We start from the raw sequence: 114,014 nt of genomic DNA, 5'->3' as shown, positions 1-114,014 counted from the left end.
CCTCATGAAGTTCTCCCTCATCGTCATCTCCACCGTGCCCGTGCTCCTCGTCTACCCGTTCGTGGCGCGGCACTTCAACAAGGGCGTGATGCTCGGCTCCGTCAAGGGCTGACCGCCGCCGACTCCCGCCGGACCGGCTCGCCGGCGGTCCCCTCCGATCCCACCAACTCCTCAATCGAAAGGCAGTCAACGATGACCAGCAGATTCGTTCGAGCGGCCGCGGCCGGAGCGGCATTGGCCGTAGCGGCCACCGCGTTCGCCGCGTGCTCTTCGGAGCCGGAGACCACTCCGGACGACGTGATCACGATCTTCGCCCCCCAGGACGCCGGCCAGGAGCAGAACCTGGACACGAACGCGTTCACGAAGTTGCTCGAGGAGAAGTTCGACGTCGACCTCCAGTTCGAGACCACCACCTGGGACGGCGCCGCGGCAGGGGAGAAGCGGCAGATCTCCCTCGCCAGCGGCGACTACCCCGACGCGTACATGCTCATCCCGTGGGTCGACCAGTTCTCCAGCGACGAGCTGGTGAAGCTCGGCGGCCAGGGCGTCATCCTGCCGCTCGACGACCTCATCGGCGAGGACACCCCGAACCTGGTCGCCGCGTTCGAGAAGGAGCCCGGTTTCAAGGAGCTGGCGACCTCCCCGGACGGCAAGATCTGGGGCATCCCGGCTTGGAACGACTGCTACCACTGCTCGTACCCGTCGAAGCTGTGGATGAACTCCGCCTGGCTGGACGCCCTCGGCCTGGAGCAGCCCACCACGCCTGAAGAGCTGCGCACGGTCCTCGAAGCATTCAAGACGCAGGACCCCAACGGGAACGGTGCGGCGGACGAGATCCCGCTCTCCGCGGCGGGCGGCAGCTCCCTCCTCTCGTACCTGATGAACCCGTTCGTCTACACCCCGGAGATGTACTCGAACGCGGAGGGCACCACCCCGGCCTCGCTCGGCACCTCCGGTGACCAGGTCGTCCTGCAGCCCACCCGGGACGAATGGCGCGACGGCATCGCCTATGCGGCGTCCCTGTACGCGGACGGCCTGATCGACGAGGCCGCCTTCACCCAGAACGGTGAGGCGATCATCGCGAAGGGCAACAGCGCCGAGGGCGTGATCGTCGGATCGGCCGCCATGATGCACCCGTGGTTCGTCTCCGACGACAACGAGGACGGGCGCTACACGCAGTACAACGCGGTCCCGCCGCTGACCGGTCCGAACGGGAGCGACGCGACCTACACCGGCGGCGGCGCCGGAGCCGCGCCCGGCGCGACCTTCGTCATCACCAACCGCTCCAGCGAGGCGAAGCAGCAGAAGCTCATGCAGATCCTCGACTTCATGGTCTCCTACGAGGGACACCTGCTGGGCGAGTTCGGCGTCGAGGGCGTCAACTGGGTCAGGCCCGAGGCGGGCGACGTGGCCCTGGACGAGACCCTCGAACCGAACTTCAAGGTCCTCGCACTGCCCGAGGGCGAGGGCCTGAACAACTCCTGGGGCCCGATCGCGCAGTTCTTCAGCGACGCGGAGTTCCGCAACGCCCAGGTCACCGCGACCGACGTCGACACGCCTGAAGGCTACGAGCGCCGCCTGTTCGAGGCCACCAAGCTCTACGAGGGCCACGAGTCCGATGAGCTGTTCCCCTACTGGGATGTGGCGGTGACCGGTGAGACCGCGACGGAGCTCGCCACGATCCAGACCAATGTGGAGAACTTCGTCGTCCAGGCGGCCGCGGAGTTCGTGAGCGGCGTCCGCGACATCGAGAGCGACGAGGACTGGGCCGAGTTCCAGCAGCACCTCACCGACCTCGGCGCCGAGCGGTACGTCCAGATCTACCAAGAGGCCTGGGACGCTTCGAAGTAGCCCATCCCTCCCCACCAGGCGGGCCGCCCCAGGGGTCGAGACCGGGGGCGGCCCGCCGCCGCTTCGCATGCGCGTTCGCGCAGCCCATTGACAGGAGAAGAGGAACGCCGTGGCCAAACGGGTGACGATCCACGACGTGGCGGCCGAGGCCGGTGTCTCGCGCCAGACCGTGACGCGGGCGATGAACGACAGGGACGACATCAAGGAGGCGACCCGCCTCCGGGTCCTCGAAGCCGTCGAGCGCCTCGGCTACCGGCCGAGCCGCTTCGCCCGCAACCTGGTCACCCGACGCAAGCAGCACGCGCTCGGCCTGGTGGTGAGCTCCTTCGACAACCCGTACTACACGAGCATCGCCGCCGAGATGCTCACCGCCGCGGCCGAACGCGGCTGGCAGCTGATCATGGCGGCCGAGCAGGACGACACGGCGGCGGTGCTCGGCATGCTCGCCTCCCAGGCGGACGTCGTGGCCCTCCACTTCGGCGGCACCGGGACCGAGCTGGACGAGCTCGCCGGCGGACTGCCCGTGGTGCGCCTGGAGGCCGAGAGCACCCTGCCCGGCGTCCACTCGGTCGCACTCGACATCGAGTCCGGCATCGAGGCGGTCGTCGCCGAGCTCCGCGCCCGCGGCGCCCGGCGGTTCGGCATGGTCGACTCGGCGCACTCGCTCGAGGCCCATGGCGCCCGGGCCGTCCCCGGCGTCTACGGGCCCTCGCCGAAGCGGCGCTGGTACGAGCGCGCCGTGGGCGATCAGCTCGCCGGCGTCACGATCGGGGACGAGAGCATCGTCGACGGGCGCCGGGCCTTCGGCGAGCTGCTGGAGCGGCACCCGGACGTCGACGCCGTGCTCATGTTCAACGACCTGATGGCGCTCGGCGCGGTGCAGTACGCGCAGTCGCACGGCATCAGCGTCCCCGACCGGGTGCGCATCGTCGGCATCGACGGCCTCGCCCTCGGCGAGGCGGTCCACCCGCGGCTGACCTCGATCGCCCTCGACGTGCGCGGCATCGCCTCGCACACCATGGACATCGCCGAGCTCGTCGCGAAGGCCGATTTCGCCCGGCTCGCCCCGATCCACCGCAAGTCCGGTTCCTCGATCCTCTGGCGCGAGTCCGCCTGAGCGCGGACCAGGCCCGACCGGTTGCACGGACCGGGCTTGCGCCGACCTGATATTTACCGGTAAATTGCTCGGGACCCCGCCGCCCCCCGAACCCGCCTACCCAGGAGCCATCGATGAAGACCTTCTCCCTCAGCCAGGTCACCCTGCTGGAGGGCCCGTTCGCGCGCGCCGTGAGCACCGACCTCGGCTACGTGCTCGCCCTGGAACCGGACCGGCTCCTCGCACCGTTCCTGCGCGAAGGGGGCCTCGAGCCCCGCGCGGCCTCCTACGGCAACTGGGAGGACAGCGGACTGGACGGCCACATCGGCGGCCACTACCTCTCGGCGCTGGCCCTGCTCGCCGCCGCCACCGGCGAGGCCGAGCCGCAGCGGCGCCTCGAGTACATGGTCGCGGAGCTGGCGCGGGCCCAGGACGCCCTCGGCACCGGCTACGTGGGCGGCGTCCCGGGCGGCGCGGCGCTGTTCGAGACCCTGCGCGGCGGCGGCACCGCGGCGGCGACCGCGCTCGGCTGGGCGGGCGGGCACTGGGTGCCCTGGTACAACCTCCACAAGACGTTCGCCGGCCTCATCGACGCGCACCGCATCCTCGGCAGCGAGCAGGCGCTCGAGGTGGTCGTGCGGTTGGCGGACTGGTGGCTCGGCGTCGCCGCCACGCTTGACGACGAGGCCTTCGAAGCGATGCTCGACACCGAGTTCGGCGGCATGAACGAGGCCTTCGCCGATCTCGCCGCGATCACCGGCCGCGGCGACTACGCCGACATGGCCCGGCGCTTCTCCCACCGCGCGATCCTCGACCCGCTCCTGGAGCGCCGCGACGGCCTCACCGGCCTGCACGCCAACACCCAGATCCCCAAGGCCGTCGGGTACGCGGCCACGGCCGCCGTCCGCGGCGACGCGGACCTGCTGGAGGCGGCCCGGTACTTCTGGCACGAGGTCGTCGCGCACCGCACGGTGGCCATCGGCGGCAACAGCGTCCGCGAGCACTTCCACGCCCTCGGCGACTTCACGCCGATGATCGAGGACCGCGAAGGCCCCGAGACCTGCAACACCTACAACATGCTGAAGCTGGCGAAGCACCTCGCCGAGACCGCCTTTGAACCGTCCCTCCTGGACTTCACCGAGCGGGTGGTCTACAACCACCAGCTGGCCTCGCAGCACCCCGAGCGCGGCGGGTTCGTCTACTTCACGCCGATGCGCCCGCGCCACTACCGGGTCTACTCCCAGCCCGACCTCGGCATGTGGTGCTGCGTGGGCACCGGCATCGAGGCGCAGGCCAAGTACGGCGAGTTCGTCTTCGGCGAGCACGAGGGCGCCCTCGCGGTCAACCTGTACCTCCCGGCGGAACTGGACGCGCCGGAGTTCGGCGGCCGGTTCCGCCTGGAGACGGCGTTCCCGGCCGACGAGCACATCGGACTCACGTTCGATGTCGAAGCGCCGCAGGCGTTCCCGCTTCGGTTGCGCGTGCCCGACTGGAGTGACGGGCTTGAAGGCCTGGCGGTCAACGGCGACCTGGTCGAAGCCGTCTCAGTGCCGGGTGCCGTTGTGCTGGAACGCGAATGGCAGCCCGGTGACACGGTCGCCTTCCGCCTGCCGCTGCGTCTGCGCGCCGAGCGGCTGCCCGACGGCTCCCCGTGGCAGGCGTACTTCGCCGGCCCGGTCCTGCTGGCCTCCCGCGACGGCGCGCACCACCTGGACGGCCTCGAAGCCGACGACAGCCGCATGGGGCACGTCGCCCGCGGACCGCTGCTCGGCTTCGCCGACCTCCCGATCATCGCGGACGCGCCCGCCGCGGACGTGCTCACTGCCGAAGCGCCCCTGCGCTACCGGCTCCGCGTCGCCGACCCGGAGGGAGCGGTCGAGCTCGTGCCGTTCCACGAGGTCCACGACACCCGCTACACCGTCTACTGGCCCGTGGCCGCCGCCGACCGGGTGGCCGAGCGCCGGGGCGAACTGCTCGCGGCCGACAGCGACTCGCTCACGCTCGATGCCATGACCGTGGACAAGGTCGCGTTCGGTGAGCAGCAGCCTGAGAGCGACCACGGCTTCCGCGGCGAAGCCACCGAGGTGTCCGTGGACGCGCAGGGACGGCGCGCCCGCGCCACCGCCGCCCGGATGTCCGTGGGCCTCAACGACCCCGATCGCGCCGGCCGCGTCCTCCGCGTGGGCTACCGCCACGCCGGCGGCGCCACCGGCATCACGGTGACACTGGACGGCGAGCTCGTAGCGTCCGAGACCTGGGAGGGCGAGCACGGCGCCTTCGAGGTCGACTACGAGTTGCCGGCGGCGTCCGGGACCGGCGCAAGCGTTCGCGAACTCGAGTTCACCGCCCCGGACGGCGGTTCGACCCCGGGCGTGACCATGGTGCGGCTGCTGCGCTGACCGTCTACTGAGGAGGCAGGCCCGTCCGCTCGGACGGGCCTGCCGAAGTCTTCCTAGCGCAGTGCGGCTTCGTCCCGGCGCGACCAGTAGCCGCCGTCCGGGTAGCCGAACTCCTCGATCGAGGCGGTGCGCATCTCGGCCGAGTAGCCGGGACGGGACGGCAGCAGGTAGTTGCCGTTCTCGACCAGGCACGGGTCGGTGAAGTGCTCGTGGAGGTGGTCGACGTACTCGGTCACCCTGTCCTCCAAGGTGCCCGAGACGGCCACGTAGTCGAAGATGGAGAGGTGCTGCACCAGCTCGCACAGGCCGACGCCGCCCGCGTGCGGGCACACGGGCACGCCGAACTTGGCGGCCATCAGGTACACCGAGATGATCTCGTTGACGCTCGCCAGCCGCGCCGAGTCGAGCTGCAGGTAGTCCAGCGCCTCGGCCTGCAGCATCTGCTTGAACAGGACCCGGTTCATGCCGTGCTCGCCCGTGGCGACGCCGATCGGTGCGACCGCGCGGCGCACTGCCGCGTGCCCGAGCACGTCGTCGGGGCTCGTCGGCTCCTCGATCCAGTGCGGCTCGAACTCGGCCAGTGCCTTGACCCAGTCGATGGCCTCCGGCACGTCCCACACCTGGTTGGCGTCGATCATGAGCTTGGCGTCCCAGCCGATGACCTCGCGGGCGATCCGCAGGCGGCGGCGGTCCTCCTCGAGATCGGCCCCGACCTTGAGCTTGACGTGGCGGTAGCCCTGGTCGACGGCCTCCTGGAGGAGCCGGCGCAGCTTGTCGTCGCTGTAGCCGAGCCAGCCGGCGCTGGTGGTGTAGCACGGGTAGCCGCCGCGGGCCTCGAGTTCGGCGATGCGCTCGGCGCGCGTGTCGTACCGGTCGCGCAGGATCTGGAGGGCCTCTTCGCGGGTGAGGGCGTCCGAGAGGTAGCGCAGGTCGGCGGCGTTCACCAGCTGCTCGGGGGTCATGTCGGCGAGCAGGCGCCACAGCGGCTTGCCCGCGGCGCGCGCGGTGAGGTCCCAGACGGCGTTCATGACCGCGGCGAGTGCGATGTGGACGACGCCCTTCTCCGGGCCGAGCCAGCGGTACTGCGAGTCGGACTGGAGCTCGCGGTAGAGGCCGCCCGGGTCGTCGGCCACTGTGGACAGGTCGCGGCCGATGAGCCTGACGGCCCAGTGGAGGGCGGCGGCGGTGACGATGTCGTTGCCGCGTCCGATGGTGAAGGTGAAGCCGTACCCGGTGAGCTCGGGGTCGTCGGTCCGGATGATGACGTAGGCGGCGGAGTAGTCGCCGTCCTTGTTCATCGCGTCCGAGCCGTCGAGGGTCTGCGAGGTGGGGAAGCGGACATCGTGAGCCTCGACGGCCTCGATGGTGGTCATGCGGTGGTCCTCAGGTACTGGTCGGGTGGTCTGCGGCGGGGTTGAAGGGGCGGCTCCCGCCATTTGCGCAAACGATTGATCAGGCGTTGACCTTAGCCGGGGTCGCCGCCCGGCGCAAGGGGGAGGAGCGTCGGGCGCGCGGCCGCCGCCCGGTCTCCGCGGGTCAGCCGCGCGGCGCGCCGGTCGATTCGCGGGTGATGAGCACCGGCTCCGGGTCCTCCACGGACAGGTGCTCGACGGGGCCGCCGTCGACGACCCGCGCGAGCGCGGCGGCCGCGGTGCGCCCGAGTTCGTAGAGCGGCAGCTTCACGCAGGTGAGCGGCGGCCATGTGTGCGCGGCCGTCCACGCGTCGTGGACCGCGACCACCGAGAGGTCCCCCGGTACGCCCAGGCCCTGCGCGCGCGCCTGGGCGAGCACCCCGACCGCGGCGTTGACGTTCGCGGCCACGATCGCCGTGGGCCGCTGGGGCAGTGCGAGCAGTTCCGCAGTGGACGCCCGCCCGTCGGGTTCCCGGTACCCGCGCCAGGTGACCAGGCCCGCGTCCCGCGCGATCCCGGCCGCCGCCAGCGCCTCGGCGTACCCCGCCGCGCGGCGCTGCGCGGTCGGGGAACCGGCGAGCCCTCCGGCGAAGCCGATCCTGCGGTGCCCCAAGGCGATCAGGTGCTCGGTGGCCCGCCGCGCCGCGAGCGCGTCCGGCACCACCACGGAGCTCGCGCCGGGGAGGCGCTGGTGGATCGTGACGAGCGGCGCGCGTTCGCCCACGGACTGCGCGAGCTCCCCGGGGTCGGTGCCGTCGCGCGGCTGGAGCACGATGCCGTCCACCCGGCCCTCGCCCACGAGCCGGTCGAACATGGCGCCGCCGGGGTGCATGTCCTCGCTGCGGGCCAGCAGCATGACGCAGCCGCGCGCCACCGCCTCGTCCTCCACGCCGCGGGTCAGGTCGGCGAACAGGGAGTTCGTGACGTCGGGGACGATGAGCGCGATGACATCGGTGCGGGCGAGCTTCAGGGCCCGGCCCGCGAAGTTCGGGTGGTACCCGACCTCCTCGGCGGCCTTGCGCACCCGCTGCCGGGTCGCCTCGCTGAGCCGGGCCGAGGGGTCGCCGGAGAGGACCCTGGAGACCGCGGAGACCGAGACGCCCGCTCGGGCCGCCACATCGCTGAGTTTCGCCACTGGTCCAGTATCGCCCATCCCCGCCGCGGCTGAGCAAACGATTGCGCATTCGCAAGATGTGTGCGATCCTCATCGGCGACCGACCCGCACCCCGTCCCCGAGGAGGCAGCCGTGCTCGCCGCACACTACGCAGGAAACCGGACCATGACCGTGGTCGAGGCCGAGCCGTCGCCGCCGGGGCCCGGCCAGGTCCAGATCAACGTGGCCTACAACGGGATCTGCGGCACCGACCTGCACATCCTCAGCGGCCACATGGACGCCCGCGTCGACGTCCCGGCCGTCATCGGCCACGAGATGAGCGGCACCCTCGCCGCCCTCGGCGACGGCGTCGAGGGCTGGGCCGTCGGCGACCCCGTCACCGTCATGCCCCTCGCCTGGGACGGCACCTGCCCCGCCTGCCTCGCCGGGAACTCGCACATCTGCCAGAACCTCGACTTCGTCGGCATCGACTCGCCCGGCGCCCTCCAGACCCGCTGGAACGTCGACGCCGGCCTGCTCGTGCGGCTCCCCGCGACCCTCTCGCTCCAGCACGCGGCCCTCGTCGAGCCCACCGCCGTCGCCGTCCACGACGTGCGCCGCTCCGAACTCGAGCCCGGCCAGAAGGCCGTCGTCATCGGCGGCGGCCCCATCGGCGTGCTCATCGCCGCCGTCGCCCGCTCCTTCGGCGGCGACGTCGTCGTGATCGAACTCGACCCCAAGCGCCGCAAGGCCATCGCCGACCTCGGCTTCACCGTGCTCGACCCCCGCGAGGACACCGCGGCCTGGGTCGAGGAGTGGACCGGCGGCGCGGGTGCCGACGTGGTCTTCGAGGTCTCCGGCGCCGCCGCGGCCGTCCTGGGCGCGGTCGACTACGCCAAAGTGCGCGGCACCCTCGTCGTCGTCGCGATCCACCCCGAACCCCGCCCCGTCAACCTCCAGCGCGTCTTCTGGCGCGAACTGCGACTCCTCGGCGCCCGCGTCTACCAGCGCGACGACTTCGACACCGCCGTCGCCCTCCTCGCCACCGGCGCGATCCCGGCCGATGCGCTCATCACCAAGACCGTTCCGCTGCACGACATCCAGGCCGCCTTCGACGACCTCACCGGCGGCCAGGCCATGAAGATCCTCATCGACGTCCAAGCCGACGGCACCCCCAAGGACGGCGAGTGACCATGACCCTCTTCGACCTCACCGGCCGCCTCGCCGCCGTCACCGGCGCCAAGCGCGGGATCGGCTTCGCCATGGCAGAGGCCCTTGCCGCCGCCGGAGCCGACGTCATCGGCGTCAGCGCCACGATCGAGCCCGAAGGTTCCGCGATCGAGGAGCGGGTGACCGGGCTCGGCCGCTCCTTCCGCGCGATCCGCGCCGACTTCAACGACCCCGAGCAGGTCGCCGCCCTCGCGGAGTCCCTTGCCGCCGAACCGGTCGACATCCTCGTCAACAACGCCGGCACGATCCGCCGCGCGCCCGCCGCCGAGCACCCCGACGGGTACTGGGACGAAGTGCTCCAGGTGAACCTCACCAGCCAGTTCGCGCTCACCCGGAGCGTCGGCCGCACCATGCTCGAACGCGGCGGCGGCAAGGTCATCTTCACCGCCTCGCTCCTGAGCTTCCAGGGCGGCATCAACGTGCCCGGCTACGCGGCCGCCAAATCAGGCATCGCCGGCCTTACCCGCGCGCTGGCCAACGAGTGGTCCGCCCGCGGCGTCACCGTGAACGCGATCGCCCCCGGCTACATCGCCACCGACAACACCCAAGCGCTGCAAGACGATCCGGACCGATCGAAGGCGATCCTCGAACGCATCCCCGCCGGCCGCTGGGGCAGGCCCGGCGACCTCGCGGGCGCAACAGTGTTCCTCGCCAGCGCGGCCGCCGACTACGTCTCGGGCGCGGTCATCCCGGTGGACGGCGGCTGGCTCGGCCGCTGAGCCGCACCTCGAGCACCGGTCGCCGCCTCGCGACGACCGGTGCTCGATATCAGCTGAGGCGTCCCCACAGGACGACCCGAACCCCTGCGCCGTGCCGCCGCACGCGTCCGGGAGAACGGCGCTACACGAGGGCGATGCGGAGGATCCGGTCGTCGTCGGGGCCGGGGTCGCCGCGGCCGTCCGTGTTGTTGGTGAGGACCCACAGCGACCCGTCGGGGGCGGTCACGACGTCGCGCAGGCGGCCGTACTCCTCGACGTAGTGCTCGGCCGAAGTGCCGGGGTCGCCGAGGGGGACTGCGCGGAGCCGCCGGCCGCGCAGGTTCGCGATGTAGGCGGTGCCGCCCGCGATCGCCATGCCGGAGGGGCTGGCGACGTCGGGGCCCCACTGCTGCACGGGGTCGATGTACTCGCCGTCCCCGGCGATGCCTTCGACCTCGGGCCAGCCGTAGTTCGCGCCGGCCTCGACGACATTGAGCTCGTCCCACGTGTTCTGCCCGAACTCGGTGGCCCACATGGCCCCCGATTCGTCCCACGCGATGCCCTGCGGGTTGCGGTGGCCCCAGGAATAGACGAGCGAGCCGGGGAAGGGGTTGTCGTCCGGCACGGCCCCATCGGGGGCCATGCGCAGGATCTTGCCCGCCAGTGCATCGCGGTCCTGCGCGTCGGAGGGGTTCCCGGCGTCCCCGGCGGTGGCGTAGAGCATCCCGTCGGGGCCGAACGCGATGCGCCCGCCGTTGTGGTGGCCCGCTGCGGGGATGCCCGACAGGATCGCTTGCGCCGCACCGAGGGTCAGTGCTCCTGCGGTGCCTTCGAGCGGGTACCGCTCGATCCGGTTGTCGTCCGAGGCGGTGAAGTACGCGTAGAGGAACCCGTCGAAGACCGCGATGCCGAGGAGTCCGCCTTCGCCGCCGGGGGACGCGCCGTCGATGACGCCGACTTCGCGGGGCTCACCCTGCGCGTCCAGTTCCAGGACGCGGGCGCTGTCGCGCTCGCTGACCAGCGGCGTGCCCTCGTGGAACGCGATCGACCAGGGCGCTTCGAGCCCGGTCGCGATGACCTCGGGTTCGCCGAGTGCGGTCGCGGCGGTGGTCGGCGCCGGCTCGCCTGCCGGTGCCGAGCCCGTGTCCGGATCGGGTTGCCCGTTCGGGTCCGCAGTGCAGGAGGCCAGCGGTATCCCGGCGAGCGCGATGCCCGCGTAGCGCAGCGTCTGACGTCTGGAGGCCATGGCCGGTCCTTTGCTCTCGTCGCCCGTGCCGGGCGGCGTGTACGAGATCTCCACTGTAGGTGCGCCCGAACGGATCTGACAGGCCCTGGGGGAGCTCCCCAGGGCCCTCGCGGGCCCGCAGGGCGGCCTGCTCGGGTGGCGCGCGCCGTGTTGTGCGCCGCCGAAAATCGTCGGACCTTTGAAAGTTCCGGGCCTGGCGCGGCTCCGTCGACGCTCGTTCGACGATGGAGAAGGCTTGCCGAACGCGGGCGCAAACTGCCCCCAATCGGCGAACGGCCGCGGAATGCGGCCTTTCCGGAAAAGCGCGGGAGGATCGCCGCTTCGCCCATTCCTGCCAGGGAAAAGTCCCACCGATCGCTCGGTTTGTGGCCGTTCCTCCGCATTACTCGAGCCTCCCTGATCGTCACACACCGTGTTGCATGGGTCACGAAAAGAGATTCATTGACATCACTGCTTGTTCTCACTAAGCTCTGGAAGTTATCGGAAATAGCCCCGAAAGTTTCGATCGTTACGGCAGTGAAATCTTGCCCGCCGGAGTGGACGGAGGGGCGGACTGTTCAGTCCATCTCAAGGAGGAGAGTCATGTCAGGTGTGTTCGGGCGATCGCCCATCGGAGCCACCCGCCGCGGGGTCATCGGATTCTCGCTGGCCGCGTCGAGCATGGCCGCGCTCGCGGCCTGCAGCGACGACGGCGGCAGCGACGAGGTCGACGTCGAGGCGCAGTCCAAGGGCGCGATGGAGAACTTCGCCGCTGACACCCAGTTCACGGCTACGGAGCCCTTCACCCTCTCGGTCCTGTGGACGGATTGGCCCGACCTTCCGATCACCGACAAGTGGGAGTTCTTCAAGGAGATCGAGAAGCGCACCAATGTCAAGCTCGAGGTCACGAACATCCCGTTCAGCGACGCGACGGAGAAGCGCAGTCTCCTGATCAGCGCCGGTGACGCCCCCACGGTGATCCCGCTGGTCTACACCGGCGAGGAGAACTCGTTCGTCTCCTCCGGCGCGATCCTGCCGATGAGCGAGTACGTCGAGCACATGCCCAACTTCCAGAAGTACGTGGAGGAGTGGGACCTCGGGGAGATGATCGACAACCTCAAGCAGGCCGACGGCAAGTACTACATGCTGCCGGGCCTCCAGGAGGTCTCGGTGCCCGTGTTCACCCTGGTGATCCGCAAGGACGTCTTCGAGTCCGTCGCCGGCGGCATTCCCCAGACCTGGGACGAGATGCGCGAGGCGCTGGTCAAGATCAAGGCCGAGTACCCCGACTCCAAGCCCCTCGCCGACGGGTTCGAGGGCCAGTCGATGCTCAACTACGCCGCCCACGCGTTCGGCGCGCAGGCAGGCTGGGGCTTCGGCACCGGCATGATCGACGACGGCTCCGGCAACCTCCAGTACACCGCCGTCACCGACGGCTACAAGCAGATGGTCGAGTACTTCCGCGGCCTCGTGGAGGACGGACTCCTCGACACCGACTCGATGACGGCGGCGAACGACGGCAGCGGCGGCGGCAGCGTCACCGAGAAGGTCGCCGCCAACCTCGTGTTCGCGGCGTCTGGCTCGGCCGGCACCGCCATCGACTTCGCGACGGCCCTCAACGAGACCGTGGGCGAGGGCAACTACGAGATCCTGCAGATCGCCCCGCCCGGCGGCCCGGCCGGCATGGTGTGCGAACCGCGCAACTTCTGGAACGGGTTCATGCTCAACTCGGAGATCCAGGACTCCGAGAACTTCATCGCGATCCTGCAGTTCCTCGACTGGCTGTACTACAACCAGGAGGCCCGCGAGCTGCTCCGCTGGGGCGTGCTCGACCAGACCTACACCAAGGACGCCTCCGGCAAGATCACCCTCAAGCCGGAGTACCGCCTCGACGCCTACGGCCTCAACCCCGGCGCGCCGACCGACATCCAGAAGGACCTCGGCTGGTCGAACGCGGTGTTCGCCGACTCGACCGAGTCCCGGGCGCTCAAGGAGTCCTACAACTCGCCGACCTTCGTCGAGTACATCGACTCCGTCCTCTCCACCCGCACGCCGCGCGACCCGAACCCGCCGGCCCCGCTCGAGGAGCTGGAACTGGAGCAGGCCTCGCTCATGGCCACGCCGCTGAAGGACACCGTGGACACCGCGACCCTGCAGTTCATCATGGGCGACCGCGACATCGCCGAATGGGACGCGTACGTCGGCGAGCTGGAGGCCCAGGGCCTGCCCGCGTACGTCGACCTCATCAACACCGCCGGCGACCGCTTCGAGGAGGAGAACTCCTGATCCGCCGCCGGGGTGGCTGGTGAGCACGGCTTCGCCGCGCTCACAAATCAGCCGCCGGAGTGCTGGTGAGCACGGCTTCGCCGCCGCTCACAAATCAGCCGCTCTGCCCCGGTACGGACAGGAGGGAGCACTTATGCCCCTCACACAAGACGAGCAGTCCCCGCGGGCCTCGGCCCGCGGGGCCACCGCGGCAGCCGTGCTGGGCGGCCCGCCGCGCCCGCCCGCGGCGAAGCCGAAGGCGCGGCCCCGCAAGCGCAGGCAGAGCTGGAAGACCGCGTTCAGACGCGACTGGCAGCTCTACACCCTGGCTATCGTGCCGCTGATCTTCTTCCTGATCTTCAAGTACGGCCCGATGCTCGGGAACGTCATCGCGTTCCGGAGGTTCCGCCCCGGCGGCAGCATCTTCGGCGACGAGTGGGTCGGCCTGCGCTATATCCAGATGTTCATCAACGACCCGTCGTTCTGGCACGTCTTCTCGAACACGGTGATCCTGGGCGGCCTCACGATGGTCGTGTGCTTCCCACTGCCGATCGTGCTGGCGCTCATGCTGAACGAGGTGCGGCAGCGGTACTTCAAGAAGATCGTGCAGTCGATCTCGTACCTGCCGCACTTCCTGTCGATCGTCATCATCGTCGGCATGGTCATGCAGCTGCTCTCCTTGGAGGGCACGGTGAACCAGATCGTCACCGCCTTCGGCGGCGAGGCGATCCCGTTCCTGCAGCGCGCCGAGTGGTTCCGCTTCATCTACGTGGGATCCGAAGTGTGGCAGACGATCGGCTGGGGCACCATCCTCTACCTGGCGTCGCTCACCTCGATCGACGACGCCCTGTACGAGGCGGCGAAGATCGACGGCGCGGGCCGGTGGCGGCAGACCTGGCACGTCACGCTGCCGGGCATCCGCCCGACCATGGTGACGCTGCTGATCCTCAACATCGGCTCGTTCCTGAACGTGGGCTTCGAGAAGGTGTTCCTGCTGTACAACCCCCTGACGTACGAGACGGCCGACGTCATCTCGACCTACCTCTACCGGGTCGGCCTCGTGTCGAACAATCTCAGTTATGCGACGGCGATCGGCCTGTTCCAGGCCCTGATCGGCCTTGTGATGGTGCTTTCCGCGAACCTGATCTCGCGGCGGACGACGGGGACGAGCCTGTGGTGACCGATACGCGCATGTTGGCCAGGACGCCCTCCAAGGGCCTGCGGGCGACGCAGCTGACGCGGGGCGAACGCGTCTTCGGCGTCTTCAACGGCACCCTCCTGGTGCTGCTGTGCCTGGGGATGCTGTACCCGTTCATCACGGTGCTCGCCCAGTCCTTCAGCTCCTCCGGGGCGATCAAGGCCGGCCAGGTCAACTTCCTGCCGGTCGACTTCAATGTGGACACCTATGCGATCGTGATGTCGGACGACATCTTCTGGCGCAACTACGGCAACTCGGTGCTCTACACGGTGGTCGGCACCGTGATCGCCATGGTCCTCACCACGACCTACGCGTTCGTGCTGTCGAAGCGGCACCTCAAGGGCCGCAAGGTGCTCATCGGCATCGCGGTGTTCACGATGTTCTTCAACGGCGGCCTCGTGCCGAACTACGTGCTCATCTCGGCACTGGAAATGAAGAACACCATGTGGGCGCTCGTGCTCCCGGGCGCGATCTCGGTGTTCAACCTGCTGGTGATGAAGGCGTTCTTCGAGAACCTGCCCAAGGAGCTCGAAGAGGCCGCGCAGATCGACGGGCTCGGCTGGTACGGCATCTTCGGGCGGATCGTCCTGCCGCTCTCGAAGGCCGTCATCGCCACGATGGTGCTGTTCTACTCGGTCGCGTTCTGGAACGACTGGTTCGCCGCGTTCCTGTACCTCGACAAGAGCGAGCTGTTCCCGATCACGCTCTACCTGCGCAACCTCATCGCGGGCGCGTCGACGACGGCGTCCGAAGGGGCGGCGGCCGCGGGCAGCACGACCGCGCAGGTCTCCGCGAACATCCAAGCGGTGACGATGATCCTCACCGTCATCCCGATCCTGTGCGTGTACCCCTTCGTGCAGCGGTACTTCGTGTCGGGTGTCATGCTCGGATCGGTCAAGGGATAGTGCGAGCCAGGGAAGGGGCGGCGGCATGAGCACGCAGCAGCAGGCGGACGAGATCGGACCGGGGGTCCTCTCCCGGTTCACCGCCGCGGTCTACCGGTTCCTCGTCCTCGGGGTGTTCCTCGCGGTCGCGGGGGCGCCGACGCTGCTGCTGTGGACGCTGCTCGCCCCTGCCCCCGGCAACGTCGTCTGGTTCGTCGCCGCGCTCCTGCCGGCGGCGCCCGCACTCTCGGCGGCGCTCTACGCGCAGCGGGCGTGGGCGAACGAGCCCGACCTCAGCCCCGCCCGGCCGCTCTTCCGCGGCCTCAAGCTGAACCTGCGGGACACGCTGGCGTGGTGGGCGCCGGTGCTGGCGGTCGCCACGGTGCTCTCGGTGAACGTGCTGTTCGCCGGGCAGGTCGCCGGCGGCGGGATGCTGCGGCCGGTGTGCATCGTGCTCCTGGTGATGCTCGCCGTGTGGTCGGGGCACCTGCTCGTGGTGTCCTCGTTCTTCTCGTTCCGCTTCCGCGATGTGCTGCGGGTGGCGGCGGCCGAGTTCTTCCTCTCCTGGAAGTCCTCGATCGGGCTCCTCTCGCTGCTCGTCGTGGCCGTCGCCGCGGTGATCGTGAGCTCCGAGGGCCTGCTGCTCGTGCTCGCCTGGGCGTTCGCCGCGATGCTGTGGCTCGTGGTGCGCCCGGTCGTCGCCGACATCACCAAGCGCTTCACCGCGGACGACTGACGCTCAGCCGCGCGGCTCCCTGACCAGTTCGAGGAGGTGCGCGGCGGGGGAGTCCGCGCGGTCCCGGCCCGACGACACCGCCGACACCGTCCACTCAGGAGCGCCCTCGGCCGCCATCGGCAGGGCCCGCAACCCGCTCGCCTGCGGCTTCGCGGCCACATGCCGCGGCACCACCGCGATGCCGAGCCCCCGGCACACCAGGTCCAGCAGCGTGTGGACGTCGTTGACCGAGCAGCGGACGCGCCGGTGCACGCCGCGCGCGGCGAACGCCTCGTCGTTCAACGTCCGCACCCCCCACGCCGGGCCGAAGTCGATGAACGCCTCGTCCGCCAGCGCCTCCCAGCGCACGGAGGCGCGGGTCGCGAGCGGATGGTCCGGCGGCAGCAGCGCCAGCAGCGGCTCCCGCCCGATCTCCAGGCGCGGCAGGCCGCTCAGGTGCCGCTCCGTCGCCACGAACGCGACGTCGAGCTCCCCGGCGCGCAGCAGCCCCAGCAGGTCGTGCGAACCGGACTGCACGAAGTGCGTCTCCACGCGCGGGTGGCGCCGGTGGAAGCGGTCGAGCAGGGCCGCGATGTCGACCAGGCCGAGGCACTGCTCGGCGCCGATCCGCAGCGACCCGGCGAGGTCGCGGCTGGCCTTGACCACCGCGTCGCGCGCGCCCGCCGCCTGCTCCAGCATCGCCCTCGCGTACGGCAGCAGCGCGAACCCGGCCTCGGTCGGCTCGACCCGCCGGGTGGTCCTGATGAACAGGCTCGTGCCCAGCTCCTCCTCGAGCCCCCGGATCGCGGCCGACAGGCCCGACTGCGAGATCCCCGTGAGTTCGGCAGCCCGAGTGAAGTGCCTCTCATCCGCCAGCGCGACCAGGTACTCCATCTGCCGCAGTTCCATGAACGATGCCCCGCGCTTCTCAATCCCATGATCGCCAGTTGTTGGACTTCTAGATTACCGGTACCTAGCATGAGCGGGGCGGGCCCGCCTCGGGCGCCGCGTTCCAGCTCCGGCGAGGAGAGACCGATGAAGACCTTCACCATGCCAGGCACCGACATCACCGCACCGAACGTGGTGCTCGGCCTGATGCGCATCCAGGACAAGACCGACGAGGAGGTGCGCACGCTCCTGAGCACCGCGATCGACGCGGGGGTCACCTTCCTGGACCACGCCGACCTGTACGGCAGCGGACGCCACGGCTGCGAGCGCCGCTTCGCCGAGGCCATGAAGCTGACGCCTGCCGAGCGCGAGCGCCTGGTCATCCAGACCAAGACCGGCATCATGCACCCCGGCCCGTACTTCGACTTCTCGTACGAGCACATCGTCGAGTCCGTCGACGAGTCGCTGGCCGCGCTGGACACCGACTACCTCGACATCCTGCTGCTGCACCGCCCGGACGCCCTGGTCGAGCCCGAAGAGGTCGCCCGCGCGTTCGACGACCTCGCCGCCGCCGGGAAGGTCCGCGCGTTCGGCGTCTCGAACCACACGGCCCGCCAGATGGACCTGCTGCGCAAGTACGTGGACCAGCCGCTCGTGGCGAACCAGGTGCAGCTCTCGATCACCCACGCGCCCTTGATCAGTCAGGGCATCGCCGCGAACATGCAGGGCCTGGACCAGTCGGTGGCGCGCGACGACGGCATCGTCGACTACTGCCGCCTGCACGGCATCACCCTCCAGGCGTGGTCGCCGTTCCAGGCGGGCTTCTTCGACGGCCCGTTCCTCGGCTCGGAGCGCTACCCGGAGCTGAATGCCGTGATCGACCGGCTCGCCGCGAAGTACGACGTGCCGCCGATCGCGATCGCCGTCGCCTGGATCACCCGCCACCCGGCGCAGATGCAGGTCGTCATCGGGACCACCAACCCCGAGCGCGTCGCCGCCTCGGCCCTGGGCTCGGACGTCCCGCTGACCCGCCCCGAATGGTACGAACTGGTGCGCGCGGCGGGATACACCGTCCCGTAACGTCCATTGAGGAATGGCGGTCGGTTTGTAGACTGGGCGGGTTGCTGTGACCCGCCCAGGACGAGGACGTCAATGACCCCACCAGTGCCCGGCCCGAGGGCGCTCGTCGCGTACCTCCGCACCGGCAGCCGCGAGGCCCGCATCGCCTACCGCGACTTGCCGGAGCGGGAGCGGACCGCCTACCGTGCCCTGGTGCGACGCGTGTTCGCGACCGCGCTCGCACACCACTTCGGCAGGCATCCGTCCCGGGAGCAGGTGCGCGAACTGGTCGAGCGCGTGGGGGAGCGCCACCCGCAGTACGCGGGCGGCGTCAGGCGCGTCATCCGCTCCACTGTAGAAGGAACCTCCAGTGGGGGCATGAGCGTGCGCCAGGTGCTCACCGCGCAGCACCTCGTCATCCGCGAGATCGCCGCACTCGACCCGGCCTTCCTGGACCGGGTCGACGAGATCGTGGAGCCGACCGCGGCGTTCACCGGCATCGACCCGCATGCGGCCGTGAAGGTGACGATCAACCTCGACGGCACGCTGCGCGAACTCGAACTCCTCCGCGGGGTCGAGCGCATCGGCGGCCGCACGCTGGGCATGTGCCTCGTGCGCGCCTGGGTGGCGGCCGAGAAGCAGCGCTGGCGCCGCGCGAAGGAGCTCGGCCAGTACGACGACTTCCCCGAGATCGGTTCGGGCAAAGGGCGCGGCGACGCCGCTCGGCGCGAGGCGTACTCCACCGGCCGGCTCTGCCGCGCCACCGTGGACCGGTACGGGCGCCTGCGCGCCTTCACCTTCATGCGCACCGCCCTCTTCGACGACGGCCGCATGGCCCTCGCCGCCCAGATCCGCGAGGCGATCACCCTGGCCCAGGCCCCGTTGCGGGTCTCACTCGGACTCCTCGGCGGCTACGGCATCGGCCACCTCGTCGAGGCGGGCCTCACGGGAGGCCTTGACCAGGACGACGTCGCCTGGGGCGAGGAGTCCGCGGAGTCGGGCGATGGCTGACGCGTTGTCGCGCAAGGCGACCGCATCGCCGCCCGCGCCCTCGGCGATCGGTCGCGAGGCCTCGCCGACCGCGATCACCATGTCCGCCCGCTCGGCGGCGTAGCGGCCGACCGCGCGGTGCTCGGCCGCACTCGCGTCGCCGAGCTCGGCCATGTCGCCGAGGACGGCGATGCGGCGTCCGCCCTCGATCGCCGCGAGGGCGTCCAGGGCGGCGCGCGCCGAGTCCGGGTTGGCGTTGTACGAGTCGTTGAGCAGGGTGATCCCGCTCGGGAGGTCGTGCAGTTCCATGCGCCACTTCGAGAGTGCGGCCCCGGCCAGCGCCTTCGCGGACGCGTCGAGGGGGATGCCGGCGGCGAGCCCCGCGGCCGCGGCGGCCGCCGCGTTGCACGCCTGGTGCGCGCCGATGAGCGGCAGCGTCAGCCGAGTCGCGGCGTCGGCGGTCCGCAGGGAGAAGGTCGGCCGGCTGCGGCGATCCACAGTGAGGTCGACGACCCGCACGTCGGCGTGCTCGGCGCGGCCGAAGGTGAGGACCGGGCCGTCGGTGAGCGCCCGCATCGCGGCCACGGCCGGGTCGTCGGCGTTGAGGACGGCGGTCCCGCCCGGTGCGAGGCCCCGCACGAGTTCGCCCTTGGCCTCGGCGATCGCTCCGCGCGTCCCGAAGTGGCTCAGGTGGGCCTGGCCGACGTTGAGGACCACGGCGATGTCGGGCGGGACCAGCGCGGCGAGCGCGGCGATGTCGCCGACGCGGCGCGCGCCCATCTCCAGAGCGAGGCAGCGGGTCTCGGCGTCCGCGCGGAGCATGGTGATCGGCACGCCGAGCTCGTTGTTCATCGAGCCGGCCGTGGTGACCGTGGGCGCGGCGCTGGAGAGCACGGCCCCCACCAGGTCCTTGGTGCTGGTCTTGCCCTGCGAGCCGGTGACGCCGACGACGATGAGCCTGCTGCGCAGCCGCGCCACGACGTTCGCGGCCAGCGCCTGCAGTGCGGCCTGCGCATCCGCGACGACGACCGTGGGCAGTGCCGTGGGCCGCGAGCCCAGCACGGCGACCGCCCCGGCGTCGCCTGCTTGGGCGGCGAAGTCGTGGCCGTCCACGTGCTCGCCGCCGAACGCGACGAAGAGCCCGCCGGGCTCGGCGAGACGGCCGTCGAGCACGGCCGGGGCGGTCACCGTCACGTCCTCGCCAGCTACTGTGCCGCCGGTGATCGCGGCGATCTCGCCGAGGCGCAGCGCGATCATGCCCGCGCCCCGCGGCGGTCGGCGGGGACTGGTCCGGTTCGGTTCTTGCGCACAGGTGTCATGCGTCGAGTCAATGCCGCCCGCTGTTGCCCGGGCGTATGCGCTTTTCGATACGCGCGCGATACGCCCGACCTATCGTCGGCATATCGAAAACGCCATACGCTCTGACAACGCTTCGCCCCGTTGACTGTGCGCATGCTCAAGAACGAACCGGTCGGCATCACGATCTACGGCGCCGGCGAGGACGAGGCCGCGCTGTTCCGCGAGCTCGCACCGCGCTTCGGCGTCGCGCCGACGATCACCGCGGAACCGGTCTCCGAGGCGAACGCGGACCTCGTGGCCGGCGACCGGTGCATCAGCATCGGCCACAAGACCCGCGTCACCAGCGCCGCGCTGCGCGCACTCAGCCGCGCCGGCGTCGCCTACATCTCCACCCGCAGCATCGGCTTCAACCACATCAGCGTGCAGTACGCGCAGAGCCTCGGCATCGAGGTCGGGAACGTCGCGTACTCCAGCGACAGCGTCGCCGACTACACGCTCATGCTCATGCTGATGGCGGTCCGGAACGCGAAGTCCACGGTCCTGCGCGCCGAGGTCCACGACTACCGGCTCCACGAGGCGCGCGGGCGCGACCTGCGGGATCTCACGGTGGGCGTGGTCGGCACGGGCCGCATCGGCGCGGCGGTCGTCGACCGGCTGCGCGGCTTCGGCTGCCGCATCCTGGCCCACGACAACACCCCCAAGGCCGCCGCCGAGTACGTGCCCCTCGACGAGCTGCTGCGCCGCAGCGACATCGTCACCCTCCACACGCCGCTCAACCCGGGCACGCACCACCTCCTCGACCGCCAGCGCATCGCGCGGATGCGCCGCGGCGCCTACGTCGTCAACACCGGGCGCGGGGCGCTCATCGACACCGAGGCCCTGGTCTCGGCGCTGGAGAGCGGCAGGCTCGGCGGCGCGGCCCTGGACGTGCTCGAAGGCGAAGAGGGCGTGTTCTACACCGCGCATCGGGAGACGCCCGTGGAGAGCAAGCCCCTGCTGCGCCTGCAGCAGATGCCGAACGTGCTCATCAGCCCGCACACCGCCTACTACACCGACCGCGCGCTCAGCGACACCGTCGAACACTCCATTGTGAACTGCCTGCATTTCGAGGAAAGGAACCAGCATGGCTAAACTGCAGATCGGCATCGTCTTCGGAGGCTGCTCCGAGGAGCACCCCGTGTCCGTCAAATCCGCGCGCGAGGTCGCGGCGAGCCTCGACCTCGACAAGTACGAGCCGCACTACCTCGGCATCACCGAGACCGGCGCCTGGCGGCTCTGCGACGGGCCCGGACCGGGCTGGGAGGACGGCCGCCCGGCCGTGCTCTCGCCCGACCGCGCCGCGCCCGGCCTGCTCGTCCTCGAAGGGGACCGGTGCGAGACGATCGGCCTCGACGCCGTGCTGCCGGTGCTCCACGGCAGACTCGGCGAGGACGGCGCGATCCAGGGCCTGCTCGAGCTCTCCGGCATCCCTTACGCGGGCTGCGACGTCCAGAGCTCCGCGCTGTGCATGGACAAGACCCTCACCTACCTCGTCGTCCGCGAGGCCGGGATCGCCGTGCCCGCCTTCTGGACCGTCGACACCGACGACAAGAGCGACGTCGAGAAGATCGACGCCGAGACGCTCCCGTACCCCGTGTTCGTCAAGCCCGCACGCTCCGGCTCCTCCTTCGGCGTCACCAAGGCGACCGATGTGGCCGGCCTGCAGGACGCGATGGACACCGCCAGGAGGTACGACGCGAAGGTCCTCATCGAGGAGGCCGTCGACGCCGCCGAGATCGGCTGCGCCGTCCTCGGCAACGGCGCCGAGCTGTTCGCCGGCGAGGTCGACCGCGTCGCACTCTCCCACGGCTTCTTCAGGATCCACCAGGAGGAGACCCCTGAGACCGGATCGGAGAACGCCCGGTTCATCGTCCCCGCCGACATCCCCGCCGAATCGCGCGCGCTCGTCCAGGAGACCGCCAAGGCCATCTACCGCGCCCTGGGCTGCCGGGGGCTCGCACGGGTGGACCTGTTTCTGAAAGCGGACGGCACGGTCGTCCTCAACGAGGTGAACACCATGCCCGGCTTGACCTCCTACAGCCGCTATCCGAGAATGATGGCGGCCTCGGGGCTGCCGCTCGCCGAGGTGATCGACCGGATGGTCGCACTGGCGCTGGAGGGAACGGCCGTTGCGCGATGACTTCGCCTACGTGGACGACACGGTGCCGGGCATCCGCTGGAACGCGACCTACGCGACCGCCGACAACTTCATCGGCGCACCGGTCGACGGGTACCTCGCGAACCGCATCGTCGGCACGCGGGCGCTGTGCGCGGCCCTCGCCCAGGCGCAGGGCAAAGCGGCGTCGATCGGCCTCGGACTGCTCGTCTGGGACGCCTACCGGCCCCAGCGCGCCGTCGACCACTTCCTGCGCTGGGCGGCGCTGCCCGAGGACGGCCGCACCAAAGCGAGCCACTACCCGAACATCGACCGGACCGAGATGGTCGCGAAGCGGTACGTCGCACCGAAGTCGGGCCACAGCCGCGGCAGCACCGTCGACCTCACGCTCTGCCGCCCCGACACCGGCGCGCCGCTCCCCATGGGCGGCCACCACGACCTGATGGACCCGGTCTCGCACCACGGCGCGCCCGGCCTCACCCCCGCCGAGGCCGCGAACCGCGCGCTCCTTCGCTCCATCATGGAGGACTGCGGTTTCGTTCCGTACCAATGGGAGTGGTGGCACTACACACTGGAGAACGAGCCCTACCCGGACACGTACTTCGACTTCCCCGTCGCCTAGGAGGCCGCCATGCGGATACGACCGCTGCACAGCGACGACGCCGCAGCCGCGGCCGAGCTCCTGCGCCAGCTCGGCTACCCGCAGGACGGCTCCGCGGCCACGGCCGCCCGCATCCAGGCCTGGAACGCGGACCCGTCGAGCGCGGCCCTCACTGCCGACCTCGACGGAGAACTGCTGGGGCTCATCGCCGTCCACGTCTGCCCGTCCTTCGAACGCGACGGCTCCTGGGCCCGGATCGCGGCCCTGGTCGTCGCCGACACCGCCCGCGGCAGAGGCGTCGGCGGCCGACTCGTGGACGCCGCCGAATCGTTCGCGGCCGAGCGCGGATGCAGGGCCATGGAGGTCACCAGCAGCGACCACCGCGAAGCGGCACACGCCTTCTATCAGCACCGCGGCTACACCATCCAAACAGGACGGTCGTCGCGATTCCTACGGAGCCTCGGCGACGGGTAGCCGGACCTCCACCCGGAGCCCGCCCTCGGGGCGGGCGGTCAGCGTGAGCCGGCCTTCGTGGGCCTTGACGATGTTCTCGACGATCGCCAGGCCGAGGCCGACCCCCGCATGATCGGCGTGGACGCGGCGCGTGCCGCGCTGGAACGGCTCGGAGAGCGTCGCCACCAGGTGTGGCCTGAGCACTACACCGGTGTTCTCCACCGTGAGCACCGCGGCCTCGGCATCCGCAGTGGTCTCGACCCGCACTGTGCCGCCCTCGGCTCGGTTGTGCACGATCGCGTTGTGCAGCAGGTTCACGGCCATTTGGAGCAGTAGGGCGGGCGAGCCCGCGGCCGACGCGAGCTCACCGGAGACCTGGACGTCCACGCCGCGCCGCTCCGCGAGCGGGAGCAGCGTCTCGGCGGCCTCCTCCGCTGTGAGCGACAGGTCGACGGGTTCGCGGGTGAAGGAGCGCTGACCGGTGCGGCTCAGCATGAGCAGCGCCTCGGTGAGGTCGATGGCCCTGGCGTTCACGAAGTGCAGGCGGTCGACGAGTTCCGGCGTGCATCCGGCCGGGTCGCGCTGTGCCACATCGAGAAGCGTCTGCATGGTGGCCAGGGGAGTACGCAGTTCATGAGAGGCGTTGGCGGCGAACCGCTGGTGCTCGCCCACGTTCGCCTCGATCTGCTCGAGCATCGAGTCGAAGGCGTCCGCGAGCTCGCGGAACTCGTCGCTGCGGCCGGGCATGCGGATGCGGTGCCCGAGCGAACCTTTCGCGGCGATCCGGGTGGCGCCCGCGATCTGGTTGAGCGGGGCGAGCATCCGGCCGGCGAGGAACCAGCCGCCGACGAGGCCGAGCACGAGCAGGAGGCCCATCATCAGCGCCGCCTTCGGGGCGAACGCGCGCCAGAGGTCGAGTTGGCCGGGGATGAAGAAGGTCGGAGGGCACCGGCCCGCGGTGCCGGGTTCGCAGGGGTCGCCGAGGGTGGTCGCCTCGCGAGGCACGTAGCGCAAGAGGAACAGCCAGACGACCGCGAGCAGGACCGCCCCGGCGAGCAGCAGGAGCGCGGCGTAGCTGATCGCCAGTTTGAGCCGGACGCTCAGGCCCGGACGCCTATCCACGGTCCGCGCCCGTCTCGATGCGGTAGCCGACGCCGGGCACCGTGGCGATGACCCACGGCTCGCCGAGCCGCTTGCGCAGGGCCGAGACCGTGATGCGCACGGCGTTCGTGAACGGGTCGGCGTTCTCGTCCCACGCCCGCTCCAGCAGGTCCTCGGCGCTCACCACCCCGCCCTCGGCCGCGACGAGGACTTCGAGCACCGCGAACTGCTTGCGGGTGAGCGCGACGTACTTGCCGTCGCGGAAGACCTCGCGGCGGAACGGGTCCAGGCGCAGGCCCGCGAGCTCGCGCACGGGCGGGCGGTGGTGGGCCCGCCTGCGGTCGAGCGCCCGCAGGCGCAGCACGAGCTCCTTGAGCGCGAACGGCTTCGTGAGGTAGTCGTCCGCCCCGAGCTCGAACCCGGAGGCCTTGTCGTCGAGCCGGTCCGCGGCGGTGAGCATGAGGATCGGCATGCCGGAGCCCGAGTCGACGATGCTCGCGGCGACCTCGTCGCCGGAGGGCCCGGGGATGTCGCGGTCGAGGACCGCGATGTCGTAGGCGTTGACGCTCAGCAGCTCCAGGGCGGTGTCGCCGTCGCCGGCGATGTCCGCGGCGATGGCCTCCAGCCGCAGCCCGTCGCGGATGGCCTCTGCCAGATAGGGTTCGTCCTCGACGATCAGCACGCGCATAGTTCCACGATGCTACGGACCCGCACCTATCGTCGGCATATCGAAAACCGCTAACGCGCCGACAACACCGCCCCGCCTGTACTGAAGGGCATGTCCTACAGCCTTTCCGCACGGACCATGACCCGCCGGCTCCGCCGGGGCCTCGCCGCCCGCGCCGTCGCCCTCCTCGCGGCGATCGCCAAGGCGCTCGGCTACCGGCTCCTCGACATCCGCGACCGCGGCGCGCTCGGCGTCGCCGACGGCGCCGTCCCGTACCGGACCACGGTCTTCGACGACGCGGTCGCCGGCGTGGCCAACCTCGACCCGGCGCTCCTCGCGGCCCTGCGCCGGGCCGCGGCGGACGCCGCGCGCGACGGCCTCGTCTGCTACGTCAACAGCGGCTGGCGCTCACCGGAGTACCAGCGGCACCTGCGCCGCGAAGCGGTCGCCCGGTACGGCTCCGAGGAGGCGGCCTCCCGCTGGGTGTCCACCCCGGAGACCTCGGCCCACGTCGCCGGGCACGCGGTCGACATCGGCCCGCGCGCCGCCGCTGCGTGGCTGGCGCGGCACGGGACCGCCTACGGCCTGTGCCAGATCTACCGGAACGAGCCCTGGCACTTCGAACTGCGCCCCGAAGCGGTCGTGGACGGCCCGCCGCCCATGTACGACAACCCCGCTCAAGACCCGCGCCACCGGCGCGGCTGACCGCTGCGCGCCCGCCGAAAAACGCGCTCGAACGAAAGCCGGTGCGCCCGTACGATGTCGAGCAGGCCCGCGCACGGCATTGCGGGCACCGCGCTCACTGCGCGGGCCGAGCAGGGGAGAGGGGCCAGACCGATGGAGGTTCCGAGCGCCGCGCGGGCGGTGGCCGCGGCGAAAGCGATCGCCGCATCCCTCGGGCTGCGGGCCGACGACGCGATCGTCCTGAACGACTCGAACATTCTCACGCTGCGGCTCCTGCCCTGCGACGTGCTCGCCCGGGTCGTCCCCGCGGCGCATCGGAGCGCGCAGTTCGAGATCGACGTCGCCCGGCGGCTCGCCGAGTCCGGTGGCCCCGTGGCCGCGCTCGATCCGCGCGTGGAACCGCGCGTCCACCGGCGCGACGGCTTCGACATCACACTGTGGACCTACTACGCCCCCGTGTCGGCCGACGAGATTCCGCCGGCCGACTACGCCGACGCCCTCGCGCGGCTGCACGCCGGCATGCGATCGCTCGACATCCCGACACCGCACTTCACCGACCGGGTCGAAGAGGCGCAGCAGATCCTGGCCGACCGGGACCGCAGTCCCGAACTCGCCGAACCGGAGCGGAAGCTCCTCGCCGACACGCTGCGCGACCTGCGGGGCGAGATCGCCGGGCACGGCCAGGACCAGCTCCTGCACGGCGAGCCGCACCCCGGCAACCTGCTCGCCACCGCGCAGGGGCCCCTGTTCATCGACTTCGAGACCTGCTGCCGCGGGCCCGTCGAATTCGACCTCGCGCACGCGCCCGACGAGCTGGAGGAGCACTACCCGGGCGTCGACCGGGAACTGCTGCGCCAGTGCCGCATCCTGATGCTCGCGATGGTCACCACCTGGCGCTGGGACCGCGACGACCGGCTCCCGGACGGCCGCCGCCTGGGTGAGGAATGGCTGGGCCGCATGCGTTCGGCGCTCGGTCACTGAGGATCTCGCCGCACCGCCCGCACGCCTGAGATTCGCACCCGAACCCTAGTATCGACGACCATGGATCAGCAGACCTGGGATCGGCAGTTCGACCCCGACGGGCGCATCCGGCACATCGCGGCATTCCTGCCCGTCGCCTGGGCGGGCGTGGCCTCGATGCTCACCCGGTCCGAGTGCAAGGTCGAGTCGTTCGGCGTGGAGGGTGACGGCGACGTCGTCCACGCCACCACGATCGTCGACTACGAGGGGTGCCGCTGGCGGTTCCGCCGCCAGGTCTGGCCCTCGTCGCACCCGGCGAAACTCACCGCGCAGCTGTACACGACCTCGCTGGAGGAGCGCCTGAACACCCGCCCCGGGGTGCGACCGGCCGAAGGGGAGATCGGCGACATGCGTTAGCGCCGCCGGTGCGGCCCGACCGAACCCCCGCTCCGGCCTTGAGCACCGCCGGTGCGGCCCGAAGCGCATTCGGGCCGCACCGGCGCGACGGAGCCGAGGGCTCGAACGGCTCGCGTTCCGGCGCTACTTCCGGACCATCTCGAGCCCGGCCGGGACCGCGTCGGTGCCTTCGCCGTCGAGCGCGCGGAGTGATTCGGCCACGAATCGCGCCACCGCGGTGGCGCCGGCGGTCGTGTAGTGCGTGTTGTCCTTCTTGAGGTCGGCGCTCACCTCCAGGCCGTGCTCGGCGGCCGCGCCGTGCACGAAGAGCGCGGCCGAGGCCTCCTCGCCGAGCCAGGTGTAGAGCCAGCGGGTGAAGGTGTTGAGGTCGATGACCGGCACGTCGAGCTCGTGCCCGAGGCGGCGGACCTCGGCCGGGTACGGCCCGTGCGAGTACCGCAGGGCCCCATCGGAAGTGAACATCCGCCGCTCGACACTGGTGGTGAGCACCGGCTTCGCGTCGGCGCGGCGGACCTCCTCGATGAACGCGGTGAGGCGCTCGCGGTAGCCGCCCTCCGCGGCGAGGGTCTCGGGCTCCTTCTGGTCGTTGTGGCCGAAGCCGAAGACCACGGTGTCGCCCGGTCGCAGCTCGTCCGTGATGAGCTTCCAGTTGCCCCGCTCCCGGAAGGTCGCGGTGGTGGCGCCGCCGAAGGCGCGGTTGCTCACCGGTTCGGAGAGGAACGCGGCGAGCTCGTCCCCCCAGCCCAGGAGCGGCAGTTCGGCGTGCCCGGAGGAGGCGCCGTTGTCGGTCGGAGCGACGGTGGAGTCGCCGGCGAGGTGGATCATGATCTGCCTTTCACGATGCGGTGACGCGTCCGCCGAATACTGCTGGAAAGCGGTTGCGCCGGGCCATCGGCATCGTATCGACGGCGGTCGCCGCCGACGCCGGGCCCCCGCGAGCGATCCCAGGGGTGGACGCCGAGCCGCAGATCTTAAGAAAATCAATCTGCGACTCTTGAAAATTAAGATCCCAGCGAGTACTAATTGATTTATGGAAGATGAAGCATTGGATTGGCAGGAGCTCACGAACCTGACGCGCGGGCAGCCGTTCACCGTCGAGCGGGTGCGCCTCGACAGCGGCGTCGCGATCGAGGGCGCGTTCGAGCTCCCGCAGCTCGCGCAGCTCAGCGCCGAGGACCAGGTCTTCGTCACCGCGTTCGTGCGGTGCCACGGCTCCATCAAGGAGATGGAGCGGATCTTCGGCGTCAGCTACCCCACGATCAAGTCCCGGCTCAACCGGATCACCCAGGCCCTCGACTTCGTCGAGACCGACCCGGCGCCCTCGCGCGCCGACGTCATCGAACGGCTGCGCCGCGGCGAGATCACCGCCGAGCAGGCACTGTCCGAACTGGAGGGGTCGCCGTGATGCCGCAGCTCGTGACCATCCGCTTCACTCGCCCGGGACACCGCCCCGTCCGACTCTGGGTTCCCGTCCTACTCCTGGTGATCGTGCTCTCGCCGATCCTCCTGCCGGCACTCCTCGGCGGGGTCATCGCCTGTCAGATCTACGACATGAGCGTGCGGCGGACCATCGCCGGCGTCTGGCGGGTCATCGCCGCGCTCCCCGGCTCCCGATTCGACTTCGAGCACGGCCGCCACGCCTTCCTCGTGATCATCCGTTAAGAGAGGTACCGCAATGAACGAACAGCGCAAAGCCATCCTGGACATGCTGGCCGAAGGCACCGTCACCGTCGACGAGGCCGAACGCCTGCTCGCCGCCATCGAACTCGGCGAGCCCGCGCCCAGCGCCCCCGGCCGGCCCAAAGGCAAGGCGAAGTACCTGCGCCTGCTCGTGGAGTACGTGGACAACGGCGAGCCCGGACGCGTCAACATCCGTGTGCCGCTGGCGCTCCTGCGCGCCGGGGTGCGGCTGACGGCCCTCGTTCCGCCGCAGGCGCTCGTGAAGGCCAACGCCGAGATGGCCAAATCCGGCGTCCCGTTCGACCTGACCCAGCTCAAGCCCGACGAGCTCGAGGAGCTCGTGAACCACCTCGACGAGGTGACCGTGGACATCGACAGCGCCGATGCCCAGGTCCGGATCTACAGCGAGTAGTCCGATGTGGCGGTTCCGCGTGGCGGCCAAGGTGACGCAGGCGCGACTGCAGGCCGCGGCCCGGCGGCGGCGGCTCCGCCGGACCCGGTGGGCCTGACCGCACCGACCAGGTAGGACACTGGCCGCTCCTCCTCTGCCCCATATGGTTTCGCTCGCACCGGCGCGACTTGCGCGAACCGCCGTGCACCTGGTCTTGTAGGGTGACCAGAGCTCACCTCCTCAGTCCGAGGCCGGTCAGAAGGCGGGAACGACATGCAGTCCATCGACATCGACCCCGAATCGCTGCGGAAGGGCGCCGACCAGCTGGACCAGGCCAAGGCCTCCGTCCAGGCGCGGTACGAGCAGTTCCGGACCGAGGCCGAATCCCTCTTCGACGCGTTCGGCGGCGACGACATCGGCTCGATCCTCGGCGAAGCGCACACCGCCTGCCTCGAAGCGGCGAGGGAGTGCTTCGAGACCAACATCGAGGGCCTCGCTGACTACGCGGAGAACCTCCGCGGCTTCGCGGACGACTACCAGGCCGCCGACGACGACGCCGCCGCGGAGCTCGACGCGCTCTTCGCCGGGCTCGTGCCGCAGCAGCCGGCCCAGTAAGGAGACGCGCCCGTGGGAATGCAACTGCCGGGGGAACTCGTATCGATCCTGGGGGCGCTCGGCTACAGCTGGCCGGAGTCCGACGAGGAGAAGCTGTTCGAGCTGGCCGGCACCTGGACCGGCATGGCCGGGACCATCTCCGGCTCGGTCGATGAACTCAACGCGGCGGCCCGGACGGTTCTCGACGACAACTACGGCAAGGACATCGACGCCTTCGGCGCGGAGTGGGACGACGAGGAGTCCTCGAACCACAACATCGGCGACACCGCGGACCCGTTGAACGTCATCGGCATCGGGCTCACGGCCGCTGCCGGCCTGACCCTTGCGCTGAAGATCCAGGTGATCGTGCAGCTGGTGATCCTCATGGTCCAGATCGCGTACGCGATCGCCACCGCCGCGATCACCTTCGGCGCGTCGCTGCTGCAGGTGCCGGTCTTCAAGAAGATCACCGGGACGATCATCGACATGCTCGTGGGGATGGCCACCGAGGCGGTGCTCAGTGGGAACCGGTAAGCCCCGCAACGCGGCCGCGCGCAAGACCACCTCCACGCGCGGCAAGCTCCTCTCCGGCGTGCTCAACAACCCCAGCACCTTCAAGACCGCCAAGGGCCCCTCGGCGCCCGCGCCTCCCAAGAAGCGCAAGCGCCCGCCGCGCCAGAGCGTCGCCAACGACCCCTACCAGCGGCCGAAGTTCAACAAGTCCACCAAGGACAAGATCTGGGAGAACGCCGAGAAGGACAGCAAGGACGGCAAGGTGCGCGACCCGCTCACCGGCCAGGTCATGGACAAGAAGGACCGCTGGGACGGCGGCCACGCCCCCGACTGGGAGTTCCGCAAGCACAAGGCCGCGGCCGAGCGGTACGGGACGAACATCTACCCCCGCGACCAGTTCGTCAAGGACTACAACACCCCCGACCACGTCATCCCCGAACTGCCCTCGTCGAACCAGAGCCACAAGGGCGAGGGCAAGGGCGACGAGTGGGCGAAACTCCTGAAGAACCGGTACGGCACTCCGCCGCCCTAGCGGCGGCGAAGCCAGGGTACGGTTCGACCGGTCCCCGAGTGAGCCTGCCTCCCAGTAAGGCTTGGTTCCCAGTAAGGATGTGACATGCCGATTTCCGAAGCCGACAAGCGCGTCGGACTGAAGGTCGCCGACGCCTTCGACGGCGAGTTCGACCGGGTCGCCCGGTTCTGGACCGACGACGAGTCGGCGTTCGTCGACGTCGCCAAGTACGACGGCTCGCCGGGCCCCGGCATCGCGTCGTACTCGACGCTCGGCCTCTCGGCCGCTCCGCTCATGGACGGCGGCACCGAGATGCCGTTCCGCGTCGAGATCTGCGGCGCGGCCGACGACGGCTACGAACTGTTCGCGAACATGCTCGCTTCCGCCGCGTTCGAGGTGCTCGACGGCGGATTCGTCTACCCCGACCGCATCCTCGGCGGCGTCGTGGAGGGGTACTACCCCGACCTCGAGATGAAGCACCTGCTGCTCATGACCCCGTTCCTGTGGGGCGAGGGGCTCCGGTCGTTCGACGCGGGCGGCCGCCAGGTCGCGTTCCTGCAGGCCGTGCCGATCTCGAGCGCGGAACTGGACCTCGCCCTGCGCACCAGCGTCGACGAGATGACCGACCTGCTCATGGCTCGCGGGGCCGAGCCGACCGACCTGGGGCGCGCCTCGGTCGTCTGACCGCTGCGGGCCTCGGTCAGCCGACGAGCGGCCGGGTCTCGGGATAGCGGAAGAGGCGCTTGCGTTTGCGGGTGCTCATCGCCAGCGAGGTCGCGAACAGGACGGGGCCGATGCGGCCGCCGTACATGACCACGATGATCAGCCATTTCGACGGGTCGCCGAGGTCGTACGTGATGCCGGTGGACTGGCCCACGGTGGCGGCCGCCGAGACCACCTCGAACATGATGGGCGCCAGCATGATGTCGGGCTCGAACCGCTGCATGAGCAGCACGGCGGCGACGATGAGGGCGAGGTAGACCAGGGCCACCGTGAGCGCTTCGCGGACCACGGGCGTCGGCAGGCGCCTGCGGAAGGCCGAGGCGTCCCGCTCGCCGCGGATCTCGGCCCAGATCACCATCATCAGCAGGAAGAACGTGGTGACCTTGATGCCGCCCGCGGTCGAGGCCGAGCCGCCGCCGATGAACATGAGCGCCATCGACACCAGCAGCGAGTCGTCGTTCAGCTGCCCCACGTCGATCGAGTTGAAGCCGCTCGTGCGCAGCACCGCCGACTGGAAGAACGCCGGCAGGAACCGGTCCTGCCAGGGGTACTGCCCGAACGTGCCCGGGTTCCCCCACTCCAGGACCAGCAGGACCAGCCAGCCGCCGAAGAGGAGCACGGCCGTGCCGGCCAGGGTCATCTTGGTGTGCAGCGACCACGCGCGCGGGCCTTTGCGCAGGCTGCGGCGCGAGAGCTCGTAGACCACGGGGATGCCCAGACCGCCGAGGACGCCGCCGAGCGCCAGCGGCAGGCTGATCCACGGGTCGGTCGCGAAGCCGATGGCCGAATCGGAGTACAGGGCGAAGCCGGCGTTGTTGAACGCGGCGACGCTGTGGAAGGCCCCGTGCCAGGTGGCCGCGCCCGGACCGAATCCGTACGCGACGTGCAGCCGCAGGGCCAGGACCGCGGCGGTCGCGACCTCGACGATGAGCGTGAACAGCACGGCGAAGCGCAGCACGCTCTTGACGTCGCCGAGGCTGATCGACGGGTGCAGTTCGGCCTGCGTCATGAGCTTCGAGCGCAGGCGGAGCCTGCGGCTGACCAGCAGGCCCAGGAACGCCGCGGTGGTCATGATGCCCAGACCGCCGAGCTGCATGCAGCCGAGGATGACCGCTTCGCCGAAGCCCGTCCAGTGCGTCGGCGTGTCCACAGTGATCAGACCGGTGACGCTGATCGCCGAGGCGGCGGTGAACAGGGTGTCGACGAAGCGCGTCCCGCCCGGCTCGGTCTGTGCGATCGGCAGCGCCAGCAGCCCGGCCGCGATCAGGATCGCGACGGCGAACCCGATCGGGACGATGCGGAGCGGGCTGCGGATGAAGCCGTCGAGTACGGCGCGCAGGACGGATTGCAGGGCACGGCCCTCAGGTAGGTCGGCGATCGCGGCACGGGACCGCGCCGCCGGATGCAGGATATCGTCGCCGCCCGTCTCGCGAACGCGACACGACGTCGCCTACCTGCGGAAATCCTCCCCGGCCGGGGTGCCCGCCGCGAGTTTTGACATTTTATTGACGCCGGACGCGCCCGACGGCCGCGGTTCCGGAGCTCAGCCCAGTTCCTTGCGCCAGGGCGGGTTCGCACCGGCCCGGGAGCAGGTCACGGCGGCGACCTTCGCAGCGAAGGCGACCGCCTCGCGCGCTTCGGATGCCGTCAGACGTGCGAGGCCGTCAGGGCGCAGGCGACCGTTCCGGTCCAGCCAGTCCAGCAGCGCTCCGCTGAACGAGTCGCCCGCGCCGACCGTGTCAACCATGTCGACGGGCGCGGCGGGCACCGCGAACGCCTCGCCGCCGGCCCACACGAGCGAGCCCTCGCCGCCGCGCGTGACGACGACCAGCTTGCGGCCCGCTGCGATCCAGGCCTCGGCGAGTTCGGCAGGGTCGGTCCCGGGCCAGATCCACGCCAGGTCCTCGTCCGAGACCTTCACGATCGCGGCGAAGCCGAGCCAGCGCTCCAGGCGCGCCCGGTAGTCCTCGCGGTCGCCCAGGAGCGCCGGGCGCACATTCGGGTCCAGGCTGATCGTGGTGCGGGCGCTGAGCGCCGCGAGCCACTGCTCGATGACCGGCCCGCCGGGGTCGACGGCGAGTGCGATCGATCCGGCGTGCACCGCGTCCAGGCCCGGGTGCTGCGGCAGTTCGTCTGCGGCCCATTGCCAGTCGGCGGTCCCGTCGACATGGAACGCGTACCTCGCGGACCCGCCCGTGTCGATCGAGACGATCGCCAGGCTCGTCGGCTCGGCCGCGTCCACGATCCACTGCAGGCGCACCTCGGACTCGGCCAGGTGGGTGCGCAGCAGCTTCCCGAACGCGTCCCCGGAGAGCCGCCCGAAGAAGGCGGCCTCGGCGCCCAGGCGGCCCAGCGTCACGGCCACGTTCATCGGGCTGCCGCCCGGGTGCGCGACCGGATGGCGGGCGTCCTCCTGGTCCACTTTCAAGTCGATCAGGGCCTCGCCGATCACACCGATCACCTGCGCACCAGCCTTTCGCCGTCCTCGACATCGCGGGGCCGATGATACTCCGGGCGGCACACGCGGCGGCCGACCGCGAACCGCCGCCGGCGACCGTGGACCGCCGCACTGGGCAGAGCCGCCCCATGGACCTGAGCCTCGCGCCGGAACCCGTCGAACGTGTTAGGAATGGTCATGGTTCTTCACCGGTCCTATGACGCCGTGATCGTCGGCGGCGGCCACAACGGGCTCGTCTCGGCGGCGTACCTGGCCCGCGCTGGACTCCGCGTCCTCGTCCTGGAACGCCTGGGCCGCACCGGAGGCGCGGCGATCTCAGCGCCGGCGTTCCCCGGCGTCGACGCCCGGCTCTCGCGGTACTCGTACCTGGTGAGCCTCCTGCCGCGCCGGATCGTCGACGACCTCGGGCTGCGGTTCACCGTGCGCAAGCGCAGCGTCTCGTCCTACACGCCGACCGAGCGCGGCGGCCGCCCCACCGGGCTGCTCGTCACACGGGACGCGGCCCGGACCAGGGAGTCGTTCGCGGGGCTCACCGGCTCGGACCGCGAGTTCGAGGCGTGGCAGGACTTCTACGGCAAGGCCGCGCACGTGGCGCAGCGGGTGTTCCCCACCCTCACCGAGCCACTGCCCACAGAGGACGAACTGCGCCAGCGCGTGGGCGACGACGGCATCTGGGGCATGTTCTTCCAGCAGCCCCTCGGCGAGACGATCGAGCAGACCTTCGCGGACGACCTCGTGCGCGGCGTCGTGCTCACCGACGGCCTCATCGGGACCTTCTCATCGGCGTGGGCCGATGACCTGCGGCAGAACCGCTGCTTCCTGTACCACGTGATCGGCGGCGGCACCGGCGACTGGGACGTGCCCGTGGGCGGCATGGGCGCCTTCACCGACGAACTCGCCCGCGTCGCACGCGCGGCCGGCGTGGAGATCCTCACCGACCATGAGGTCACGGCGATCGCCACGGACGGCGAGCGGGCCGAGGTGACCTACGAGCACGAGCAGGGGAGTGCCACGGTCGAGGCCGGGCACGTGCTGGTGAACGCCTCGCCCGAGGCGCTGGCGGATCTGCTCGGCCGGGAGCGGCCGGAGCCCGCCGAAGGGGCGCAGCTCAAAGTCAACATGCTCCTCAAACGGCTGCCGCGGCTGCGGGACACCGGCGTCGACCCGCGCGAGGCCTTCGCGGGCACGTTCCACGTGGCCGAATCCTTCGCGGAGCTCGAAGCCGCCTACACCGAGGCGGCCTCCGGGCGGCTGCCGTCGCAGCCGCCTGCTGAAATCTACTGCCACTCGCTCTCCGATCCGTCGATCCTGGGGGAGCAGCTGGCGCGCGAGGGCTACCACACGCTGACGCTGTTCGGGCTCCACACGCCCGCAAGGCTTTTCGACGGCTCCGGGGACGAGCGGCAGCGGCTGCTCGCGGCCACCGTCGCGCAGCTCGACCGGTACCTCGACGAGCCGCTGGCCGACTGCCTGGCGGCAGACGGCGACGGCGCGCCGTGCATCGAGGCGAAGACCCCGGTCGACCTCGAACGCGACCTCAGGCTCCCCGGCGGCAACATCTTCCACCGCGACCTGTCCTGGCCCTTCCGCACCGATGCGGCGACCGGCCGGTGGGGCGTGGAGACCGAGCACCCGAACGTGCTCCTCTGCGGAGCCGGGGCCGTGCGCGGCGGCGGGGTGAGCGGGATTCCCGGGCGCAACGCGGCCATGGCGGTGCTCGAAGCCCGGTCGGGTGTCGGGTCCCGGACGTAGACTGCCCGGCAGAGGCGAAGGAGGCAGTGATGACCCAGGTCGATGCGGTCATGGCCGAGCTGGCCGCGCTCGAGGACCCGAAGATGCGCGAGGTGAACGAGCGGCACGGTGACGACCACGGCGTGAACCTCACGAAGCTGCGCGCTGTGGCGAAGCGGCTGAAGACGCAGCAGGACCTGGCGCGGGAGCTCTGGGCCACCGAGGACACCGCCGCGAGGCTGCTCGCGCTGCTGATCTGCCGCCCGAAGGCCTTCGAGCGGGACGAGCTCGACGCGATGCTGCGCGGCGCGCGGACCCCGAAGGTCCACGACTGGCTCGTGAACTACGTGGTCAAGAAGCATCCTGAGGCCGAATCGCTGCGCCTGGCGTGGATCGACGACCCGGACCCGGTGACCGCCTCGGCCGGTTGGGCGCTGACGAGCGAGCGCGTCCAGAAGCGGCCCGAGGGCCTCGACCTCCCGGGCCTGCTCGACGTGATCGAAGCCGAGATGAAGGACGCCCCCGACCGTCTGCAATGGGCGATGAACCAGTGCCTGGCCCAGATCGGCATCTTCCACGCCGACCTCCGCGAGCGCGCCATCGCCATCGGCGAGCGGCTCGAAGTGCTCAAGGACTACCCGACGCCCCCGAACTGCACCTCGCCGTTCGCGCCGATCTGGATCGACGAGATCGTGCGGCGGCAGCACGCGGGCAAGGCCTGACGGACCGCGGCGGGTTTCGCGCCGGCCCGTCCGCGGTGCCTCAGGATTCGAGCGGTGGCTCGTCCTCTTCGGCGCTGGGGAGGAACGGCAGGGAGTCTTCGACCCCCAAGAGGTGGTTGGCCATGCGGATGCGGGCGCCCTCGGCGTCGTGGTACTTCAGAGCCCGCCAGATCGCGTGGTGCTCGCCGTGGGTGCGCCGGTCGATGCCCTCTTCGCGCAGGCTCCGCCACAGGCGCTCCCTGACGGTGCGGCTCGCGAAGGTCTCGATCATGCCGGTGAGCACCGGGTTGCCGGTGTGCGCGGCGATGATGCGGTGGAAGGCGATGTCGATCTCGATGATCCGCTCGTGCGCTTCGGGGGTCTCGTCGAGGATGCGGCCGGCCTCGTCCAGCAGGGCTTCGGCCTCCTTGAGGGCGTCGTCGGTGATCCTGGTGGCGGCGAGGCGGGCCGCCTCGCATTCGAGCAGGCGGCGGATGGCGTGGAGGTGCAGGGTCTGCCCCTCGCCCTGGAGGTCGACGACGAAGCCCATCGGCGCGAGCAGTTGCGAGACGTCGAGGTCGGTCACGTAGGTGCCGTCGCCCTGCCGCGAGTTGAGGATGCCGAGGATCGAGAGGGCCCGGACGCCTTCGCGGAGCGAGCCGCGGGAGACGCCGAGGGTCTCGGCGAGCTCCTTCTCCACGGGCAGGCGCTCGCCCGGCTGGAGATCGCCGTTGAGGATCATGTGTTTGATGCCGTTGACGACATCGTCCGTGCGGGACATGGATGCAAGTATCGCCGAGCGCTGTGCGAACCGCAAGAATGGTCGGATCTTTCACGCCGCGGTCCCGGCCGGTACGGCAAGAGGGCCTTCCGAGTCCGGGCGCAGTGTGCAGTCTGCGTCGCCCGGTTCGGAAGGCCCTCGGCCGCGGGCGGTTCGACAGCGAATCGACCCCCCGACCCTCACATCGTGCCCGCGGCCGTCCCGGGGAGCGAGCCCCCGGGACGTCTCTACCCCTTGATGGCCCCCGTGATGACGGCCTTGGTGAAGTGCTTCTGGATGAAGGGGTACATGATCACGATCGGGATCACGGTGCAGACCACGACCGCCATCTTGAGGGCCGCGGTGGGCGCGGCCTCGCCCTGGGACTGGTACTGCGCGGACGCGGAGGCGCCTTCGGGCAGGCCCTGTGTGGACATGAGCATCCGCTGCAGGACCACCTGGATCGGCTGGGTCTCCAGGCCGGGCGTGTAGAGCACGGCCGAGAAGTAGATGTTCCAGTAGCCGACCGCGTAGAACAGGGCGACGACCGCGAGGATCGCCTTGGACATCGGCAGCACGATCGTCAGGAGGATCCGGAACTCGCCGGCGCCGTCGATGCGGGCCGCGTCCAGCAGCTCGCCGGGGATCGTGTTCATGAAGAACGCCCTGAGGACGATGAGGTTGAAGGCGCTCAGGGCGACCGGCAGGATCAGCGACAGGTAGTCGTTGAACAGGCCGAGCTTCTGCACCACCAGGAAGCTGGGGTACATGCCGGGGCCGAACAGGAACGTGAACAGCACGAGCATGAGGATCGGCCGGTGCAGCAGCGAGCCGGTGCGCGACAGCGCGTACGCCCCGCAGATCGTGAGCACCATGCTGAAGGCGGTGCCTCCCGCGGTGAGGATGATCGTGAGGAGCAGCGAGTCGGTGAGCGCGCCGCCGGAGAAGATCTCGCTGTACGCGGCGAGGCTCAGATCGGTCGGGAGGAGCAGGAGGTTCCCGCCGGCCCGGTTGAGCGCGTCCTCGCTCGCGAAACTGGTGGCCACGATCGCCCAGAGCGGCACCACGACCGCCGCCGCATAGGCGATGAGGAAGAGCGCCTTGAGGCTCTTGCCGACGAAGGAGGGCTCCTCGTCCCAGACGGGACGGTCGCTCTGGCGGCGGGGCTTGGGCTTGATGTCGACGGCGGTCATGACTTCTGGTAGATCCCTTGCTCTCCGAGGCGGTGCGCGACGTTGTTGGCGGCGAGGATCAGGATGAGCCCGATCGCGCCCTTGAACAGGCCGGCCGCGGTGCCGAAGGAGGCCCCTTCGGTGCCGATGACGCTGCGGTAGTACACGTAGGTGTCGAGCACTTCGGTGGCCTGGTAGCCGATGGCGTTGCGCTGCAGCTGGTACTGCTCGAAGCCGACGGAGAGGATGCCGCCGATCTGCAGGATGAGGAGGAGGATGATCACGGGCCGGATGCCGGGCAGGGTGATGTGCCACATGCGGCGCCAGCGGTTCGCGCCGTCGACCGCGGCGGCCTCGTAGAGGCTCGGGTTGATCGAGGCGAGGGCGGCGAGGAAGATGATCATGCCCCAGCCGGCGTCCTTCCACGCCCACTGCATCCATGCGAGCAGCAGGAACGTGTCCGGGTCGGAGGTGAAGGTCATCCGGTCGCCCCCCAGGCTCGTGAGCCAGTTCGAGACGAGGCCGTCGGCGCCGAGGACCTGGACGAACACGGTGACGACCAGGACCCAGGAGAAGAAGTACGGCAGGTACACGATGGACTGGAACGTGCTGCGGACCTTGGTGGAGACCACTGAGTGCATGACCAGCGCGAGGATGATCGACAGCGGGAACAGCAGGACCAGCTGCGCGGCGGCGAACTTCAGCGTGTTCAGCAGTGCCGGAACGAAGTAAGGGTCCGCGAACAGCCGCTGGAACCAGGCGAAGCCGACGATCGGGTTCTCCCAGAACGGCCGGTGCGGGCTGTAGTCCATGAACGCGATGACGTTCCAGGCCGAGGGCCAGTAGAAGAACACCGCGAGCTGGGCGATCACCGGAAGCGCCAGTACCAGGAGGGGCCAGTCGTGCCGGAGGCGCTGCGCGAAGGTCCGCTTGCGTTTGACGGTGCGCGCGTCCGGGGTGCGGCCGGTGGTCGGTGGAGCCGCGCTTTGCATGGTTGCCATGGGTGTTCCCGTCTCAAGTCCGAGTTCGGTGGGCGTGAGCTGCCGGGCCGCCCGCACCGCGGGCGGCCTGGCGTCCGTCACTCCTCGTTGAGGCTCTTGTAGACGTCGGTGAAGAACCCGCGGGCCTCCTCGCCGCCGTTCTCCATGAAGGTGGCGACGATGTCCGGGATGGTGGAGAGCTCGGCCCGCCCGAAGGCGATGTCGTTCTGCTGGTCGTTGAAGACCTGGTTCGCGGACTTGAACACGGCCGGGGCCTCGATGCGGACACCCGAGAAGATGCCCGGGACGATGTACTCCTGGCACGAGGCGTTGAACTCGAAGTGGGCCTGGACGACCTCGGGGAGGCCGGTGAGGAACCGCTGGACCTTGCCGGAGTACTGCTTGAGGTTGACCGGGGCCTGGACGATCTTCTGGCCGTGCTCGGTGTGGACCGGGTTCCCGGTGGCGTCGTACTCGAAGTGGTCGCCTTCGACGCCGTACTCGAGGAGCTCGTACTCCTTGGTACCGAACGGCGCGGAGCACCAGTTGGCGACGTCGAGAAGCTCCTCGACCTGCTCCTTGGAGAGGTCCTTGTTCAGGAACGTCCAGCCGTCGACGGAGGTGTTGGCCTTGAGGGCCGGCTTGCGGCCCTTGGCGGCGATCGGCGGGACCGGAACGATCGCGCCGGTGGCGGAACCGTCCTTGACCTTGCTCGTGTACTCGTACCAGCGGACCGGGTTCTCCTGGGAGAACAGGGTCGTCCCGGCGATCTGCAGCGCCCCGTTGTCGAGGGTGCCGGTGGGAGCGTCCGGGTGGATGAGCTTCTCGTCCCACAGGGTGCGGCGGAACTCGAGCATCTCGGTGAACTCGGGCTTCTCGCAGTCGTGGATGAGCTTGCCCTGCGCCTCGTCCCAGTTCCAGCCCTCGTCGCCGACCAGGCCGAACAGCTGCGGGAGGATCCAGTCGACGCTGCCGAAGGCCCACTTGCCGTTCGCGTCGTCCGACCAGGTGCGGCAGGCCTCCAGGAGCTCTTCCACGGTGGTGGGCATCGCGATGCTCGCGGCCTCCATGAGGTCGACGCGGGTGAACAGGGCGTTGCCCGGCCCGCCGCTGAAGGTGGAGGGGATGCCGTAGAGGCGCGCGGTCTCGGGGTCGGTCGGGTCCGTGGACCAGACCGACTGCGCCCAGGACTGGGTCGGGAGGCCGGCCAGGAGCGGCCAGCGCTCGGAGATGTCGCCCTTGAGGATGTCGGTCAGGTCGTAGAAGGAGTTGACCACGGTCTCGGGGAAGTTCGTGTGGGAGCCCAGCATCCAGCTGAAGAGCAGGATGCCGTCGCCGTACTCGTTGGCGTTGAGCCACTGGACCGAGGTGTCGGCATAGGTGTTGCCGTCCGCCTGGCGGAGGTTCACGGTGGTTCCGCCCCAGGCGTCGCGCAGTGCCGTGAAGTAGGGGTCGTCGTTCGAGGGGGCCTCGCCCCAGAACGGCACGGTGATCTCGTAGGTGCCCGAGTTCGAGGGCACCTCGGTGACGGCCTCGATCGGCTCGGGGTACGAGGTGAACGCGGACGGGTGGTTCGGCGGCTCGCCGACCAGGTCGGGCTCGGCCGGGAGGGGCCATTCCTTGTGCTCGGGCAGGAAGTCGAAGCCCTCGGTCTGCTGAGCCGAGCCTTCGTTGCTGTCGATGTCGGAGCAGGCGGCGGCGAAGGGCAGCCCTGCGGCGCCGACGGCGCCGAGACCGGCGACCTTGAAGAGCGAGCGGCGCCGCATCGGTGCGGGGGAGGAGTCGGGCATCGTTGGCCTTTCAGTCGTGCTGCTGCGAGGGGGCAGGCAGCAGGGGGATCGCTAAATTTGGATATGCCTTCAAACAAAAGTAGGGGAGGCAGGGTTTTCGAGGCAAGACCCCGGGCCCGTAAAGATCAGATGATTCCGTAGTCATACGGGATCGATGCGAAGCCGTTATGTGGTAAACGCTGGCCTTTCGCCCTCATGTGTTAAAGCCAGGCCATGGATCATCCGATCATTCTCGCCGGGCGCGGGGACCCGCCCGGCACCGCTGGCCGCGGCGGCTCCCGCTTGACCGGGTATCGACAACTGTCTATGGTGAATGGAGCGAAACGATCGTCCTCAGTGTCGAAAGTTTCGATCCGCGGTGTGCGCCGATCCCGGCACCATCCACCCGTGCGCCGCTCGCGGCCGCGGCGCCTCCCGGCCCCGGCCGCCCCCCATCGACGAAAAACTCGAACCTGGAGCTCGCATGAGACTGAGAGCGCTCACATCCCGAGGTCGCGGCACCGCCGCGCTCCTCATCGCATTCCTGATGGTCCTGTCCGCCCAACTCCTCGCCCCCCAAGCGGCGCAGGCGCAGACCGGACTCACCGTCAACCTCGCCTCCGACGCCGGCCCCTCGGAGGGCGTGGGGCTCGGCTTCCTCTACGGCGTCAACGCGGACGGCTCGCAGCCGCCCGCCTCGCTCCTCGAGCCCCTGCGCATGAACGCCTTCCGCGGCGGCGGCCACGTCTCCCGCGGCTGGATCGAGGACGGCTACCGCAACGGCCAGGCCACCCAGGCCGTGCTCAGCTCGATCACCTCCCAGGCGCGGCGCTTCACCGCCGCCCCCTACAACGCCCAGTACCAGGCCATCCTCAGCGACATGTACGGCGCGTTCGGCGGCCAGGGCGCGAACACCATGTACCCCTGCGACAACGGCAACTGCTCCAACTGGGTGACCTTCCTCGAGACCGTCGTCGGCCAGCTGCGCGACACCGGCCTGCCGATCACCTACGACATCTGGAACGAGCCGGACATCGACATCTTCTGGACGCGCGGGGTCAACAGCCCCCAGTACTTCCAGATGTGGGACACCGCCGTCCGCACCATCCAGCGCGTCGACCCCGACGCCGAGATCGTCGGCCCCTCCTTCGCCTATACGCCCGACCGCCGCCCCGAGCAGTGGCAGACCTTCCTCTCGCACGTGAAGGCCGCCGGGACCCTGCCGGACATGATCGCCAACCACACCCTCGGCAACGTCGACGACCCGGTGCGGGTGGGCGACTCCACGCTCGCAGCGCTGGCTGCCAACGGCATCCCGGCGCTTCCGTTGTCCGCCAACGAGTACCAGCCGCAGAACATGCAGACCGCCAACGTCACCGCCTGGTACCTGGCCCGGTTCGCGCAGTCCGACTACGACAACGCGATCCGCGGCAACTGGTTCTGCTGCCTCACCCCGAACCTGACCGGTCTGCTGACCCAGACCGGCGGCAGCTGGAGCCCCACGGGCAACTGGTGGGTGATGAAGTCCTATGCGGACATGACCGGCACGCTCCTGCAGACCTCGGGCCAGGTGAACGGCACCGCGATCTCCGCGTCGAAGGACGAGGCCGCCCGCCGGGCGGTCGCGGTCCTGGGCAACATCAACGGCGCCACCGGATCCACTTCGGTCACCTTCAACGGGCTGGCGTCGGTGCCGTGGCTGACCGAGGGCGGGAACGTCCACGTCACCGTCAACCGCATCCCCGAGGCGGCCCCGCTGAGCGCCCCGCAGGTCGTCTACAGCCAGGACGTGAGCACTGCGAGCGGTTCGATCACCGTGCCGTTCACCATCCAGAACGCCCGCGACGCGTACTCGGTCTACCTCACCCCGGCCACCGGGGGCGGCGGCGACACCGGCCAGCTCCGCTCGGCCGCGTCCGGGCGCTGCATGGACGTGCCGAACTCGTCGACCACCGCCGGCACCCGCGTCCAGATCTGGGACTGCCACACCGGCGCCAACCAGCAGTGGACGCTCAGTGACAGCGGTGAACTGTCCGTCTACAGCGGAGGATCACGGCGCTGCCTCGACGCGTACGAGAACCAGACGACCGCGGGCACACCGGTGATCATCTGGTCCTGCCACGGCGGCGCGAACCAGCGTTGGACGCTGCAATCGGACGGCACCGTGAGGAACTCGCTCTCCGGCCTGTGCCTCGACGTCAACGGCGCGGCGACGGCGAACGGCACCCAAGCGGTGCTGTGGACCTGCCACGGCCAGTCCAACCAGCGGTGGACACTCGGCTGAGCCGGCGATCCGCCCGTCCGCGGTTCAGCGGGCGGGCGGAGCGGTGCTCGAGCGCAGGATGAGTTCCGTGGCGATCTCGACGCGCCGTTTCGGCGGGGTGCGCCCCGCCGCGAGGTCGAGCAGCATCGTCGCCGCCGCGGCGGCCATGTCGTGCAGCGGCTGGCGCACCGAGGTGAGCGGCGGGATCATCCACTTGGCCTTCGGCAGGTCGTCGAAGCCGACCACGCTGAGGTCGTCGGGCACGCGCAGGCCCAGTTCGGCGGCGGCGTGGTAGACGCCCAGCGCCGATCCGTCGTTGCAGGCGAAGATCGCCGTGGGCGGGTCCGGGAGGCGCAGGAGGGTCCTGGCGTGGTCGCGGCCGTCCTCGATCTGGAAGTCGCCCACGCACACCAGTTCCGGGTCCACGGGCACGCCGGCGAGGTCCATCGCGGCGCGGAAGCCGTCCAGCCGGGCGCGGCCAGCGAGTACCCGCTCAGGGCCGGTGATGACGGCGATGCGGCGGTGCCCGAGTTCGAGCAGGTGCCGCGTGGCCTCCAGGCCGCCGTTCCAGTTGCTCGTGCCCACGGACGGGTCGTCATGGCCGGGCTCGCCCGTGGGATCGACCGCGACGATGGCGATGTCCCTGGTGCGCAAGCGCTCCCGCTGCTCCGGGGTGACGCCGCAGAAGACGGGGACGACCCCCACGGGGCGGCGAGCCAGGACGTCCTCGACCCAGCCGCGGCCGGGGACGTGGCTGCCGCCGAGCTCGGAGACGACGACGCCCAGGCCGTTCGCGCGCGCGACGGTGCTGACGCCGTTGATGACCTCGACCGGGTACAGCCCGCGCACTTCGTGGAAGAGGAGTTCGATGAGCGGCGCGGGACGGGACGGGCGCTTCTGGCGGCGGTAGCCGTGCCGGCTGATGAGCGTCTCGACCAGCTCCCGGGTCTCGGGCGCGACGTCGAGGCGCCCGTTCACGACTTTGGAGACGGTGGCGACGGAGACGCCGGCGCGTTCGGCGAGCTGCGCGATGGTGAACGGCTCGCCTTCCGGCGCAGCGGGGGAGTCGGGGGAGGAGGTCATTCGTGGATTCTAGCTGCGGTCGCGTCGATCATTCCGGGTCGAGGACGGCCCCGCTCTTGACACGCATCGACGGTTATCGATAACTTAGAACCGGAAGTTTCGATGAGACAATCGAAAATTTCGAGCGATCGAGCCCGGCACTCGAGCGCCGCCGCTGCGCGGCGGCGTTCGACACTCGAACAGGAACAGCGATGCCCCACGTCAGCCCACCGACCCCAGCGCCCCGGAGCACCGCCTCCTGACCCGCACCGGCGTCGGCGCCGACCCCTCCGAACCCCCACGCCCGCGCAACGCTCCGCCCCGGCCACCGAATCCATTAGGGAGTCATTGATGCAAGCGGCACCCGACCTCGCGGTCCTCCACCGGTGGGCCCGCGTCCTCACCGCCCTGGCGGTCGCGGCCGTGCTCGCCACGGCCGGCCTGCTCGGCCTCGGCGCGCAGCGCGCCGACGCCCAGCCGACCGCCAGCGACTGGTACACCGTCCAGTCGCGCCACTCCGGCCTCGTCCTCGACATCCAGGGCGCCTCGACCGCCACGGGCGCCGCCCTCACCCAGTACACCGGTTGGGAAGGGGCGAACCAGCAGTTCCGGTTCATCGACATCGGCAACGGCTACCACAAGATCCAGGCCCGCCACTCCGGGCTCGTGCTCGACCTCTGGAACTTCAGCACCGCCAACGGCGCCACCATCGCCCAGTACACCGACGTCGGCGGCGTCAACCAGCAGTGGAAGGTCACCGAGAACGCCGAAGGCTACTACTCGATCGTCAACCGCCACTCCGGCAAGGCCCTCGACGTCCACAACTGGTCGACCACCCCCGGCTCGCCGATCGTGCAGTACACCGTCACCGGCGCCACGAACCAGCAGTGGCAGCTCAACCCCGTCGGCTCCACGTGCGGCGCCGACACCGTCCTCGCCGACATCCGCGAGGACACCCAGGCCTGATCCCCCGTGGGGCGGCCGGTGCCAACGAGCGTTACCGACCGGCCGCCCCTCCCTCCCGCCCCGGCCACCGCCCGGGAAGCCGACTTCGACCGAGGAGCACTGCCATGAACCGGATCGACCACGCCCTCGACCTCACCACCAGCCGCCGCGGCCTGTTCATCGCCGGCGCGGGTCTGGCCGCCGGAGCCGCGGCGGCCGTCTACGGCCCCTATGCGCTCGGCCAGGCCGAGGCCCAGCAGTCCAGCTACACCAACCCCGTCGTGTGGCAGGACTTCGCCGACGTCGAGGTCATCCGCGTCGGCGACGTCTTCTACATGACCGCGTCCACCATGCACTACTCGCCCGGCGCGCCCGTCCTGCGCTCCTGGGACCTCGTCAACTGGGAGTTCATCGGCCACTCCGTGCCGAGGCTCGACTTCGGCGCCAAGTACGACATGAGCGGCGGCCGCGGCTACGTGCGCGGCATCTGGGCCTCCACCCTCGCCCACCGCGCGAGCGAAGGCCGCTTCTACTGGCTCGGCCAGATCGACTTCGCCCGCTCCTACATGTACACCGCGACCAGCGCCGCCGGGCCCTGGACCCGCCACGCCGAGCTGCCCCGCGCCTACTACGACGCCGGGATGCTCATCGACACCGACAACACCATGTACGTCGCCTACGGCAACACCCAGATCTCCGTCGCCCAGCTCTCCGCCGACGGCCGGACCGAGGTCCGCAACCAGCAGGTCTTCTCCACACCCTCGAACATCGGCACCCTCGAGGGCGCCCGCTTCTACAAGATCAACGGCAGCTACTACATCTTCCTCACCCGCCCCGCCAACGGCCAGTACATCCTCAAAGCCGCATCCCCTTGGGGCCCTTACACACTCCGGCAGGTCCTGCTCGACATGCCGGGCCCGATCCCCGGCGGCGGCGTCCCGCACCAGGGCGGCCTCATCTCGACCCCCGGCGGCGCCTGGTACTACATGGGATTCGTCGACGCCTACCCCGGCGGACGGATGCCGGCGATGGCGCCGATCAGCTGGACCTCGGACGGCTGGCCGCAGGTGCAGACGGTGAACGGCGCCTGGGGGCAGACCTACCCGTTCCCGAACCTCACCCCGCGCCCGGTGCCGCCGATGACCGGCGCGGACACGTTCACGACCACCGCGCTCGGGGCCAAATGGGAGTGGAACCACAACCCCGACAACACGAAGTGGACCTCGGGGAACGGCCTCCGGCTCCAGACCGCGACCGTGACGAACGACCTCTACTCGGCCCGCAACACCCTCACCCACCGCATCCAGGGCCCGAGCTCCACGGCCACGGTCGAACTCGACCTCTCCGCCATGAGGGACGGCGACCGCACCGGCCTGGCGATGCTCCGCGACGCCTCGGCCTGGATCGGCGTGCGGCGCGACAACGGCGTCCTGCGGGCCGTCATGTGGGACGGCCTCACCATGGACTCGAGCTGGAACACCACCGGCACCGGCACGCAGCGCGCCGCCGCGGACCTGTGCGACACCCGGATCTGGCTGCGCGCCACCGCGGACATCCGCCCCGGCGCGGGCCGCCAGGCCCTGTTCTCCTACAGCACCGACGGATCGAACTTCGTCCGCCTCGGCCCCGGGTTCACGCTCAACAGCAACTGGACGTTCTTCATGGGCTACCGCTTCGGCGTCTTCAACCACGCCACGCAGGCGCTCGGCGGCGCGGTCACGGTCAAGAGGTTCGACGTCACGACCCCCTGAGCCGCAAGCGAAGACCGCGCGCTGTATTCAAACGTGTCGATCTTTGCTAGCGTGGGTTCTCGGTAACATTTTCCTTTCCGGAGGTACCCCTCATGTCGACGTCCCCACTCAGCCGCCGCAGACTCATCCAGGCCGCCGGCGTCGCGGCCGTGGCCACCGCCGCCCCCGGCATCGGCGGCGGCCACGCCCAAGCCGCGCTCGCCACCGCCCGGCCCGATATCGGCGCCGCCGCCCACGAGTTCGCCCTGGGCCAGGTCACGCTCAACGCGGGCCGCTGGCTCGACAACCAGAACCGCACCCTCGCGTACCTGCGGTTCGTCGACGTCGACCGGCTGCTCTACAACTTCCGCGCCAACCACCGGCTCTCCACCGGCGGCGCCGCCTCCAACGGCGGCTGGGACGCCCCGAACTTCCCCTTCCGCACCCACATGCAGGGCCACTTCCTCACCGCCTGGGCCCAGGCGTGGGCCGTGCTCGGCGACACGACCTGCCGCGACAAGGCCGCCACGATGGTCGCCGAACTCGCCAAGTGCCAGGCCAACAACGCCGCCGCCGGCTTCAGTGCCGGGTACCTCTGCGGCTTCCCCGAATCCGACTTCACCGCCCTCGAGAACGGCACGCTCACCAACGGCAACGTCCCGTACTACGTCATCCACAAGACCCTCGCGGGCCTGCTCGACGTATGGCGGCTCATCGGCTCCACCCAGGCCCGCGACGTGCTCCTCGCGCTCGCCGGCTGGGTCGACACCCGCACCGCCCGCCTCTCCGCCTCCCAGATGCAGACCGTCCTGGCCCGCGAGTTCGGCGGCATGAACGCCGTCCTCGCCGACCTCTACCAGCACACCGGCACCGAGCGCTGGCTCACGGCCGCCAAGCGGTTCGACCACGCCGCGGTCTTCGACCCGCTCGCGAACGGCCAGGACCGGTTGAACGGCCTGCACGCGAACACCCAGGTGCCCAAGGCGATCGGGGCCGCCCGCGAGTACAAGGCCACCGGCACCGCCCGCTACCGCTCCATCGCGTCGAACTTCTGGAACTTCGTGGTCGACGCCCACACCTACGCGATCGGCGGCAACTCCGAGGCCGAGCACTTCCGCCCGCCGAACGCCATCGCCGCCTACCTCGACACCGACACGTGCGAAGGCTGCAACACCTACAACATGCTGCGCCTCACCCGCGAGCTGTGGCTGCTCGAACCGGACAACGCCGCGTACTTCGACTTCTACGAACGGGCCCTCCTCAACCACCTCATCGGCTGGCAGAACCCGGCCGACCGGCACGGGCACATCACCTACTTCACGCCCCTGAACCCCGGGGGCCGCCGCGGCGTCGGCCCGGCCTGGGGCGGCGGCACCTGGAGCACCGACTACAACTCCTTCTGGTGCTGCCAAGGCACCGGCATCGAGACGTTCACGAAGCTCATGGACTCCGTGTACTTCCGGGCCGACACGACGCTGTACGTCAACCTGTACACGCCCTCGCGCCTGAACTGGACCGAGCGCGGCATCACCGTCGTGCAGTCCACGTCGTACCCGGTGAGCGACACGACCACCCTCACCGTCGCCGGCAGCGCCGCCGGTTCCTGGACGATGCGCCTGCGCATCCCCGCCTGGACCGAAGGCGCGGTCGTCAGCGTCAACGGCCAGGCCCAGTCGATCCCCGCCGCACCGGGCACCTATGCGGCGCTGACCCGCTCGTGGACCTCAGGCGACACGGTCACCGTGAAACTCCCGATGCGCGTGGCACTGGAGGCCGCCAACGACGATGAGAACGTCTCGGCGGTGGTCTTCGGCCCCACGGTGCTCTCCGGCGACTACGGGGGCACCGCGCTCGGCACCCTGCCCTTCCTCGACCCCGACTCGATCCAGCGGACCAGCGCCTCCTCGCTCGCCTTCACCGCCACCGCCGACGGCGCCACTGTGAATCTCGGTCCGTTCTTCGACGCCCACGGCCACAACTACACCGTCTACTGGAACGCCTCCGGTGAAGGCGGTTCGACCGGGGCTCCCGCGTTCAAGCTCTACAATGCGCACTCGAACCTCGTGCTCGGCGTGCAGGACATGTCAACGGCCGCCGGCGGTCCCGCCCTCCAATGGAACGACACCGGCACCGCCGACCACAGATGGGATCTCGTGGCCTCCGGCGCGAACGTGAAGCTCCGCAACCGCAACTCCGGCCTCGTGCTCGGCGTGCAGGACATGTCGACCGCCGACAACGCCCGCGTCGTCCAGTGGAACGACACCGGCACCGCCGACCACCTCTGGTCCGTCGTCGACAACGGCGACGGCCGCCACAAGATCCGCAACGCCCACACCGGGAAGCTCCTGGCGATCCTCAACGCCTCCACCGCCGCCGGAGGCCAGGCCGTGCAGGACTCCGACAACGGGACCGCCGACAACTTCTGGCGCTTCGTCCCCGACGGGGCCCGCCGCATCCAGAACGTCAACAGCGGCATGGTGATCGGCATCCAGAACATGTCCACCGCCAACGGCGGCCTCGCCGTCCAGTGGGGGAGCACCGGCACGGCCGACCACTTCTGGACGGCGGTCCTGGACACCGGCGGCTACTTCAAACTCCGCAACGGCAACAGCGGCAAGGTCCTCGGCGTCGAGAACGCCTCCACCGCCGCGGGCGCCCGCGTGCTGCAGTGGGACGACAACGGCACGAACGACCACCGGTGGCGCCTGCGCTACCGCTCCAACGGCGCCTTCCGCATCCAATGCGCCAACGGCGGCAAGGTCCTCGGCGTCCAGAACGCCGCGAAGACCCAAGGAGCCCAGGTCGTCACCTGGGACGACACCGGTGCCGCCGACCACCTCTGGCGGTTCGTCTGACCCCCGCGCGGGCCCGGCCCGCCGAGGCCGGGCCCACCTTCCGGGAGACCCGCCAACCGCTCCGTCGAAACCCTTTCGCGATGTTAGGTTGCGTGGCATGGAACCCCTAGACGTCCAGCACGAAGGCCGCACCCTGCGCGGCACCCTGCACCTCCCGCAGACGGCCCCCGCCCCCGCGGTCGTCATGTGCCACGGCTTCTCCGGCACCCGCACCGAGTTCGGGCACACGTTCGTGCGACTCGGAAAGCGCCTGGCCGAACGCGGCATCGCCGCCTACCGCTTCGACTTCGCCGGCGGCGGCGAATCCGACGGCGCCTACGGCGACATCACCGTCTCCGACCAGGTCTCGCAGGTCCTCGCCGTGCTCGAAGCGGTCCGCGGCCACAGCGGCGTCGACGCCGAGCGGCTCTCCCTGCTCGGCATGAGCATGGGCGGCCTGACCGCCTCGCTCGCCGCCGCCAAGCGCCAGGTCCGCTCCCTCGCCCTGTGGGCCCCGGCAGCCATCGCAGTGGACGCGGAGGTCACCCGGGAACGGCAGGCCATCATCGCCGAGCACGGCTACCACGACTTCGGCGGCACCCCGATCTTCAAGCGCTACGCGGACGACGCCGAGACCATCGACGCGTTCGCCGACGCCCGCGGCCACGCCGGCCCCGTGCTCCTCGCCGCCGGCTCAGAGGACCACGTCTTCGCCCCCGGCATCCTCGACGGCTACCAGGGCCTCTACGGTTCGCAGCTCGAATACCACCAGCTCGACGGCGTCGGCCACGGCTTCGAGACCGTCCCCGCCCGCGAGCACCTGCTCGAGCTCACCGAAGCGTTCCTCCTGCGCCACGCGTGATTCCGCTCCTCGTGCCGGAGACCCGGCACGAGGAGCGGCGCGCGCTACGCGACGGCAGTGCCCTCCAGCTCGACCATCTGGCCGGGGACCGCCAACCGCGCCACCCCGAGCATCGTGGTCGCCGGCGCCACCCGCGCGGCACCGAGCCGCGCGGCCAGCACCCCGTAATGCGGGAACAGCAGGTCGACGTCCGTCGTGTAGACGTTGAGCCGCACCAGGTTCGACAGCGACATCCCCGCCGCGCCGAGCACGGCCTCCAGGTTGTCCAGGCTCAGCGCGAGCTGCGCCGCCATGTCGCCCTCATGCTGCGGCCTGCCCTCGCCGTCCATCGCGGTCTGTCCCGAGCAGTACAGCGTCCGGGTCTGCCCCGACACCAGCTCACCCTGGTCGAACCCCAGTTCGAGCGACCAGTCCACCGGGTTGACCGCAGTTCGTTCCATCGCCACGTCGGCTCCATTCCATGCACAGCGGCGGCACGCTGCCGCCGCAGAGCAGAGCCTCGCACCGAATCACGACATCTGCTGTCACGTATTCCGGTACCATTTTCCGCATGCGCGCCGACCGACTGGTCTCCCTGGTCCTCCTCCTGCGCCAGCGCGGCCGGATGACCGCCGAAAGCCTCGCGGGCGAACTCGAGGTCTCCACCCGCACCGTGCTGCGCGACATCGAAGCGCTCTCCGCCGCAGGCGTGCCGGTCTACGCCGAACGCGGCCGCCACGGCGGCTTCGCGCTCCTGCCCGGCTTCCGGACCGAACTCACCGGCCTCAACCACGAGGAGGCACTGGCCCTCCTCACCGCCGGATCGGGGCGCGGCGAGCGGGCCTTCGGCCTCGGCTCGGCGCTGGCCTCGGCCATGCGCAAGGTGGTCGACGCCCTGCCGGAGAGCCAGCAGGCCACAGTGGACGACGCGGTGGGCCGGTTCCTCGTCGAACCCGAGACGGACCTGCTCTCGCGGCGGCGCACCGCCGAAGCGGTCCCCGAGATCGTCATGCACGAGGTCCGGCGCGCCGTGCTCACCGGACGCCGGGTGCGCCTGCACTACGCGGCCGCCGGTGAGACGCCGGAGTGGCGCACGGTGGACCCCCTCGGCCTGGTCACGGTGCGCGACCGCACCTACCTGCTGGCCACGCGCTCCGGCGCGGACCGCACCTACCGGCTCTCGCGTTGTCTTGCCGCCGAAGCACTCCCGGAACCGGCCGAGCGTCCCGACCGGGTCGACCTCGACCGGATCTGGCAGGAGCGGTGCGCGCGGTTCCTGTCCGAAGGCCATCTCACCGTGCAGGTCACGGTCGTCCCGGAGCGCCGGGACGACCTCCTGCAGTCAGCGGTGGCCGTGCGCGCGGAGGCCCCTGAGCCGGACGGCCGCGTGCGGCTGGAGGTCGCCTACCAGGACGCCGAGCATGCCGAATGGGCGCTGTGGCAGCTCGGCGCGGACGCCGAAGCCCTTGCGCCGCAGTCATTGCGCACCGCACTGCACGCCCGCGCGGCGGCACTGGCGGCCCGCTATGCATGATCAGGCCGCAGGCGGAACCGGCGGTTCGCCCAGCGGGACGGGCAGGTCGAGCTTCCCGTTGCCGACGAGCCAGCGCAGCGATTCGAGGACGGCCTGCTCGGGCTGGTACGCCGGGGCGTATCCCAAGCGGGCCTTGGCCTTCTCGATGCTGAAGCACTGGCTGCGGTCGAGGTGGCCCCAGGAGGCGTCCGCGTGCTCGGGCGCGGTGGAGGCGCGGAACTCGTCCCAGCTCACCGGCTCGAGGGTCGCGGTCCGGCCGAACCAGGCGGCGGCGATGTCGGCGTAGCCGCGCACGCTGAGCGCGCTCGGGGCGACGATGTTGAAGTCCTCGCCTGCGGCGGCGTCGCGGTGCTCGGCGGCCAGTTGGAAGGCCTGGGCGAGGTCGTCGGCGTGGACGTGGTGCATCGTCTCGGCGCCGCTGCCGGGGACCTGGAGCGGCTGCCCGTTCGCGATGGCGGACCAGACGGCCGGGTCGAGGTTGCCGAGCGGGCCGATCGGGTGCCAGCCGGGGCCGACGATGTGCCCGGGGTGGATCGAGGTGGTGACGAGGCCGCCGGATGCGGTCTCCTGCTTGAGCATCCGCGCGATGCGGTCCTTCTGGATCCCGTACTCGTCGAGGGGCGCTTCGGCGCCGTCGCCGCTCTCGTCGATGGGGAGCTTGCGGCTCTTGCCGTACCGCCAGATGGAGCCGCAGTGGATCAGGTGCGCGGTGCCGCCGCGCAGGGCCTCGACGAGCGCGGTGGCGGAGGCGAGGGTGAAGCAGACGAGGTCGACGACCACGTCCGGTGCGAGGTCGCGGACCGTCGCGCCGAAGACCCCTTCGGCGTCCTGCCGTTCGCGGTCGGCCACGACCTGGCGCACCTGCGCCCATTCGGGCGCGTCGGCATAGGCGGTGCTGGTGCCGCGGCTGATGTTGACCACTTCGTGTCCGGCGCGCACGAGGCGCGGGACGAGGAAGGTGCCGATGTGGCCGGAGCCGCCGATGACGACGATGCGCATGCTGTGGTTCTCCTATCGGTTCGCGACGCGGCGAAGTGTACCGGCGGCGCGGAGACCCTGCCAGGGGTCCACCCGCGGCCCCCCGTGCTCAGCGTTCGCCCGTCTCAGCGCGGTGAGGGGCCGGTTCCGCTTCGATCCTCGCGCTCGCCTTCATCGACGCCGCGAACGCCAGCGCCGCGAACGCCAATCCCGCACCTGTGAGCGCGGTCGCCCGCGGTCCCGCCTGGGTGAGGGTGAGGCCGCCGAGCGACGAGCCGAGCGCGATGCCGATGTTGAACGCGATCGAGCTCCCGGCCGAGGCGGTGTCGGTGCTGCGGGGCGCGAACTCCATGACCCGGTTCTGCAGGGCCGGGATGAGCGCGCCCATCGCCAGGCCGGTGAGGACGATGGTCGCCGCGGTGGCCCAGGGGTTCGTGCCGAACGCGAACATGGCGAGCATCGTCGCGGCGAGCAGGCCGACGGGCAGGATCACGGCCAGCCGCTGGTTCCGGTCGGAGAGGGCGCCGCCCGCGGTGATCCCGCCGAAGTCGGCCAGGCCGCGCGCCAGGAGCAGCGGGCCCATGAGCGCCGCGGACATGCCGGCGACCACGGTGACGAACGTCGAGGTGTAGGTGAAGGCGGCGAAGAACCCGGCGACCGCGAGTGTGGTGGTGACGAGCACCAGCGTGAACTGGCGGGTGTCCGGGGTGGTGCCGTGGCCGGCGTGCTCGTTCCGGGTCGGCTTGGCGGGGAGGGCGACGACGAGGGTGAGCAGGGCGAGCATGCCCAGTCCGGAGAAGGCGAGGAAGGCGGTCTGCCAGTTCGCGGTCTGGCCCAGCCAGGTTCCGGCGGGCACGCCGAGCATCGGCCCGATGGACCCGCCGGTGAAGACCACGGCCATGACCCGCCCGCGGACGTGGGCGGGGAACATGCCGGCGGCGACCGGTGCGACGATGCCCCAGAACACGGCCTGGCTGAGTGCGGTCGCCACGCGGGCGGCGAACAGCAGCTCGTAGGTGGGGGCCGCGGCCGAGAGCGCCGTCGCGGCGACGAGGACGGCCATGAGCGCGAGGAGCAGCGGGCGGCGCGGCACCTTGGCGACGAGCTTCACCAGCGGCAGGGTGAGCACGGCGACGGTGACGCTGTATCCGGTGACCAGCAGGCCCACCCGGGAGGGCGACACGTCGAGGTCGGCGGCGATCTCGGCGAGCAGCCCCACGGGAACGGTCTCGACTGTCACGTAGCAGAACGCGGCCAAGGCGAGCGCGAGCAGCGCCGCCACCGATCGTCTGTCGAAATCGGACAGTACCGTCATCTGGGTCCGCCTCGGTCGCTTCGAGTGCCGTTCGGGAGGAACGATCGCCTGGCGCGCCGAACAGGACCGCTCGAGTGGCTGCGGTGAAGGGAGTCGCGCATTCGGGGCCGCTTCAGTCTAGGTATCGGATGCCTTCCCGCGCAAGCGGAGCGAGCGGCCGCCACCGGCGGGGCCGCCTCAGGTGCTCGCGGCGTCGCGGTCGCGCAGGCCGGAGGACTCGAGGAAGTTCCGCAGCACCATCGCCGCGCCGCCGATGGCCGGGGCCTGGGAGACGTCGACGGCGAGCTCGACCTGGACATTGTGGACCTGGCGCATGAACACGGCGCGGTCGAGCACTTCCTGGATCGCGTCCCGGTAGCGCGGGCCGAGGTCGGCGAAGGCCCGCCCGGCGAGCACGACGCGGCCGACGTCGAACATGTTCACGAGCGAGACGGTGGCGACGGCGAGCATCTGCGCGGAGGCGTCGATGAGCGCGGCGGCGTCGGGGTCGCCGGCGAGGGCGGCGCGGCCGATCCGCATGAACGCGTCGAGCTGGTCGCCTTCGAGGTCGAGGCGTTCGCGCAGGCCCGGGTGGGCTTTGGCGTTGCGCACCACGGCGTTCGGGCCGCCGATGATCTCGAGGCAGCCGCGGTTGCCGCACCCGCAGACCTCGCCGAGGGCGTCGACGGAGATGTGTCCGAGTTCGACGCCGTTCGAGGTCACGCCGCGGTAGGGGAAGCCGTCGAGGATGACGCCGGAGCCGATGCCGCCGGACATGAACACGACGGCGAAGCTCGAGGACGCGCTGCCCTGCGCCTGGACGCCGAGCCCTGCGGCGGTGGCGTCGTTCTCGATCCGCACCGGCAGTCCGGTGGCCGCCGAGAGCTCCGCCGCGAGCGGGTAGTCGCGCCAGGCGGGTGCGGGGAAGTCGGTGAGGAGCACGCCCGCGTCGCGGTCCTGCGGGCCGTGCGTCGCGAGGCCGATCCCGAGCACGCCGTCGCGCGGCACCCTTGAGTCCTTCAGCAGCGCTTCGATGCTCGCGGCGTAGTCGCTGAGCACCGCGCCCGGGTCGCGGTCCCCGGATCCGGGCATCGCCGTCTGCGCCACCACCCGCCCGGCGAGGTCGACGACGACGCCGAGGGCCGTGTACCGGTCGAACTGGACGCCGACCATGTGCCGCGCGTCGGGCTGGAGTTCGAGGAGCCGCCGCGGCGTGCCGCGCGCCGAGCGGGCGGTGCCCACCTCGTGCACCATGCCGAGCGCGATCAGCCGCCGCACCGCGTGCGTCATGGTCGCCTGCGTCAGGCCGGTGGCCTCCGCGAGCTCCACGCGGCTGACGGTGGTGCGCTCCCGGATGAGGTCGAGCACCACGGCCAGCGTGGACATCCGCGTGTCCGAGCCGAACGACCTCAATGCGACCTCCTGAGCCTGCCGGGGCCGCCCGATTCGGGCGACCGATCCGCACCACCATACTTGCCCCGCGTGCCCGCTTCGAGGGGATTGCCTCGGGGTTCCGGCGCGCGCGACCGGCCGCCGCGCACGGTGGCCGCCGCATCGGCGGCGCAGTGCGTGCGCCCGTCCCTCGCGCAGCGGCAGGCGCCGGTCGCGGTCATGCGCTCTCCTCGCGAACCCGTTCGTTCATTCAGTGGAAACTTGTTCTTGACACCTTTAATTTAACGCGTCAATAATAAACTCGGCGCCCGGCGCGGACGCCACCCCTCCGTCCCGTGGGAACTCCCTCCTCACGGTCCTGAAAGGACAATGATGTCTCTCCAACTCAGAAGGCGAAGTGCCGCTGCACTGCTCGCGGGAGCGGCCGCGCTCGGCCTGCTCGCGACCGGCTGCTCCTCAGGCGGCTCCGGCGGCAGCGGCGACCCCTCGACGCTCATCGCCTACACCGGCCAGGCCGGCGACTACCAGATCAACTTCAACCCGTTCTCGCCCACGCGGATCGGCGCCCTCGGCACGATCTACGAATCCCTGTTCTTCTACAACAAGGCGCAGGTCGCCGAGCCGGTCCCGCTCCTGGGGACCGAGCAGGCCTGGAACGAGGACGGCACCGAGCTCTCGGTGACCCTGCGCGAGGGCGTCGAGTGGAGCGACGGCGAGGCGTTCACCGCCGCCGACGTCGCCTTCACGTTCCAGATGATCAAGGACAACCCCGCCATCAACAACGGGGGCTTCGACGGCGAGGTCGTCGCGGTCGACGACACGCACGTCACCTTCACGTTCGCCGCGCCCGCGTTCGTCAAGGGCCCGGACTTCATGAGCACCCCGATCGTGCCCGAGCACCTGTGGCAGGACGTCAACCCCGCGGAGGACGTTAACGAGGAGCCCGTCGGCACCGGCGCGTACCTGCTCGACGACTTCAAGCCGCAGGCGTTCACCTACAAGGCCAACCCCGACTACTGGGGCGGCGAGCCCGAGGTGAAGCAGATCCGCTTCCTCGCGCTCTCGGGCAACCAGGCCGGGGCCGACGCGATCGCCGCGGGCACCATCGACTGGCAGACGGGCCCGATCCCGGACATCCAGAACACGAACGAGAACTTCCCGAACTACGACGCGTACACGCAGTGGCAGAACCAGATGGTCCTCTCCACGTGCTCGAACGCGGACCTGGGCTGCGAAGGGCCGCAGACCGATCCGGCCGTGCGCCGCGCGCTCTACTACGCGATGGACCGCACGCAGCTCAACAGCCTCGCGTTCATGGACACCGCCAGCGACATGTCCCCGACGTTCGCGCTCACGCCGAGCCAGGACGAGTACGTCGGCGCCTCGGTCGAGGAGCCCAAGGTGCCGATGGAGCCGGACGCCGCCGAGGCCGCCTCGATCCTCGAAGGCGCGGGCTGGGCCAAGGGCGACGACGGCATCTACGCCAAGGACGGCGAGCGCCTCTCGCTCACTGTCGAGGTCGTGACCGGCTGGACCGACTACATCACCGCCGTCGACACCATCGCCTCCCAGGCGAAGGCCGCCGGCATCGAGGTCAAGGCCGCGCAGTCCTCCTGGAACGAGTGGACCGAGAAGAAGGGCTCGGGCACCTTCCAGCTCGCCATCGACTCGCTGTGGCAGGGCCCCGCGCCCGACCCGTACTACGTCTACAACTACTTCTTCACCTCCGGCGTGCCGGTGGGGGAGACCGCGGGCAACAACTACTCGCGGTACGCCAACCCCGTGGTGGACGAGGCCATCGCGCAGCTCGCGCTGCTGTCCCCTGAGGACCCGGCGCGCCAGGCCCAGTTCGACGCGATCCACACGGAGATCGTGCGCGACATGCCGTTCATCCCGATCCTCACCGGCGGCACCACGAGCGTGTGGAACACCGCGAAGTTCACCGGCTGGCCCTCCGACGACGACCTGTACGCCTTCCCGGCGGTCTGGTCGGCGTGGGACGCCGCCGAGATCTTCAAGCGCCTCGAGCCCGCCGCTTAGCCCTCGTCGCCCCCGAAGGAGGACTCCGTGAACTACTTCCTGCGCAAAATCGGCTTCTACGCCATCGCCCTGTGGGCGGCGCTGACGCTGAACTTCGCGATTCCGCGGATGCTGCCGGGCAACCCGGTCGACATCCTGCTCGCCAAGCTCCAGCAGCGCGGCGGCGCGGTCAGCCCTGAGACCAGGAAGGCGTACGCGCTCCTCCTCGGGGGCGACGACTCGAGGCCACTGTGGACGCAGTACTGGGACTACCTCGGCAACATGTTCCGAGGGGACCTGGGCGTCTCGGTGAGCTACTACCCGGCCCCCGTCTCGGAGGTCATCAGCCAGTCGATCCCGTGGACGGTGGTGCTCGTCGGCCTCTCGACGATCATCGCCGCCGTCCTCGGGGTCGCGCTGGGCGCGTTCGTCGGCTGGAAGCCGGGCACCTGGCTCGACTCGCTCATCCCCGCCACGACCCTGCTCGCGGCAGTGCCGTACTTCTGGCTCGCGCTGCTGCTCACGTACCTGCTCGCCCGCGTGCTCGGCTGGTTCCCGATGCAGGGCGGCTACGACGTGGTGCTCACGCCGGGCTGGAACGGGCCGTTCATCGCCTCGGCGATCCAGTACGCGTTCCTGCCCGCGCTCACGATCGTGCTCGCCTCGATCGGCGGCTGGCTCCTGGGCATGCGCAACATGATGGTCTCCACCCTGTCCGAGGACTACATCCTCACCGCCGAGGCCAAGGGCCTCTCGCCGCGGAAGATCCTGCGCTCCTACGCCTCCCGCAACGCCGTCCTCCCCTCCGTCGCCGGGTTCGCGATCTCGCTCGGCTTCGTCGTCTCCGGCTCGGTCATCACCGAGCAGGTGTTCTCCTACCCCGGCATCGGCAACCGCCTCCTCGGGGCGGTCCAGAACAACGACTACGCGCTCATGCAGGGCGTGTTCCTCTTCATCACCCTCGCCGTCCTCGGCGCCAACCTCGTGGTCGACCTCCTCTACGGCGTCATCGACCCGCGCACCCGCGCCCGGAACTGACGGGAGAACCGCCATGACCAACACGCACGACGCTCCCGCGGCGACGGACGCCGCCGAGCAGCTGGCCGAAGCGGCCGCCGAGACCGGCAGGCCCGCCCGCTCGGGCTGGCGGATGCTCCTGCCCACCATGACGCCCTGGCTCGCCCTCGGCCTCATCCTCGTCGGCGGCATCAGCCTCTTCGGGCTCATCGGCCCCTACTTCGTGGGCGACCCCACGGTCATCCGCGACCAGGGGCTCACCGGCCCCACCGGCGAGTTCTGGCTCGGCACCACCCAGACCGGCCAGGACGTCCTCGCCCAACTCGCCCACGCCACCAGGGGATCGCTGCAGATCGGACTCATCGTCGGCCTGCTCGCCACGATCCTCTCCGCGTTCTTCGGCATCTACGGCGCCTACAAAGGACGCGCCGTCGACGAGGCGTTCTCCCTGTTCACCAACGTGTTCCTGGTGATCCCCGGCCTGCCGCTGGTCATCGTCATCTCCGGCTTCGTGCCCCGCGAAAGCCGCGGACTCTGGACGATCGCCGTCGTCCTCGCCGTCACCAGCTGGGCCGCCTCCGCGCGAGTGCTGCGCGCCCAGACCCTCTCAGTGCGCAACCGCGACTACGTGGCCGCCTCCCAGGTCTCCGGCGAACGCCCCTGGCGCGTCATCGTGGTCGAGATCCTCCCGAACCTGCTGCCCGTGATCGCCTCCCAGTTCGTGTTCGCCGTCATCAGCGCCATCCTCGGCGAAGCGGGCCTGTCCTTCATCGGCCTCGGGGCTTCCAACTCCTCCACCCTCGGCACCATGCTCTTCTACGCGCAGAACGGCTTCGCGCTCCCGCTCGGCGCCTGGTGGTGGTTCGTCCCGCCCGGGCTCGTCATCGCCCTCTACGGCATGGGGCTCGCCCTCATCAACTTCTCGATCGACGAGATCATCAACCCCAAGCTCAAGAACCTCCGCCTGCACCGCAAACGGGCCCGCCGCGCGCTCCGCCTCGAACGCGAGCTCGCCCGCGCTGGACGCAAGGTGCCCCGCCAGGCCGCTCCCACCGACGAGGAGACCGTCCGATGAAGACCGCCGAACCCGTGCTCACCGTCGAGGACCTCACCGTCGTCTACGAGACCGAGGAGCCGATCACCGCCGTCAAGCACGCCGACCTCACCCTCCACCGCGGCGAGATCCTCGGCCTCGCCGGCGAATCGGGCTGCGGCAAGACCACCCTCGCCTACGCCGTCAACCGCCTCCACCGCCCGCCGGCCCGCATCGCCACCGGCCGCATCACCTTCCACGGCGACCAGGGCGACATCGACATCCTCGCCCTCGAGGACGCCGAGCTCCGCGCCTTCCGCTGGGAGCGCCTCTCCATGGTCTTCCAAGGCGCCATGAACGCGCTCAACCCGGTCACCACCGTCCGCGCGCAGCTCAAGGACACCCTCCTCGCCCACCGGCCCCGCATGTCCCGCAAGGAGATCCGCGAACGCTCCGAAGACGTCCTCAACCGCGTCGGCGTCGACCCCCGCCGCCTCGGCTCCTACCCGCACGAACTCTCCGGCGGCATGCGCCAGCGCGTCATGATCGCCATGGCCATGCTCCTGGAACCGCAGATCATGATCATGGACGAGCCGACCACCGCGCTCGACGTGGTCGTCCAGCGCGACATCCTCCGCGAGATCGTGCGACTGCGGGACGAACTCGACTTCGCCGTCATCTTCATCACCCACGACCTCCCGCTGCTGCTGGAGATCAGCGACCGCATCGCCGTGATGCTCGAAGGCGAGATCGTCGAACTCGAGGCCGCCGACCGCCTCTACCGCGACGCCCGACACCCCTACACGCAGAAACTCCTCGGCTCCTTCCCGAGCCTCTCGGGGGAGCGGGGCGCGTTCATCCGCACCGGCATCGACGAAACCAGCGCAGACGAGACCAGCGAAACCGCGGAGGAACGAGCATGACCGGCGTCAAGATCACCGACCTCGTCAAGGACTACACGCTCCGGTCAGGACTCAAGCGCACCCGCCTGCGGGCCGTCGACCACGTGAGCCTCGACCTCACCCCCGGCCGCACCGTCGCCCTCGTCGGCGAGTCCGGCTCGGGCAAGTCCACGATCGCGAAGATCCTCACCCGCATGGAGCGCCCCACCTCGGGCACCGTGGAGGTCCGGCTCGACGACGGCACGCCCGTCGCGAACGGCCACTACCGCCGCGAAGTGCAGATGGTCTTCCAGGACCCCTTCGCCTCCCTCAACCCGTTCCACTCGATCGAGCACCACATCGCCCGGCCCCTGAAGATCCACGGCCGCACCAAGACCCAGGAGGAGACCCATCGACGCGTCCTCGAGATGCTCGAACGCGTCAACCTCACCCCGGCCGAAACGATCGCGCCCCGCCGCCCGCACGAGCTCTCCGGCGGCCAGCGCCAGCGCGTCGCCATCGCCCGGGCCCTCGCCCCCGGCGCGCAGGTCCTCATCGCCGACGAGCCGGTGTCCATGCTGGACGTCTCGATCCGCCTCGGCGTGCTCAACCTCCTCGGCCGCCTGCAGCGCGAGGACCAGCTGGCGGTCCTCTACATCACCCACGACCTCGCCACCGCGCGCCACTTCTCCGACGAGATCGTCGTCCTCTACCGCGGCCGGGTCGTCGAACGCGGCCCCTCCGACGCCGTGATCCTCGACCCGCACCACGACTACACGAAGCTCCTCGCGCTGGCCGCCCCCGACCCGGAGCGGCCGGGGCGCGTGACCTCGGAGGCGGCCGTGGACCGCGAGGCGATCGACAACAGCACCTGCTACGACCACTTCGCCGGCGAATGGCGCGAGGCCGCCGCGCGCAACGCCGTGCCCGCCTGAACCGCCCCTCGTACCGATCCGCCCCTCACCAAGTCCGCCCTTCGACCAATGAGGAGTCACCGTGACCCACCCGCCGTATTTCCGCGCGCTCCACGAGGGGTGGACGCTGACCGCCGCCGACCTCGCCGCCGATGCACCCGAGGCGGTGGCCGCGCCGCTCGCCGAGGGCGTGCCTGCCGTCGTCCCCGGTGAGGCCCACCTGGACCTGCTGCGAGCCGGATTGATCAATGATCCGTTCGACGGGGACAACGAGTCCGCGCAGCAGTGGATCGGCGACACGTCCTGGCGGTTCACCACGGTGTTCGACTGGTCAGACGACGGCTCGGCCCGCCACGACCTGGTCGCGCACGGCCTGGACACGGTGGCCACCTTGGTGCTCAACGGGATCGAGTTCGGCCGCACTGAGAACCAGCACCGCGGCTACCGCTGGGACGTGCGGAAGGCGCTGCGCGAAGGGGCGAACACCCTCACCGTGGAATTCGCCGCCCCGGTTCCGGAGGCGGCGGCCCGGGCCGAGCGCGACGGCGCGCTGCCGCGCACCAACCACCACGAGTACAACCAGTTGCGGAAGATGGCCTGCTCGTTCGGGTGGGACTGGGGCATCGACGTCGCGGGCGCGGGGATCTGGAAGGCGATCGGGCTCGAATCCTGGTCGTGGGCGCGGGTCGCGTCCGTCCGGCCCCTCGTCGACGTGGTCGCGAACGCCGAGGGCGGCCACGACGGCGTCCTCACCCTCCATCTCGAGATCGAACGCGCGGCGGGCGACGAAGATGTGGAAGCCCTCATCGTCGTCACGGGCCCGGACGGCCGCCCGCTGGAGACCGCCGCCACCGTCCCCGCCGGCACTGACTCCATTGTGGTCGTCTCCGACGTGCCGGACGTGGCCCGGTGGTGGCCGGTCGGCTACGGCGACCAGCCGCTGTACAGCGTGGACGTTGAAGTGGGCTTCGGGACCTGGCACGGTCGGGTCGGGTTCCGCACGGTGGAGCTCGACACCGCGCCCGACGAGCACGGTGCGCCGTTCCACCTGAAGGTCAACGGCGAGCGCATCCTCGTGCGCGGCGCGAACTGGATCCCCGACCACGCGTTCCTCACCGAGATCGACCGCGACCGGTACGCGCTGCGCGTCGCGGACGCGCTCGAAGCGAACATCAACCTGCTGCGCGTGTGGGGCGGCGGGATCTACGAGTCCGACGACCTCTACGACCTCGCCGACGAGCACGGCCTGCTCATGTGGCAGGACTTCCTGTTCGCCTGCGCCGCATACAGCGAGGACGACCCGCTGCGCGCCGAGATCGAGGCCGAGGTCCGCGAGAACGTCACCAGGCTCAGCCCGCACCCCTCGCTCGTGCTCTGGAACGGCAACAACGAGAACACCTGGGGCTCGGTCGACTGGAACTGGGCCCACCGCCTCGGCGGCCGCGGCTGGGGCGACGCCTACTACAGCGAGCTGCTGCCGGACCTCTGCGCCGAACTCGACCCGACCCGCCCGTACACGCCCGCGAGCCCGTACTCCTTCGGCGACTACCGCCACCCGAACGACGAGCGGTACGGGACGATGCACGTCTGGGACGTCTGGAACCGCGTCGACTACAAGGTGTACGCCGACTACCGGCCCCGCTTCGTCGCCGAGTTCGGCTTCCAGGGCCCGCCCGCCTGGTCGACCCTCACCTCGGTGGTGCACGACGAGCCGCTCGACCCGTTCGGCCCGCAGATGCTGGTGCACCAGAAGGCCAACCGCGGCAACGAGAAGCTGCAGCGCGGCTGGCAGGGCCACCTGCCCGACCCACAGTCCATCCAGGACTGGCACTGGACGACCCAGCTCAACCAGGCCCAAGCCGTCCGGTTCGGGATCGAGCACTACCGGTCGCTCACCCCGCACAACTCGGGCACGATCATGTGGCAGCTCAACGACAACTGGCCCGTCGTCTCCTGGGCCGCCGTCGACTTCAACGGGCACCGCAAGCCGCTCTGGCACGCCCTGCGCGACGCCTACGCGCCCCGGCTGGCGACGCTCCAGCCGCGCCCGTCGGCGGCGAGCTACGCGAACGCCTGGGAAGGCCTCGTGCCCGAGTTCGACCAGCTCGCGCTGGTCCTCGTGAACGACACGGGCGAGGCCTACGCCGGTTCGTTCACCCTGACCCGCGAGGCCTTCGACGGCACCGTGCTCGCCAAGGCCGTGGTCGACGCCCGGGTCGAACCCCGCGACAGCGCGACGGTCGTCGTCCCGGCCGAGGTCGCGGCGTACACCGATCCGGGCGCGGAGTTCATCCGCGCCGAAGGCGACGGCTTCGCACCCGCGTTCCACTACGCCGCCGAAGTGCTCGACCAGGACCTGGACCCGCGCCCGTTCACCGTGGACGCCGAGCCCGCCGCAGGCGGCTGCGTGCTGCACGTGACCGCGACATCCCTGGTGCGGGACCTGTTCTGCCACGCGGACAAGGTCGATCCGGCCGCCCGCGCCGAGCAGGGGATGCTGACGCTCCGAACAGGGGAGTCGGCCCAGATCAGGATCCACTCGCCCGCAGGCCACCCGGCCGCGTTCGCCGCGACCCTGCGCTGCGCGAACGACGTGCGCTGAAGCGGCCGGGAGGCGAAGTGCCGCTTCGCCCCCCGGCCGCCCGTTCACTCCTGCGGCTGCCAGGCGCGCATCGTGGCCGGATCGATCGGGACCGAGACGTGCTCATGCGTGATCAGCCATTCGCCCTCGATGCGGCGCAGGCAGACCGTGGAGCGCACGAGCACCGAACGCACGGTGCCGTCCTTCAGGGTCCCGGTGTCGCGGTGCACCATGTGCGCGTAGGCGGTGTCCTCGCCGGCCTCGACGGTGAGGTCGTGCGTCTCGAGGTCGATCGGGCCCTCGTACTCGCCGAACCACCGCTCGAAGTTGGCGCGCACGGTGTCCCGACCGGTGATCCGCAGCGGCGGGACGACGTCGACGTACACGATGCCGGGGGAGAAGAGCGACATGAGCCGCTCCACGTCCTTGTCGCGGCTGCACTCGACGCGGGCCTCCAAGAGCGCCCTCACTTCGGTTTCGCTGGTGTGCATTCCGGCTCCATTCCTGTGGCGGTTTCACTGGCACCGGTCTGACCGTGCGACCCTCGCGAATGTGAGGCGCCGCGGCGGACCTCACATCCGCGCGGGCTGTCCTGTCGAACCGTGGACAGCGAAAGGGGACACCATGACCGAACGGCACGACCCCGGACTGGCGGCGATCATGGGGGAGCGGCAGCGGCTCCTCGGCCTGGCGTACCGGCTCCTCGGCTCGCTCTCCGAGGCCGAGGACGCCGTGCAGGAGACCTACGTCCGCTGGTACTCGATGCCGCCCGAAGGGCAGGCGGCGGTCGAGAACACGGCCGCCTGGCTGACCACCGTGGCCGGCCGCATCTGCCTCAACCAGTTGGGCTCCGCGCGCGCCAGACGCGAACGCTATGTGGGCGAATGGATTCCCGAGCCGCTGCCGGGCGGCGAATGGCTCGGCGGACGCTCCGGCGCGGCCCCGGCCGACCCCGCCGACCGCGTCACGCTCGACGAATCGGTGAACATGGCGTTCCTCGTCGTCCTCGAGGCGATGACCCCGGCCGAGCGGGTCGCGTTCGTCCTCCACGACGTCTTCCGCTACCCCTTCAACGAGGTCGCGGCCATCGTCGGCCGATCCCCGGCCGCGTGCCGCCAGCTCGCCTCCTCGGCCCGCCGTCGCATCGGCGACGCCAGGCCCCCGGTCGGACCGGACGCCCGGCAGGCCGATACCGTGCGGCACTTCAAGCGCGCGTGGGAGTCCCGGGACATGACCGCACTCGTGGACCTGCTCGACCCGAACGCCCTCGCCACCGGGGACGGCGGCGGGCTCGTGACCGCGACGCTGCACCCGATCGAAGGCGGCGCACGCATCGCCGACTACCTGATGGCGCTGGCGGACAAGGTCCACGGCCAAGAACTCATCGAGACCACGGTCAACGGCCGGCCCGGCCTCGTGGCGCGGCAGGACGGCGCGGTCGCGGCCGTCTACGCGTTCGCGACCGCGAACGGCAGGATCACGCGGCTGTGGGCCGTGCGGAATCCCGAGAAGCTGCGGTCGTGGACAGCGGCGGCGTGAGCGCCTGGTCCAGGTCGGCGATGAGGTCTTCCGGCGCTTCAAGGCCGATCGAGAGCCTGACCAGGCTCGCCGTCGGCTTCGCGTGGTCGGCGACGGGCCGGTGCGTGAGCGCGGCCGGATGCTGGATCAGCGAGTCCACGCCGCCCAGGGACACCGCGTGCGTGAACAGCCGCACCGCCGACGTGACGTGCGCGGCCTGCTCGAAACCGCCGCGCAGGTCGACCGCGATCATCGCTCCGGTGCCGCGCATCTGCCTCCCCAGCAGGCCCTTCGGGTCGCCGTCGCTCCCGGGGTAGTGGACCCGGGCGACTCCCGGGTGGCGCTCGAGCCAGGCGGCGACGCGCTGCGCGCCCGCCTGCTGGGCCCGCACCCTGACCGGCAGCGTCGTCAGTCCCCTATGGAGCAGGTAGGCCCCGAGCGGATGGAGCAGCCCGCCCGTCACCGCCCGCACCCGCCGCAGCGCCGCCGCGGTCCCCTCACCGCACGCGATCACCCCGGCGACCACGTCCCCGTGCCCGCCGAGGTACTTGGTGGCGCTGTGCAGGACCATCGCGGCCCCGAAATCGACCGGGTTCTGCAGCACCGGCGTCGCGAACGTGTTGTCCACCAGCACCGGGACGCCCTGGGCCGCTTCGACCACCGCGCGGATGTCCACCAGCTCCAGCGTCGGGTTCGCCGGCGTCTCGAGCACGACCATCACCGTATCGGGCCGGATCGCGCCCGCCACCTCCGCTGCATCGCAGAACGTGGTCGCCGTCCCGAGCAGGCCCGAGGACAGGAGGTGGTCGGTCCCGCCGTACAGGGGGCGGACCGCCACGATGTGCCGCCCGGTCCCGCCCGCGAGGATCGCGGCGGTCATCGCGGCCATTCCCGAGGAGAACGCCACCGCGGCCTCCGCGTGCTCCAACCGGGCCAGCGCCGTCTCGAACCGCGCCACGGTCGGATTCCACAGTCGCGCGTACACCGAGCCGCCCTCAGCGGTCGGCGTCCCGCCGTTCGCCATGGCCTCGTAGGAGAGGCCGCCCGCCTCGATGCCGGGCAGAGGGTTCGTGGAGGAGAGGTCGATCGGGAGCGCGTGCACGCCGAGCTCCGCCAAGTCCTCGCGGCCCGCGTGGACCGCGACGGTGTCGAATTGCAGGGCGGATTGCAGCCGAGGCGAGTTCATGCCCAGAATGTAAGCCGAACCACAACAACCTGCAATACTTGCTGCAGAAACCCGCGCCGAACGCGGGAATCCATGAAGAAACAGCGATCGAGGCGGGCATGGCGGACGAGCGGCCGAAGAAAACACAACCCCCGGCAGGGGCCCTGGACGGCACCGACCTGGCGATCCTCGCCGCGCTCGTCGAGGACGGCCGCATGACGAACGCCGCGCTCGCGGCCCGCGCGGGCGTCGCCGAGTCGACCTGCGCGTACCGCCTGCGCGCGCTGCGCGAATCCGGCGTCCTCACCGGCATCGCCGCGCACCTCGACCCCGAGGCATTCGGCCGACCGCTGCACGCGATCATCAAGGTGCGCTTGGGAAGCCACAGCCGCGAACACGTCCACAACCTCTACGACCGCCTGGTCGAACTGCCCGGGGTGATGACGGTCTTCCATGTCGGCGGCGACGACGACTTCCTCCTCCATGTGGCCGTCGCCGGTCCCGAGGCGCTGCGCGACCTCATCCTCGAGCACGTCACCGCCCACGCCGTGGTGCGCCAGACCGAGACCCAGCTCGTCTTCGAGGTCCGGGAAGGCCGCGGCGTGCTGCCCCGCTGACAATGCGATCCTGAAGCCCCAGCCATCAACGAGGAGGCGCACATGGGCAAGGTGATCTGCGGGATCTCGATCTCGGCCGACGGCTACGCGGCCGGGCTCAACCAGACCGAGGAGCGCCCGTTCGGCGACGACGGCAGCGAGGGCACCGGCGAGCGGCTGCACGCCTGGATGTTCGAGACCCCCGAGGAGAACCCCGAAGAGATCGCCCAGATGACCGCCGCGAAGGCGTTCATCATGGGCCGCAACATGTTCGGTCCCGTCCGCGGCGATTGGGACCGCGAGTGGAACGGCTGGTGGGGACCCAACCCGCCCTACCACGCCCCGGTCTTCGTGCTCACCCACCACGCGCGCGAACCCCAGCCGATGGAGGGCGGCACCACCTACACCTTCGTCACCGACGGCATCGAATCCGCACTGGCGCAGGCCCGCGAGGCGGCCGGCGACGGCGAGATCGCCGTCATGGGCGGCGCGACCACCGTCAACCAGTACCTTGCGGCAGGACTGATCGACGAGCTGCGGCTCCACATAGTCCCGATCACGATCGGCGCGGGCACGCGACTCTTCGACGGCGTTCCGCCGCTGCGCATGGAGCAGCTGAGCGTCCGCGCCGCGACCGCGGTGACCCACGTGACCTACCGCGTCCTCAACTGAGGCCCGACCTTCCGCACGCGCGTCGTCTCGGCCGAGACCGGCTCCCCGTCCCGGCCGAGCGCCCGCGGCCCGGCGAGTCAGAGGGCCGGAATCACCCGGGTGGTGACCAGGCCGAGGTCGCGCATGTACCGCTCCAAGGCGATCGCGGCGATGCCGTCCATCCCGCACCTGGTGGGGAACTCGAAAGCGAGGTCGGCCGCCGCGTCGCCGGGGCTGTCGGCGAGAACGCGGCGCCGGATGATCGGCATCATGCGCTCGTGGAACACCGGCGCTGAGGCCCAGCCCGTCACGGCGATGACCTCGGGGTTGAGGACGGCGACGAGATCGGCGAGCGCGGCGCCGAGGAATTCGGCGGTGCGTTCGACCGTCGCGATCGCGGCCGCATCGCCGGCTTCGGCCGCGTCGACAAGGGCCTCAAGGAACCCGAACGTGTCCGGCCCTTCGGTGAGCGGGTGGCCGGGATCCGTCTCGGCCAGGGTCTGCCGGACGCCCCGGACCCCGAGGTACGCCTCCACGCACCCCCGGCGGCCGCACTGGCACCGGCGCCCCTCGAACGCGAGGAGGCTGTGCCCCCATTCGCCCGCCGAGTTCGTGGCGCCGCGCACGACCGCACCGTCCTGGACGATGCCCGCCCCGACGCCGAACCCGAGGCTGACGGCGACGACGTTCGCGAAGCGCCGCCCGGCACCGAGCCACAGCTCCGCGGTCGCGATGGCTTTGAGCGGGTTGTCGATCACCACCGGCAGGTCCAGGCGGTCGCGCAGGCGGTCGAGGTGGAGCCAGATCGCGCTCGCCACCGGCTCGGCCTTCACCGGGCGCTGCATGCCGCCGGGCAGCAGGATTCCGACGCCGAGGACGTCGTCGCGTTTCGCCTGCGCCCGTTCGAGAGCGGCGTCGAGACCGCGAACGATCCAGTCGATGACGTCGTCAGCCTCCTGCACGGGCTCGTCGGAGACCGCCTCGATCGTCGCGAGCTCGCCCAGCGCCGCGTCGAACACGGTCGCCTCCAGGTAGCGGTCCTCCACGTAGACGCCGACGACGCGGCCGCGATCGGCGTTGACGCGGAGACCGGTCGACGGCCGCCCGACCGTCCCGGCCAGCAGGCCCGTCTCGGCGACGATCCCGTACTTGAGCAGGTCCTGCACGATCGTCGAGACCGTCGCGAGGCTCAGCCCCGTGGCGTCCGCGAGCTCGTTCCGGGTCGAGTCGCCCGCCGCGAGCAGGGCGCGCATGACCACGAGCCGCGACTCGCTGCGGATGTCGCGTGAAGTGAGCCGGGCGACGGCCATGAGCACTCCCAGATCCCGCCGAAGGTCCGGCCTAGAAGACTGACAAGGGAATCCACCCCGATTCGGGCCCCGCGAAGACCCGAAGTTCCGCGTGAAGCCTCGTCGAACCTATAGCAGCCGCCTGCGACCATCGCCGGGCCCTCGATGTCGCTGGGGCGCAGTACAGTGCGAAGGGAGTGCCGACACCCCTACCGAAAGGCCCTCGCATGGCGACTGACTCCTCCGGCGAGACGGACGCGCTCCTCGCCCTCTACACCACCGACCGCGAGAAGCTCTCCACGCTCGCGGGCGAGCGCCTCGCGCTCGTGGCCGTCCAGGTCACGTACCTCGGCCTCGCCATCATCGCCCTCGGCGGCCAGCGGCCCATCGGCGGCGAATGGGTCGCCGCCTTCAGCGCGGCGCCGCTGTGGTTCATGCACGCCCAGCACCAGATCCTCGTCGCGGCGGCCCTCAGCCGGTCCCGCTCGGTGCTGCTCCTGGAGAAGCACGTGGTCGCCCGCGCCGGTCTGCCGCCGAGCCAGCACCAGGACATCGGCCACCGTGCGGCCGTCACGATCCGCGAACTCACGGGCCGGTACCGCATCTTCAAACTGCAGATCTTCATCGCCTTCGGCGGCATCGCCGCGGCCCTGATCGCGTTCACCTGCTACGCGCTGGTGGTGGCCGCCGCGAACTCGTCCTGGACGTCGCTGCCGGTGCTGCTCGCGATCCTGTTCTACTGCGCGTTCGCCACCGTGGCGACGATCAGCTGGACCCGCACCGTCCAGCTGCAGCTCGACAACGGGCGGCTGGACGAGCACTCGGACGAAAGTCCCGGTCTACGCCAGTCCCGCGACCAGGTCGCCCGGGTCGGTGTTCGCGCCGCAGAGCACGACCGCGACCTTGTCGCCGGGGCCGATCCCTGACAGTCCACTGAGCACGCCCGCAAGCGCGGTCGCCGCGCCGTGCTCGACGACCACCCTCCGGCGGTCCCATAGGGCGCGGCGGGCGGCGATGATCGCGTCGTCGCTCACCAGCACCGAATCCACCGTCGCGGTCTGCGCGGCGGCGAAGGCGATCGCGCCGATCCGTTTGGCCCCCAAGGAGTCGGCGGCGACACCAGAGACGTCCACATCGATCGGTCTCCCGGCTTTGAGTGCCGCATGGAGGGTCGGTGCCCGCTCGGGTTCGACGGCGACGACGTGGACGCCGTGCGCGGCGGCGACGGCGGCGATGCCGGCGAACAGGCCGCCGCCGCCCACGGCCACGGCGATGTGGGTGACCTCCGGCAGGTCGCGCAGGATCTCGAGCGCGATGGTGCCTGCCCCGGCCGCGACGGCCGGCTGGTCGTAGGCGTGGACCAACGCGGCCCCGGTCGCCGCCACATGCCGCCCGGCCGCTTCGTAAGCCTCCGCGTACTGCTCGCCGACCTGGTGCACTCGCGCGCCGAGCGTGCGGAGTCTCGCCACCTTCATCGGCGGGGCGGTGGCCGGGACGAAGACCTGGGCCGGGACGCCGAGCGCCGCCGCGGCGTACGAGGCGGCCAGGCCGGCATTGCCGCCGCTGGCGCAGACCACGCCCACCCGAGCGTCGAGTTCGCCAGCCTCCCTGGCGGTGAGGAGCCGGTTGAACGAGCCCCGCGGTTTGAAGCTCCCGGTGTGCTGCAGGAACTCGGCCTTGAAATGCAGTTCGCAGCCGCCTTCGCCGGGGTCGGCCGCGAAGAGCGGCGTGTCCCGCACGAAGGGGGCGATCCGGTCGGCGGCCTCCAGCACGTCCTTGCGGGTGATCATCGTCAGATCGGTCCTTCCCTCATGCCGGTCCCGACCGTAACCCGCGCCGCGGCGGTTCGGGCGCGGAAGGGGCCGGGAGGGTCGCCCCTCCCGGCCCCGCCGCGGATTTGGAATTACTCCCAGTCCTCCAGGACGTCGTCGATCGCGCCGTTGAAGTCGGCGACCTCGGCGTAGACGCCGGGGTTGCCCGGCTGCGCGCAGCCGTAGCCCCAGCTGACGATGCCGACCAGGATCAGGCCTTCATCGGTGGGGGCCATGATCGGCCCGCCGGAGTCGCCACCGCAGGAGTCGACCCCGCCGTTGGCGAGGTCGCCCGCGCAGAGCATCGTCTGCGGGTCGACCTCGCCGGGGTAGGCCGCTTCGCAGTCGTCGTCGCTGACGAACGGCACCTCGACCCAGCGTGCGACCGTGGGGAACCCGGTGCCGGTCTCGCCCCAGCCGGCGACCTCGAGGACGTCGAACTCCTCGGGGTCGGTGCCCATCTCGACCGGTTCGACGTCGAGCGCGTCGTCGAGGCGCAGCAGCGCCCAGTCATTGGCCAGTTCGACCGGCTCGTTGTAGTCGTGCGCGATGTGGAGGTCCGTCACGGCGGTCTCCACGATGTCGTCCGATTCGAGGTCGACCGAACCGGAGAACACCACGAGGTCGTCGGGGTCCTCGACCTCCTCGACGCAGTGCGCGGCCGTGAGGACGACGTCTTCGGCGATCACCGAGCCGCCGCAGAACCGCCGCTCGTACGGGTCGCCGGAGCCGGCGTCGCCGACGGCGACGAGCCAGGGGTACTGCCCTTCGGCGGCAGGCTGGCCGCCGATGATCTTGGTCTCGAAGTCGCCCTTGGGTTCGGGTTCCTCCGCGTTCGCGGCGACGCCGGTGAGGGCGATCGCCACGGCACCGAGGCCTGCGGCGACGCCCGCGCCGAGGCGGATCAGGTGCTTCCTGTTCCTGTCCACTGTGCATCCTTTCGGGGGGTAGGTGAGAGTTGGCCTGATCGGCCCACCTGTGCCCGAAAATATCCGCTCCGTCCGGGACCCCTCCCGAAGCGGTTGTGCCGCAGCGAAGACCAGCCGGGATCAGTCGAGATGCCGCGTGTCGGCGAGCCGCACCACCAGGCGTCCGCGGTACAGGTCGTCCTCGTGGAGCGTGGTGATGCTGCCCGAGCGGGCTTTGAAGAGCGCGTGGCCGAGCGCCTCGATCGGCATGCGGATCCAGGCGGCGACCGCGAACGTGAACGCGTAGCCGTGGGTCACGATGATCTGGTGCTCGCACGGGCTCATGACGATCTCGTCCATGGCCGCGTAGATGCGCTGCGCCACTTCGCCTCTCGATTCAGATCCCGGAAGGTACCGGTGCCCCATCCGGTCGCCTTCGACCGGCGGCGGGGTGAACAGTTCGTCCCAGCGCGCCTGCGGGTGCCCCTCGGCTTCGCCGAAGGACGCCTCCCGCAGCCGCGCGTCGAAGACCGGCTCGAGTCCGAACCGCTTTCCGATGGCGTCGGCGGTCTGCTTGGTGCGCTGGAGGTCCGACGAGTAGAGCTCCACTGTGTCCGCATCGGGGATTGTGGCGCGCAGGGCCTCGGCGATACGGCCGGCCGCCTCGACTCCGGCGGGTGTGAGGTCCGAGTCGTACCAGCCGCCCACGCGGCCGTCGACGTGGTGGGTCGCCTGCTGGTGGGTGACGACGTAGAGCGTGCGCACGGGGTACCGGCCTCTCGGGGTGGGGGACCGCCCGACTCTAGACCGGCGCTCGGCGCGGGGTTCGCATAGGATTGGCGCCGACGCAGAGGAGGGCGGGCATGTCGACATCGCGTGGCGCGCGCCAGCCGACGATCAAAGAGGTCGCCACGCTCGCGGGGGTCAGCCCGATGACCGTGTCCCGCACGCTCGCGGGTGGCGTCAACGTGCGGCCCGACCTCCAGGAGCGGGTGATGGCGGCCGTGCGCGAGCTCGGCTACTACCGCAACGAGAACGCGCGGAGCCTGCGTCCCGGCCAGCCCAGCGGCCTCATCGGCGTCGCGATCACCAACCTGGCCAACCCCTATTACGGGAACTTCGCGCTCGGCGTCGAGGAGGTCGCCGCCGCGCACGGGCGGCGCATCATCCTCGGCAACACCGGCGAGGACGCCGGGCGCGAGCGCCAGCTCGTGAGCGACTTCATCGGCCGCCAGGTCGACGGCCTCATCCTGGTGCCGACCAGCGGCGACGCCGCGCATCTGCAACCGGAGCGCCTCGGCCACGTGCCGCTGGTGCTCGCCTCGCGCCGCGTCCCCGGCCTCGACGTCGACACGGTGCTGCTCGACGACGTGGGCGGCGCCTACCGCGGCACGGTCTCGCTGCTCGACGCCGGGCACACCCGCATCGGCTTCCTCGGCAACCGCAGCTCCGTGTTCACCGGCGAGCGCCGGTACCGCGGCTACGAGCAGGCGATGACCGAGCGCGGCGTGCCGGTCGACCGGTCGATCATCGCCCGGGACCAGCAGGACGTGGACGCGGCGAGCCGGGCCGCGCGAGCGATGCTCGACCACCCCGAGCCGCCGACGGCGATCTTCAGTGCCAACAACCGCAACACGATCGGCGCGCTGCGCGAGATCGGGCGGCGCATCCGCGACGGCCTCCCCGGGCCCCGCCCGGCCCTCGTCAGCTTCGACGACTTCGAGCTCTCCGAGCTGATGCCCGTGCCGGTGACGGTGATCGACCACGACGCGCGCCTCCTCGGCCGGGAGGCCGCGACCCTCCTGTTCGCCAGGCTCGAGGGCACCGCCGAGAGCCGCCCGAACACGATCGAACTGCCCGTCACGATCGAGCATCCCTGAGGGGCGAACCCGTCTTGAACTGCATGTTTGCCAAACTCGCCCCTCGTTGGTAACGTTACCAACCGTTAGGCAATGCGGCAGGGAAGGAGACGGGCGATGGAGCTCTGCATCGACTTCGGCGGTTCCGAGATCAAGCTCGGCATCCTCGACCGGGGCGAGCCCATGCGCACCGCGACCGTGCCCACCGGCGTAGGCGACCTCGAACGGACCCGCGACACCGCCGCCTCGCTGCTCGCCGAGACCACCCCGATGCAGGCCCCGGCCACCGTCGGCATCGCCGTCCCCGGCGTCGTCGACCGCGCCGCCGGCCGCCTCGTCAAGGCCCACGACAAGCACCCCCGGCTCGACGGCCTCGACCTGATCGCCTGGGCCCGCGAGTCCTTCGGACTGCGCGCCGTGATCGAGAACGACGCCCGCGCCGCGCTCATCGGCGAGACCGCCACCGGCTCCGCGGCCGGAGCGCGCGATGCCGTCCTCATGAGCCTCGGCACCGGCATCGGCACCGCCGCGCTCATCGACGGCACCCTCCTCAGAGGAGCGCACGACCACGCGGGCATCCTCGGCGGCCACCTCACCGTCGACCTCGCAGGCGCCCAGTGCAACTGCGGCAACGTCGGCTGCGCGGAGTCCATCGCCGGCGCCTGGGCCCTGCGCCGCGACCTCAAAGTACGCGGCGACGCCGTCACCGATGTCAAGGCGCTCTTCGAGACCGACGACGACGCGGCACTCGCCCTGCGCGAGAGGGCCGTCCGCGCCTGGGGCGCCACCGCCGTGTCCCTCTGCCACGCCTACGACCCCGAGGTCGTGATCCTCACCGGCGGCATCCTGCGCGCCGGGTCCGCCGTCGCCGCACCGATCGAGGCGTACGTCCGCGAGCACCTCTGGACCAGCTCGCACCGGCCCGCATTCGTCGTCCCCGACCGCCCCGACCTCTCGGTCCTGCGCGGCCTCGCCGCCCTCGCCGCCGATCCCCGAAACTGAAGGAGCGCCAGTGTCCACCGTCCCTCCCGGACAGTACGAGAAGCAGCCGACCGTCCCGCTGCCGGCCGGCGCCCGCGTCCTCACCGGCGCGAGCGCCTGGACCGCCGCCGCCGACACGGCCGCCGCGAAAGCGGGCGAGCGCGCGCCGCTCCTCGTCGTCGACGCCTACCCCGGAGCGGACCTGCCCCTGCTCGCCAAGGCGATCGCGGGTGCGCTGCCGGACTGGCGGATCATCGACGTCGAGGACGCCGCCGCGCTCCCCATCGCGCACATCAACGCCCGCTTCGCGGACAACCTCACCGACGACCGCGTCTTCGGCGTCCTCTCACACGCCACAGTGGACGCCTTCTACGACGCCGAGCGCCTCGACAAGCTCGCCGTCGAGGTCGACGGCGCCACCGAACCCTCCGTGCTCCTCGGGTGGGGCGCCGACCTCGTCGCCCAGCGCCTCGCACACCCGTACGCGCTGGTGCTCGCCGACATGGCCCGCTGGGAACTCCAGCTGCGCCAGCGCTCCGGGGCCGCCAACTGGCGCGCCGAGAACCCGGACGAGGACCAGCTGCGCAAGTACAAGCGCGGGTTCTTCGTCGAATGGCGCGTGGCCGACCGGCACAAGACCACCCTGTTCGACCGGCTCGACTTCGTCTTGGACGCCAACGCGATCGGCGCCGCCGAAGCCGGTGACCGCCCCGCCGGGATGATCACCGGCGAGGCCTTCCGCGCCGGCCTCCGCGACGCCGCGCACGCGCCCCTGCGGGTCGTCCCGTTCTTCGACCCCGGCGTGTGGGGCGGCCAGTGGATGAAGCGCAAGCTCGACCTCGACCCCGGCAAGCCGAACTACGCGTGGTGCTTCGACTGCGTGCCCGAGGAGAACTCCCTGCTCTTCGAGGACGCCGAGGGGGCGATCGTCGAGATCCCGTCCCTCGACCTCGTGCTCGCGGAACCCGAAGCGCTGCTGGGGGAGCGGACCTACGCGCGGTTCGGCGCCGAGTTCCCGATCCGCTTCGACTTCCTCGACACGATGGAGGGCGGCAACCTCTCCCTCCAGGTGCACCCGCTCACCGACTACATCCAGCGCACCTTCGGGATGCACTACACGCAGGACGAGTCCTATTACATGCTCGACGCCGGGGACGACGCCGTCGTGTACCTCGGCACCAAGGACGGCGTCGACCGGGACGCGATGCTCGCCGACCTCCGCGCCGCCGAGCGCGGCGAGCGGCCCTTCCCCGCCGAGCAGTACGTGAACGCGTTCCCCGCCAAGAAGCACGACCACTTCCTCATCCCCGCCGGCACCATCCACAGCTCGGGCGCGAACTCGATGGTCCTGGAGATCTCGGCCACCCCGTTCATCTTCACCTTCAAACTCTGGGACTGGGGCCGCCTCGGACTCGACGGCGTCCCGCGCCCGGTCCACATCGACCACGGCGAGCGCAACCTCGTCTGGAAGCGCGACACGGCCTGGACCGAGGCGAACCTCGTCAACCGGGTCGAAGAGGTCGGGCGCGACGGCGATGTCGTGGAGGAGCGCACCGGCCTCCACGAGCTCGAGTTCATCGAGGTGCGCCGCCACTGGTTCTCGGAAGCGGCCGCCCACGACACGGAGGGCACCGTCAACGTGCTCAACCTCGTCGAGGGCGACGAAGTCGAGATCATCAGCCCCGCAGGCGCTTTCGCGACCTACACCGTCCACTACGCCGAGACGTTCATCGTCCCGGCCGCCGTCGGCCCCTACGTCGTCCGCCGCACGGCCCGCTCCCGCAGCGACCGCTTCGGGACCGTCAAAGCCTCGGTCCGCGGCACCCGGACCGGCGAAGCCTGAACCGCGACCCCACCCCCTTACCGAACAAAGGAGTTCGCAATGCGATCACGAAAGATCCCCCTCGCCGTCGCGACCGCCGCGGCCGCCTCCATGCTGCTCGCTTCGTGCGGCGGCGGCGGGACCGACGACGGCGCCACCAGCGGCACGCTCGACTTCTACACGAACAAGGCCGCCTGGGAGCCCGACTTCGACGAGCTGAACGCCCAGAGCGAAACCGATGTCGACATCAGCCTCGACACCACCGGCTACTCCGACGCCGCCCAGTACGACGCGTTCATCAAGCAGTCCTTCCGCACCGACAAGAGCCCCGGCCTGTTCACCTGGCAGACCGGCCCCTCCCTCGCCGAACTCGTCGACCAGGGCCTGGTCGCCGAGACCACCGACATCTGGGCCAAGGCCGTGGACGAGGGCTGGATCGGCGAGGACCTCAAGGCCGCCTACACCTTCGACGGCAAGCAGTACTGCGTGCCGATGAACGTCGCCTACTGGGTCATGTACTACAACAAGCCGCTCTTCGAGGAGCACGGCATCGCCGAGCCCACCACCTGGGCCGAGCTCGACGCCGCCGCCGCGAAGCTCAGCGGCGCCGGCATCACCCCGTACTACCAGACCAGCACGCTGTTCACCTTCCCCTGGTTCCAGCAGCTCGTCGCCGGCACCGACCCCGAGCTCTACAACGGACTCGCCACGGGCGAGGTCGAGTACACCGACCCGCGCATCGTCGACATCATGGAGACCTGGCGTGACCAGCAGGAGGCCGGCTGGTTCAGCGACGCGGGCAGCACGGTCGATCCCGCCGTCGGCCTCAAACAGGGCGACTTCGCCATGATCAACTTCGGGTCGTTCTTCAACGGCTCCCTCGACGGCGCCGGCATGGTCTCAGGGACCGACTACGACATGTTCGTCATCCCGGCCGTGAACCCCGACCTCGAGAAGACCCCCGTCGCGGTCGAATCCGGGCCGCTCTGCGTCGCCGAGAACTCCTCCCAGAAGACCCTCGGCCTCGAGTACGCCGAATGGTGGATGTCGCCCGACGCGCAGACCGCCTGGAGCGCCGCCCGCGGCGACGTCGCCTTCAACCCGCAGGCCACCGTGGCCGACCCGATGCTCGAAGAGCTCGGCACCACCGTCGCCGGCGACGAGTACGAACGCTACGACCGCTACTACGAGGCCACGCCCACGCCGATCCTCACCGTCGCCCTCGAGCAGTTCGGCGCGTTCATCGCCAACCCCGGCGACCCGCTCCCGTTCCTGGAGACCATCCAGGCCGAAGCCGACGCCTACTGGGCAGACCAGGGGTAAGCACCGCATGACGTCCGACCAGACCACCCTCCAGCGCCCCGAGGACCCGGTGCGCCGGTCCTCGGGGCCCGACCGGGCCGACCGGAAGCGCCCCAAGGACCCGTTCGACCGGTCCGCCGCGGGCTTCATCGCGCCCGGCGTGATCGCCGTGGCCGTGCTGCTCTACCTGCCGCTGCTGTGGACCACTGCCATCAGCCTCACCGAGTACAACGGCCTCGGCGACCCCGAGTGGGTCGGCTTCGCGAACTACCTGGAGATGCTCGACGACCCCGGGTTCATCGGCTCCGTGCTCAACACGCTGCTGTGGGTCCTCGGCACCCTTCTCGTCCCGGTCGGGATCGGCCTCGGCGTCGCCCTGCTCACCTGGAACCTCAAGGGCGGCACCTGGCTGCGGCTGCCGTTCCTCATCCCGTACGCCCTCTCCGGCATCGGGGTCGGCGTGATCTGGTCGTTCATCCTCTCCGGCGACGGCGCGCTCGACCAGGCGCTCGCCGCCTTCGGCATCGCGGACACGCCGCGCTGGCTCGTCGACGCCCCGCTCAACACGGTCGTGATGATCCTCGCGACCGCGTGGCAGGGCGTCGGCGTGAACGCCCTGCTCTTCACGATCGGCCTCCAGTCGATCCCGAAGGAACCCCTGGAGGCGGCGCGGGTCGACGGCGCCAACGGGATGCGCCTGTTCACGAGCATCCTGTGGCCCATGCTGCGCCCGCTCACCGCGGTCGTCGTCGGCCTCTCGATCGTCGCGAGCCTCAAGACCTTCGACATCGTGCAGGGCATGACGAAGGGCGGGCCCGGCCGGGCCTCCGAGACGCTCGCCCTCACGATGTACAAGGAGACCTTCGTGAACAGCGAATACGGCCTCGGCTCCGCGATCGCCGTGTTCCTCACCGTCGTCACGCTCGCGGCCTCGATCCTCTACCTGCGCCAGCAGCTCTCCAGCAAGCACGGGGTCTGACATGCCGTTCAAAAGCACCGCACGCATCATCCGCACCGCCGTCCTGGCCGTCCTCGGCGCGCTCTGGCTCCTGCCGGTGTACCTGCTCCTGGTCAACGCCGCGAAGTCGCCGGAGTCGTTCACCACCAAGGAGTCCTGGATTCCCACCGACTTCTCGCTGTTCGCGAACATCGCCGAGGCGGTGCGCCTCTCCGGGCTCGCCGAGAGCGCGGCGAGCACCCTGCTCTACGCGGTCGTCTCGCCCGCGATCGCCGTCGTGGTCGGGGCCGCCGCCGGGTTCGCGATCGTCGCGCTCCGGCTGCGGCACGGCTTCGCCTGGTTCGTCGTCATCTTCGGCGGCACCGTGTTCCCGATCCAGATGATCCTGCTGCCGCTGTTCGACGCCTACTCGCGGGTGGGCCTGTTCGACTCCCGGCTCGGCATGATCATCGTCTACACGGCCATCTCGATCCCGTTCTCGGCGTTCGTGATGCGCAACTTCTTCACCGGCATCGCGCACAGCGTCTTCGAGGCGGCCGTGCTCGACGGGGCGACGACCTGGCGCATCTTCGCCCGCGTCTACCTCCCGATGGCCTCGAGCGCGCTCGTGGCGGTCTTCATCCTCCAGGCGACGTTCATCTGGAACGACTTCCTGCTCGGCCTGGTCCTCAGCCAGTCCGACACCGTGCGGCCCATCGTGACCAGCCTCGCCGGCATGCAGAGCACCTACGGCGGCGCGCAGATGTCCACGGTGCTCGCAGGCGGCCTGCTCGCCTCACTGCCCACAGTGGTTCTCTTCCTCTTCACGCAGAAGTTCTTCGCCCGCGGCCTCGCCCTCGGGCAGTACTAGGAGTCCCCATGCGCCTCATTCCCAGCGTCGACGACCTCGCGGCCGACCCGGTCACGCACCACTACGACGACATGATCGCGCCGAGCGGCCTCACCAACTTCCTCGGCACCGCCAGGGTCGACCACGACCTCACCGCCATCAGCGCCGTCACCTTCCCGCCGGTCTCGCAGGGCCTCACCCGCACCGCCGCGTGCTTCGTCGACGGGCGCCTGGTCGAGTCCTACGGGGCCGCCATCACCCACGAGTGGCGCCCCGACCGCGTCCGCCGCAGCGCCACCCTGCCCGGCCTCGAACTCACCACACTGACCGTGTGTGCCCCAGGCGAAACCGCCGTCGCGATTGACATCAGCGTCACCAACACCGGCGACCGGGCCCGGACCGTGCCGGTCACGCTCACCCTCGCCGCCGGCGTCGCCCAGTCCGAAACCGCCTGGCTCGACGCGGTCACCCCGGAGGAGCGCAACCGCGCCGCCCCCGGCGCATCCCGCCTGGCCTTCGCCAACCGGGACGGCACCGCCTGGAGCGTCCAAGGCGTCGACACCGCAGCCGAAGTCCGCCTCTCCGGCATCGCCCCGATGGCCGGCGAGCACGAGGTCGGCATCGGCGGCATCGAACGCGGCGGCGAGGTCACCGTGCACCTCGACCTCGCCCCCGGCGCGACCGCCCGCTTCGGCTACGTCCACGCCATCGGCACCACTGAGGACGCCGCCCACGCGGCCTTCGCACGAGTCGCCGCCGACGTCCCCGGCCGGATCCAGGACGCCGAGTCCTTCTGGAACCGGCAACTCGAGGCCGCGTTCACCCCCGGCAACACGGAGTTCTCCGGCCATCTGCCCACATTGGAGACCAGCTCCGACGCGCTGCGCCGCCTCTACTGGTGGGGCGCGCTCGGCACCATTTGGTTCCGGCGGGACTTCGCGGGCAACATGCTCGGCCGCAGCTACGACACCCTCATGCCCAACTACTGGGCCACCACCACCTTCATCTGGGACTACAGCCTCAGCTCCATCACGCACGCCCTCCTCGACCCCGAGCCGATGAAGGCCCAGCTGCGGCACTGGATCGCGTCTGACATCCACACCCACTTCGGCACCTCCTCGCTCACCGGCGGGCCCGTCGGCCGCTGGTACTCGGTCAACGACTACGCCATGACCCGGCTCGTGCACGACTACCTGCGGTTCACCCGCGACACCGGCCTCCTCGACGAGACCCACGGCGACCGCCCCGTCCGCGAGCACCTGCGCGACTGGGCGCTGGCCTGGCAGTCGCTGCGCGGCACGGGCCCGCTCGCCGACTACGGCGAGATCGACAACCTCCTCGAATGCGTGAGCTCCTACACGCACGAGGTCGCCGGCCTCAATGCGGCGAACGTGTGGAACCTGCGCACGGTCGCGGACATCCTTGCCGCCGAGGGCGACACGGACGGCGCCGCCGCCCTGGCCGCGGAGGCGGACGCGCTCGTCAAAGCCGTCGCCGACCTCTACCTGCCGGGCACGGGCCACTTCGCGGCCCGCCAGCCGGACGGCACCCGCGTGCCGGTGCGCCACGTGTACGACTTCAGCGTCGTCGGCACCACGATCGCCGCCGACATCGACGAGTCGACGCGCCGCGAGATGGTCGCGTTCTACCAGCGCGAACTCCAGACAGAGGCCTGGCTCCGCTCACTGTCCCCATGGGACCCCGATGCGAGCTTCAGCCCCCGCCCCGACCACCAGTGGAACGGCGCGTACCCGGCCTGGCCGGCCGACGCGGCGCGCTCCCTCGTCGCGCTCGGCGCGCCCGAGGTCGCCATCGACTGGCTGCCGGGCCTGGCGCGCTCGGCGAACCAGGGCCCGCCCGGCCAGGCGCACTTCACCGAGGAGGCCGTGCCGCCCGTGAACGGCGGCGCGCGCAAGGCCCCGCCGCAGCTGCCGTACATCATCGACTGGGCGTGCTCCTCGGCCGGAGCGTATGTGGCCCTGGTGATCGAGTCGTTCTTCGGCGTCGACCCGCGGCTCGGGTCCGCCGGTCTCGACACGTCGCACGGCTGCATCGCCGACCTCGATCCGGACGCGGTCCTGCGCGGCCTCCGCCTCGGGGACCGGCTGGTGGACATTTTTGCAGACGGCACTGTCGCCGACGGCACCGTCACCGATGCCGTATGACGTTGCAGCCCTTCGACATCCACCCCTCGATGGTCCGCGGCGCGGTCGACGTCGAGGCCACTGAGCGCGGCCTGGTCCCGCACCGCCTGCCGCAGTGGGCGCGGCGGCAGATCCCGGACCGCTTCATGGTGCAGACGAGCGCCGAGAGCGCCGGGGTGCGGCTCGCGATCCGCACGGCCGCAGACGTGATCGAGCTCGACGTCCAGGCCCGGCGGATCGCCGCCGACGCCGAATCGACCATGCCGCCGAGCGTCTACGAGCTGACCGAGCGCGGCGCGGTCGTCGCGACCGCCGAGGCGCCGGTCGGCTCCCGCTTCGTGTTCACGTTCGAGCGGCCGGACGGCGCGATCATCCCGGGTCCTGACGCGACCGTGCACTTCGGCGGACTGAGCACCGGCGCCGAGCGCGACCTGGAACTGTGGCTCCCGTACTACGACCACGTCGAGCTGCTCGCGCTGCGCGCCGACGCCCCGGTCACCGCCGCACCCGACGACGGCGCGCTCCGCTGGGTGCACCACGGCAGCTCGATCAGCCACGGCTACCGGGCCGCGACCACCACGGGCACCTGGCCGGCGGTCGCCGCGCTCAAAGCCGGTGCGGCCCTGACGAACCTCGCGTTCAGCGGCAACGCGATGCTCGACCCGTTCACCGCCAGGACGATGCGCGACACGGCCGCCGACCTCATCAGCCTGAAGATCGGCATCAACCTCGTCTGCGGCGACGTCATGCGGGTGCGCGGGTTCCGCCCCGCGGTCGACGGCTTCCTCGACACGATCCGCGACGGCCACCCGGACACGCCGATCGTGCTCGTCTCGCCGATCTGGTGCGAGCCGGTCGAGACCGCGGCCGGACCGACCATCCAGGATCCGGACCGGAGCGAGGAGTGGTCGATCGCGGCCGGCAGCGAGGCCGACACCGCGGCCGGCAAGCTCTCGCTGCGCGTCGTCCGCGCCGAACTCGCCGCCGTCGTGGAGCGCCGCCGCGCCGACGGCGACCGGCGGCTCCACTACCTCGACGGCCTCGCGCTCTACGGCGAGGCCGACGCCGCCGCGATGCCGCTGCCGGACAACCTGCACCCCGGCCCGGACGTGCAGCGCCTCATCGGCGAGCGCTTCGCCGACCGCGTCCTCGCCGAGCACGCCTTAGCGATCCCCCTCCACGTCGATGAACCTGCAAAGGAGCAGACCATGACCCGCAGACCACTCACCCTCGCGGTGGCCGCCGGACTGGCGACCGCCGTCATACCCCTCACCGCCGCAACCGCAGCACCGATCGCCTGCCCCGCGAGCATCTCCACCGAGATCAACACCGAACTCACCGAGCGCTTCGGCACCTACGCCGACACCGCCGGGCGCTGGACCGGCGCCGACTCCGCGTACAGCGTCGACCTGCCGGACGGCTCGACCGCGTGGATCTACTCCGACACGTTCATGGGCGAGGTCGACGAGAACGGCGGCCGGCCCGCCGACTCGCCGTTCCTCCACAACTCGATCATCGTGGACGACGACGGCGAGCTCACCACCTACACGGGCGGCACGGAGGCCGCCCCCGAATCCCTCGTCAAGGTCGCGGGCGCGGACGAGACGCAGCGCTGGTACTGGTTCGGGGACGCCACGGTCGAGAACGGCATGCTCCGCGTCATGCTGCTCGAGTTCATCAAGACCGGCACCGGCGTCTTCGACTTCAAGTTCACCGGCAACGCCGTCGCCACCCTCGACCCCGCCGACATGAGCCTGGTCTCGGTCACCGACCTGCCCGACTCCACGATCAACTGGGGTTCGGCGATCTACGAGGACCCCGCGGCCGGCTACACCTACGTCTTCGGCGTCGAGGACAACCAGGCCCAGAAGTACGCCCACCTCGCCCGCGTCCCCTCCGGTTCGCTGACCACCGCGGACTGGGAGTACTTCAACGCGGGGGAGTGGGGCGGCGACCCGGCCGCGTCCAGCCGCATCCTCGAAGGCGTCTCCAACGAGTTCAGCGTCTTCCGCTACCAGGGCAGGTTCACGCTCGTCACCGGTGACGCGACCGAACCGCTCAGCGCCAAGATCGTGATGTACCGCAGCGCGTCGATCACCGGCCCCTACACCGGCAAGACCGAGCTGTACACGACCCCGGAGACCGGCGGGAACGTCTTCACCTACAACGCGAAGGCCCACCCGAACCTCGGCGACCGCGACACCCTCGTCATCACCTACAACGTGAACAGCTTCCAGGGCTCCGACCACTACACGGACGCCCGCCTGTACCGCCCCCGCTACGTCAACGTGCACGCGCAGCTCCCGCGCGGCCATTAACCCGACACCGCAACACCCCCGGGCCGGAGACCACGAGTCTCCGGCCCGGCTCGCGATCTCGGGCTCGCGTGTCGTTCCGATGCCGCCCTCGCGATGAGTTTCGGCCCGTAGCGTCGTCGGTATACCTGAGGACCACCGAGCAGAGGAGCAGCAGATGGGCAAGCTCATCGTCACCGAGTTCATGTCGATCGACGGCGTGGCCCAGGCCCCCGGCGGGCCGGAGGAGGACCCCGAAGGCGGTTTCGCGTACGGCGGCTGGCAGGCGCCGCTCATCGACCGCGATGAGGAGCACTTCATCTTCGAGCAGGCCAAGGGCATGGACGCGCTCCTGCTCGGGCGCCGCACCTACGACATCTTCGCGGCCTACTGGCCCACGGCCCCCGCGGAGTTCGACTTCACCGCGCTCATCAACCGCGTCCCGAAGTTCGTCGCCTCCCGCACGCTCGAGCCGCCGCTGGGCTGGGACACCGCGAGCCTCCTGGAAGGCGACCTGGCCGAGGCCGTCACGGACCTCAAGGCCCGCTTCGGCCACGTCCACGTCATCGGCAGCCTCGACCTGGTCCAGTCGCTGCTGCGGCTCGGCCTCGTCGACCACCTCAACCTGTGGGTCTACCCGCTCGTCCTCGCGCAGGGCAAGCGCGTGTTCGCCGACGGCGCGGTGCCGACCGCACTGCGCCTGACCGAGTCGCGCGTCTTCGCGAACGGCACGGTCAAACTCGAGTACGAGACCGCGGGCGAGCCCGCGGTGGGCGACATCGACGCCGACGTCGACCGCCTCACCTAGGGCCCGTGCTTCGGGCGCAACGACCCCGCTTCGATGCGGGCCGCGATGACGCCGTCGCCTGCGTCGGGGCGACGCGTTCATCCGGACCAGCAGCGGCGAGCCGTGCCGCGCTCGCTCACCGGTCGAGCCCGAGGTTTTCGCAGGCAGGCGTTCTCGCCGTCCTGTTGTAATGTGAGTCACGTGTCGGAGCCATTGGGAGCGCGCGGTCGCGGCTCACCCGCAAGCGCAGACGGTGCCGAGCCGCGGTTCGGTCCGCTCCTGAAGGCGCATCGTGAACGCCGCGGCCTGACCCAGCGGGACCTGGCCGGGAGTTCCAGCGTCAGCCTGGCCGCCATCCGCGACCTCGAGCAGGGACGCAGCCGCCATCCGCGGCGGGATTCGGTGCACCGCCTCGCCGACGCCCTGGAGCTGTCGAGTCAGGACCGGGCTCGATTCATCGCGGCCGCTCTCGGCGGCGACGTGTACGCCCCGCCGACCCCGATCGCATCCGCGGACGCCGATCGCATCGAGACCGAAGCGGGCGCGACGCTCAGCGTCCTGGGCCCGATCGCCTTGTGGCACAACGGGATACCGGTGCCGCTGACCTCGCCCAAGCAGCAGTGCCTCCTGCTGCGGCTCGCGCTGAGCGCCGGTGACGTGGTGGGACGCGAAGCGCTGATGGACCTGCTCTGGGGTGAGCGGCGCCCGGCCTCGGCCGCGAACCTCCTGCACGCCCACATCGGCAGGCTCCGGCGTCTGCTCCGGCCGGATTCGGGACTGGTGCTCCAGACCGCCGCGGGCGGTTACCGCCTCGAGGCGGGCCCGGGTCGGCTGGACCTGGCGCGGTTCCGGGAACTGGCCTCCCTGGGCGCAGCGGAGCACGACCCGGAACGGGCGCTGGACCACCTCGCCGAGGCGGTTCGGCTGTGGCGCGGCGAGACCGATGTGGACGCGCTTAGGCACGGCCCTCTCATGGCGGCCGTGACCGAGGAGTACATCACGGTGCTTTGCGCCTATGCCTCGGCGGCAAGGAGTCTGGGTGAATCCGACCAGGTGCTCCCGCGCCTGCGCGAGCTGGCCGACCGGTTCGAACTGCACGAACCGCTGCACACGGAACTCGTCATGAGCCTGTCGGCGAGCGGCCGTCAGGCCGAGGCGCTCGCCGCCTTCGACCGCGTGCGCACCGCGCTCGCGGACCAGCTCGGCGTCGACCCGGGGGAGCGGCTCCGCGACGCCCACCAGGGGGCGCTCCGGCAGCGCTGGAGCGCGGCGGCGAACGGGCCGCGGCGGCGGGCCGTGATCCGGCAGGTACCGGCCCCGCCCCCCGACTTCGTAGGGCGCACTGCGGCATTGGACCGGATCGTCGCGACGCTCGGCGGCCACCGGCCGGGAGTCGGCGCGCCGATCCTCGCCGTGAACGGCCCCGCGGGGATCGGCAAGACCGCGTTGGCGCTGGAGGCATCTGTGCGCCTGCGGGAGGCCTTTCCGGACGGACAGCTGTACGCCGACCTCCGCGGCGCCTCCGGTGCCCCGCTGTCCCCTCTGGAGGTCCTGGGCAGATTCCTGCGGGCGCTGGGCGTCTCGGGCGAACGGATCGGCGCCGACGAGGCCGAAGCGGCCGCGTTGCTGCGCAGCGAACTCGCCGAACGCCGGATGCTGCTGGTGCTGGACAACGCGAAGGACGGACGGCAGGTGTCGCCGCTGCTGCCCGGCACCGGCGCGTGCGGCGTGCTGGTGACCAGCCGCAGACGACTCACTGATCTGGTGGGCGCGACGGTCGTCGATCTGCCGACCCTGCCTGTGGCGGACGCCCTCGCCCTGCTCGCCGCCACCGCCGGGGAGCAGCGGATCGCCGCCGATCCGCAGGCGGCCCGGCAGCTGAGCGCCGCCTGCGGGCAACTGCCGCTGGCCCTGCGCATCGCGGGAGCGCGCTTGGCGGGCCGCTCCGCCTGGTCCGCCGCCGACCTGGCGAAGCGCCTCCACGATGAGAGCCGGCGCCTGGCCGAGTTGAGCACCGGCGAGCTCAGCGTGCTGGTCAGCTTCCAGCTCAGCTACGAGGATCTCAGCGAGGGCGCGCGGCGCGCGTTCCGGCTGTGCGCGCTGCACCCCGGCGACGACTTCCCGCTGGACGCCACCGCGGTACTGCTCGATGTCGATGCGCCCGAAGCGGATCGGATGCTCGGCGAACTGCTGGACGCCAACATGCTCCTCCAGTACTCCCCGGACCGGTTCCGCTGCCACGACCTGCTCGGCCTGTACGCGGCCAGGCTGCTCGCCGAGCACGACACCGAGGAGTACGCCGCGGACCGCGACCGCTACTACGCCTGGTACCTGAGCGTCGCGACGGCGGCGATGGAATGGGTGTACCCGCAGCTCGTCAGATGGTCCACATGCGACGACCGGGAGGCCGTGTTCGCGACGCACGAAGCCGCGTCGGCATGGCTCGACACGGAGGCACCGGCGCTGGTCGCGCTCATCGAGCGCGTGGCGGACTCCGAGGAGCACCGCCACCTCGCCTGGCAGATCGCCGACCAGCTCCGCGGCTACTTCCTCATCAACCGGCATGCCGACCGATGGCTGCGGTCCGCCGAAGCGGGCCTGTGCGCCGCGGACGATGATCCCTGCGCCCAAGCGGCGATGCACATGACCCGCGGCCAGGCGATGTGGGCGCTCGGGCGCCACGAAGCGGCGATCGCCGTCTACACGGAGGGCGCGCGAGCGGCGGACACCGGCGGGTGGCGACAGGCGGCCGCCTACCTGCGGCACAACATCGGCTGGGTGCTGGCCGAGCAGGGCCGGCTGGCCGAGGCGGAGCGGTCCTTCCACCTCGCGGTCGAACTCAGCGACGACGACCTGGGGCATGTGCACGCGGTGACGCTTAACGGCCTCGGCTATGTCTGCTTCGATCAGGGCCGGCTCGCGGAGGCGGCGGAGTACTTCGGCGCCGCCCTCCGCATCAACCAGAAGACGGGGCGCGAGAAATCCCTCCTGGCCAACCGCTCGAACCTCGGCATGGTGCTCCGCCAACTCGGGCAGGAGTCCGCGGCCGAGGAGCACCTGCGCGCCGCGTTGGACGGGCACCGTCGCACCGCCAATCTGAACGGTGAGCTGGCCGCGCTGGAGGAACTGAGCCTGCTGCACACGCAACGCGGCCAAAGCGACGCAGCCGTGAGCTTGGCCCAGCAGGGGTACGACCTCGCGGTGATCGCCCGGGACCGGCGCGCGCAGGCGGCGCTGCTGACCGCATTGGGCGAAGCCCACCTGGGCGCCGATGACCTCGCGGCAGCCTATGGCTCGTTCGGGAGGACGCTCGAGATCGCGGACGAGTTCCCGTTCCTCGCCACGCGAGCGACCATTGGCACCGCCAACGTGCTGCTGGCCCGGGGTGACGTCGCCGCCGCGCGCAGGCATGCGGAGCGCGCCCTCGAGGCCGCGCGCGGGCGCGGATACGGCGTCCTGGAGGCCGACGCGCTGGCGGCGCAGGCCCGGTGCCTCGCAAGCGAAGACCGCGCGGCGGCCGCGCGGCTCGCCGCCGCGGCCGCCGCGTTGTACCGGGCTGCGGGAGCGGCACCCATGGCCGCCAGGGTCGAGGCGGAGCGTGCGCGCCTAGGCGATGTCTGAGCGATGAGGATTCCGCCGCACCCGCGGCGCGTGACCGGCGGCGGAGCCGGAGCCCCGCCGCCGGTGACCGGTCAGTTGTCGCGGATGTTCCGGTACCGCCGCGGGATGTAGTTCTGGTCCCGCAGGTCGTCGGTGAACACCTTGATATGCCGCATGTCGCTAGAGGGCGAGGCCAGATCGTAGATCCAGATCCACCCGGGGGACTCCCACATGTGGTACAGCATGCAGTGGTTGTCGTAGGAGTTGAGGACGTCGCCGGGCTTGAGCTGGTCCCACTGGATCCGATCCGCGATCTCGGGGATGTGCCTGGTGCTGTGGCCCGGAGTGGAGGTGTGCCAGGCCATCGAGACGAAGCCCGAGCAGTCCGTCCGGTACCTGTGGGTGCCCTCGATGTCGGGGTACGTGCTGCCCTGGTCGTACTGGACGCCCTCAGTGAACCAGTTGCGGGCCCGTGTCATCACTTCGTCGCGGGTGATGGTGCCGCGGTACGCCGCGTTCGCCGGGCTGGCGACGGCGAGCGTGGGGATCGCCACCGCGGGGACGATGGCAGCCGCCTGCAGCAGGCGGCGGCGGGAGAGGTTCGGTGTTTCGGATCGAGAGGCCATGGGGTTCTCCACTTCTAGGTCTGGTTCGGGAGGTGCGGCCGGGTGCCCCAGGTGAGGTGTTCCGACCTGCAGATGACACTAGAAGCAGCCGGTTGCACGAGACTTGCACCGAAACCCGTACCCGGCCCGTACCCCGGACCCATGGGTTTCGGACCGAGCCACTTGCGTCGCCTCGCGGCCTGACCTAAGCTCGTCACGTCCCATTCATCGATATGAATTCCCAATGAATGGGACTGTCCTGCACCGGAAAGCGAGCCGACATGTCCAGTGAATCCACCTTCATCGAGCAGACCAGCGCCACCGAGACCAGCGCCGTCAACGAACGCCACTTCAACGCCCTCCAGCGCGGCGAAGCGAGCCTCGACCGCATCGCCTCCGTGCGGATCTCGCACGCGATCCTCCCGCTCACGACCGCCATCAGCGACGCGAAGGTCCTGACCGGCCGCCAGAAGCCGATGACCGAGATCGCGTTCCTGTTCGCGGAGATCCGCACCGAGTCCGGACTCGAAGGCGTCGGCTACGGCTACTCCAAGCGCGCCGGCGGCAAGGGCCAGTACGCGCACGCCCGCGAGATCGCCCCCGCGCTCCTCGGCGAGGACCCCAACGACATCCAGCGCATCTGGACCAAGCTCGTGTGGGCCGGCGCCTCCGTCGGCCGCAGTGGCCTGTCCACTCAGGCCATCGCCGCGTTCGACATCGCCCTGTGGGACCTCAAGGCCAAGCGCGCCGGCCTGCCCCTGGCGAAGCTCCTCGGCGCCCACCGCGACTCCGTGGCCTGCTACAACACCTCCGGCGGCTTCCTCTCCTCCTCCATCGAGGAGATCATCGAGAACACCGACGCGGCCATCGCGAACGGCATCGGCGGCATCAAGATCAAAGTCGGCCAGCCCGACACCCGCATCGACCTGCGCCGCGTCGCCGCCGTCCGCGAGCACCTCGGCGCGGACTTCCCGCTCATGGTCGACGCCAACCAGCAGTGGAGCCGCAGCACCGCGATCCGCATGGGCCGCAAGCTGGAAGAGTTCGAGCTCACCTGGATCGAAGAGCCCCTGGACGCCTACGACGCCGAAGGCCACGCCGACCTCGCCCGCGAACTCGCCACTCCCATCGCCACCGGCGAGATGCTCACCAGCGCCGCCGAGCACGCCGAGCTCATCCGGCACCGCAGCGTCGACTTCATCCAGCCCGACGCGCCCCGCGTCGGCGGCATCACCCCGTTCCTGAAGATCATGGCCCTCGGCGAGCACGCCCGGGTCCGCATGGCCCCCCACTTCGCCATGGAGATCCACCTCCACCTCGCCGCGGCCTACGAGCACGACCCGTGGGTCGAGCACTTCGAATGGCTCGAGCCGCTGTTCAACGAGCGCCTCGCCACGGTGGACGGCCGCATGATCGTGCCCGCCCGCCCCGGTCTCGGCTTCAGCCTCAGCGAGCAGGCCCGCGCCTGGACCGAGGCCACCGAACGGTTCGGCTCTGCGCAGTTCGAGGGCGCCGCGTGACGCCCCGCGCCGAGGGGCCGAAGGGCGCACTCGACCGAGCCCTGGAGATCCTCGAAGTGCTCACCATGCGCGGCAAGGCGACCACCACCGAACTCGTCGAAGCCGTCGGCGTGAGCCGCAGCGCCGTCTACCGCCTCGTCGAACGCCTCGAAGCCGCCGAGTACCTGACCCTCGCCGACGGCCAGTGGCGCCTCGGCCCGGCCGCCGCCCGGATGGCGATGGCCGCCGTGCACAACATGGACGTCCTCACCGTCGCCCCGCCGATCCTGCGCGACCTCGCGCACCGCACCGGCGAGACCGTCAGCCTCGGCGTGCACAGCGGCGACGAGATCGTGTTCGTCTTCCGCGAGATCGGCCACCAGGCCGTGCACGTCCGCTCCGAACTCGGCGCGCGCCGGCCCCTGCACGCCACCTCCGTCGGCAAGGCCTACCTCGCGGGCCTCGCACCCGAGCACTGCGAGCAGACCATCGCACGACTCCCGATGCAGGCCTTCACCAAAGCCACCGTCCAAGACCGCGACCGCCTCCGCGAAGCCGTCGCCGAGGCGCGCACGCGCGGCTGGGCCGAGGAGCACGGCGAGTTCGACGCCGGCAGCACCTGCTTCGGCGCACCCGTGTTCGACCAGAGCGGCACGGTCTCCGCCGCCATCAGCATCGCCGGGCCGACCGAGCGCATGGACGCCGCCCGCGACCCCTTCGGCCCCCTCGTCGCCGAGACCGCCGCCGCCATCTCCCACCGCCTCGGCTACAGCGTCCGGACGCAACCGCAAGCGGCCCAACAGGAACAGCTAGGAGCCTGACATGACCGACCACATCACCAGCACCGACCCGCGCACCGGCGCCCACGTCACTGAAGCCGCACCCACACCCCTCGGCGAGGTCCGCCGCATCACCGCCGCCGCAGCGGCCGCCGCCCCGGAACTCGAACACCGCGGCCGCGCCTTCCGCGCCCACCTCCTCCGGGCCGTCGCCGCCCGCCTCGAGGAGCGCCGCGACGCCATCGTCGACCTCGGCCGGCGCGAGACCGGACTCCCCGAAGCCCGCCTCAACGGCGAACTCACCCGCACCGCCTACCAGGCCGAGTTCTTCGCGGGCGTCATCGAAGACGGCGGCTACCTCGAAGCCACCATCGACCACGCCGCCGACACCCCCATGGGCCCCGGCCCCGACCTGCGGCGACTCCTCGTGCCGATCGGCCCCGTCGCCGTCTTCGGCGCCTCGAACTTCCCGCTCGCCTTCTCCGTGCCCGGCGGCGACACCGTCTCGGCGCTGGCCGCCGGGAACCCGGTCATCGTGAAGGCGCACGACTCGCACCTGGGTCTCTCGCAGTTGTCCTTCGCAGCCTTGGCGCAGGCCTGCGCGGACGTGGACGCGCCGGAGGGCACCGTCGGCATCGTCTTCGGCACGAAGGCCGGCGCGGCCCTGGTGGCCGACCCCGCGGTGAAGGCGGTCGGCTTCACCGGTTCGCTCACCGGCGGCAAGGCCCTGCTGGAGATCATCAACGGCCGCACCGAGCCGATCCCGTTCTACGGCGAACTCGCGAGCGTCAACCCGCTCGTCGTCTCCGCCGCCGCGGCGGCCGAACGGCCCGAGGCCATCGCGAACGGGCTCGTCGCCTCGATCACCGGTTCGGGCGGGCAGCTCTGCACCAAGCCCGGCATCGTGTTCGTGCCCAAGGGGACTGACGGCGACCGGCTCCTCGCTGCGGCCGCGGCGCTCATCGCCGAAACCGCGGCGCACCCGCTGCTGAACGCGCGCATCGCCGATTCCTACCGCGCGATCGCCGCCTCCTACACGGCCGCTCCGGGCGTGAAGGAACTCGCGGTAGGCCCTGCCGCGCCGCAGGAGGGCTCCTTCGGCAGCCCGCGACTGCTCGAAGTGGACGCCGCCGATTTCACGCCCGCCGTCGCCGAGGAGTGCTTCGGCCCCAGTGCGATCGCGGTCCGCTACGGCGACGCCGCGGAGCTCGGCCGCGCGTTCGCCGCCCTGCCGGCCTCGCTCACCGCGACCCTGCACACTGCCGAAGGGGACCCGGACCTGGGACCGCTCGTCGCGCTCGTCCGGCCGCTGGCCGGGCGGCTCGTCTTCGACCAGTTCCCCACTGGCGTCCTCGTCTCCTGGGCGCAGCACCACGGCGGCCCGTGGCCTTCGACGAACACGTTGCACACCTCGGTGGGCGCCACCGCGATCCGCCGCTTCCTGCGCCCGATGACGTGGCAGAACGCGCCTGAGGCGGTGCTGCCGCCCGAGCTGCGCGACGACGCCGCCGTCCCGCAGCGGGTGGACGGCCGGCTCCGGCTGTGACCGCACTCCCGGACGGCGCCGCCGCGTGGGCCATGCTGGCCCTCGCGGCGGTGCTCGTGGGCATCGCCAAGACCGGCTTCAGCGGCATGGGGTCGCTGCCGATCCTGTTGTTCGCCACGGTGCTGCCCGCGAAGGAGTCCACGGGGGCGCTGCTGCCGGTACTGATCCTCGCCGACCTCTTCGCGATCCGCTTCTACTCGCGGCACGTGGAGTGGCGCGTGCTCGCCCGCCTGGCCCCGTGGGTCGTGGTCGGCACCGTGGCCGGCGCCGTCGTGCTCTGGTTCGTGGACGACACGCTCATGCGGCTGCTCATCGGCGCGATCCTGCTGGTGATGCTCGCGATCCAGGTGTGGAACCGGCTGCGTCCCAGAGCGGTGGAGCCGCAGCCGCCCAGCGGCCTCGCCCGCCGCAGCGCCGCCGCGGGCGCGGGGATCGCGGCGGGCGCGACCACGATGATGGCGAACGCGGCGGGTCCGGTCATGGTCCTCTACCTGATGCTCTCGGGCTTCCCGAAGCTGCGGTTCCTCGGCACGATGGCGTGGTTCTTCTTCGCGGTCAACCTGTTCAAGGTCCCGTTCAGCGTGGGTCTCGGCCTCATCTCCTGGCACACGCTCCTCATGGCCGCGCTGCTCATCCCGGCCGTCGCGGTCGGCGCGCTCGTCGGCCGCGCGGTGGTGCACCGCGTGAACCAGCGGCAGTTCGAGATCGCGACGCTCGTGCTCTCGGGCGTGGGCGCAGGCCTACTAGTCCTCTCGGCCCTGTAGCGGGAGTGCGGGCCGGGTCGCCCTCAACCCGTTCCGGCGTCCGCCGCTGTAAGGTCCCTCGCAGCGAATCGACACCGATCACGAAGGCGGCGTTTACATATGGGAGTTCCGGGAATGCAGAGAGCAATCGTGGAGGTCCGACATGGCTGACGAAGTACTGGGTGTCGTAGGGGCGGGGATCGTCGGCCTGGCGGTCGCCCGCGAGCTGGCGCAGCGCCGACCCGGGTCCCGGGTCGTGGTCTTCGAGAAGGAGGACCGCGTCGCGGCCCACCAGACGAGCCACAACTCCGGCGTCGTGCACGCCGGGATCTACTACGCCCCAGGCAGTCTCAAGGCGCGGCTGTGCACCCGCGGCGTCGCCCTCCTCAAGGAGTACTGCGCCGAGCACGCGCTGCCCTATGTGGAGTGCGGCAAGCTCATCGTCGCCGTCCGCGAGGAGGAGGTGCCGCGCATGGACGCCCTGTACGGGCGCGCCGTCGCGAACGGCGTCCCGGGCCTGCGCCGGGTAGGCCCCGAAGAGCTCCGCGAGATCGAACCGCACGCGACCGGGCTCGGCGCGATCCATTCGCCGGGGAGCGCCATCACCGACTACGCCGCCGTCGCGCGCGCCTTCGCCGCCGAGGTGACCGCCGCCGGAGGCGAAGTGCGCCTTGGCTTCCCGGTCGACCGCATCGAACCGGTCGGCTCCCGCGTGCGCGTCGCCTCCGGCGAGGAGACGGTCACCGTGGACCACCTCGTCCTGTGCGCCGGACTCCAGGCCGACCGCGTCGCGGCACTCGCCGGCGACGAGCCCGGCCCCCGCATCGTGCCCTTCCGCGGCGAGTACCTGCGCGTCGTGAACGCGAAAGCCGAACTTCTGCAAGGCCTCGTCTACCCCGTCCCGGTGCCCGGCTACCCGTTCCTCGGCGTCCACTTCACCCGCCGCGTCGACAACGGCACCGCTGGCGGCGGGACCGTCGAGATCGGACCGAACGCCGTCCTCGCCCTCGCCGCCGAGGGCTACCGGTGGCGCGACCTCAGCCCGGCCCACCTCGCCCGGCTCGCCGCCTGGCCCGGGGCTTGGCGGATGGCCGCCAGGCACTGGCGCATGGGCGCCCTCGAGGTCTACGGCTCGGTCTCCAAGCGGGCCTACATGGAGAACGCGCAGCGGTACTTCCCCGCGATCGGCCTCGAAGACGTCGAACGCGACGGCGCCGGGGTCCGCGCCCAGGCCCTCGACCGGGACGGCGGCCTGGTCGACGACTTCCGCATCCACCGCCTCGGCCCCATCACCGCCGTCCGCAACGCGCCCTCGCCCGCGGCGACCTCGTCCATGGCGATCGCCGAGCACGTGGTCGAGCAGCTCCTCGAACCCCTCGGGCGGTGAGCCCCCGGCTTGCCGCGGGCGTGCCGCCCCGCGAAGTCCGTCTGCGCATCCCGCAAGGCGTGTCGGCCAGGTTCGCTATGGTGCAGGTTCCGGCTGGTCGCATCGACGTTAGGTGGAGCCCATGTCCGTACCGGACTCGTTCGAACCACATCTGCGCGGGAAGACGCTCGCGCCGCCCGGCGCCGACCTCGTGCTCGCCGAGTGGGAGGCCGAGGGCTCCCCGGACGGCTCGCGCGTGTACCAGGCGCCGCTGCACCGCCACGGCGACGACGAGGCGTGGTACGTGCTCGAAGGGACGCTCGCCGTGCGGATCGGCGAGGAGGAGGTCGAGGTCCCCGCGGGCGGTGCCGCGATCGTCCCGGGCGGCCTCGCGCACACGTTCTGGAATCCCCGCCCGGAACCGGCACGGTATCTCCTGGTCATGGGCGCCAAGACGAATGCGCTGATCAACGCCATCCACGCGGCGGCCGACCGCAGTCCCGAGGCGATGCGCCGGCTCTTCGAGCAGCACGACGCAGAGCTGCTCGAGTAGGCGTCAGCCCGCAGGAGCTCGTCCACGGGCGGACGACCCGGGGCCGGACTTCGCAGCCCCGGCGGCCCGGGTCGTACCCCGCTCAACTTGTGAGCGCTCACGGAATTACCATCAATTTCGATTGAGATATTGACGTACATCAACCGTGAGCGCTAACATTTGCTCGCATCCGGACCCCTACGTGACGAGCGAGGTGCCATGCCCAACCCTCCCGACACCGAACCCCCGCCCCGCAGGCAGGGCAGGCGGTCGCGCGCGGCCTTCGAGGCCTACGCGATGCTCGCGCCGAGCATCCTCGGCTTCGCGGTGTTCCTGATCGCGCCGATCGTGATCGTCGTCGTCCTGAGCTTCTACGACTGGAACCTCCTGTCCGACCCCGAGTTCATCGGCCTCGAGAACTACCGCGAGCTGGCGGGGGACGAGCGGGCCCTCAAGTCGATCGGCAACACCTTCTACTACGTGCTGCTCAACATCCCCGCCCAGACCGTGCTGGCCCTGCTCCTGGCGCTGGCGCTCAATTCGAAGATCAAGGCCCGCAACACGTTCCGCGTGCTGTACGTGCTGCCGTGGATGGCGATGCCGGTCGCGCTCGGCGTGATCTGGCGGTGGGTGTTCGACCCGCAGTACGGGGCCCTGAACCGCTTCCTCGACCTGTTCGGGGTCGACGGCGCGGCCTGGCTCACCGACTCCAGCTGGGCCATGCCGGTGATCGCCTCGGTGAACGTCTGGCAGTACACCGGGTACACGATGCTGTTCTTCCTCGCCGGGCTGCAGGCGATCCCGGCCCAGCTCTACGAAGCGGCCGATGTGGACGGCGCCTCGCCGCTGTACCGGTTCTTCGCGATCACGCTGCCGCTGCTGCGCCCGGCGATGCTGTTCGTGCTCATCACCAGCGTGATCGGCTCGTTCCAGGTCTTCGACACCATCCACGTGATGACCGCCGGCGGCCCGGCCGGGTCGACCGCGACGCTGAACTACCAGATCTACCTGGAGTCGTTCACGCAGCGCAACGCCGGCTACGCGTCCATGCTCGCGGTGGTCCTGTTCGCGATCATCGCGCTCATCACCCTGGCGCAGGCCGCGCTCTTCCGCAAGCGCACCACCTACGACTTCAGTTAGGGGCCGACCATGAAGAAGATCCCGCTCTACCTGGTGCTCATCATGGGCGCGCTGGTCTCGGTGGGCCCGTACCTGCTGACGCTGAACGCCGCGTTCAAGTCCAAACAGGAGATCCTGACCTCCGAGCCGTGGGCGCTCCCGGCGAACCCGATCTTCTCGAACTTCGGGGAGGTCTGGAGCCGGTACGACTTCGCGACCTTCGTCGTGAACTCGGTGATCGTGGCCGTGGCGGTCACCATCGGCCAGCTCGTGTTCTCCACGCTCGCCGCGTACGCCTTCGCGCGCCTCGACTTCCCGGGCCGCGACCAGCTGTTCTGGGCCTACATCGCGACCCTCATGGTGCCGCAGATCGTGACCCTCGTGCCCACCTTCATCATCGTGCGCGAGCTCGGCCTGGTCGACACGCACGTGGGCCTGATCATGCCGTTCGTGTTCGGGTTCCTCATGCCCTACGGGGTGTTCCTGGTGCGCCAGTACTTCAAGACCATCCCGTCCTCCATCGAGGACGCGGCCCGCATCGACGGGGCCGGGACGTTCACCATCCTGTGGCGCGTCATGATCCCGATGGCGAAACCGATCCTCGGCACGCTCGCGATCATCAGCTTCGTCAACACCTGGAACAACCTGCTGTGGCCGCTCATCATCACGCACTCGGAGTCCACCCGGGTGATCACGCGCGGCATCGCGCAGATGCAGTCCCAGTTCAACCAGGAGTACCACCTCATCCTGGCCGCCTCCACCATGGCACTCCTCCCGCTGGTCGCCGTCTTCCTGGTGTTCCAGCGCCACATCGTCCGCTCCATCGCCCTCTCCGGCATGAAGTGACGCCCCGACCTTCCAACGACGAAAGGAAACGGCATGTACAAGACGCGCACCGCGGCCCTCGCCGCCCTCGCGCTCGCCCTCCCCGCCGCACTCGCCGCCTGCAGCGGCGACGACGGGGGACCGGTGACGCTGCGCTACGCCTTCTGGGACGACAACCAGCGGCCCGCGCTCGAAGCGATGATCGAGGCCTTCAACGAGGAGCACCCCGACATCGAGGTCGAGCTCGAGCAGAACCCCTGGGAGGACTACTGGGCCGGGCTCGACAGCCGCTTCGCGGCCGAAGAGGCCCCGGACGTGTTCTGGAACCACGTCTCGCGCTTCCCGACCTACGCCGCCAACGGCGTCCTCCTGCCGATCACCGACGACATCGAGGACGACGGCGTCGACCCCGCGATCTACCCCGAGAACCTCTACGAATCCTGGCAGTACGAAGGCGAGCAGTACGGCCTCCCGAAGGACTGGGACTCCATCGCCCTCGTCTACCGCCTCGACGCCCTCGAAGCCGCCGGGATCGACCCGGCCACGGTGAACGACCTCGAATGGAACCCCGTCGACGGCGGCACCTACGTCGAGTTCCTGCAGAAGCTCACCGTCGACGCGAACGGCAACAACGCGCTGAGCCCGGACTTCGACCCCGAGAACGTGGTCCAGTACGGCACCGCGATGTCCTCGAACACCGGCCAGACCGACTGGTGGAACTACGCGGTCCAGAACGGCTGCTCCCTTCAGACCGAACCCTGGGGCGACTACGCCATCGACGCCCCCGAGTGCGTCGAGGCCATCCAGTTCACTGCGGACCTCTACAACAAGTGGCACGTCGCCGTGCCCGCCGAGTCCACCAACCAGCCGAACGGCGGCGTCCCCGGCGACTACGTGGTCCCCGGCCAGGCGGCCACCACCCTCGACGGCTCGTGGATGCTCAGCTTCTACCGCGACGGCCTCGAGCCCGGCTCATGGGCGGTCGCCGACAACCCGTCCGGTCCGGTCGGCTCCGGCACCGTCATCAACGGCCTCTCCAACGCGATCTACGCCGGCACCGATCACCCCGACGAGGCCTGGGAACTCGTCAAGTTCCTCGGTTCCGAAGAGGCCCAGTCCATCAGCACGGGCATGGGCTCGGTGTGGCCCGGGATCAGCTCCCTCAACCAGGGCTTCGCCGACTACTGGGCCGGGGAGGGCATCGACGTCACGGGCTTCCAGACCGCCGCCGAAGGCACCACCACCGGCTACCCGCTCTCGATGAACGACGCCGCCTTCGGCACGGCCGCAATGGACGAGTTCAATCAGGTCTGGCTGGGGCAGAAGGACGCCCAGGAGGCGGCCGAGGCGGTCGTCGCGATCGCCAACGCCGAATAGCCGCACCCGAACCGAAAGGCAACCGACAGCATGAGCGCCGCCGGACCCCGACCCGTGAGCATCTTCGACGTCGCGAAGCGGGCGGGGGTGTCGCACCAGACCGTCTCGCGCGTCATCAACGACGCCCCGATGGTCGCCGACGCCACCAGGGCCAGGGTCAAGGCCGCGATCGCCGAGCTGGGCTACCGGCCCAACCGGTCGGCCCGCACCCTCGCCGGCGGCGCCGTGCGGTCGGTCACCGTCTTCACCTTCGACACCTCCCTGTACGGCACGGCGGAGACCCTCCGCGGCATCGAGGACGCCGCCAGCGCGGCCGGGTTCACCGTGCTCATCTCCGTGCTCGATCCCGAGCAGGCGTACACCGAGGGCGACATCCTCGGCCGCCTCTCGCACGACGGCGCCCCCGCGATCGTCATAGCCCACGACGAGACCACCACGCAGACCCGGCGCATCCTCAGGAAGGCCCAGCCGGGCGCGGTGGTCGCCACCGGCGACGACCAGCTCGCCGGCGAACCCGGTGCCGCCGACTGGCTCGTCCCGCTCGACGACCGCGTCGTCGCCAAGCGGGCGACGAAGTACCTCTTGTCCATGGGCCACAGGACAGTGCACTACCTCGCGATGCCGGGCAAGGCGCGCCGCCAGGACGGCTGGGCCGAGGCGCTGGCCGAGGCGGGGATCGAACCGCCCGAAGTGGTCCAGTCGGGCTGGACGATCGGGTCGGCGGCGGAGGCCGCGTCCGGACTCGTCGCCGACACCGGGGTCACCGCGATCATGTGCGGCAACGACGACCTCGCGTTCGGCGTCCTCCACGCCGCCCACCGCGCCGGGCGCAGCATCCCCGGCGATCTCAGCGTCATCGGCTGCGACGACAGCCCGATGGCCGCCTACCATGTCCCCGGTCTGACCACTGTGGACCTCGATTTCCGCGGCGTCGGCCGCAGCGCCTTCGAACTGCTGCGACACAAGCTCGAAGGCGGGCCCGAGCCCCGCCCGTCCTGGCGGTCACCCGAACTCATCGTCCGGGAGACCTCCGGGCCTCCGCACCACTGACGACAACCGAAAGGGCTGCAATGCACGACTCCCGTCTCTGGGCCATCGACACGCCGAACACCAGCTATGTCGTGGCCGTGGACGAACACGACCGGCTCCGCGGCCTCCACTGGGGGCCAAAGCTGAGTCCGGAGCAGGCGCTGGCCCTCCTCGACCTGCCGGCGTCCCCGTTCCGGCCGGTCGTCGGCCGCGAGCCCCGCTTCGACCTCGGTGCGGGATCGGCGTTCCAGTACGGCCACAACGGCCTCCAGGTGCGCTTCAGCGACGGCACGCGGGACCTCGAACTCGTCTTCGCCGAGGCGATCGAAGGGGACGGCGACCTCACCTTCGTCTTCACCGACCGGCACTACCCGCTCGAAGTGCGCACGCGCTACCGCAGCCACCCCGGCTCCGACGTCATCGAGCGCACCCTCGCGTTGCGCAACACCGGCATCGAGCCGATCGAGGTCGTCCGCGCCGACTCGGCGACCTGGGTCGTGCCCGGCCTCGACACCCCGCGCCTGAGCCAGCTCCACGGCGAGTGGGGCGCCGAAACGCAGCTCACCCGCACCACGATCCCGTACGGCGAGACCGTGATCGGCTCCCGGCGCGGGATCACGAGCCACCAGGCGAACCCGTGGGTCGCCATCGACGACGGCGAGGCCACCGAGACCTCGGGCCCGGTCTGGTCGACCGCGCTCGCGTGGAGCGGGACCTGGCGCATCACCGTCGAGAAGGGACCGACGGGCAGCGTCGTCGTCTCCGCCGGCTTCGGCCACGACCCGATCGCGATCCGCCTGGGCGGCGGCGAGACGCTCGAGACCCCGATCGCGGCCGGACTCCACACCACGGGAGGCTTCGCGTCGGCTGCGAGCGCTTGGCACGACTACGCGCTCGCACACGTCCTCCCGCACCCCGACGAGGTCCGGCCGGTCCTCTACAACTCCTGGGAGGCCACGGAGTTCGACTTCACCGCCGAGGACCAGATGCGGCTGGCCGACCGGGCCGCGGCCATGGGCTGCGAGCTGTTCGTCATGGACGACGGCTGGTTCGGCGCGCGCGTCAACGACCGGGCCGGGCTCGGCGACTGGACCCCGAACCCCGAGCGCTTCCCGGACGGCCTGGGGCCCTTGATCAAGCACGTCCACGGGTGCGGCATGCGGTTCGGCATCTGGGTCGAACCGGAGATGGTCAATCCCGACTCCGACCTGTACCGGGCCCACCCCGACTGGGTCTACCACCAGCCGCACCGGCGCCGCACCGAGGCGCGCCAGCAGCTGGTGCTCAACCTGGCCCGCCCCGACGTCGCCGACTACCTTCACGCCCGCCTCGACGAGCTGCTGAGCGAGAACGCGATCGACTTCGTCAAGTGGGACATGAACCGGCCCTTCACCGAGGCCGGCTGGCCGGACTCGGACGACCCCGACCGGCTCTGGTTCGACCACACCCGCAACCTCTACGCGATCCTCGACCGGCTCCGCGCCGACCACCCGAACCTGCGCATCGAGTCGTGCTCCTCCGGCGGCGGCCGGGTCGACTTCGGCATCCTGCGCCGCACCGACCAGGTGTGGACCTCGGACAACACCGACGCGGTGGACCGGATCGCGATCCAGGACGGCTTCGCGCAGGTCTACCCCGCAAGGGTCATGGGCGCGTGGGTCACCGACTCGCCGAACCCGTTGACGCGCAGGGAGGTGCCGCTCGACTTCCGCTTCCACGTCGCGATGGCCGGGGTGCTCGCCGTCGGCGGGGACCTGCGGATCTGGAGCGACGAGGACCAGGCCCGCGGCGCCGAGCTGGTGGCCGACTACAAGCGGATCCGCGAGGCCGTGCAGCTGGGCCGCCGGCACCCGCTGCGGGCCGGAGCGGTCACCGGCGTCCAGTACGACCGCGGCGACCGGACCGTGGTCCTGGTGTGGCGCAGGGCCCGGTCGTTCGGCTACCCGGACCCGCTGCTCAAGCTCCACGGGCTCGACCCCGACGCCCGCTACCGCGACGAGCGCACCGGCCGCGTCCACCACGGCGCGATCCTCGCCGCGCACGGCCTCGACGCGGGCCTCGATCCGGCCGACTACGCGTCGGCGATGATCGAGCTGACGAGGCTCCCGTAACCGGCGGGAGCTGACGAAACGCCAAGGCGGCGGGCCGAAGGGCCCGCCGCCTTCGTCGTCGGGCGATGCGCGGGTCGACATATGCGCATCTGCTTGGTATTCAAGGTCACCGGAACCAGGGATCTCTGTGGACTTCATATTGGTAATGATTTCCGTTACCATGATCAAGCCTCCCTCGATCCCTCCCCCGACCCTGAAGGACCCCGATGACCCTGACCTCAGCGCTGCCGCGGGCCGGAGCCCTCGCCGCCGCGCTCCTCCTCACCGCGCTGGCGGCACCACCGGCATCGGCTCAGCCCGACGACCGCACCGTCCTCTCGGTCGGCCACACCGACGCCATGCAGGCGTACATGGACGGCGGTGAACTCAAGCTGCGGGTCAAGGACGACACCGGTGAGCAGGTCGCCTACCGCCACCCGGACGACGTCCTCTTCCAGGTGCTGCCGCACGCCGAGATGCCCATTCCCGCGGGCTTCGACTTCCTCGGCGAGGCCGGCGACCCGATGTGGCTGCTGCCGATCCACCAGGACCACGGCCTGCTGTGGCCGGGTTGGAGCACTGAGCCGCTGAAGGCCGGCGAGCTGCGCGACGACAGGATCCAGCTGACCCTGGCGGGCGTCGAAGGCCCCGGCGAACTCGTCATGTGGAGCCCGGGAACCCTCGGCGGCTCCACCGTCCACTTCAACTCCCGCGACGGCCTGCCGGACTCGATCAACGTGAACATCAACTCCCACGTCCACGCGGCGTGGGGATTCACCGCCGAGGGGGAGTACACGCTCACGTGGAACGTGAGCGGGACCCTCCCGGACGGCACCCCGATCGCCTCGCAGAAGTACGACTACCAGTGGGTCGTCGGCGAGCTCCCGGGCGGCGACCCCGATCCCGACCCGGACCCCGACCCCGACCCGGGCACGCCCGGCCTCGACGACCGGCTGGTCCTGGACCGCGGCCACGTCGACGTCTTCGGGGTGACCATGGAGAGCGGCGTCCTCAACCTCGATGTCAAGGACGGCACCGCCCTCCACGACGAGGAGGAGACCCGCCGGGACCCCGACGACGTGGCCTTCCACGTCGTCCCCGAGACGGAGCTGGAGCTGACGCAGGAGCAGATCGACCTCTGGGGCCTGGGGGACCGGTACACCGCCGGGGACACGGTCTGGTGGCTGCCCGAATTCGACACGCCGGGAGTGCTGTTCGCCGGGTGGGACACCGATGTCGCCAGCAGTGAGTTGCTGAACGACGAGATCGCCCTCGAGTTCACCGATTTCAGCGGCCCGGGCGACCTCCTGATGTTCCTGCCGGCCGAGGGGCCGTGGGCCGAGAACCTGATCTTCGCCGACACGGCCGACGGCTTGCCCGACACCATCGCCACCACCGCCGACACGCACGCCCACGCGAACTGGTTCTTCAGCGAACCGGGTGTCTACACGCTCACCTGGCAGGCGCGGACGACGCTCGCCGACGGCACCGCCATCGCCTCCGACGCCGAGGAGTTCGTCTTCGTGGTCGGCGAATGGCCGGACGGCGACCCCGATCCCGACCCGGACCCCGACCCGGATCCCGACCCGGATCCCGAGCTCGAGAACACGCAGACCATCACCGCGACTGTGGACACCGATGCGGGCGGCCTGGTCATCAGCGTCGACCCGAACGACCGCGACGTGGTCCTCCCCGCCATGACGCTCAACAGCACCGCCACCCGCTGGACCACCGAAGGCGAGCTCCGCCCGGTCACCGTCACCGACACCCGCTCGGCCGACCCCGGCTGGAACGCCGCCGCGCAGGTCTCGCAGTTCTCCAGCGACGCAGGCGGATTCAGCAGCTCGCACCTCGGCTGGCTCCCCGGCGTCGTCTCCACCGGCGACAACCAGCAGGTCACGCCCGGGTCCGCCGTGCAAGGCGAACTCGACGGCGGCCCCGGCCTCGCCACCTCGCAGGCACTCGCCGCCGCCGCGGCCGGAGCCGGCAAGGGCACCTGCGTGCTCGGCGCCGACCTCCAGCTGGACCTGCCCACCGACATCGAGTCCGGGACCTACACCGCACTCGTCACGTTCACTGCAATTTAGACAACCCGAAAGGAACCCCGCTTTGCGCACCATTGCGAAGTACTCCGCCGTCGCGGCAGCCGCCGTCGCCGTCCTCGCCGCCACCGCCGCCCCGGCGGCCGCCGAGACCACCGGGACCTACGCGCTCCTCGACCAGGGCCACGTCGACGTGTTCGGCCTGGCCTACGAGGACGGGGCCCTCGACCTCCACGTCCACGACGAGGAGAGCGCCACCGAGTACGCCCCGAACGAAGTGCTCCTCAAGGCCGACAACGAGGCCAAGACCAAGCTCGCGGCCGGATACGAGTTCCTCGGTGCGGCCGGTTCGACGGCTTGGATCCTTCCCGACACCGAGGTCGACGGCCTGCTCTTCGCCGGTTACGGCGCCGAGGAGATCGCCGCGGGCGACCTCGTCGGCGACACCGTCGAGTTCACCGTCCTCGACGTGGAGGGCCGCGGCGGCGTCGCCTTGTACCAGGTGGACGACTTCGGCACCCCCAACGTCCTGTTCGACTCCGACGAAGGCGCCGGGAGCTGGGATGTGGCCGCGGGCGACCACGGCCACCTGAACTGGGGCTTTACGAAGTCCGGTCTCTACAAGTTCACCGTCGAAGCCGAAGGCGTCGACGCCGCCACCGGCCAGACGGTCTCGACCGGTGCAGTCGACTACTGGTTCTGGGTCGAGGCCTAGACCGTCTCCCCCACGTGAGGGGAGGGGCGGCCCGACGCACTCCCCGGACCGCCCCGCCCCCTCCGCAACCGCTCTCGCTCTGAAAGGAACCCCCTTGCGAACCCTCGCGAAGTCCTCCCTCGCCGCAGCCGCCATCGGCGCCGCGACCGCCCTGCTGTTCTCCGGCACCGCCCAGGCCGCCACCACCGTCAGCTCCGGACACGTCGACGTCCTCGCGCTCTCGTACGACGAGAGCACCGACAAGCTCGACATCGACGTGGAACTGTCGAACGGCTCGCTCGTCGAACCCGCCGACGTCATCTTCGACGTGCACAGCGGCCACGAGGTCACGACCACCAGCGCCACGGCCTGCCGCTGGGACGCCGGCACCAACTGGGTCCTGCCCCGGCTCTCGACCACCGGAAAGATCTGGGCCGGCTGGAACATCGACGGTCTCAACGCGGCCGACTTCGGCGGCGCCGTGACCGCCGACCTCATCTCCTACACCGCCCCGACCGGCGGGCACCTGTCCGTCTACGACGCCCAGACCGGCGTGACCCGCCTCCACACCGACCCGGCCTGCGACGACGGCACCATCGCCGTCTCCGAGACCCACCACCACCCGACCTGGGTCTTCACCCAGCCGGGCACCTACACGCTCACCTTCCAGCTCACCGACACCCACGTCACCGACGGCGCGGTGACCTCCGACCCGGTCACCTACACCTTCGACGTCGGCTAGCGACCTCGATCCCTCCCACAGGAGCGGGGCGGCCTCAGCGCTCGGCGACGCTCGCGATCCGATCGACGCCGCGGCCGAGGCCGCCCCGCACCATGACCCGAAAGAGCCCCGTGAAACCCGTCCCCGCCTTGAGCCTCAAAGTCCTGAGCGCCGCCGCGCTGGCCGTCTCGTTGACCGCCGCCGCCCTGCTGGCGATGAACGCCGCCTCCGCACAGGAGACGGAGGAGGAGCCCGCCGCCGTCACCTGGGGCGTCAATCCCTCCAGTCAGGACGGACCGGACGGCCGGGCCGCCTTCGACTACGAGCTCGACCCCGGCGACACCCTCATCGACTTCGTCGGCGTCTCGAACTTCGGCACCGAGCCGATCACCGTGGACCTGTACGCCTCGGACGCCTACACGACCGAGACCGGCACGTTCGACCTGCTGCCCTCCGACCAGGACCCGGTCGACGTCGGCTCCTGGGTCGGCTTCAACGAACCGCAGCTCGTCATCGCGCCGCAGACCCGCCTCGACGTGCCGTTCGCGCTCACCGTGCCCGCCGACGCCACCCCCGGCGACCACGTGGGCGGGATCGTCGCCGCCGTCACGGAGTCCACCACGGACGCGAGCGGCAACGAGATCCTGGTGGAGCGGCGCGTCGGCGCCCGCGTCCACCTGCGCGTCCAAGGCGATCTCGAACCGGGCCTCGTGCCCGAATCCGATGACGAGGCCTTCCACTACACGTGGAACCCGATCGAACCGGGCGACCTGAGCTTCGAGTACGCCGTGGAGAACACCGGCAACGTCCGTCTGCAAGGGACGCTCGTGGCCCGCGTCTCCGGCCCGTGGGGCCTGCTGCAGGAGGAGTTCATCGTCGCCGAACTCCCGCAGATCCTCCCCGGCGACCGCTACGAGGGCACCGCCCGCCTCGAAGGCGTCTGGCCGCTCCTCTACGAGCACCTCGAACTCACCGTCCGGCCCGAAGCGGTCAACGAGGTCGACGCCGAGGTGCCGCTGCCCTCGCGCGCCGACGAGACCGGCCTCTGGGCCCCGCCGTGGACGCAGCTCGCCGTCGTCGCGCTCATCGTCCTTGCGCTCCGGATCTGGATCAAAGCCCGCAGACGCAAGCGCGGCAAGGCGGTCCAGGCCGGTCCCGAATCTGACCCGAAGCCCGGGCCGGACCCGAAGCGGACCGACCCCGATGCGGCCGACGACCCCGCGCCCGCACCGAAATCCGACACCGCCGAAGCACCCGCCGGCGCATCTGAGAAGGAGCCCGCCGAAGCATGAAGCGCACCCCCACCATCCTGACCGGCGCGGCCTGCGCCGCCGCGCTGGCGCTCACCGGATGCTCCGGCGCGGGCGGGAGCAGCGACGGCGTCGACGTCGTCGTCACCACCGAGCTCATCAAGAACTGGACCGAAGCGGTCGGCGGCGACCGCGTCAACGTCGAGACGATCGTCCCGCCCGGCGGCGACCCGCACTCCTACGAGCCCAGTCCGAACGACGCCGCGAAAGTCGCCCGCGCCGAGCTCGCCTTCACCAACCACCTGCTCCTCGAGGACCACCCGCTCATCAAGCTCTTCGACGCGAACGTTCCCGAGGACGTCCCCAACCTCTCCCTCGCCGAGAACGCCGAGCCCTACGGCGCCAAGCTGATGCCGCTGGTCGAGAACATCAAGCTCGACACCGTCTGGCTCGGCTTCGGCGTGCGCGGCGCGACCGACACCCGGTCGGCCGAGATCGGCATCCGCCTCACCGAGTTCACCGGGCCGGGCCAGGCCACCATGTTCCTCACCGACGCCTTCGGCCAGCCCGAGATCTACTGGAACACCGCCGACGGCCTCGCCGCCGACGACGTGATCACCTTGCCGCCCAACGCGCACACGCACGTCAACTGGACCTTCACCGAACCCGGCGTCTACACGCTGACCACCGCCGCGACCCTCACCGACGGCGGGGCCGCCACTGACGCGGGCACGGCGACCTTCACTTACGCGGTCGGCGTCAACCCCCGCGAAGTCCAGCCCGGGGCCACGGTCCTCGACAGCGGCCACGTCGACCTCACCGTCGACCTCGACGCCGGGGGCTTCATCGCCCGCGACGACGACCGCGGCGAACTCGCCCCCGACTCGGTCGTCATCGACGTGCCGACCAAGGCCATCGAGGTGATCCCCGCCGAGGAGCAGTTCGCGTTCCTGGGTGCGGCGGGGGAGGAGATCTACCAGCTCCCGCAGGCCGTCCTGGGCAAGCACGTGCACGGCGAGATCGACCCGCACCTGTGGCAGGACGTCGCCAACGCCAAGGCCTACGTCCAGGTCATCGCCGACGCGCTCATCGAGCGCGACCCTGACGGGCGCGACACGTACGAGGCCAACCGCGACGCCTACCTGGCCGAACTCGACGACCTCGACGCCGAGGTCGCCGCCGCGATCGACACCATCCCCGAGGCGAACCGCCAGCTCATCACCACGCACGACGCGTTCGGCTACCTCGCCGACGCCTACGGCATGCAGATCGCCGGGTTCGTCGTCCCCAACCCGGCCGCCGAACCCAGCGCCAAGCAGGTCGAAGCCCTCACCGAGACCATCGCGGACCTCCAGGTGCAGGCCGTCTTCGTCGAACCCAACCTGCACGCCCGCGCTTCCGTGCTGCGCCAAGTGGCCGAAGACCAGGGCGTCCAGGTCTGCACCCTGCACGGCGACGCGCTGCCCCAAGACGCCCCGACCTATATCGACATGATGCGGCAGAACGCCTCTGAGCTCAGCCGCTGCCTGGGAGGACAACAATGAGACACCGCCGGACAACCGCCTTCGCGGGGGCCGCCGTACTCGCGGCGGGCCTGTACGCCGCGCCCGCGAACGCCCAAGCGGCCGAAGGACTCGCCGAGTTCGCGACCTCCGGCTCGCGCCTGTCGATCGACGCCCCCGCCGAACTGGCCACGGTGCCGTCGATCGTGCCCGAGCGCGAGGACTTCGCGTTCCTCGGTGACGCCGGTGACCTCGTGTGGGTCGCCGGAACCGTTGACGGCCAGACCTTCCCGATGCTCGACGCCCGCGAGGCCGACGCCGATGTGGCGGTGTCCCTGGTGAAGGCCGAAGGCCCGGGGGAGGCGTGGCTCTACACCTTCGAGGGCGCGGGTTTCGCCGCGCCACTCGCGTCCACTGCGGACAGTGTGACGTTCACGCTGACCGCCGGCACTTCGACGCCCGTGGTCCTGGCCGTGGACGAGCCCGGCCAGTACACCCTCGAACTCGTGGCCCAGCAGGACGGCGAACGCCAGAACTCGGCCGCCCCCACGGGGCACGGCCAGGCCGCCACCGCGGCCAGGACCACCTACAGCGTCACCGCCGAGGAAGCCACGGTTGCAGAGGCCCGGTCGATCGCGAACGACGGCGACGCCAACACCGGTGGCGCGCAGGCCGACGCGGCCTGCACCGTGATCGGCGACGGCCACATCGACATCGGCCCCCGCTTCGTGGACGGCACCTGGACCGCCCAACTGCGCGACGACACCGGCTCCGAATCGGTCTGGCGCGAGCTCGAAGACGTCGTGCTCCAGGTCCCCGACGCCGCACTGTTCCCGATCCCCGAGGGCGACTTCGGATTCCTCGGCGAACCCGGCCAGGACATCTACATGCTCCCGCAGGTGCAGGCCTCCGGCATCGTCTGGCCCGGCTGGAACACGCAGGACCGCAGCGTCATCGACGGCGTCCCGGGTGCGGTCGACTGGAACCTGACCGAAGTGGACGGGCCCGGCGATTTCACGATCTTCCTCACCGGCACGTTCGGCGGCGCTGACATCCTCTTCAACTCCGCCGAGGCCCTGCCGCAGACCGTCTCGATCCCGCGCAACACCCACGCGCACGGGAACTGGACGTTCTCCGAGCCCGGCGTCTACCGCCTCACGGTCGAGTTCACCGCCACCACCGGCGAGGGCGAGACGGTGACCGGCACCAAGGACCTCCAACTGGCGGTCGGCGACGCCGCCGACACGAACGCGGCCTGCTCCGGCGACGGCGGATCCGGTGACGGCTCCGGCAGCGGCTCGGGCGACAAGGACGACGACGGCGGCTTCCTGCCCACCACCGGCACCGGCTGGCTCCTCTGGGGCCTCGGCGCGGCGGCGATCGCGGTCGTGATCGGCATCGTCATCATGGTCGCGACCCGCAAGCGCCGCAACACCTCGGGCACTGCACCCGCTGGAGCGACCGATGCGAGCTGACCGCGACGACTCGGCTCTCGCAGACGCGGCCCCCGATGAAGCGGCCCCCGAGCGCTCCGCAGCGCAGTGCCGCCTGGAGGTCGCCGGAGTCGCGGTCACCCTCGGCGGCAACCAGGTCCTGCACGACGTGGACCTGGCCGTCGCCCCCGGTGAGACCGTGGGCCTCATCGGTCCGAACGGCGCCGGCAAGACCACCCTGCTCCGCGCCGTCCTCGGCCTGCTCGCCCCTGACACCGGCACCGTCCGCATCGCCGGGAACCCGCCACGCGGGGCCCGCAAGCACCTCGGATACGTCCCCCAGAAGCACGAGTTCGCCTGGGACTTCCCGATTACCGTCGCGGCGGCGATCCTCAACGCCCGCATCGCTACCCGCTGGGGCGGCACTGCGCGCAGAGCCGACCGCGAAGCCGTCGCGCGCGCTGTCGAACGGGTCGGTCTCACCGACCTCGCCGGCCGCCCGATCGGGGCGCTCTCGGGCGGCCAGCGCCAGCGCGTGCTCGTCGCCCGGGCGCTGGCCCGCGAACCCGGGCTGCTGCTGCTCGACGAACCGTTCACCGGAGTCGACGTGCCCACCCAGGAACTCCTGGTCGGGCTCCTCGGCCAGCTCGCCGAGGAGGGCACCGCGATCCTGATGACCACGCACGACCTGACGCAGGCGCGGGCGGTCTGCACCCGGCTGTGCCTGCTCAATCGCACCGTGGTCGCCGACGGTCCGCCGTCCGAACTGGACGACCCGGCACTGTGGCTGCGGGCGTTCGGGGTCGCCGAGTCCGAGCTGCTGCTCACCGGCACCGCGCGGGAGGCGACATGATCGAGTGGCTGGTCGAGCCGTGGCAGCTGCCGTTCATGCAGCGCGCGTTCGTCGTCGCGCTCGTCTCGGCCGTGGTGTGCGTCGTGGTCGGCGCGTTCGTCGTGCTGCGCGGCATGGCCTTCATCGGCGACGCCGTGGCGCACGCGGTGTTCCCGGGGGTCGCGATCGGGTTCGTGCTCCACGCGAACCTGGCGCTCACGGGCGCGGCGGCCGGGATCGTGACCGCTGTGGCGATCGCGCTGATCAGCCAGACGCGGAGGCTCAACGAGGACACGGTGATCGGCGTGTTCTGGGCCGGGTCCTTCGGTCTGGGGATCGTGATCGTCTCGACCCAGGACGCCTATACGGGCGATCTCACGTCGTTCCTGTTCGGACAGATCCTGGCGCTCGGCGACGGCGATGTGATCGCGGTGGCGGTCGTGGGCGCGGTCCTGGTCGGGCTCACGTTCCTGCTGCGCCGCCAGCTGATCGCGGTGAGCCTGGACCGCGAGACCGCGAAGGCGTCCGGTCTGCCGGTGCTGCTGCTCGACATGGTCCTGTACGCGATGGTCACGGCCGCGATCGTCGTCGCGCTCCAGGCGGTCGGGAACGTGCTCGTCCTGGCGCTGCTGGTGACCCCGGCGGCGACGGCCCGGATGGCCACCGAGCGGCTGGGGACGATGACCATTGCCGCCTGCGTCCTGGCGGCGTCCGGATCGGTTGCGGGCCTTTACGTCTCCTACCACTACAACCTGGCGGCCGGCGGCATGATCGTGCTGGTCCTGACCGGCATGTTCCTGCTCGCCTGGTTGGCCGCGCCGAAGCACGGGCTCCTCTGGAAGCGGCGCGCGACGAGCTCGCCGTAACGCGCACGACGAAGCGGGCCCGGCCACCGGCCGGGCCCGCTTCACCGTGCACGGGCTCAGGATTCGACGGGGCTGGGCGTGCCGGTCACGTCGGCGGCGTGGGAGAGGACCTGTTCGAGGAGCGGCCGCAGATGGTGGCCGGCCGCCGAGTAGTAGACGAAGGTGCCTTCGCGGCGGGTGTGGACGAGCCCGGCGAGGCGGAGTTTGGCCAGGTGCTGGCTGACGGCGGTGGGGCGGGCGCCGGTGAGGTCGGCGAGGCAGGCGACGTTCTCCTCGCCCTGCAGGAGCGCCCACATGAGTTTGAGGCGGGTCGGGTCGGCGAGCATCCGCAGCGCGTCGGCGGCGGCGCGCGCCTGCTCGTCGCCCGGCATCGTGAAGTCCTCGATCCCCTCGTGCATGCGCTCAGCTTACCCCGTCTCGTTATCTGCGTATCTGCGAATATAAGATGATGCGCATGTTCCAGAGTATGTTCCGGCTGGCCGACGTCCGCTGGGCCGCCGCGGCCCTCGCCTTCTTCGCGGCGGGCGGCATCGCCCAGCTCGCCGGCGCCCCCGTCTGGGTCTGGCTGCCCGCCTACCTCGCCTGCTACGCGGCCGGCGGCTGGGGCCCGGCATGGGAGGGCCTGGCCGCGCTGCGCAAGCCGCGCTTCGAAGTCGACCTCTTGATGGTCATCGCGGCCGTCGCCGCCGCCGCGATCGGCCAGTGGTTCGACGGAGCCCTGCTCATCGTCATCTTCGCGACCTCCGGCGCGCTCGAAGCGGTCCTCACCGAGCGCACCGCCGACTCGGTGCGCAGCCTCCTCGAGCACGCCCCCGACCGGGCCGTGCGGATCACCGGCGGCCGGGAGGACACTGTGGACGCCGCCGCGCTGGTCCCCGGCGACCTGGTGCTCGTGCGGCCCGGCGACCGCGTCCCCGCCGACGGCACCGTCACCTCGGGCGAATCCGAGGTGGACGAGTCGACGCTCACCGGCGAGGCCCTGCCCGGCCGCAAAGCCGTCGGCTCGCAGGTCCTGGCCGGCACGGTGAACGGCACCGGTGCACTCGAAGTGCGAGTGGACCGCGCCAGCGCCGACACCGTGCTCGCCCGCATCGCCCGCCAGGTCGAAGAGGCCTCGGAGGCGAAGTCCAAGACCCAATTGACCATCGAACGGGTCGAACAGCCCTACTCGCTCGCCGTCGTCGCCGCGACCCTCGCACTCATCGGCATCCCGCTCCTGGCGGGCGCGGCGTTCGAGCCGACCCTGCTGCGCGCCATGACGTTCATGATCGTCGCCAGCCCCTGCGCGATCGTCCTCGCGACCATGCCACCGCTCCTCGCCGCCGTGGCGCTCGCCGGACGCCAAGGCGTGCTCGTCAAGAGCGCCTTGATGATGGAGCGCCTGGCGGAAGTCGACCGGGCCGCGTTCGACAAGACCGGGACGCTCACGACCGGGCGGCCCGAAGTCGAACGAATCCGGGCCTTCGATGGCGACGAAGTGCGCCTCCGCCGTCTCGCGGCGGCGGCCGAAGCCCGCTCCGAGCACCCGATCGGCCGCGTCCTCACCGCGCTCGACGAGCCCGCCGAGGCGACCGAGTTCCAGGCGATGCCCGGCCGAGGCGTCCGGGCCGTGGTCGACGGCGTCGAGCTCCTGGTCGGCCACCCCGTACTCCTCGAGCAGGCCGAAGACGACGCCGAAGCCCGCGCGACCGTGGCCGAGTTCGAAGCCGCGGGCCTCACCGTGGCCGTCGTCATCGCAGACAAGCGCCCCCTCGGCGTGTTCGGCCTGACCGACTCGGTGAGACCCGATGCGGCCCAAGCGATCGACAGCATCAAGGAGCGGCTCGGCACCGAACCGCGACTGCTCACCGGCGACCATCCCGCCGCCGCGCAGCGCGTCGCCGCCGCCGTGGGCATCCGCGACGCCGAGGCGACCCTGCTGCCTGGCGACAAGGCCGACCGCCTCGCCGGGACCCGGACCCTCTACATCGGCGACGGCATCAACGACGCGCCCGCGCTCGCCGCGTCCC

Annotated in this window: 101 protein-coding genes (2 of these 101 running past the window's edge); 74 read left to right on the top strand and 27 right to left on the bottom strand. The window is 70.8% G+C overall.

Features of this window, described 5'->3' with window-relative positions; genetic code table 11:
• From AB0I03_RS06850 to AB0I03_RS06835, 4 genes are all read left to right on the top strand, one after another.
• Positions 1–112: the 3' end of a carbohydrate ABC transporter permease gene (locus AB0I03_RS06850; RefSeq protein WP_360407623.1), read on the top strand. It extends 842 nt beyond the left edge of the window; only the last 112 of its 954 coding nucleotides appear in the window; the start codon falls outside the window, past its left edge; it ends in the stop codon at positions 110–112.
• Between the two features lie 80 nt (positions 113–192).
• Positions 193–1,851, top strand: coding sequence for an ABC transporter substrate-binding protein (locus AB0I03_RS06845; protein ID WP_360407620.1), 1,659 nt, complete (start codon positions 193–195; stop codon positions 1,849–1,851).
• Positions 1,852–1,960: 109 nt separating this feature from the next.
• Entirely contained in the window at positions 1,961–2,968 is a 1,008-nt protein-coding gene (locus tag AB0I03_RS06840; RefSeq protein WP_360407617.1) for a LacI family DNA-binding transcriptional regulator, read from the top strand.
• 113 nt (positions 2,969–3,081) lie between these two features.
• The gene (locus AB0I03_RS06835) at positions 3,082–5,346 is read left to right on the top strand and encodes a beta-L-arabinofuranosidase domain-containing protein (RefSeq protein ID WP_360407614.1); all 2,265 of its coding nucleotides are present in this window, start codon (positions 3,082–3,084) and stop codon (positions 5,344–5,346) included.
• Between the two features lie 53 nt (positions 5,347–5,399).
• Here AB0I03_RS06835 and AB0I03_RS06830 read toward each other — a convergent pair whose 3' ends face one another.
• Both AB0I03_RS06830 and AB0I03_RS06825 read right to left on the bottom strand, forming a co-directional pair.
• A complete protein-coding gene (locus AB0I03_RS06830) occupies positions 5,400–6,719 on the bottom strand; it encodes an L-fuconate dehydratase (RefSeq protein WP_360407611.1) in 1,320 nt (439 codons plus the stop codon).
• Positions 6,720–6,882: 163 nt separating this feature from the next.
• Entirely contained in the window at positions 6,883–7,893 is a 1,011-nt protein-coding gene (locus AB0I03_RS06825; protein WP_360407608.1) for a LacI family DNA-binding transcriptional regulator, read from the bottom strand.
• 111 nt (positions 7,894–8,004) lie between these two features.
• On the opposite strand from AB0I03_RS06825, the gene AB0I03_RS06820 reads away from it, so the two are divergent.
• Positions 8,005–9,042 carry an alcohol dehydrogenase catalytic domain-containing protein gene (locus AB0I03_RS06820; RefSeq protein ID WP_360407605.1) on the top strand — a complete coding sequence of 346 codons (1,038 nt, stop codon included), beginning with the start codon at positions 8,005–8,007 and terminating at the stop codon, positions 9,040–9,042.
• 2 nt (positions 9,043–9,044) lie between these two features.
• Positions 9,045–9,800 carry an SDR family oxidoreductase gene (locus AB0I03_RS06815; RefSeq protein ID WP_360408131.1) on the top strand — a complete coding sequence of 252 codons (756 nt, stop codon included), beginning with the start codon at positions 9,045–9,047 and terminating at the stop codon, positions 9,798–9,800.
• A 121-nt stretch (positions 9,801–9,921) separates the two neighbouring features.
• On the opposite strand, the gene AB0I03_RS06810 is transcribed toward AB0I03_RS06815, so the two are convergent.
• Positions 9,922–11,025, bottom strand: coding sequence for a PQQ-dependent sugar dehydrogenase (locus AB0I03_RS06810; protein ID WP_360407602.1), 1,104 nt, complete (start codon positions 11,023–11,025; stop codon positions 9,922–9,924).
• A gap of 582 nt (positions 11,026–11,607) precedes the next feature.
• Between AB0I03_RS06810 and AB0I03_RS06805 the strand changes: the two genes are divergently transcribed.
• From AB0I03_RS06805 to AB0I03_RS06790, 4 genes are all read left to right on the top strand, one after another.
• Positions 11,608–13,290, top strand: a complete 1,683-nt coding sequence (locus tag AB0I03_RS06805; RefSeq protein WP_360407599.1) for an extracellular solute-binding protein — start codon at positions 11,608–11,610, stop codon at positions 13,288–13,290.
• A gap of 133 nt (positions 13,291–13,423) precedes the next feature.
• A complete protein-coding gene (locus AB0I03_RS06800) occupies positions 13,424–14,449 on the top strand; it encodes an ABC transporter permease subunit (RefSeq protein ID WP_360407596.1) in 1,026 nt (341 codons plus the stop codon).
• 11 nt (positions 14,450–14,460) lie between these two features.
• On the top strand, positions 14,461–15,372 hold the full coding sequence (locus tag AB0I03_RS06795; protein ID WP_360407593.1) for a carbohydrate ABC transporter permease: 912 nt from the start codon (positions 14,461–14,463) through the stop codon (positions 15,370–15,372).
• A 25-nt stretch (positions 15,373–15,397) separates the two neighbouring features.
• A complete protein-coding gene (locus tag AB0I03_RS06790) occupies positions 15,398–16,087 on the top strand; it encodes a glycosyl transferase (protein ID WP_360407590.1) in 690 nt (229 codons plus the stop codon).
• 3 nt (positions 16,088–16,090) lie between these two features.
• On the opposite strand, the gene AB0I03_RS06785 is transcribed toward AB0I03_RS06790, so the two are convergent.
• Positions 16,091–16,975: a LysR family transcriptional regulator gene (locus tag AB0I03_RS06785; RefSeq protein WP_360407587.1), complete on the bottom strand. Its 885-nt coding sequence runs from the start codon at positions 16,973–16,975 to the stop codon at positions 16,091–16,093.
• A 126-nt stretch (positions 16,976–17,101) separates the two neighbouring features.
• Between AB0I03_RS06785 and AB0I03_RS06780 the strand changes: the two genes are divergently transcribed.
• Positions 17,102–18,034 carry an aldo/keto reductase gene (locus tag AB0I03_RS06780; protein WP_360407585.1) on the top strand — a complete coding sequence of 311 codons (933 nt, stop codon included), beginning with the start codon at positions 17,102–17,104 and terminating at the stop codon, positions 18,032–18,034.
• Between the two features lie 72 nt (positions 18,035–18,106).
• On the top strand, positions 18,107–19,024 hold the full coding sequence (locus AB0I03_RS06775; protein WP_360407583.1) for a hypothetical protein: 918 nt from the start codon (positions 18,107–18,109) through the stop codon (positions 19,022–19,024).
• Here the strand turns inward: AB0I03_RS06775 and murF are convergent.
• Complete coding sequence (murF, locus tag AB0I03_RS06770; protein WP_360407580.1) at positions 18,905–20,260, bottom strand: UDP-N-acetylmuramoyl-tripeptide--D-alanyl-D-alanine ligase; 1,356 nt, start codon at positions 20,258–20,260, stop codon at positions 18,905–18,907. The two genes, AB0I03_RS06775 and murF, sit on opposite strands and share 120 nt — an antisense overlap.
• Before the next feature lie 195 nt (positions 20,261–20,455).
• Here murF and AB0I03_RS06765 point away from each other — a divergent pair, with 195 nt between their 5' ends.
• Genes AB0I03_RS06765 through AB0I03_RS06750 form a run of 4 tightly spaced genes read left to right on the top strand, consistent with a single transcriptional unit; the run spans position 20,456 to position 23,532 of the window.
• Positions 20,456–21,433: a D-isomer specific 2-hydroxyacid dehydrogenase family protein gene (locus AB0I03_RS06765; protein ID WP_360407577.1), complete on the top strand. Its 978-nt coding sequence runs from the start codon at positions 20,456–20,458 to the stop codon at positions 21,431–21,433.
• The gene (gene vanA / locus AB0I03_RS06760; RefSeq protein ID WP_360407574.1) at positions 21,426–22,481 is read left to right on the top strand and encodes a D-alanine--(R)-lactate ligase; all 1,056 of its coding nucleotides are present in this window, start codon (positions 21,426–21,428) and stop codon (positions 22,479–22,481) included. The genes AB0I03_RS06765 and vanA overlap by 8 nt, the downstream gene beginning before the upstream one ends.
• Entirely contained in the window at positions 22,471–23,079 is a 609-nt protein-coding gene (gene vanX, locus AB0I03_RS06755) for a D-Ala-D-Ala dipeptidase VanX (protein ID WP_360407571.1), read from the top strand. Before vanA ends, vanX begins: the two co-directional genes overlap by 11 nt.
• A 9-nt stretch (positions 23,080–23,088) precedes the next feature.
• Positions 23,089–23,532, top strand: coding sequence for a GNAT family N-acetyltransferase (locus tag AB0I03_RS06750; protein ID WP_360407568.1), 444 nt, complete (start codon positions 23,089–23,091; stop codon positions 23,530–23,532).
• Here AB0I03_RS06750 and AB0I03_RS06745 read toward each other — a convergent pair.
• Both AB0I03_RS06745 and AB0I03_RS06740 read right to left on the bottom strand, forming a co-directional pair.
• Positions 23,509–24,633 carry a HAMP domain-containing sensor histidine kinase gene (locus AB0I03_RS06745; protein WP_360407565.1) on the bottom strand — a complete coding sequence of 375 codons (1,125 nt, stop codon included), beginning with the start codon at positions 24,631–24,633 and terminating at the stop codon, positions 23,509–23,511. The genes AB0I03_RS06750 and AB0I03_RS06745 overlap by 24 nt on opposite strands.
• The gene (locus AB0I03_RS06740; RefSeq protein WP_360407562.1) at positions 24,626–25,300 is read right to left on the bottom strand and encodes a response regulator transcription factor; all 675 of its coding nucleotides are present in this window, start codon (positions 25,298–25,300) and stop codon (positions 24,626–24,628) included. Before AB0I03_RS06740 ends, AB0I03_RS06745 begins: the two co-directional genes overlap by 8 nt.
• Before the next feature lie 90 nt (positions 25,301–25,390).
• Between AB0I03_RS06740 and AB0I03_RS06735 the strand changes: the two genes are divergently transcribed.
• From AB0I03_RS06735 to AB0I03_RS06725, 3 genes are all read left to right on the top strand, one after another.
• Positions 25,391–25,984 carry a M15 family metallopeptidase gene (locus AB0I03_RS06735; protein ID WP_360407559.1) on the top strand — a complete coding sequence of 198 codons (594 nt, stop codon included), beginning with the start codon at positions 25,391–25,393 and terminating at the stop codon, positions 25,982–25,984.
• Between the two features lie 132 nt (positions 25,985–26,116).
• Entirely contained in the window at positions 26,117–26,944 is an 828-nt protein-coding gene (locus tag AB0I03_RS06730) for an aminoglycoside phosphotransferase family protein (RefSeq protein ID WP_360407556.1), read from the top strand.
• A 60-nt stretch (positions 26,945–27,004) separates the two neighbouring features.
• Positions 27,005–27,340, top strand: coding sequence for a hypothetical protein (locus AB0I03_RS06725; protein ID WP_360407553.1), 336 nt, complete (start codon positions 27,005–27,007; stop codon positions 27,338–27,340).
• Between the two features lie 123 nt (positions 27,341–27,463).
• On the opposite strand, the gene AB0I03_RS06720 is transcribed toward AB0I03_RS06725, so the two are convergent.
• Positions 27,464–28,165 carry a GDSL-type esterase/lipase family protein gene (locus tag AB0I03_RS06720; RefSeq protein WP_360407550.1) on the bottom strand — a complete coding sequence of 234 codons (702 nt, stop codon included), beginning with the start codon at positions 28,163–28,165 and terminating at the stop codon, positions 27,464–27,466.
• Positions 28,166–28,370: 205 nt separating this feature from the next.
• On the opposite strand from AB0I03_RS06720, the gene AB0I03_RS06715 reads away from it, so the two are divergent.
• The 7 genes from AB0I03_RS06715 to AB0I03_RS06685 all read left to right on the top strand — a co-directional run bounded on the left by AB0I03_RS06715 (position 28,371) and on the right by AB0I03_RS06685 (position 31,713).
• Positions 28,371–28,745, top strand: coding sequence for a DUF2089 domain-containing protein (locus tag AB0I03_RS06715; protein WP_360407547.1), 375 nt, complete (start codon positions 28,371–28,373; stop codon positions 28,743–28,745).
• Positions 28,745–29,002, top strand: a complete 258-nt coding sequence (locus tag AB0I03_RS06710) for a hypothetical protein (protein ID WP_360407544.1) — start codon at positions 28,745–28,747, stop codon at positions 29,000–29,002. Before AB0I03_RS06715 ends, AB0I03_RS06710 begins: the two co-directional genes overlap by 1 nt.
• Positions 29,003–29,015: 13 nt before the next feature.
• Positions 29,016–29,432, top strand: coding sequence for a hypothetical protein (locus tag AB0I03_RS06705; protein WP_360407542.1), 417 nt, complete (start codon positions 29,016–29,018; stop codon positions 29,430–29,432).
• A gap of 252 nt (positions 29,433–29,684) precedes the next feature.
• Positions 29,685–30,026, top strand: a complete 342-nt coding sequence (locus AB0I03_RS06700; protein WP_360407539.1) for a type VII secretion target — start codon at positions 29,685–29,687, stop codon at positions 30,024–30,026.
• Positions 30,027–30,044: 18 nt separating this feature from the next.
• On the top strand, positions 30,045–30,539 hold the full coding sequence (locus AB0I03_RS06695) for a hypothetical protein (RefSeq protein WP_360408128.1): 495 nt from the start codon (positions 30,045–30,047) through the stop codon (positions 30,537–30,539).
• A complete protein-coding gene (locus AB0I03_RS06690) occupies positions 30,526–31,050 on the top strand; it encodes a GH-E family nuclease (protein WP_360407536.1) in 525 nt (174 codons plus the stop codon). Before AB0I03_RS06695 ends, AB0I03_RS06690 begins: the two co-directional genes overlap by 14 nt.
• An 84-nt stretch (positions 31,051–31,134) precedes the next feature.
• Positions 31,135–31,713 (top strand): suppressor of fused domain protein, encoded by a 579-nt coding sequence (locus AB0I03_RS06685; protein ID WP_360407534.1) that lies wholly within the window; start codon positions 31,135–31,137, stop codon positions 31,711–31,713.
• A gap of 16 nt (positions 31,714–31,729) precedes the next feature.
• Here the strand turns inward: AB0I03_RS06685 and AB0I03_RS06680 are convergent, their stop codons facing one another.
• Together AB0I03_RS06680 and AB0I03_RS06675 are read right to left on the bottom strand one after the other, a co-directional pair.
• Positions 31,730–33,019 (bottom strand): potassium transporter TrkG, encoded by a 1,290-nt coding sequence (locus tag AB0I03_RS06680; RefSeq protein ID WP_360408125.1) that lies wholly within the window; start codon positions 33,017–33,019, stop codon positions 31,730–31,732.
• Between the two features lie 276 nt (positions 33,020–33,295).
• On the bottom strand, positions 33,296–34,213 hold the full coding sequence (locus tag AB0I03_RS06675; RefSeq protein WP_360407531.1) for a carbohydrate kinase: 918 nt from the start codon (positions 34,211–34,213) through the stop codon (positions 33,296–33,298).
• A 174-nt stretch (positions 34,214–34,387) separates the two neighbouring features.
• Between AB0I03_RS06675 and AB0I03_RS06670 the strand changes: the two genes are divergently transcribed.
• Positions 34,388–35,962 carry an NAD(P)/FAD-dependent oxidoreductase gene (locus AB0I03_RS06670; protein WP_360407528.1) on the top strand — a complete coding sequence of 525 codons (1,575 nt, stop codon included), beginning with the start codon at positions 34,388–34,390 and terminating at the stop codon, positions 35,960–35,962.
• Positions 35,963–35,991: 29 nt separating this feature from the next.
• A complete protein-coding gene (locus tag AB0I03_RS06665; protein WP_360407525.1) occupies positions 35,992–36,663 on the top strand; it encodes a DNA alkylation repair protein in 672 nt (223 codons plus the stop codon).
• A 40-nt stretch (positions 36,664–36,703) separates the two neighbouring features.
• On the opposite strand, the gene AB0I03_RS06660 is transcribed toward AB0I03_RS06665, so the two are convergent.
• From AB0I03_RS06660 to AB0I03_RS06645, 4 genes are all read right to left on the bottom strand, one after another.
• The gene (locus tag AB0I03_RS06660) at positions 36,704–37,423 is read right to left on the bottom strand and encodes a FadR/GntR family transcriptional regulator (protein WP_360407522.1); all 720 of its coding nucleotides are present in this window, start codon (positions 37,421–37,423) and stop codon (positions 36,704–36,706) included.
• Positions 37,424–37,650: 227 nt separating this feature from the next.
• Entirely contained in the window at positions 37,651–38,595 is a 945-nt protein-coding gene (locus tag AB0I03_RS06655) for a carbohydrate ABC transporter permease (protein ID WP_360407519.1), read from the bottom strand.
• Complete coding sequence (locus AB0I03_RS06650) at positions 38,592–39,575, bottom strand: ABC transporter permease subunit (RefSeq protein WP_360407516.1); 984 nt, start codon at positions 39,573–39,575, stop codon at positions 38,592–38,594. The genes AB0I03_RS06655 and AB0I03_RS06650 overlap by 4 nt, the downstream gene beginning before the upstream one ends.
• A 77-nt stretch (positions 39,576–39,652) precedes the next feature.
• A complete protein-coding gene (locus tag AB0I03_RS06645; RefSeq protein WP_360407513.1) occupies positions 39,653–41,344 on the bottom strand; it encodes a hypothetical protein in 1,692 nt (563 codons plus the stop codon).
• Between the two features lie 463 nt (positions 41,345–41,807).
• Between AB0I03_RS06645 and AB0I03_RS06640 the strand changes: the two genes are divergently transcribed.
• Positions 41,808–43,607, top strand: a complete 1,800-nt coding sequence (locus tag AB0I03_RS06640; RefSeq protein ID WP_360407510.1) for a ricin-type beta-trefoil lectin domain protein — start codon at positions 41,808–41,810, stop codon at positions 43,605–43,607.
• A 24-nt stretch (positions 43,608–43,631) separates the two neighbouring features.
• Here the strand turns inward: AB0I03_RS06640 and AB0I03_RS06635 are convergent, their stop codons facing one another.
• On the bottom strand, positions 43,632–44,669 hold the full coding sequence (locus AB0I03_RS06635; RefSeq protein ID WP_360407507.1) for a LacI family DNA-binding transcriptional regulator: 1,038 nt from the start codon (positions 44,667–44,669) through the stop codon (positions 43,632–43,634).
• Between the two features lie 330 nt (positions 44,670–44,999).
• On the opposite strand from AB0I03_RS06635, the gene AB0I03_RS06630 reads away from it, so the two are divergent.
• The 4 genes from AB0I03_RS06630 (at position 45,000) to AB0I03_RS06615 (ending at position 51,019) form a co-directional block, all read left to right on the top strand.
• The gene (locus AB0I03_RS06630; RefSeq protein ID WP_360407504.1) at positions 45,000–45,614 is read left to right on the top strand and encodes an RICIN domain-containing protein; all 615 of its coding nucleotides are present in this window, start codon (positions 45,000–45,002) and stop codon (positions 45,612–45,614) included.
• A gap of 104 nt (positions 45,615–45,718) precedes the next feature.
• A complete protein-coding gene (locus AB0I03_RS06625; RefSeq protein ID WP_360407501.1) occupies positions 45,719–47,344 on the top strand; it encodes a family 43 glycosylhydrolase in 1,626 nt (541 codons plus the stop codon).
• A 92-nt stretch (positions 47,345–47,436) separates the two neighbouring features.
• On the top strand, positions 47,437–50,178 hold the full coding sequence (locus tag AB0I03_RS06620; RefSeq protein ID WP_360407498.1) for a beta-L-arabinofuranosidase domain-containing protein: 2,742 nt from the start codon (positions 47,437–47,439) through the stop codon (positions 50,176–50,178).
• Between the two features lie 97 nt (positions 50,179–50,275).
• On the top strand, positions 50,276–51,019 hold the full coding sequence (locus tag AB0I03_RS06615) for an alpha/beta fold hydrolase (protein ID WP_360407495.1): 744 nt from the start codon (positions 50,276–50,278) through the stop codon (positions 51,017–51,019).
• A 44-nt stretch (positions 51,020–51,063) separates the two neighbouring features.
• Here the strand turns inward: AB0I03_RS06615 and AB0I03_RS06610 are convergent, their stop codons facing one another.
• Entirely contained in the window at positions 51,064–51,459 is a 396-nt protein-coding gene (locus AB0I03_RS06610; protein ID WP_360407492.1) for a RidA family protein, read from the bottom strand.
• Between the two features lie 110 nt (positions 51,460–51,569).
• Here AB0I03_RS06610 and AB0I03_RS06605 point away from each other — a divergent pair, with 110 nt between their 5' ends.
• Complete coding sequence (locus AB0I03_RS06605) at positions 51,570–52,532, top strand: WYL domain-containing protein (protein WP_360407485.1); 963 nt, start codon at positions 51,570–51,572, stop codon at positions 52,530–52,532.
• On the opposite strand, the gene AB0I03_RS06600 is transcribed toward AB0I03_RS06605, so the two are convergent.
• From AB0I03_RS06600 to AB0I03_RS06590, 3 genes are all read right to left on the bottom strand, one after another.
• Positions 52,533–53,531: an NAD(P)-dependent oxidoreductase gene (locus AB0I03_RS06600; RefSeq protein WP_360407482.1), complete on the bottom strand. Its 999-nt coding sequence runs from the start codon at positions 53,529–53,531 to the stop codon at positions 52,533–52,535.
• A gap of 88 nt (positions 53,532–53,619) precedes the next feature.
• Positions 53,620–54,825 (bottom strand): MFS transporter, encoded by a 1,206-nt coding sequence (locus AB0I03_RS06595; RefSeq protein WP_360407479.1) that lies wholly within the window; start codon positions 54,823–54,825, stop codon positions 53,620–53,622.
• Between the two features lie 177 nt (positions 54,826–55,002).
• Positions 55,003–56,190 (bottom strand): ROK family transcriptional regulator, encoded by a 1,188-nt coding sequence (locus AB0I03_RS06590; RefSeq protein WP_360407476.1) that lies wholly within the window; start codon positions 56,188–56,190, stop codon positions 55,003–55,005.
• Between the two features lie 378 nt (positions 56,191–56,568).
• On the opposite strand from AB0I03_RS06590, the gene AB0I03_RS06585 reads away from it, so the two are divergent.
• The 6 genes from AB0I03_RS06585 to AB0I03_RS06560 all read left to right on the top strand — a co-directional run bounded on the left by AB0I03_RS06585 (position 56,569) and on the right by AB0I03_RS06560 (position 64,662).
• On the top strand, positions 56,569–58,236 hold the full coding sequence (locus AB0I03_RS06585) for an ABC transporter substrate-binding protein (RefSeq protein ID WP_360407473.1): 1,668 nt from the start codon (positions 56,569–56,571) through the stop codon (positions 58,234–58,236).
• 27 nt (positions 58,237–58,263) lie between these two features.
• Entirely contained in the window at positions 58,264–59,253 is a 990-nt protein-coding gene (locus AB0I03_RS06580; RefSeq protein ID WP_360407470.1) for an ABC transporter permease, read from the top strand.
• Positions 59,254–59,365: 112 nt separating this feature from the next.
• Positions 59,366–60,307, top strand: a complete 942-nt coding sequence (locus AB0I03_RS06575) for an ABC transporter permease (protein WP_360408122.1) — start codon at positions 59,366–59,368, stop codon at positions 60,305–60,307.
• Positions 60,304–61,188, top strand: a complete 885-nt coding sequence (locus AB0I03_RS06570) for an ABC transporter ATP-binding protein (RefSeq protein ID WP_360407467.1) — start codon at positions 60,304–60,306, stop codon at positions 61,186–61,188. Before AB0I03_RS06575 ends, AB0I03_RS06570 begins: the two co-directional genes overlap by 4 nt.
• The gene (locus tag AB0I03_RS06565) at positions 61,185–62,081 is read left to right on the top strand and encodes an ATP-binding cassette domain-containing protein (RefSeq protein WP_360407464.1); all 897 of its coding nucleotides are present in this window, start codon (positions 61,185–61,187) and stop codon (positions 62,079–62,081) included. The genes AB0I03_RS06570 and AB0I03_RS06565 overlap by 4 nt, the downstream gene beginning before the upstream one ends.
• A gap of 61 nt (positions 62,082–62,142) precedes the next feature.
• Entirely contained in the window at positions 62,143–64,662 is a 2,520-nt protein-coding gene (locus AB0I03_RS06560; RefSeq protein WP_360407461.1) for a glycoside hydrolase family 2 protein, read from the top strand.
• Positions 64,663–64,706: 44 nt separating this feature from the next.
• On the opposite strand, the gene AB0I03_RS06555 is transcribed toward AB0I03_RS06560, so the two are convergent.
• Positions 64,707–65,132 carry an SgcJ/EcaC family oxidoreductase gene (locus tag AB0I03_RS06555; protein WP_360407458.1) on the bottom strand — a complete coding sequence of 142 codons (426 nt, stop codon included), beginning with the start codon at positions 65,130–65,132 and terminating at the stop codon, positions 64,707–64,709.
• Between the two features lie 133 nt (positions 65,133–65,265).
• Between AB0I03_RS06555 and sigJ the strand changes: the two genes are divergently transcribed.
• Positions 65,266–66,180, top strand: a complete 915-nt coding sequence (gene sigJ / locus AB0I03_RS06550; RefSeq protein ID WP_360407455.1) for an RNA polymerase sigma factor SigJ — start codon at positions 65,266–65,268, stop codon at positions 66,178–66,180.
• Here sigJ and AB0I03_RS06545 read toward each other — a convergent pair.
• Positions 66,119–67,345 (bottom strand): aminotransferase class I/II-fold pyridoxal phosphate-dependent enzyme, encoded by a 1,227-nt coding sequence (locus AB0I03_RS06545; protein WP_360407452.1) that lies wholly within the window; start codon positions 67,343–67,345, stop codon positions 66,119–66,121. The genes sigJ and AB0I03_RS06545 overlap by 62 nt on opposite strands.
• A gap of 98 nt (positions 67,346–67,443) precedes the next feature.
• Here AB0I03_RS06545 and AB0I03_RS06540 point away from each other — a divergent pair, with 98 nt between their 5' ends.
• Together AB0I03_RS06540 and AB0I03_RS06535 are read left to right on the top strand one after the other, a co-directional pair.
• A complete protein-coding gene (locus AB0I03_RS06540; protein ID WP_360408119.1) occupies positions 67,444–67,941 on the top strand; it encodes an Lrp/AsnC family transcriptional regulator in 498 nt (165 codons plus the stop codon).
• A gap of 42 nt (positions 67,942–67,983) precedes the next feature.
• Positions 67,984–68,592, top strand: coding sequence for a dihydrofolate reductase family protein (locus AB0I03_RS06535; protein ID WP_360407449.1), 609 nt, complete (start codon positions 67,984–67,986; stop codon positions 68,590–68,592).
• Positions 68,593–68,669: 77 nt separating this feature from the next.
• Here AB0I03_RS06535 and AB0I03_RS06530 read toward each other — a convergent pair whose 3' ends face one another.
• Positions 68,670–69,881: an ROK family transcriptional regulator gene (locus AB0I03_RS06530; RefSeq protein ID WP_360407446.1), complete on the bottom strand. Its 1,212-nt coding sequence runs from the start codon at positions 69,879–69,881 to the stop codon at positions 68,670–68,672.
• A gap of 206 nt (positions 69,882–70,087) precedes the next feature.
• Here AB0I03_RS06530 and AB0I03_RS06525 point away from each other — a divergent pair, with 206 nt between their 5' ends.
• The gene (locus AB0I03_RS06525) at positions 70,088–70,786 is read left to right on the top strand and encodes a hypothetical protein (protein WP_360407443.1); all 699 of its coding nucleotides are present in this window, start codon (positions 70,088–70,090) and stop codon (positions 70,784–70,786) included.
• Here the strand turns inward: AB0I03_RS06525 and AB0I03_RS06520 are convergent.
• The 3 genes from AB0I03_RS06520 to AB0I03_RS06510 all read right to left on the bottom strand — a co-directional run bounded on the left by AB0I03_RS06520 (position 70,700) and on the right by AB0I03_RS06510 (position 73,344).
• Positions 70,700–71,650 (bottom strand): threonine/serine dehydratase, encoded by a 951-nt coding sequence (locus AB0I03_RS06520; protein WP_360407440.1) that lies wholly within the window; start codon positions 71,648–71,650, stop codon positions 70,700–70,702. The genes AB0I03_RS06525 and AB0I03_RS06520 overlap by 87 nt on opposite strands.
• A gap of 113 nt (positions 71,651–71,763) precedes the next feature.
• Positions 71,764–72,600: a serine protease gene (locus AB0I03_RS06515; protein ID WP_360407437.1), complete on the bottom strand. Its 837-nt coding sequence runs from the start codon at positions 72,598–72,600 to the stop codon at positions 71,764–71,766.
• A gap of 120 nt (positions 72,601–72,720) precedes the next feature.
• The gene (locus AB0I03_RS06510) at positions 72,721–73,344 is read right to left on the bottom strand and encodes a histidine phosphatase family protein (RefSeq protein ID WP_360407434.1); all 624 of its coding nucleotides are present in this window, start codon (positions 73,342–73,344) and stop codon (positions 72,721–72,723) included.
• A gap of 98 nt (positions 73,345–73,442) precedes the next feature.
• Between AB0I03_RS06510 and AB0I03_RS06505 the strand changes: the two genes are divergently transcribed.
• From AB0I03_RS06505 to AB0I03_RS06460, 10 genes are all read left to right on the top strand, one after another.
• The gene (locus AB0I03_RS06505) at positions 73,443–74,459 is read left to right on the top strand and encodes a LacI family DNA-binding transcriptional regulator (RefSeq protein ID WP_360407431.1); all 1,017 of its coding nucleotides are present in this window, start codon (positions 73,443–73,445) and stop codon (positions 74,457–74,459) included.
• A gap of 96 nt (positions 74,460–74,555) precedes the next feature.
• A complete protein-coding gene (locus tag AB0I03_RS06500; protein WP_360407428.1) occupies positions 74,556–75,440 on the top strand; it encodes an ROK family protein in 885 nt (294 codons plus the stop codon).
• A 10-nt stretch (positions 75,441–75,450) separates the two neighbouring features.
• Entirely contained in the window at positions 75,451–77,262 is a 1,812-nt protein-coding gene (locus tag AB0I03_RS06495; protein WP_360407425.1) for a class I mannose-6-phosphate isomerase, read from the top strand.
• Between the two features lie 39 nt (positions 77,263–77,301).
• A complete protein-coding gene (locus AB0I03_RS06490) occupies positions 77,302–78,564 on the top strand; it encodes an extracellular solute-binding protein (RefSeq protein ID WP_360407422.1) in 1,263 nt (420 codons plus the stop codon).
• A 7-nt stretch (positions 78,565–78,571) separates the two neighbouring features.
• Positions 78,572–79,522, top strand: coding sequence for a sugar ABC transporter permease (locus AB0I03_RS06485; protein ID WP_360407419.1), 951 nt, complete (start codon positions 78,572–78,574; stop codon positions 79,520–79,522).
• Between the two features lies 1 nt (position 79,523).
• Positions 79,524–80,351, top strand: coding sequence for a carbohydrate ABC transporter permease (locus AB0I03_RS06480; RefSeq protein WP_360407416.1), 828 nt, complete (start codon positions 79,524–79,526; stop codon positions 80,349–80,351).
• A gap of 8 nt (positions 80,352–80,359) precedes the next feature.
• The gene (locus tag AB0I03_RS06475) at positions 80,360–82,495 is read left to right on the top strand and encodes a hypothetical protein (RefSeq protein WP_360407413.1); all 2,136 of its coding nucleotides are present in this window, start codon (positions 80,360–80,362) and stop codon (positions 82,493–82,495) included.
• Positions 82,492–84,792 carry an SGNH/GDSL hydrolase family protein gene (locus AB0I03_RS06470; RefSeq protein ID WP_360407410.1) on the top strand — a complete coding sequence of 767 codons (2,301 nt, stop codon included), beginning with the start codon at positions 82,492–82,494 and terminating at the stop codon, positions 84,790–84,792. The genes AB0I03_RS06475 and AB0I03_RS06470 overlap by 4 nt, the downstream gene beginning before the upstream one ends.
• A gap of 154 nt (positions 84,793–84,946) precedes the next feature.
• Positions 84,947–85,576 carry a dihydrofolate reductase family protein gene (locus tag AB0I03_RS06465; protein WP_360407402.1) on the top strand — a complete coding sequence of 210 codons (630 nt, stop codon included), beginning with the start codon at positions 84,947–84,949 and terminating at the stop codon, positions 85,574–85,576.
• A gap of 180 nt (positions 85,577–85,756) precedes the next feature.
• Complete coding sequence (locus AB0I03_RS06460) at positions 85,757–89,176, top strand: BTAD domain-containing putative transcriptional regulator (RefSeq protein WP_360407399.1); 3,420 nt, start codon at positions 85,757–85,759, stop codon at positions 89,174–89,176.
• A 71-nt stretch (positions 89,177–89,247) separates the two neighbouring features.
• Here the strand turns inward: AB0I03_RS06460 and AB0I03_RS06455 are convergent, their stop codons facing one another.
• Positions 89,248–89,781 carry a twin-arginine translocation signal domain-containing protein gene (locus tag AB0I03_RS06455; protein WP_360407396.1) on the bottom strand — a complete coding sequence of 178 codons (534 nt, stop codon included), beginning with the start codon at positions 89,779–89,781 and terminating at the stop codon, positions 89,248–89,250.
• Positions 89,782–90,041: 260 nt separating this feature from the next.
• On the opposite strand from AB0I03_RS06455, the gene AB0I03_RS06450 reads away from it, so the two are divergent.
• The 19 genes from AB0I03_RS06450 (at position 90,042) to AB0I03_RS06360 (ending at position 112,005) form a co-directional block, all read left to right on the top strand.
• A complete protein-coding gene (locus AB0I03_RS06450) occupies positions 90,042–91,280 on the top strand; it encodes a mandelate racemase/muconate lactonizing enzyme family protein (RefSeq protein WP_360407393.1) in 1,239 nt (412 codons plus the stop codon).
• Entirely contained in the window at positions 91,277–92,080 is an 804-nt protein-coding gene (locus AB0I03_RS06445) for an IclR family transcriptional regulator (protein ID WP_360407390.1), read from the top strand. Before AB0I03_RS06450 ends, AB0I03_RS06445 begins: the two co-directional genes overlap by 4 nt.
• A gap of 1 nt (position 92,081) precedes the next feature.
• Positions 92,082–93,584 (top strand): aldehyde dehydrogenase family protein, encoded by a 1,503-nt coding sequence (locus AB0I03_RS06440; RefSeq protein WP_360407387.1) that lies wholly within the window; start codon positions 92,082–92,084, stop codon positions 93,582–93,584.
• The gene (locus AB0I03_RS06435; RefSeq protein ID WP_360407384.1) at positions 93,581–94,348 is read left to right on the top strand and encodes a sulfite exporter TauE/SafE family protein; all 768 of its coding nucleotides are present in this window, start codon (positions 93,581–93,583) and stop codon (positions 94,346–94,348) included. The genes AB0I03_RS06440 and AB0I03_RS06435 overlap by 4 nt, the downstream gene beginning before the upstream one ends.
• 142 nt (positions 94,349–94,490) lie before the next feature.
• Entirely contained in the window at positions 94,491–95,714 is a 1,224-nt protein-coding gene (lhgO, locus tag AB0I03_RS06430; protein WP_360407381.1) for an L-2-hydroxyglutarate oxidase, read from the top strand.
• 121 nt (positions 95,715–95,835) lie between these two features.
• Complete coding sequence (locus tag AB0I03_RS06425) at positions 95,836–96,246, top strand: cupin domain-containing protein (protein ID WP_360407378.1); 411 nt, start codon at positions 95,836–95,838, stop codon at positions 96,244–96,246.
• 198 nt (positions 96,247–96,444) lie between these two features.
• The gene (locus tag AB0I03_RS06420; protein WP_360407375.1) at positions 96,445–97,365 is read left to right on the top strand and encodes a sugar ABC transporter permease; all 921 of its coding nucleotides are present in this window, start codon (positions 96,445–96,447) and stop codon (positions 97,363–97,365) included.
• A gap of 9 nt (positions 97,366–97,374) precedes the next feature.
• Positions 97,375–98,190, top strand: coding sequence for a carbohydrate ABC transporter permease (locus tag AB0I03_RS06415; protein WP_360407372.1), 816 nt, complete (start codon positions 97,375–97,377; stop codon positions 98,188–98,190).
• A 33-nt stretch (positions 98,191–98,223) separates the two neighbouring features.
• Positions 98,224–99,546 (top strand): sugar ABC transporter substrate-binding protein, encoded by a 1,323-nt coding sequence (locus AB0I03_RS06410; protein ID WP_360407369.1) that lies wholly within the window; start codon positions 98,224–98,226, stop codon positions 99,544–99,546.
• 30 nt (positions 99,547–99,576) lie between these two features.
• Positions 99,577–100,596 carry a LacI family DNA-binding transcriptional regulator gene (locus tag AB0I03_RS06405; RefSeq protein ID WP_360407366.1) on the top strand — a complete coding sequence of 340 codons (1,020 nt, stop codon included), beginning with the start codon at positions 99,577–99,579 and terminating at the stop codon, positions 100,594–100,596.
• 20 nt (positions 100,597–100,616) lie between these two features.
• On the top strand, positions 100,617–102,686 hold the full coding sequence (locus AB0I03_RS06400; protein WP_360407363.1) for an alpha-galactosidase: 2,070 nt from the start codon (positions 100,617–100,619) through the stop codon (positions 102,684–102,686).
• 206 nt (positions 102,687–102,892) lie between these two features.
• Positions 102,893–104,752, top strand: coding sequence for a choice-of-anchor M domain-containing protein (locus tag AB0I03_RS06395; protein WP_360407360.1), 1,860 nt, complete (start codon positions 102,893–102,895; stop codon positions 104,750–104,752).
• A gap of 22 nt (positions 104,753–104,774) precedes the next feature.
• Positions 104,775–105,422 (top strand): choice-of-anchor M domain-containing protein, encoded by a 648-nt coding sequence (locus AB0I03_RS06390; protein ID WP_360407357.1) that lies wholly within the window; start codon positions 104,775–104,777, stop codon positions 105,420–105,422.
• A 94-nt stretch (positions 105,423–105,516) separates the two neighbouring features.
• Positions 105,517–106,143, top strand: a complete 627-nt coding sequence (locus AB0I03_RS06385) for a choice-of-anchor M domain-containing protein (RefSeq protein ID WP_360407354.1) — start codon at positions 105,517–105,519, stop codon at positions 106,141–106,143.
• Between the two features lie 110 nt (positions 106,144–106,253).
• Positions 106,254–107,414, top strand: coding sequence for a DUF916 domain-containing protein (locus tag AB0I03_RS06380; RefSeq protein ID WP_360407351.1), 1,161 nt, complete (start codon positions 106,254–106,256; stop codon positions 107,412–107,414).
• Entirely contained in the window at positions 107,411–108,916 is a 1,506-nt protein-coding gene (locus tag AB0I03_RS06375) for an anchored repeat ABC transporter, substrate-binding protein (RefSeq protein WP_360407348.1), read from the top strand. Before AB0I03_RS06380 ends, AB0I03_RS06375 begins: the two co-directional genes overlap by 4 nt.
• Positions 108,913–110,349, top strand: coding sequence for a TIGR03773 family transporter-associated surface protein (locus AB0I03_RS06370; protein WP_360407345.1), 1,437 nt, complete (start codon positions 108,913–108,915; stop codon positions 110,347–110,349). The genes AB0I03_RS06375 and AB0I03_RS06370 overlap by 4 nt, the downstream gene beginning before the upstream one ends.
• Positions 110,339–111,160 (top strand): anchored repeat-type ABC transporter ATP-binding subunit, encoded by an 822-nt coding sequence (locus tag AB0I03_RS06365; RefSeq protein ID WP_360407342.1) that lies wholly within the window; start codon positions 110,339–110,341, stop codon positions 111,158–111,160. Before AB0I03_RS06370 ends, AB0I03_RS06365 begins: the two co-directional genes overlap by 11 nt.
• On the top strand, positions 111,157–112,005 hold the full coding sequence (locus AB0I03_RS06360; RefSeq protein ID WP_360407339.1) for an anchored repeat-type ABC transporter permease subunit: 849 nt from the start codon (positions 111,157–111,159) through the stop codon (positions 112,003–112,005). The genes AB0I03_RS06365 and AB0I03_RS06360 overlap by 4 nt, the downstream gene beginning before the upstream one ends.
• A gap of 56 nt (positions 112,006–112,061) precedes the next feature.
• Here the strand turns inward: AB0I03_RS06360 and AB0I03_RS06355 are convergent, their stop codons facing one another.
• The gene (locus tag AB0I03_RS06355) at positions 112,062–112,403 is read right to left on the bottom strand and encodes a metalloregulator ArsR/SmtB family transcription factor (RefSeq protein ID WP_360407336.1); all 342 of its coding nucleotides are present in this window, start codon (positions 112,401–112,403) and stop codon (positions 112,062–112,064) included.
• A gap of 56 nt (positions 112,404–112,459) precedes the next feature.
• Between AB0I03_RS06355 and AB0I03_RS06350 the strand changes: the two genes are divergently transcribed.
• Positions 112,460–114,014: the 5' portion of a heavy metal translocating P-type ATPase gene (locus AB0I03_RS06350; RefSeq protein WP_360407333.1), read on the top strand. The gene runs 296 nt beyond the window's last position; the window shows 1,555 of its 1,851 coding nt (coding positions 1–1,555); its start codon is at positions 112,460–112,462; its stop codon lies beyond the right edge, outside the window.

The sequence above is a fragment of the Glycomyces sp. NPDC021274 genome (assembly GCF_040641195.1).
Taxonomy (GTDB): domain Bacteria; phylum Actinomycetota; class Actinomycetes; order Mycobacteriales; family Micromonosporaceae; genus Glycomyces.
Note: the sequence above shows the minus strand (reverse complement) of the source record. Positions and strands in the feature narration are given on the sequence as shown.

What these genes read in the sequence shown, in the direction of transcription:
- AB0I03_RS06845 (WP_360407620.1), top strand. Translation starts at nt 193, where the DNA reads ATGACCAGCAGATTCGTTCGAGCGGCCGCGGCCGGAGCGGCATTGGCC.
- AB0I03_RS06835 (WP_360407614.1), top strand. Translation starts at nt 3,082, where the DNA reads ATGAAGACCTTCTCCCTCAGCCAGGTCACCCTGCTGGAGGGCCCGTTC.
- AB0I03_RS06830 (WP_360407611.1), bottom strand. Translation starts at nt 6,719, where the DNA reads ATGACCACCATCGAGGCCGTCGAGGCTCACGATGTCCGCTTCCCCACC.
- AB0I03_RS06815 (WP_360408131.1), top strand. Translation starts at nt 9,045, where the DNA reads ATGACCCTCTTCGACCTCACCGGCCGCCTCGCCGCCGTCACCGGCGCC.
- AB0I03_RS06810 (WP_360407602.1), bottom strand. Translation starts at nt 11,025, where the DNA reads ATGGCCTCCAGACGTCAGACGCTGCGCTACGCGGGCATCGCGCTCGCC.
- AB0I03_RS06805 (WP_360407599.1), top strand. Translation starts at nt 11,608, where the DNA reads ATGTCAGGTGTGTTCGGGCGATCGCCCATCGGAGCCACCCGCCGCGGG.
- AB0I03_RS06800 (WP_360407596.1), top strand. Translation starts at nt 13,424, where the DNA reads ATGCCCCTCACACAAGACGAGCAGTCCCCGCGGGCCTCGGCCCGCGGG.
- AB0I03_RS06795 (WP_360407593.1), top strand. Translation starts at nt 14,461, where the DNA reads ATGTTGGCCAGGACGCCCTCCAAGGGCCTGCGGGCGACGCAGCTGACG.
- AB0I03_RS06790 (WP_360407590.1), top strand. Translation starts at nt 15,398, where the DNA reads ATGAGCACGCAGCAGCAGGCGGACGAGATCGGACCGGGGGTCCTCTCC.
- AB0I03_RS06785 (WP_360407587.1), bottom strand. Translation starts at nt 16,975, where the DNA reads ATGGAACTGCGGCAGATGGAGTACCTGGTCGCGCTGGCGGATGAGAGG.
- AB0I03_RS06780 (WP_360407585.1), top strand. Translation starts at nt 17,102, where the DNA reads ATGAAGACCTTCACCATGCCAGGCACCGACATCACCGCACCGAACGTG.
- AB0I03_RS06775 (WP_360407583.1), top strand. Translation starts at nt 18,107, where the DNA reads ATGACCCCACCAGTGCCCGGCCCGAGGGCGCTCGTCGCGTACCTCCGC.
- murF (WP_360407580.1), bottom strand. Translation starts at nt 20,260, where the DNA reads ATGATCGCGCTGCGCCTCGGCGAGATCGCCGCGATCACCGGCGGCACA.
- AB0I03_RS06765 (WP_360407577.1), top strand. Translation starts at nt 20,456, where the DNA reads ATGCTCAAGAACGAACCGGTCGGCATCACGATCTACGGCGCCGGCGAG.
- vanA (WP_360407574.1), top strand. Translation starts at nt 21,426, where the DNA reads ATGGCTAAACTGCAGATCGGCATCGTCTTCGGAGGCTGCTCCGAGGAG.
- AB0I03_RS06750 (WP_360407568.1), top strand. Translation starts at nt 23,089, where the DNA reads ATGCGGATACGACCGCTGCACAGCGACGACGCCGCAGCCGCGGCCGAG.
- AB0I03_RS06740 (WP_360407562.1), bottom strand. Translation starts at nt 25,300, where the DNA reads ATGCGCGTGCTGATCGTCGAGGACGAACCCTATCTGGCAGAGGCCATC.
- AB0I03_RS06735 (WP_360407559.1), top strand. Translation starts at nt 25,391, where the DNA reads ATGTCCTACAGCCTTTCCGCACGGACCATGACCCGCCGGCTCCGCCGG.
- AB0I03_RS06730 (WP_360407556.1), top strand. Translation starts at nt 26,117, where the DNA reads ATGGAGGTTCCGAGCGCCGCGCGGGCGGTGGCCGCGGCGAAAGCGATC.
- AB0I03_RS06725 (WP_360407553.1), top strand. Translation starts at nt 27,005, where the DNA reads ATGGATCAGCAGACCTGGGATCGGCAGTTCGACCCCGACGGGCGCATC.
- AB0I03_RS06720 (WP_360407550.1), bottom strand. Translation starts at nt 28,165, where the DNA reads ATGATCCACCTCGCCGGCGACTCCACCGTCGCTCCGACCGACAACGGC.
- AB0I03_RS06715 (WP_360407547.1), top strand. Translation starts at nt 28,371, where the DNA reads ATGGAAGATGAAGCATTGGATTGGCAGGAGCTCACGAACCTGACGCGC.
- AB0I03_RS06710 (WP_360407544.1), top strand. Translation starts at nt 28,745, where the DNA reads ATGCCGCAGCTCGTGACCATCCGCTTCACTCGCCCGGGACACCGCCCC.
- AB0I03_RS06705 (WP_360407542.1), top strand. Translation starts at nt 29,016, where the DNA reads ATGAACGAACAGCGCAAAGCCATCCTGGACATGCTGGCCGAAGGCACC.
- AB0I03_RS06700 (WP_360407539.1), top strand. Translation starts at nt 29,685, where the DNA reads ATGCAGTCCATCGACATCGACCCCGAATCGCTGCGGAAGGGCGCCGAC.
- AB0I03_RS06695 (WP_360408128.1), top strand. Translation starts at nt 30,045, where the DNA reads ATGCAACTGCCGGGGGAACTCGTATCGATCCTGGGGGCGCTCGGCTAC.
- AB0I03_RS06685 (WP_360407534.1), top strand. Translation starts at nt 31,135, where the DNA reads ATGCCGATTTCCGAAGCCGACAAGCGCGTCGGACTGAAGGTCGCCGAC.
- AB0I03_RS06670 (WP_360407528.1), top strand. Translation starts at nt 34,388, where the DNA reads ATGGTTCTTCACCGGTCCTATGACGCCGTGATCGTCGGCGGCGGCCAC.
- AB0I03_RS06665 (WP_360407525.1), top strand. Translation starts at nt 35,992, where the DNA reads ATGACCCAGGTCGATGCGGTCATGGCCGAGCTGGCCGCGCTCGAGGAC.
- AB0I03_RS06660 (WP_360407522.1), bottom strand. Translation starts at nt 37,423, where the DNA reads ATGTCCCGCACGGACGATGTCGTCAACGGCATCAAACACATGATCCTC.
- AB0I03_RS06655 (WP_360407519.1), bottom strand. Translation starts at nt 38,595, where the DNA reads ATGACCGCCGTCGACATCAAGCCCAAGCCCCGCCGCCAGAGCGACCGT.
- AB0I03_RS06650 (WP_360407516.1), bottom strand. Translation starts at nt 39,575, where the DNA reads ATGGCAACCATGCAAAGCGCGGCTCCACCGACCACCGGCCGCACCCCG.
- AB0I03_RS06645 (WP_360407513.1), bottom strand. Translation starts at nt 41,344, where the DNA reads ATGCCCGACTCCTCCCCCGCACCGATGCGGCGCCGCTCGCTCTTCAAG.
- AB0I03_RS06640 (WP_360407510.1), top strand. Translation starts at nt 41,808, where the DNA reads ATGAGACTGAGAGCGCTCACATCCCGAGGTCGCGGCACCGCCGCGCTC.
- AB0I03_RS06635 (WP_360407507.1), bottom strand. Translation starts at nt 44,669, where the DNA reads ATGACCTCCTCCCCCGACTCCCCCGCTGCGCCGGAAGGCGAGCCGTTC.
- AB0I03_RS06630 (WP_360407504.1), top strand. Translation starts at nt 45,000, where the DNA reads ATGCAAGCGGCACCCGACCTCGCGGTCCTCCACCGGTGGGCCCGCGTC.
- AB0I03_RS06625 (WP_360407501.1), top strand. Translation starts at nt 45,719, where the DNA reads ATGAACCGGATCGACCACGCCCTCGACCTCACCACCAGCCGCCGCGGC.
- AB0I03_RS06620 (WP_360407498.1), top strand. Translation starts at nt 47,437, where the DNA reads ATGTCGACGTCCCCACTCAGCCGCCGCAGACTCATCCAGGCCGCCGGC.
- AB0I03_RS06615 (WP_360407495.1), top strand. Translation starts at nt 50,276, where the DNA reads ATGGAACCCCTAGACGTCCAGCACGAAGGCCGCACCCTGCGCGGCACC.
- AB0I03_RS06610 (WP_360407492.1), bottom strand. Translation starts at nt 51,459, where the DNA reads ATGGAACGAACTGCGGTCAACCCGGTGGACTGGTCGCTCGAACTGGGG.
- AB0I03_RS06605 (WP_360407485.1), top strand. Translation starts at nt 51,570, where the DNA reads ATGCGCGCCGACCGACTGGTCTCCCTGGTCCTCCTCCTGCGCCAGCGC.
- AB0I03_RS06600 (WP_360407482.1), bottom strand. Translation starts at nt 53,531, where the DNA reads ATGCGCATCGTCGTCATCGGCGGCTCCGGCCACATCGGCACCTTCCTC.
- AB0I03_RS06595 (WP_360407479.1), bottom strand. Translation starts at nt 54,825, where the DNA reads ATGACGGTACTGTCCGATTTCGACAGACGATCGGTGGCGGCGCTGCTC.
- AB0I03_RS06590 (WP_360407476.1), bottom strand. Translation starts at nt 56,190, where the DNA reads ATGTCCACGCTGGCCGTGGTGCTCGACCTCATCCGGGAGCGCACCACC.
- AB0I03_RS06585 (WP_360407473.1), top strand. Translation starts at nt 56,569, where the DNA reads ATGTCTCTCCAACTCAGAAGGCGAAGTGCCGCTGCACTGCTCGCGGGA.
- AB0I03_RS06575 (WP_360408122.1), top strand. Translation starts at nt 59,366, where the DNA reads ATGCTCCTGCCCACCATGACGCCCTGGCTCGCCCTCGGCCTCATCCTC.
- AB0I03_RS06570 (WP_360407467.1), top strand. Translation starts at nt 60,304, where the DNA reads ATGAAGACCGCCGAACCCGTGCTCACCGTCGAGGACCTCACCGTCGTC.
- AB0I03_RS06565 (WP_360407464.1), top strand. Translation starts at nt 61,185, where the DNA reads ATGACCGGCGTCAAGATCACCGACCTCGTCAAGGACTACACGCTCCGG.
- AB0I03_RS06555 (WP_360407458.1), bottom strand. Translation starts at nt 65,132, where the DNA reads ATGCACACCAGCGAAACCGAAGTGAGGGCGCTCTTGGAGGCCCGCGTC.
- sigJ (WP_360407455.1), top strand. Translation starts at nt 65,266, where the DNA reads ATGACCGAACGGCACGACCCCGGACTGGCGGCGATCATGGGGGAGCGG.
- AB0I03_RS06545 (WP_360407452.1), bottom strand. Translation starts at nt 67,345, where the DNA reads ATGAACTCGCCTCGGCTGCAATCCGCCCTGCAATTCGACACCGTCGCG.
- AB0I03_RS06540 (WP_360408119.1), top strand. Translation starts at nt 67,444, where the DNA reads ATGGCGGACGAGCGGCCGAAGAAAACACAACCCCCGGCAGGGGCCCTG.
- AB0I03_RS06535 (WP_360407449.1), top strand. Translation starts at nt 67,984, where the DNA reads ATGGGCAAGGTGATCTGCGGGATCTCGATCTCGGCCGACGGCTACGCG.
- AB0I03_RS06530 (WP_360407446.1), bottom strand. Translation starts at nt 69,881, where the DNA reads ATGGCCGTCGCCCGGCTCACTTCACGCGACATCCGCAGCGAGTCGCGG.
- AB0I03_RS06525 (WP_360407443.1), top strand. Translation starts at nt 70,088, where the DNA reads ATGGCGACTGACTCCTCCGGCGAGACGGACGCGCTCCTCGCCCTCTAC.
- AB0I03_RS06520 (WP_360407440.1), bottom strand. Translation starts at nt 71,650, where the DNA reads ATGATCACCCGCAAGGACGTGCTGGAGGCCGCCGACCGGATCGCCCCC.
- AB0I03_RS06505 (WP_360407431.1), top strand. Translation starts at nt 73,443, where the DNA reads ATGTCGACATCGCGTGGCGCGCGCCAGCCGACGATCAAAGAGGTCGCC.
- AB0I03_RS06500 (WP_360407428.1), top strand. Translation starts at nt 74,556, where the DNA reads ATGGAGCTCTGCATCGACTTCGGCGGTTCCGAGATCAAGCTCGGCATC.
- AB0I03_RS06490 (WP_360407422.1), top strand. Translation starts at nt 77,302, where the DNA reads ATGCGATCACGAAAGATCCCCCTCGCCGTCGCGACCGCCGCGGCCGCC.
- AB0I03_RS06485 (WP_360407419.1), top strand. Translation starts at nt 78,572, where the DNA reads ATGACGTCCGACCAGACCACCCTCCAGCGCCCCGAGGACCCGGTGCGC.
- AB0I03_RS06480 (WP_360407416.1), top strand. Translation starts at nt 79,524, where the DNA reads ATGCCGTTCAAAAGCACCGCACGCATCATCCGCACCGCCGTCCTGGCC.
- AB0I03_RS06475 (WP_360407413.1), top strand. Translation starts at nt 80,360, where the DNA reads ATGCGCCTCATTCCCAGCGTCGACGACCTCGCGGCCGACCCGGTCACG.
- AB0I03_RS06470 (WP_360407410.1), top strand. Translation starts at nt 82,492, where the DNA reads ATGACGTTGCAGCCCTTCGACATCCACCCCTCGATGGTCCGCGGCGCG.
- AB0I03_RS06465 (WP_360407402.1), top strand. Translation starts at nt 84,947, where the DNA reads ATGGGCAAGCTCATCGTCACCGAGTTCATGTCGATCGACGGCGTGGCC.
- AB0I03_RS06455 (WP_360407396.1), bottom strand. Translation starts at nt 89,781, where the DNA reads ATGGCCTCTCGATCCGAAACACCGAACCTCTCCCGCCGCCGCCTGCTG.
- AB0I03_RS06450 (WP_360407393.1), top strand. Translation starts at nt 90,042, where the DNA reads ATGTCCAGTGAATCCACCTTCATCGAGCAGACCAGCGCCACCGAGACC.
- AB0I03_RS06440 (WP_360407387.1), top strand. Translation starts at nt 92,082, where the DNA reads ATGACCGACCACATCACCAGCACCGACCCGCGCACCGGCGCCCACGTC.
- lhgO (WP_360407381.1), top strand. Translation starts at nt 94,491, where the DNA reads ATGGCTGACGAAGTACTGGGTGTCGTAGGGGCGGGGATCGTCGGCCTG.
- AB0I03_RS06425 (WP_360407378.1), top strand. Translation starts at nt 95,836, where the DNA reads ATGTCCGTACCGGACTCGTTCGAACCACATCTGCGCGGGAAGACGCTC.
- AB0I03_RS06420 (WP_360407375.1), top strand. Translation starts at nt 96,445, where the DNA reads ATGCCCAACCCTCCCGACACCGAACCCCCGCCCCGCAGGCAGGGCAGG.
- AB0I03_RS06415 (WP_360407372.1), top strand. Translation starts at nt 97,375, where the DNA reads ATGAAGAAGATCCCGCTCTACCTGGTGCTCATCATGGGCGCGCTGGTC.
- AB0I03_RS06410 (WP_360407369.1), top strand. Translation starts at nt 98,224, where the DNA reads ATGTACAAGACGCGCACCGCGGCCCTCGCCGCCCTCGCGCTCGCCCTC.
- AB0I03_RS06405 (WP_360407366.1), top strand. Translation starts at nt 99,577, where the DNA reads ATGAGCGCCGCCGGACCCCGACCCGTGAGCATCTTCGACGTCGCGAAG.
- AB0I03_RS06400 (WP_360407363.1), top strand. Translation starts at nt 100,617, where the DNA reads ATGCACGACTCCCGTCTCTGGGCCATCGACACGCCGAACACCAGCTAT.
- AB0I03_RS06395 (WP_360407360.1), top strand. Translation starts at nt 102,893, where the DNA reads ATGACCCTGACCTCAGCGCTGCCGCGGGCCGGAGCCCTCGCCGCCGCG.
- AB0I03_RS06375 (WP_360407348.1), top strand. Translation starts at nt 107,411, where the DNA reads ATGAAGCGCACCCCCACCATCCTGACCGGCGCGGCCTGCGCCGCCGCG.
- AB0I03_RS06370 (WP_360407345.1), top strand. Translation starts at nt 108,913, where the DNA reads ATGAGACACCGCCGGACAACCGCCTTCGCGGGGGCCGCCGTACTCGCG.
- AB0I03_RS06365 (WP_360407342.1), top strand. Translation starts at nt 110,339, where the DNA reads ATGCGAGCTGACCGCGACGACTCGGCTCTCGCAGACGCGGCCCCCGAT.
- AB0I03_RS06360 (WP_360407339.1), top strand. Translation starts at nt 111,157, where the DNA reads ATGATCGAGTGGCTGGTCGAGCCGTGGCAGCTGCCGTTCATGCAGCGC.
- AB0I03_RS06355 (WP_360407336.1), bottom strand. Translation starts at nt 112,403, where the DNA reads ATGCACGAGGGGATCGAGGACTTCACGATGCCGGGCGACGAGCAGGCG.